At 46.6% G+C, this 115,343-nt stretch carries 74 protein-coding genes and 1 tRNA gene (1 of these 75 running past the window's edge); 39 read left to right on the top strand and 36 right to left on the bottom strand.

Features of this window, described 5'->3' with window-relative positions; all coding sequences use genetic code 11:
* From AB4Z08_RS28305 to AB4Z08_RS28285, 5 genes are all read right to left on the bottom strand, one after another.
* Nucleotides 1-110, bottom strand: partial view of a 5'-methylthioadenosine/adenosylhomocysteine nucleosidase gene (locus AB4Z08_RS28305; RefSeq protein ID WP_441577153.1) — the start only. It extends 652 nt beyond the left edge of the window; only the first 110 of its 762 coding nucleotides appear in the window; the start codon lies at nt 108-110; its stop codon lies off the left edge, out of view.
* A 236-nt stretch (nt 111-346) separates the two neighbouring features.
* Nucleotides 347-1,789, bottom strand: a complete 1,443-nt coding sequence (locus tag AB4Z08_RS28300; protein ID WP_441577152.1) for a nitrilase-related carbon-nitrogen hydrolase — start codon at nt 1,787-1,789, stop codon at nt 347-349.
* Between the two features lie 60 nt (nt 1,790-1,849).
* Complete coding sequence (locus tag AB4Z08_RS28295) at nt 1,850-2,674, bottom strand: DUF6597 domain-containing transcriptional factor (protein WP_441577151.1); 825 nt, start codon at nt 2,672-2,674, stop codon at nt 1,850-1,852.
* Nucleotides 2,675-2,687: 13 nt separating this feature from the next.
* On the bottom strand, nt 2,688-2,933 hold the full coding sequence (locus AB4Z08_RS28290; RefSeq protein ID WP_441577150.1) for a hypothetical protein: 246 nt from the start codon (nt 2,931-2,933) through the stop codon (nt 2,688-2,690).
* 206 nt (nt 2,934-3,139) lie between these two features.
* Nucleotides 3,140-4,417 (bottom strand): epoxide hydrolase family protein, encoded by a 1,278-nt coding sequence (locus AB4Z08_RS28285; RefSeq protein ID WP_441577149.1) that lies wholly within the window; start codon nt 4,415-4,417, stop codon nt 3,140-3,142.
* Between the two features lie 546 nt (nt 4,418-4,963).
* On the opposite strand from AB4Z08_RS28285, the gene AB4Z08_RS28280 reads away from it, so the two are divergent.
* A complete protein-coding gene (locus AB4Z08_RS28280) occupies nt 4,964-6,391 on the top strand; it encodes a hypothetical protein (RefSeq protein WP_441577148.1) in 1,428 nt (475 codons plus the stop codon).
* Nucleotides 6,392-6,465: 74 nt separating this feature from the next.
* On the opposite strand, the gene AB4Z08_RS28275 is transcribed toward AB4Z08_RS28280, so the two are convergent.
* The 5 genes from AB4Z08_RS28275 to AB4Z08_RS28255 form a co-directional block, all read right to left on the bottom strand.
* Nucleotides 6,466-9,600, bottom strand: a complete 3,135-nt coding sequence (locus AB4Z08_RS28275) for a PQQ-dependent sugar dehydrogenase (RefSeq protein ID WP_441577147.1) — start codon at nt 9,598-9,600, stop codon at nt 6,466-6,468.
* 446 nt (nt 9,601-10,046) lie between these two features.
* Nucleotides 10,047-10,478 (bottom strand): SRPBCC family protein, encoded by a 432-nt coding sequence (locus tag AB4Z08_RS28270; protein WP_441577146.1) that lies wholly within the window; start codon nt 10,476-10,478, stop codon nt 10,047-10,049.
* 247 nt (nt 10,479-10,725) lie between these two features.
* Nucleotides 10,726-11,097: a SnoaL-like domain-containing protein gene (locus AB4Z08_RS28265; protein WP_441577145.1), complete on the bottom strand. Its 372-nt coding sequence runs from the start codon at nt 11,095-11,097 to the stop codon at nt 10,726-10,728.
* Nucleotides 11,098-11,111: 14 nt separating this feature from the next.
* The gene (locus AB4Z08_RS28260) at nt 11,112-11,435 is read right to left on the bottom strand and encodes an ArsR/SmtB family transcription factor (protein WP_441577144.1); all 324 of its coding nucleotides are present in this window, start codon (nt 11,433-11,435) and stop codon (nt 11,112-11,114) included.
* A complete protein-coding gene (locus AB4Z08_RS28255) occupies nt 11,416-11,868 on the bottom strand; it encodes an SRPBCC family protein (protein WP_441577143.1) in 453 nt (150 codons plus the stop codon). Before AB4Z08_RS28255 ends, AB4Z08_RS28260 begins: the two co-directional genes overlap by 20 nt.
* A gap of 163 nt (nt 11,869-12,031) precedes the next feature.
* Between AB4Z08_RS28255 and AB4Z08_RS28250 the strand changes: the two genes are divergently transcribed.
* On the top strand, nt 12,032-12,643 hold the full coding sequence (locus tag AB4Z08_RS28250) for an immunity protein Imm33 domain-containing protein (protein WP_441577142.1): 612 nt from the start codon (nt 12,032-12,034) through the stop codon (nt 12,641-12,643).
* Between the two features lie 154 nt (nt 12,644-12,797).
* On the opposite strand, the gene AB4Z08_RS28245 is transcribed toward AB4Z08_RS28250, so the two are convergent.
* Together AB4Z08_RS28245 and AB4Z08_RS28240 are read right to left on the bottom strand one after the other, a co-directional pair.
* Entirely contained in the window at nt 12,798-15,476 is a 2,679-nt protein-coding gene (locus AB4Z08_RS28245) for a glycosyl hydrolase-related protein (protein WP_441577141.1), read from the bottom strand.
* Nucleotides 15,477-15,527: 51 nt separating this feature from the next.
* Nucleotides 15,528-17,687: a hypothetical protein gene (locus tag AB4Z08_RS28240; RefSeq protein ID WP_441577140.1), complete on the bottom strand. Its 2,160-nt coding sequence runs from the start codon at nt 17,685-17,687 to the stop codon at nt 15,528-15,530.
* A gap of 223 nt (nt 17,688-17,910) precedes the next feature.
* Here AB4Z08_RS28240 and AB4Z08_RS28235 point away from each other — a divergent pair, with 223 nt between their 5' ends.
* Entirely contained in the window at nt 17,911-20,295 is a 2,385-nt protein-coding gene (locus AB4Z08_RS28235) for an ABC transporter permease (protein WP_441577139.1), read from the top strand.
* Nucleotides 20,296-20,299: 4 nt separating this feature from the next.
* Here the strand turns inward: AB4Z08_RS28235 and AB4Z08_RS28230 are convergent, their stop codons facing one another.
* Nucleotides 20,300-20,875 (bottom strand): hypothetical protein, encoded by a 576-nt coding sequence (locus AB4Z08_RS28230; RefSeq protein WP_441577138.1) that lies wholly within the window; start codon nt 20,873-20,875, stop codon nt 20,300-20,302.
* A 432-nt stretch (nt 20,876-21,307) separates the two neighbouring features.
* On the opposite strand from AB4Z08_RS28230, the gene AB4Z08_RS28225 reads away from it, so the two are divergent.
* Complete coding sequence (locus AB4Z08_RS28225; protein ID WP_441577137.1) at nt 21,308-24,682, top strand: M43 family zinc metalloprotease; 3,375 nt, start codon at nt 21,308-21,310, stop codon at nt 24,680-24,682.
* Nucleotides 24,683-24,738: 56 nt separating this feature from the next.
* Here AB4Z08_RS28225 and AB4Z08_RS28220 read toward each other — a convergent pair whose 3' ends face one another.
* From AB4Z08_RS28220 to AB4Z08_RS28190, 7 genes are all read right to left on the bottom strand, one after another.
* Nucleotides 24,739-26,376, bottom strand: a complete 1,638-nt coding sequence (locus tag AB4Z08_RS28220) for an acyl-CoA dehydrogenase family protein (protein WP_441577136.1) — start codon at nt 26,374-26,376, stop codon at nt 24,739-24,741.
* 119 nt (nt 26,377-26,495) lie between these two features.
* Nucleotides 26,496-28,703, bottom strand: a complete 2,208-nt coding sequence (locus AB4Z08_RS28215) for a Gldg family protein (RefSeq protein ID WP_441577135.1) — start codon at nt 28,701-28,703, stop codon at nt 26,496-26,498.
* Entirely contained in the window at nt 28,703-29,644 is a 942-nt protein-coding gene (locus tag AB4Z08_RS28210) for an ABC transporter ATP-binding protein (protein ID WP_441577134.1), read from the bottom strand. Before AB4Z08_RS28210 ends, AB4Z08_RS28215 begins: the two co-directional genes overlap by 1 nt.
* A gap of 81 nt (nt 29,645-29,725) precedes the next feature.
* Entirely contained in the window at nt 29,726-31,159 is a 1,434-nt protein-coding gene (locus tag AB4Z08_RS28205) for a RagB/SusD family nutrient uptake outer membrane protein (protein WP_441577133.1), read from the bottom strand.
* 11 nt (nt 31,160-31,170) lie between these two features.
* Entirely contained in the window at nt 31,171-34,662 is a 3,492-nt protein-coding gene (locus tag AB4Z08_RS28200) for a SusC/RagA family TonB-linked outer membrane protein (protein WP_441577132.1), read from the bottom strand.
* A 248-nt stretch (nt 34,663-34,910) separates the two neighbouring features.
* On the bottom strand, nt 34,911-36,101 hold the full coding sequence (locus tag AB4Z08_RS28195) for a FecR family protein (RefSeq protein WP_441577131.1): 1,191 nt from the start codon (nt 36,099-36,101) through the stop codon (nt 34,911-34,913).
* Between the two features lie 107 nt (nt 36,102-36,208).
* The gene (locus AB4Z08_RS28190; RefSeq protein WP_441577130.1) at nt 36,209-36,793 is read right to left on the bottom strand and encodes an RNA polymerase sigma factor; all 585 of its coding nucleotides are present in this window, start codon (nt 36,791-36,793) and stop codon (nt 36,209-36,211) included.
* Nucleotides 36,794-37,250: 457 nt separating this feature from the next.
* Between AB4Z08_RS28190 and AB4Z08_RS28185 the strand changes: the two genes are divergently transcribed.
* Complete coding sequence (locus AB4Z08_RS28185) at nt 37,251-40,652, top strand: M60 family metallopeptidase (RefSeq protein WP_441577129.1); 3,402 nt, start codon at nt 37,251-37,253, stop codon at nt 40,650-40,652.
* 96 nt (nt 40,653-40,748) lie between these two features.
* On the opposite strand, the gene AB4Z08_RS28180 is transcribed toward AB4Z08_RS28185, so the two are convergent.
* Together AB4Z08_RS28180 and AB4Z08_RS28175 are read right to left on the bottom strand one after the other, a co-directional pair.
* The gene (locus tag AB4Z08_RS28180) at nt 40,749-50,180 is read right to left on the bottom strand and encodes a neuraminidase-like domain-containing protein (RefSeq protein ID WP_441577128.1); all 9,432 of its coding nucleotides are present in this window, start codon (nt 50,178-50,180) and stop codon (nt 40,749-40,751) included.
* Nucleotides 50,181-50,212: 32 nt separating this feature from the next.
* Nucleotides 50,213-57,922 carry a SpvB/TcaC N-terminal domain-containing protein gene (locus AB4Z08_RS28175; RefSeq protein ID WP_441577127.1) on the bottom strand — a complete coding sequence of 2,570 codons (7,710 nt, stop codon included), beginning with the start codon at nt 57,920-57,922 and terminating at the stop codon, nt 50,213-50,215.
* 249 nt (nt 57,923-58,171) lie between these two features.
* Between AB4Z08_RS28175 and AB4Z08_RS28170 the strand changes: the two genes are divergently transcribed.
* The 8 genes from AB4Z08_RS28170 to AB4Z08_RS28135 all read left to right on the top strand — a co-directional run bounded on the left by AB4Z08_RS28170 (nt 58,172) and on the right by AB4Z08_RS28135 (nt 73,586).
* Complete coding sequence (locus AB4Z08_RS28170; RefSeq protein ID WP_441577126.1) at nt 58,172-58,813, top strand: RNA polymerase sigma factor; 642 nt, start codon at nt 58,172-58,174, stop codon at nt 58,811-58,813.
* Nucleotides 58,814-58,873: 60 nt separating this feature from the next.
* Entirely contained in the window at nt 58,874-59,857 is a 984-nt protein-coding gene (locus AB4Z08_RS28165; RefSeq protein ID WP_441577125.1) for a FecR family protein, read from the top strand.
* A 51-nt stretch (nt 59,858-59,908) separates the two neighbouring features.
* Entirely contained in the window at nt 59,909-63,307 is a 3,399-nt protein-coding gene (locus AB4Z08_RS28160) for a SusC/RagA family TonB-linked outer membrane protein (RefSeq protein ID WP_441577124.1), read from the top strand.
* Between the two features lie 17 nt (nt 63,308-63,324).
* Nucleotides 63,325-64,851, top strand: coding sequence for a RagB/SusD family nutrient uptake outer membrane protein (locus tag AB4Z08_RS28155; protein WP_441577123.1), 1,527 nt, complete (start codon nt 63,325-63,327; stop codon nt 64,849-64,851).
* An 8-nt stretch (nt 64,852-64,859) separates the two neighbouring features.
* Nucleotides 64,860-67,946 carry a glycoside hydrolase family 2 TIM barrel-domain containing protein gene (locus AB4Z08_RS28150; protein WP_441577122.1) on the top strand — a complete coding sequence of 1,029 codons (3,087 nt, stop codon included), beginning with the start codon at nt 64,860-64,862 and terminating at the stop codon, nt 67,944-67,946.
* A gap of 1 nt (nt 67,947) precedes the next feature.
* A complete protein-coding gene (locus AB4Z08_RS28145) occupies nt 67,948-69,834 on the top strand; it encodes an MGH1-like glycoside hydrolase domain-containing protein (RefSeq protein WP_441577121.1) in 1,887 nt (628 codons plus the stop codon).
* Nucleotides 69,835-69,844: 10 nt separating this feature from the next.
* Nucleotides 69,845-72,127 (top strand): aminotransferase class III-fold pyridoxal phosphate-dependent enzyme, encoded by a 2,283-nt coding sequence (locus AB4Z08_RS28140; RefSeq protein WP_441577120.1) that lies wholly within the window; start codon nt 69,845-69,847, stop codon nt 72,125-72,127.
* A 127-nt stretch (nt 72,128-72,254) separates the two neighbouring features.
* Nucleotides 72,255-73,586: a hypothetical protein gene (locus AB4Z08_RS28135; protein ID WP_441577119.1), complete on the top strand. Its 1,332-nt coding sequence runs from the start codon at nt 72,255-72,257 to the stop codon at nt 73,584-73,586.
* A 210-nt stretch (nt 73,587-73,796) separates the two neighbouring features.
* Here the strand turns inward: AB4Z08_RS28135 and AB4Z08_RS28130 are convergent, their stop codons facing one another.
* On the bottom strand, nt 73,797-74,312 hold the full coding sequence (locus tag AB4Z08_RS28130; protein ID WP_441577118.1) for a DinB family protein: 516 nt from the start codon (nt 74,310-74,312) through the stop codon (nt 73,797-73,799).
* Between the two features lie 90 nt (nt 74,313-74,402).
* On the opposite strand from AB4Z08_RS28130, the gene AB4Z08_RS28125 reads away from it, so the two are divergent.
* From AB4Z08_RS28125 to AB4Z08_RS28095, 7 genes are all read left to right on the top strand, one after another.
* Entirely contained in the window at nt 74,403-75,269 is an 867-nt protein-coding gene (locus AB4Z08_RS28125) for a hypothetical protein (RefSeq protein ID WP_441577117.1), read from the top strand.
* 65 nt (nt 75,270-75,334) lie between these two features.
* Nucleotides 75,335-75,892 carry a hypothetical protein gene (locus AB4Z08_RS28120; protein WP_441577116.1) on the top strand — a complete coding sequence of 186 codons (558 nt, stop codon included), beginning with the start codon at nt 75,335-75,337 and terminating at the stop codon, nt 75,890-75,892.
* Nucleotides 75,893-76,051: 159 nt separating this feature from the next.
* Entirely contained in the window at nt 76,052-76,795 is a 744-nt protein-coding gene (locus tag AB4Z08_RS28115) for a hypothetical protein (protein ID WP_441577115.1), read from the top strand.
* 465 nt (nt 76,796-77,260) lie between these two features.
* Nucleotides 77,261-77,665 (top strand): VOC family protein, encoded by a 405-nt coding sequence (locus AB4Z08_RS28110; RefSeq protein WP_441577114.1) that lies wholly within the window; start codon nt 77,261-77,263, stop codon nt 77,663-77,665.
* Nucleotides 77,666-78,170: 505 nt separating this feature from the next.
* On the top strand, nt 78,171-79,685 hold the full coding sequence (locus tag AB4Z08_RS28105) for a glycoside hydrolase (RefSeq protein ID WP_441577113.1): 1,515 nt from the start codon (nt 78,171-78,173) through the stop codon (nt 79,683-79,685).
* 86 nt (nt 79,686-79,771) lie between these two features.
* Nucleotides 79,772-80,590 carry a helix-turn-helix transcriptional regulator gene (locus AB4Z08_RS28100; protein ID WP_441577269.1) on the top strand — a complete coding sequence of 273 codons (819 nt, stop codon included), beginning with the start codon at nt 79,772-79,774 and terminating at the stop codon, nt 80,588-80,590.
* A gap of 50 nt (nt 80,591-80,640) precedes the next feature.
* Nucleotides 80,641-82,629 (top strand): M1 family aminopeptidase, encoded by a 1,989-nt coding sequence (locus AB4Z08_RS28095; RefSeq protein ID WP_441577112.1) that lies wholly within the window; start codon nt 80,641-80,643, stop codon nt 82,627-82,629.
* Between the two features lie 7 nt (nt 82,630-82,636).
* Here the strand turns inward: AB4Z08_RS28095 and AB4Z08_RS28090 are convergent, their stop codons facing one another.
* The 5 genes from AB4Z08_RS28090 to AB4Z08_RS28070 form a co-directional block, all read right to left on the bottom strand.
* Nucleotides 82,637-83,293, bottom strand: a complete 657-nt coding sequence (locus AB4Z08_RS28090) for an HD domain-containing protein (RefSeq protein ID WP_441577111.1) — start codon at nt 83,291-83,293, stop codon at nt 82,637-82,639.
* Nucleotides 83,294-83,397: 104 nt separating this feature from the next.
* Nucleotides 83,398-84,429, bottom strand: a complete 1,032-nt coding sequence (locus AB4Z08_RS28085; protein ID WP_441577110.1) for a GlxA family transcriptional regulator — start codon at nt 84,427-84,429, stop codon at nt 83,398-83,400.
* A gap of 85 nt (nt 84,430-84,514) precedes the next feature.
* Nucleotides 84,515-85,000, bottom strand: coding sequence for a hypothetical protein (locus tag AB4Z08_RS28080; RefSeq protein ID WP_441577109.1), 486 nt, complete (start codon nt 84,998-85,000; stop codon nt 84,515-84,517).
* 143 nt (nt 85,001-85,143) lie between these two features.
* Nucleotides 85,144-85,854 carry a LytR/AlgR family response regulator transcription factor gene (locus tag AB4Z08_RS28075; protein ID WP_441577108.1) on the bottom strand — a complete coding sequence of 237 codons (711 nt, stop codon included), beginning with the start codon at nt 85,852-85,854 and terminating at the stop codon, nt 85,144-85,146.
* The gene (locus AB4Z08_RS28070; RefSeq protein ID WP_441577107.1) at nt 85,851-86,846 is read right to left on the bottom strand and encodes a sensor histidine kinase; all 996 of its coding nucleotides are present in this window, start codon (nt 86,844-86,846) and stop codon (nt 85,851-85,853) included. Before AB4Z08_RS28070 ends, AB4Z08_RS28075 begins: the two co-directional genes overlap by 4 nt.
* 304 nt (nt 86,847-87,150) lie before the next feature.
* Between AB4Z08_RS28070 and AB4Z08_RS28065 the strand changes: the two genes are divergently transcribed.
* Nucleotides 87,151-87,960, top strand: a complete 810-nt coding sequence (locus tag AB4Z08_RS28065) for a DUF3108 domain-containing protein (protein WP_441577106.1) — start codon at nt 87,151-87,153, stop codon at nt 87,958-87,960.
* A 290-nt stretch (nt 87,961-88,250) separates the two neighbouring features.
* Entirely contained in the window at nt 88,251-89,591 is a 1,341-nt protein-coding gene (locus tag AB4Z08_RS28060) for an MBL fold metallo-hydrolase (RefSeq protein WP_441577105.1), read from the top strand.
* On the opposite strand, the gene AB4Z08_RS28055 is transcribed toward AB4Z08_RS28060, so the two are convergent.
* The gene (locus tag AB4Z08_RS28055) at nt 89,588-89,953 is read right to left on the bottom strand and encodes a winged helix-turn-helix transcriptional regulator (RefSeq protein ID WP_441577104.1); all 366 of its coding nucleotides are present in this window, start codon (nt 89,951-89,953) and stop codon (nt 89,588-89,590) included. The two genes, AB4Z08_RS28060 and AB4Z08_RS28055, sit on opposite strands and share 4 nt — an antisense overlap.
* A 105-nt stretch (nt 89,954-90,058) precedes the next feature.
* On the opposite strand from AB4Z08_RS28055, the gene AB4Z08_RS28050 reads away from it, so the two are divergent.
* From AB4Z08_RS28050 to AB4Z08_RS28010, 9 genes are all read left to right on the top strand, one after another.
* A complete protein-coding gene (locus AB4Z08_RS28050; protein WP_441577103.1) occupies nt 90,059-90,526 on the top strand; it encodes a hypothetical protein in 468 nt (155 codons plus the stop codon).
* Nucleotides 90,527-90,663: 137 nt separating this feature from the next.
* A complete protein-coding gene (locus AB4Z08_RS28045) occupies nt 90,664-91,041 on the top strand; it encodes a VOC family protein (RefSeq protein ID WP_441577102.1) in 378 nt (125 codons plus the stop codon).
* Nucleotides 91,042-91,221: 180 nt separating this feature from the next.
* Complete coding sequence (locus AB4Z08_RS28040; protein WP_441577101.1) at nt 91,222-91,878, top strand: DUF1266 domain-containing protein; 657 nt, start codon at nt 91,222-91,224, stop codon at nt 91,876-91,878.
* 89 nt (nt 91,879-91,967) lie between these two features.
* Nucleotides 91,968-92,744, top strand: coding sequence for a hypothetical protein (locus tag AB4Z08_RS28035; RefSeq protein ID WP_441577100.1), 777 nt, complete (start codon nt 91,968-91,970; stop codon nt 92,742-92,744).
* A gap of 52 nt (nt 92,745-92,796) precedes the next feature.
* The gene (locus AB4Z08_RS28030) at nt 92,797-93,015 is read left to right on the top strand and encodes a CDGSH iron-sulfur domain-containing protein (RefSeq protein WP_331967438.1); all 219 of its coding nucleotides are present in this window, start codon (nt 92,797-92,799) and stop codon (nt 93,013-93,015) included.
* 168 nt (nt 93,016-93,183) lie between these two features.
* Nucleotides 93,184-93,969, top strand: a complete 786-nt coding sequence (locus AB4Z08_RS28025) for a PhzF family phenazine biosynthesis protein (protein WP_441577099.1) — start codon at nt 93,184-93,186, stop codon at nt 93,967-93,969.
* A 26-nt stretch (nt 93,970-93,995) separates the two neighbouring features.
* Nucleotides 93,996-94,766, top strand: a complete 771-nt coding sequence (locus AB4Z08_RS28020) for an isocitrate lyase/PEP mutase family protein (protein ID WP_441577098.1) — start codon at nt 93,996-93,998, stop codon at nt 94,764-94,766.
* 293 nt (nt 94,767-95,059) lie between these two features.
* The gene (locus AB4Z08_RS28015; RefSeq protein WP_441577097.1) at nt 95,060-96,298 is read left to right on the top strand and encodes an outer membrane protein assembly factor BamB family protein; all 1,239 of its coding nucleotides are present in this window, start codon (nt 95,060-95,062) and stop codon (nt 96,296-96,298) included.
* Nucleotides 96,299-96,463: 165 nt separating this feature from the next.
* Nucleotides 96,464-98,368: a TonB-dependent receptor plug domain-containing protein gene (locus tag AB4Z08_RS28010; protein WP_441577096.1), complete on the top strand. Its 1,905-nt coding sequence runs from the start codon at nt 96,464-96,466 to the stop codon at nt 98,366-98,368.
* 113 nt (nt 98,369-98,481) lie between these two features.
* Here the strand turns inward: AB4Z08_RS28010 and AB4Z08_RS28005 are convergent, their stop codons facing one another.
* The 5 genes from AB4Z08_RS28005 to AB4Z08_RS27985 all read right to left on the bottom strand — a co-directional run bounded on the left by AB4Z08_RS28005 (nt 98,482) and on the right by AB4Z08_RS27985 (nt 105,006).
* Entirely contained in the window at nt 98,482-99,267 is a 786-nt protein-coding gene (locus AB4Z08_RS28005; RefSeq protein WP_441577095.1) for a DUF4397 domain-containing protein, read from the bottom strand.
* A gap of 18 nt (nt 99,268-99,285) precedes the next feature.
* Complete coding sequence (locus tag AB4Z08_RS28000; protein ID WP_441577094.1) at nt 99,286-101,841, bottom strand: TonB-dependent receptor plug domain-containing protein; 2,556 nt, start codon at nt 101,839-101,841, stop codon at nt 99,286-99,288.
* 20 nt (nt 101,842-101,861) lie between these two features.
* Nucleotides 101,862-102,827 (bottom strand): cytochrome-c peroxidase, encoded by a 966-nt coding sequence (locus AB4Z08_RS27995; protein WP_441577093.1) that lies wholly within the window; start codon nt 102,825-102,827, stop codon nt 101,862-101,864.
* A 196-nt stretch (nt 102,828-103,023) separates the two neighbouring features.
* Nucleotides 103,024-103,668, bottom strand: coding sequence for a YceI family protein (locus AB4Z08_RS27990; protein WP_441577092.1), 645 nt, complete (start codon nt 103,666-103,668; stop codon nt 103,024-103,026).
* Nucleotides 103,669-103,749: 81 nt separating this feature from the next.
* Complete coding sequence (locus AB4Z08_RS27985) at nt 103,750-105,006, bottom strand: peroxiredoxin family protein (protein ID WP_441577091.1); 1,257 nt, start codon at nt 105,004-105,006, stop codon at nt 103,750-103,752.
* A gap of 395 nt (nt 105,007-105,401) precedes the next feature.
* On the opposite strand from AB4Z08_RS27985, the gene AB4Z08_RS27980 reads away from it, so the two are divergent.
* The 7 genes from AB4Z08_RS27980 to AB4Z08_RS27950 all read left to right on the top strand — a co-directional run bounded on the left by AB4Z08_RS27980 (nt 105,402) and on the right by AB4Z08_RS27950 (nt 112,154).
* A complete protein-coding gene (locus AB4Z08_RS27980; RefSeq protein WP_441577090.1) occupies nt 105,402-107,603 on the top strand; it encodes a B12-binding domain-containing radical SAM protein in 2,202 nt (733 codons plus the stop codon).
* Between the two features lie 205 nt (nt 107,604-107,808).
* Nucleotides 107,809-108,360: a hypothetical protein gene (locus AB4Z08_RS27975; RefSeq protein WP_441577089.1), complete on the top strand. Its 552-nt coding sequence runs from the start codon at nt 107,809-107,811 to the stop codon at nt 108,358-108,360.
* A gap of 19 nt (nt 108,361-108,379) precedes the next feature.
* Nucleotides 108,380-109,018 carry a hypothetical protein gene (locus tag AB4Z08_RS27970; protein WP_441577088.1) on the top strand — a complete coding sequence of 213 codons (639 nt, stop codon included), beginning with the start codon at nt 108,380-108,382 and terminating at the stop codon, nt 109,016-109,018.
* A complete protein-coding gene (locus AB4Z08_RS27965) occupies nt 108,988-109,767 on the top strand; it encodes a sensor histidine kinase (protein ID WP_441577087.1) in 780 nt (259 codons plus the stop codon). The genes AB4Z08_RS27970 and AB4Z08_RS27965 overlap by 31 nt, the downstream gene beginning before the upstream one ends.
* A gap of 5 nt (nt 109,768-109,772) precedes the next feature.
* Complete coding sequence (locus AB4Z08_RS27960) at nt 109,773-110,408, top strand: response regulator (protein WP_441577086.1); 636 nt, start codon at nt 109,773-109,775, stop codon at nt 110,406-110,408.
* Between the two features lie 192 nt (nt 110,409-110,600).
* The gene (locus tag AB4Z08_RS27955; protein WP_441577085.1) at nt 110,601-111,389 is read left to right on the top strand and encodes an ABC transporter ATP-binding protein; all 789 of its coding nucleotides are present in this window, start codon (nt 110,601-110,603) and stop codon (nt 111,387-111,389) included.
* 15 nt (nt 111,390-111,404) lie between these two features.
* The gene (locus AB4Z08_RS27950; protein WP_441577084.1) at nt 111,405-112,154 is read left to right on the top strand and encodes an ABC transporter permease; all 750 of its coding nucleotides are present in this window, start codon (nt 111,405-111,407) and stop codon (nt 112,152-112,154) included.
* Between the two features lie 61 nt (nt 112,155-112,215).
* Here AB4Z08_RS27950 and AB4Z08_RS27945 read toward each other — a convergent pair whose 3' ends face one another.
* Entirely contained in the window at nt 112,216-113,721 is a 1,506-nt protein-coding gene (locus tag AB4Z08_RS27945) for an arylsulfatase (protein WP_441577083.1), read from the bottom strand.
* Between the two features lie 62 nt (nt 113,722-113,783).
* A complete protein-coding gene (locus AB4Z08_RS27940; RefSeq protein ID WP_441577082.1) occupies nt 113,784-115,061 on the bottom strand; it encodes a hemolysin family protein in 1,278 nt (425 codons plus the stop codon).
* A 160-nt stretch (nt 115,062-115,221) separates the two neighbouring features.
* Between AB4Z08_RS27940 and AB4Z08_RS27935 the strand changes: the two genes are divergently transcribed.
* Nucleotides 115,222-115,305, top strand: a tRNA-Leu gene (locus AB4Z08_RS27935).
* Nucleotides 115,306-115,343 lie beyond the last annotated feature (38 nt).

Below are 115,343 nucleotides of genomic sequence, written 5' to 3'. Positions count from 1 at the left end.
TAATATGTTCTTCTGCCAAAGGAAAACTCTTCTATACCAGACATCAGTTCCAATACGCTGTTGATTTCTTCATGCATGGCCCCCATAATGCCAATTACCTTTTCATTCATAAGAGTAAGCTTGTTTTGTATAACCAGTTGGTAGGGATGTTTAAGATATAAGTAGGCGACAAAAATAGACCAAAAGGGCGAAGTTCAAAATTTATTTAATTACCCGCTGCCACCGTCAGCAATGCTCCCTTGCATCGCGTATTTTGTACATCGGATATTTTACGTATGGTCGTAAATAACTTCATCCCTGTTCCGGTGGGAAGCAGGGATGAAGTTATTTACAGTAAGGATCAGGCCTATTTCTTTCTTACTAAAAGCAGCATACACAATACGGCGGCAACTGCATTGATGATACTAAACCAATCCCCCCATCTGCTGTAAAGAGTTGTATGGTATTGCGCATCAATGGTTCCCGTTAACAGGGTAGGAGTACCATTGTCGCCATTGGCTTCAAACAGCACTTTACCGCGATAATCGTTAATGGTCAGTCTCCCTTGCCGGGCATTTCTGATCATACCAAACCCGCCTTCCACGCTTCTCATGATGGCCATACGGCTATGCATCCAGCCATCAACGACAAAGTCCCAGGCCGGAACATATAAAAGATTGCTTTGTGACTTTCCATAACCCAGTATATACTGTTGGAAATCCATATCCTTGCAGATAGCAACGCCTTCTGTAGCACCGTTCCGATGGAATAATGCCCTTTCTTTTCCGGGCCTGACGGTGTCCAGTACTTCCCCTTCAAATAAATGGACTTTCTGGTAATCGGCGATGAGCTTTCCTTCATCAGAGATGACCCAGGCCCTGTTTTCATAATAATCCGCTTTCTTATTTGCTACAGAGGCAATGATAAATACCTGGTGAGCGATGGCCGAGTCTTTGAACATCTGCAGGATCACGGGGCGACCGGTATCCTGTACGGTAAACATCTTTTCAGGGAATACCACTACTTTGGCCCCTTGTTTTGCCAATACAGCTACTTCCTGCAGGTAGAGATTGGCCAGGTGTAAATTCCTGTCCTCCCCGGCCACATACTTCCTGTGATAGGCCTGCTCATCGATGGTGGCCATCCCCACGCGGACTGATTTTTTGGCGGAAGGAGTGTCACTAAGCCGAATTATACCGAAAGCCATTGTTGCAACAAGTATACCCACCGTCACGAATGATAGCGTCCTGACGGGAAGTTTATTTTTATACCTGAACAGGATGAGCGCAATGGCGGCCGGAAAAAACGTGGCCAGGAAGGTGATGCCTTGTATTCCTGCGAGGGAAGCAACCTGCACAACAGGCAGGAAATCGTTTTGTGTATAAGCGATGCTGCCCACTGTGCCATCCCGGGAGTAAAGGAACAGCAGGTATTCAAAAGTGGTAAATAATACCGGGAACGCAAACACGGTGGACCAATGCGTATAGGTGAGCATAATTTTACGGGCAGCTATCACCAGCAATGCAAATATCAATGGCAATATCAGCGTAAAGATCAACACCAGCGGCATAGGCAACACGCTCAATAAATAGGGGACCCAGCTGAGTCTGCCTAATAAATACCCGGCAAAAGCGATGGCAAACGCCCACTTTCCGGAAAGCCGCAAGGAAAAATAAAGTATGGGAATTGGCGCCACCCATAAGGTATACCAGGTATGTGCGGTAAGGCTAAAGGATAAGTACCAGCAAATGCCTGCAAAAAGTACTCCTGTGGCCAGTAAGATTTTGGATACGGGCTGTGAATCCGACATGTTATAAGTTTGGTATAAATGTCAAAGCTATAAAGGTTTTTCGGGGTGGAATTGTATATTTTAGACAGGCTGGTGTTTTATCAGAATGGCTGCTATCTTATTATCCTCTTTTTTAAACTGGCCGGGGGTGGTACCGGTAAACTGCCGGAAATCCCTTATGAAATGCGCCTGGTCAAAATAATTACACTCATAGCAAATATCGGTCAAAACATCCGTGGTCCGCATAATTCTGACGGCCTTATTGAAACGTAGTATTTTGTGGTAATACTTTGGCGTGTAGCCGGTGTTTTTCAGAAAAACCCTTTCCAGCTTCTTATAGTACCAACCTGTTTGCTGACAGATGGTTGCAATAGATATATCTTCCTGACTGTTACGCAGCGCATCGATGGTGAAGTTGACCAGCAATCTGTCGTCAGGTGTACTTTTTAATGCCTTTTTCAGTAATACATCCAGCGCCTGTACCATCTTCTCATCAGTAGACTGCTCCTGCAAAAGCATCTCCCAGTTTTTTAGCTGTGCACCTAAAATCAGGTCGGCAGGAATGATCGCGTTTAATAACCCGGATGCCGGTATTGGGGTAAATGCCAACAGGCCGCCGGGTTTAAATCTCACGCCCAGCATGCGGGTTTTACCGTTGCTTTGGGCATAAAATATCCTGTTACGTTGTCCCATCAGCATGGGACCATTCAAACGGGTCCCTTTGGGATTGTCTGCTGAAATTAACCAATCCAGCGGCGCACCAAAATTAAATATCAATTCCACGCGGCCACCAGGTATTAAACGATCCGGAGTATCCATAAACCCTCCAGGCGCATTTAATAGCCAATAGCATTCAATAAAGTCTGCTAAGGGAGCGGATGGATAATATTGCTGATAGCTGAACATGGCATGCATCACTTTAGTCTAATGACGGAAATTCGCCGGCGAGACTTTTACGGTCGTCCGGTGTGGGCTGTTGTATTGGATGGGCTTCTACCTGAACTTCTTCTGTAATCCACTCTGCCGCCGGGTCCTGGCTGATGACTGTTGCTGCGGCTACCAGCTTTTCAAAATCAATACGGGCTGACCCATCTTCCTCGTCTCTCAACACTTCCCGCGTTACAGGAACAGTTACATAGGTGTCTTCGTATATGATTCGTCTCATCCTCAAAGCAATCGAATAGGTTTTATTTTCTGCAGTCATATAAAGTTGGAACTAATTACCATACAAATTAATGAATTGTTCGCTTTGGTGGCGCTTTTTTAATGCATAATTTGTAAAGCACAAAAAGAAGCAGCCAACTGTTTTCAGCTGGCTGCCCGTCAAAGTTTACTTATGATGAAATGATTTAAATCGGAACCTGCTTTTTATCAGCGCAATGATTTGAAGGCGGCGCGGAGTTCTTCGGAGAAGAGTTGTGGTTGTTCCCACTGCGCGAAATGGCCGCCGTTGTTAGCCTCGTTGAAGTAAATAAGGTGATGGTAGCTACGTTCTGTCCAGCTGCGGGGCGCCTGGTAGATCTCACCGGGAAATACGGTTACCGCTACAGGGATGGAAATTTCAGCAGTCCTTTGCTCCACAGCATTGAAGTTGTTGTTATTGTTTTCCCAGTAAAGCTGTGCAGAAGATGCTGCAGTATTGGTAAACCAATAGAGCGAAATATCATCGAGCATTTCATCTTTGGTAAGTACTTTTTCCGCATTCCCGCCGCTATAAGTCCAGTCGTTAAACTTGTCTAAGAAAAAAGAAGCAAGACCAGAAGGTGAGTCCGTGAGTCCATAACCCAGTGTTTGCGGACGGGTTACCATGAGTGCAGCATAGCCACCGCCTTTGGTATATAAATTATTCAGTGAATTGAATGCTGCCTGTTCCTTAGCAGATAATCCGGCCGGTGCAGGATCTCCGTTTTTAAGTGCTTTTGCTACGTCAGCAGGTACTGTTGCCGGCATGTTCACGTGGATACCTATGAGGCCTGCATAATGCTGACGCGCCATGGCATCTGCCACTACAGAACCCCAGTCGCCGCCCTGTGCCACATAATGGGTGTAACCGAGGCGGGTCATCAGTTGATCCCATGCGTTGCCGATGCGTTCAGGCCCCCAGCCGGTACCCTTGGGCTTTTCAGAAAAGCCATAGCCAGGCATGGAAGGGATGACTACATCAAAGGCATCTTCCGCACGGCCGCCATAAGCCTCGGGGTTAGTCAGGGGGCCAATGATTTTTATAAGTTCGAATACGGAACCAGGCCAGCCATGGGTGATAATGATCGGCAGGGCTTTGGGATTTTTGGATTTGACATGAATAAAATGAATGTCAAGTCCGTCGATTTTAGTAACGAATTGTGGCAGTGCATTCAGTTTTGCTTCTGCTTTTCGCCAGTCGTAATTTTTATCCCAGTACTTTACGAGGCCCTGTATCTGCGCTAGTTTCACGCCCTGAGAGCGATCGGTAACCGTTTCCATGTCTGGCCATCTTGTTGCTGATAACCGGTGATGAAGATCAGTGATCGCCGCTTCCGGGATACTGATATGGAAAGGCCGGATTTGTTCAGCATTATTGGTATTAACCTGGGCGAAACCTGGCACGGTGGCCAGCATAAGTGCGCTTGCAATAACCCGGCTGATAAGGGTGTGTTTGTTCGTTTTCATCATGTTAGGTTTAAATTTTTTTTCTTTTTGTGGAGATGTTGATCATGCGGCAATCCTGTGGTTTTTTTTCAAAGGATGCACTTGCAATGAATAGCATGGACAGCAGTGATACCAAACCGATAATTAGTTTGTGCGGCCCGTGTGTATTGTGTTTGTCCATGGTGTTTATTTTTTTCTTATTTGCTTCTCAAAAGTATTTCAACCGCAACAGGTCGGCCAGCGCAAGTCAGCCAGCCGGACATAATCGTAGGGGAGTTAGACATATTGATTGGTGAACCGGACAGGCTAACTAGGCTTTTAACGTCATGAATAAAAGGGTGAGGGCACAAAATGATCAACCCCGCTATTATAGCGGGGTTGATCATTTTAAAAATTCATTATTAGCTCTGAAAGGGGACGTTACCCGATCCGGCAGGGCGACATGCTTTTCATGGTTTTAGGTGGCCGGAGACCATTGACTGTGGCCGGTTTAAACTTTTAAAACGAATCATTTTGAACAATTACTTTTCCTGTGTGTTCATTTTGAGAATTTATCAACCATATCGTATGCTGAGAATACTTCCTTTGATCATCCTTTTCACAGGGATCAGCCAATTTGCCTGGGCGCAGGATGCCAATTACTGGTCTGACAACTACGGACCTGCCGGATTTTTTACCCCAGGTGCAGTGCTGGCCAACAATCGCGACAGCGGGGTGCTTTTTTACAACCCAGCCTTGCAGGCCTGGACGCAGAAGAAGGCAGTATCTATTTCCGGAACTGTTTACCAGGTGGAGTCTATCAAAATCAAGAATGGGACGGGCACGGGGAAAGATTTAAAATCACGTATTACATCCAGTGTTCCGCAGATGCTGTCCGGGATGGTAGCATTAGGCAAAAAAAAGCCCGTGTATATTGGCTATGCGCTTATGCATACAGCCGTATTTAATTACAATGTATCCCAGCAACAGGACACCAAACTGAATATACGGGATAGTGCGAACGCTCCCGGCCTGGAGTATTATATCGGGCAGTATAATTTTCAAAATATAACAAGGGAAACATCGGCGCTGATCAGCACCGGTTTTGCACTTACAAAACGATGGGCGATAGGGTTTATGGCCGAAGGGCAATCGCGTTCCCAGCATTACAGTGAAACCTTCAGTTCACGGGCATTGCTCGGCAACAGTACCACCAGCACAATGCCGTTGGCCAGTAATGAAGGCGTCTACCAGGTAGACTATCATCATATCGGACTGCGATTAAAAGTGGGACTCAGCTATGAAATGGAAAAGCATCATGTTGGATTACTGTTTTCTTCACCACTCATTCACCTTGGAGGAAGGGGTACTTTACTGAGTAATAATGCTATTGCCAATATTCATTTCATCCCACAGGAGGTAGTGAATCTACTGGCGAGTACGCGGCAGACAAAACTAAAATCCGATTATAAAGTGCCGGCAAGTATTGCGCTGGGTTATGCATATGACTACGATAAAGGACAGGTGTATGTGGCCGCAGAATACTTCCTGAAAGTAAAAGAATACAATATCCTGACTCCACGTGCAGAAGGTTTTGTAAGACCGGATACCGGAGGCTCCCATTCTTCTACAGCGGCATTACTGGAAATGAGGGAAGCGAGGAAAGCAATTTTTAATATAGGCGTTGGCGTTAGTTATCAGCTGAAGCCGCAGTTGGTAGCATATTGTTCGCTACGCACTGACTTTAACTATGCGACCCGGGAAACCACTGATGGCTTTTCACCCAATACTGCGATATGGGACAATTATTATTGTCAGTTAGGGTTGAATATAAAGAGAAGCAAATATAATCTCCGCACCGGCATTTTATTGGGATACGGTCATACAGGCAGCTATCAGCAGCCGATTAATTTTGATGATCCCAAAGAATCCAATTTACTGACCGGCACCATCGGTACAGTACCGGCGACCCGCGTAACGGCAGGGTTAATGATCGCTTTTATTCATAATCTGTAAATGCTGATTAAATAAGTCAGCGCTATATGGAGAAGAATATGCTTCTCCATATAGCGCTGACTTGTTACATAGATTTATTCCTTCATTACTTTCAGGGTTCTCACCTGACCATTATGCACCAGTTTTATCACATAGATACCAGCTGGCAGTGAAGCCGCGGATATCATTTCCGTATAGGCGCCGGCGTTAAGTTGTCCGTTTACAGGTATCAATCTTTGTTTGCCTGTTATATCATACACCGCCAGTATCGTGTAGCCATTTGAAGGCAGACTGAATTTTACCGTAAAGTATGCCCCTGCAGGGTTAGGATATACGGAGAAGGCAGGTGCTTTTGATAATTTGGAGGCAGCCAGGCTGGTAGTTGTGTTAATTTTCACTTCCGCATAGCTGTTCCACAGGTTTAAGTTATTACCATGTCCGAGAATACGTACATACTTCGCCGTTTTACCGGTAAATGTAAAGCTCTCAAAATTGACGGAGGTACCACTGCTCTGCAAGCCCGTAGCGGCATTGGTCCAGGTGTTACCATCTGTGCTAACCTGTACATCAAATAGAGAACGGCGGGTATCACCTTTAAAAAATGCGATATCCACGCCAGTAACAGTAGCGGTGCTACCCAGACAGAATTGTATCCACTCTCCGTTGCCGCTTGCTGACCAGCGGGTATTCATATCATTGTCGAGGGCATTGGCGGCTACGTTTCCATCATCGCTGCTGGCAGTAGCCGGTGTGCAAGCCGGGCCTCCTGTTGAATCTGCAATCACTGCGAGTTGTGGACGATTCGCTGCTGCCTCTTTTGAATTGAGGAGTATACGTGGATCGTGTGCCTGCTGACTTTTCAGTACAAGCGTTATCTTTTTTCGTCCTGCCAGCAGTTCACTTTGCACATAGCTGGTTACATCCCAGGTATAATACCTGGCGGTATCATTGGTCAGTACGGCAGATGCTAAAGCGGTACTGCCGGTTGCCGGTTTATTATTCCAGGTAATGGTTTTTTCGGACCAGGTAATATTACTGGCCGGATATGCTGCGACTGGTACGCTGGTGGCAACCGTACCATCTACACGGCCAAATACTTTCAGTACCACGGATGATACAGCGCTCGCCGCATTGGTGAGGTCAAAAGTAAAGTAGGATTCACGGGCATTATTCAATTGTCCGGCTGGCGACACTTTAGTAATCAACAGGGTGGAATCTGTTGTACCAAATGTGATGGCTGCATTGGTTCCATCTCTCACGTATGCATCCTGTACGGGTGGCAATGTGGTGGCGGCGGGTGCTGCTTTGAATATAGCCGTATACGTAGTATCATTATCAGTAATCCGGATGTTCTGCACTCTCGCGCCTCCATGTACCCAGTGATCAAAAATATAGGTAACCCCGTTAAGCGTTTGCGGAGAAGGGGCATCCATGGGTCTTACCATCCCGGACAAGGTAGCCGAAGAATACGGTGTGGTAAAAGGAATATCATTGAGGCGGATCTGCAGCCCGGCGGGTTGTGTATTCAATGTTATATTGGAGGTAACCGGGAACATTTCTACATAAGTGGTATCCAATTCACCTCTGCTATCTTTCACAGAAAGAAGAATGCGATACCAGATATCTGTTTCCGTATGTCCTTCTGCAGAAATAACAAAAGTGCCTGTTTTAACACTGTCAGGTACCTGCGGACCGGGATGGATATGATTGGCATGATGGAAATCAATCCACCAATGAAATGCACTGGCAGGAAGTGTTCCATCTTCGGCATCCGTACCGGTACCTGTAAATCTAACGGTATCGCCTGCACGGAATGTGGCGCCGTTTACAGGAACTGTGATAGTGGCAACAGGTAGTGTATTGGGTTTGGCAATGGTCAGTTTTGCGTTGCTGCTGGTAACGCTGCCGGCGGTGTTGGTCACTACTACGCTATAAAGACCGGAATCTGCCGGTTGTACGTTGGAGATGGAATAACTGGCTGTTGTGGCACCACTGATATTTACGGCATTCTTTCTCCACTGGTAGGTGGGAGCGGGGTTGGCAGTAGCCACTACACTAAAGGTGGCCGTTTGTCCTTGCGGTATGCTAAGCGATTGTGGCTGCGTAACGATGGCAGGGGCCTGTGTGCCGGTGTAAATAAGTTTGTACAGCGCACTATTATCCCGGCTCAGGAAATAAAGATTTCCGTCATTACCTTGTTTAAGATAAACAAGTCCGCCGCCTAAACCTGTTGCAAAGGCTGTCCGTGTGGGCGATGCAGGGTTGATGTAGTTGATCCATCCTCCGCAGTAGTCCAGGAAAAAGTATTTGCCATTGTAAGTAGACGGATAGTTGCTGATGGCGCCATTGAAAAAAGCGCCTCCGTTGATGGCACAGCCTTGTCCGTCCGGAGGAGCCGTATTCCTGTTGGTGCTATATTTATAAATAGGATCGGTTAAGCCGGTACAGCCGGAAGAGCAGGTACCTTCTTTGTCGGGCCATCCGAAGTTACGGCCACTGACAGCAGCGTCGTTGATTTCTTCCCAGGTAGATTCACCCACGTCATTGATAAGGATCTTGCCGGTAACGGGATCAATGGAATTGGTGAACGGGTTTCGTAAGCCATATGCCCAAACGCGGCTGCGGGCAGCTCCGCCACTGAAGGGGTTTCCGGAAGGTACAGAACCATCGGAGTTGATGCGTAGCAGTTTCCCCATATAGCTGTCGAGATTTTTGGCATTGTCGCCTACTTTATTATCTCCTACAGAAACATATAGTTTACCATCATTACCAAAAGATAATCCGCCTCCGTTATGGTAGATCGCACTTAGGGTCGGAAGGTCCAGCAATGTGGTTTCTGATCCTGCAATATCTCCTGTCATTGTAAATCGGCTCACGCGGTTATGTGGACCGGAAGTATGGGTATAATACAGGTAGATATAGTGATTGGTAGCAAAGCCGGGATCTGCCGCAATACCTATCAGGCCGCGTTCCCCGCTGCTATTAACGGAAAGGGTAATAGCCGGAGTGGATAGCAGGCTACCGTTTTTGATGACGCGTAGCTGCCCTGTTTCCTGGCATACAAGTATGCGGCCATCAGGAAGAAAGGCCATCGCGCTGGGACTGCTGATACCATTGGCCACTTGTACCCGTTGGAAGTTGGCGGGTAGTGATTGTGCTCCGGCCGACAGCCATAAAAGTGGTAAGAATAAATAGAGAAGTAAACTTGTAATTGCGTATTTTTTTTTCATAACAGGTTTTCTTAAAAGAGAAATGTTTGAGGGTTCAATACCAGACATAGGTTGCCCGTTTATGCATAATCTTACTGTTATACATAGCAATGCTATTACACACTGATGCGGACCGCCTTTTTAACGGGTGTAATAAAAAATAGGGGGACTCATAAAGCAGTTTTTAAGGATGAACAATAGGGTTATTATATGTACAAAATATAGAAACGAAGTAGGTTACAACACTGGCTCGATGGTCTTTCAGAATAATACTACAGGTTACAATTATTTCTGCCGGAAACTACGTGGGATTTTAGCTGTGTACTGAAGTTATGCAATCGTTTGCAATAATTAGCATATTATTTTCACATTTCCCGATAGTATATTTCGGGTAATGCAGGTATGTGAAGAGAAAAGGGAAGAGATGGATCTAATGTAAATGTGCGAAGAAGGCCTATTGGCCTTCATTACTGTTCAATTGCTCTTTTCAGCATAACCAGTGTGGTATTCCAATAGAAATTAAGGTGATGGTAGATGACATCTGTCGGAAAGTTGGTTAAAGATAATTCCAGCGAAGTATGCTGCTCCATGGGAATTAAGGTAAACCGGATAATGGTATAATTTTCGTTTTTATCAGGGAGTCGGGATAAGGAGCTGAGGAAATTATAACTAAGGACCTGGTTAGGTAAATATTCCAGTACAATGCCCTTGTTTTCAAACCTGGCGTGATGGAACCCTTTTATAATAATAGGAGCTCCAATCTGCCAACTGGTAGTAATGTCCAGATCCAATGCTGCATCTCCCATCCATTTGGCCATTAAGGTAGTATCAGTAAGTGATTTCCATACTTCGGCGGCCGGTGCTTTGATGTCTGTTTTTTTGTCGATGATCTTTTCCATGGGAGAAGGTAGTGATAAAGTATGGCGTCAAATTAAGCAATGCGAATGGCAACGCAACAGACTTCTTGATGAGCTGAGTAAAATATGGGATTAGTGGTGACTTAATGCAGGAGTATCTCTGATTAGCGGAACAGCTATTATCAGTCCGGCGCCGGTAAAAATATTCAGGTATCACCGTGCCGCCAGGGTGATCGTCATCACCCTGGCGGCACAATTGCTTTCTGAGACAGGCTAAAAGCCTTCTTTTCTAATAAAAAAATTGCTCTAATACAATCTGACCATCTTTTACTTCATATAACATGATCTGTTCAATTTGTATTCTGCCGTGGCCGTCTACCGTAATATCCACGGTACGTCCTACTGAAAAATGGTTACCGCCTACTACAGGTAGGGTAGTACTTGCTGCATGAACATCTGTTATTTTGGCTACGAAGTCCTTTCCCTTTTTCCGAACGGCTTCTTTACCTTCGGCATATCCCATATAGGGGGAATTTTCAGGGTCTATACTTCTTACGTTGTCTGCAAAGAACTCGTCCTGGATTTCAAACCACTTTTCCTGCTGGGCAAGTTCGTTAAATCTTGTGGCCACTTCCTGAGTGGTCAATGCTGTTGCGATCATAAAAATTTATTTTTTTAGTCAGACAATTTTTTATTTAATAAGAATTCTAACTTTTTCAGTTTCGATGTCCAGAACTTATCAAAGAAGGAAATCCATTGCTGTAATTCATTGAACCCCTCCTGTTTCAGCGTACAATACCTTTCTCTGCCGATGTCTTTGATAGAAATAAATCCTGCAGAGTATAGTATTTTGATGTGCTTTGAAACGGCCGGACGACTCATGTCGAAATTTTCAGCGAGGCTGTTGATGGTTAAGCTTTCTTCTGAGAGTAGCGTTAGCATCTTCCTCCTGCTCGGGTCAGCAATTACCTGGAATACATCAAGTGTTGGTTGTGCCATTTATTCTGGTATTTATGCGGTCAGCGATCTTCTGTAAGTTTTTGAGCCATCCGTCTGTCAGTGCATTGTACATGTTGACATTTTCTGTTTCAGAAAAACCGCTATGCAAAAGGAAAAGTTGAGTCCCCTGATCTTTCTGTTCCAGTTTCCATTCCACTACAGATTCTATAGTGATCTTGCCGTCTCCGGAGCCGCTATTCCAGGAATAGGATAACTTTTTGAAAGGAACAATCTCCAATACCCTGCAATAAACTATTCCATCGAAGTTGAGGCTGGGTATGGGGTTGGTCCTGAATTGGAAATCATGCCCGATAACAGGCTGGAAATCATTTTTCATGAGCCATTGTTCCATCAATTCAGCATTCGTGAGATATTCCCACACTATCTCGGGAGGATGGGGGAAGAAGAACTGGTGATTAATGCTTGCTGCCATAATACGTAACTTTTAAGTTACCCAAAGGTATATGTAACTTTTGAGTTACCCAAATATTTTTTGAGAAAAAGGGAAAGGAAGACGAGCCGACAGATAAATCGAATCTATTTCATCCTTTTTTTATTAATATGCTGATGAATTGCTTACCACAAAATAATAGCAGATGGAAAAGTCATATTATATACAAGACGTCACTATTGACGCAGCAAAAAATCCACGACATTTTACTATACCTACTGAAAATGAGCTGGCTAACCTGAAGGTGGGAGAAAAGGTCAGACTTTTCTTCGTTTTTAATTTTCCCACAGACGATGGTTGCCGCGCAGAAAGGATGTGGGTTGAACTGTCGGAAACAAATGGGGACAAGTTAAAAGGATATTTAACAAATCAACCGCATTATATTAAAGACCTGAGCATAGGTGAGGTCATTGAGTTTGAGAAGAAACATATTGCAACAACCATCATTAAAAGAAACTTTGATGAAAAGAAGAAAGCAATCATCACCAGGAAAGCATTAACGGAAAAAGAGGTTAATTGGCTTATGCTAGGGGAGCCTAATAATCCCGAAGATAGTGGCTGGCAACTTTTTTATGGTGATGAGGACGAAAGCTATTTGAATGATTACAAAAACGCGGCTATTATTACGTTGGAAGAAGTTTTGAGTTTTGAACCACGACTGGAAAAAGCATTTATGTCAAATCACCGGGCTTTTGAGTGGGATGCAGATGAGAATGACTTTACAGAAGTGCATGATTTTAATGGCACAATGGATTGAACGCTTCGATTATTGGCGGGCATGTCAACTTAAGAGTTGTATACTTAATCAATAAGTATTCACTCTTAAGTTGATTGGATTGTTAAGCGATTGAATCCAGACAGGGTACACGCTGATTGGCAGATGTTGAGAACAAATCCAGCTCCAGGAATCCTTAGAAAGCTAACAGAAATGAGGCTGGTGCATATTTTTTCAGATCAACAATGAACCTGTTGTTTTTTACGCTAATCCGCTTCCCAATTGGGTTACCGCGTAAATCAACCGGTTGAACCGCTTTGGCATTACATTTTTCAGGAAAGCTAACCGTACAATTGCCTGAAATACCTGATTGTTCCCATAACCGTAAAATAGTTCCTTCGCCATCGGGATTTTCTCCAAAAGCGGTGACGAGTACACCGGTTCTTGAAATGGAGATACCTGTATTCATTGGCTTTAACTTTCCGGCTTCGCCTTCAGCTATTCCTGTTAATAAAGGTACACGTGCCTCCCAGGAGTTTTGAATCAGATCAGGAACAGCTGGAGTGTGTGCATCTATGGACCAGATCCGGACTCTTTCACTCCATGAACCATCCTGCCACAACGGGAAATTGGTATTCCACATGTTATTGTAAATATTTACAAATACGGAGGGTATTTCCGGGGAATGATCCAAAGCAAATTTCCACAGGCCAGGTTCGCCTAAACAAATCAACGGCGCATCAATAGGAGTGAGCCCCATTCCTGATTGGTTGGCCTGCGTAATAGCCACGCCGGAATTAACTGCCATCAGGTACTTGTTACTGCCGGAAATAATGTCTGTCTGAGGATTTATAGGGCCACCCAAACGTCCCACTGTAAAGTGAGGTTTCGCGATAGCAAAAGGAAAACAAAGCCATCCGCCTTCCGGTTGTTTGTCTGCCGTTTTAGAAGCTACTACCCATTCCACATCTACATAAGGCGTATTTCGGGGGAAGGTAAATATCAAAGTATATTTTTTTGCAAAGCCGTTTGTCTGCTCCGTAGTCAGCGTAGCGATATCCGCTACGGCTGAATGAGCCACCGTGATGTCCCAGTGATGTGGTGTAAAGGCGATGTAAGGCGCTTTATCAGCACTGATCATTCCGGGTTTCCCCAAATCATTCAAACCCCAGCCATCTTTTATCCGGCTATAGGCATTAAACCATTTGTCCACCTCTTTTGTGCTGAACCGTTCATGCAAAAACTGGCCAACAACATATTCTGAGGAAGTATCCACCAGTTCGCGACCAGTTTTCTTCTCAATTAAAGAGGATATTCCTCCCCGGGTTAAATCAAAAACTATGTTGAAATAGGGGGTGCTAAATATGGATTGGTTATCGCTTGTAATGGCAGATGTTTTTAAATCGCCGGGGGCATAAGTAACATAACCACCTGCAGGAATTTCTTTTACATAAAAAGAAGTTCCTTTTTCCCACGGATTTTCAACCAAACCGGATCTCTTCCAGGGTAAGGGATTATAAACGATTAACCGCTTTCCTGCTACGTTTACAGATTTTGCCAGCAGATCAAGATGAGTATTTAATTCCGTACTAACAATGTTGTTGGTATTGAGGATATACTGACGCTTTTCATCGTAGGATTTTAACCATTTCCTTTTGCTTCCCTGACCGGTGTTTCCTGCGTCACTATTTTTAAGTTTTGAATAATCGCCGTTTTCAGGAATGGGTTCTGCTTCGGCTTCAGCCAGCCATTTTTTCCAATCATCACCATAACTGTAACGTGGGCCATATTCAGCATTCATGCCCCAGGTATGTTCGGCGTACAAAAGGCTCTGTTCATAAGCTTTTGCCAGTTTCGCTGAAACAGATGCTGTGGGAATGCCCCATATGTTCATTTGTGTGTGCAGCGCATCAAGTGCTGGTGTTAACGGGCGGATATTTCGTGCAATTTTTGTTTCCCGGGGATTTGATTCAATACCATGAATCCAGGAATCGGGCGAGTCTCCTTTAATAGTAGGTAAATCAGGATGTTCCGCAAATATTGCCTTTGCAAAATCATCGAGCGTTCCAAAATGTATTTTTACTCCGGGCAGATCTCTTTGCGTTTGTGCAATGATGTCCTCCACTTCTTTTTGGTTAGGCGGGCCGTGGTTGTCACCCGTCATGATCATAGCAAGATAGTTCTTACATGGCCAGTTGGCAGGAGGTTGTATTTCAGAACCATACAGCGGGGTATATTGACATAAAACTTTAGCACCGTCAGCACCTTCCCACCAGAAGATTGGCGGAAAGCGTGGATACTGACTCGCAGGATTACAGCCCAATTGCAGGAACTTTATACCTGCATGGCTTAACAAGGTAGGCATCACCCAGGAATGACTGGGAACATCGGTCATTTTAGCACTGATAGGCAACGGCAGTCCATAGGTACGGGCAATTTTTGACGAGTAATTTAACCCGCGAACTAAATCTTCATAATCAAGCGACTCGGTGTGCGTGGTGAAAGGGAGGGCATGTACCACGATGGCTCCTTCCCTGATTGCTTTTTCTATTCTTATCTTTCGTTCCGGACTTTGCTGAGGTCCTAATATCTGTGCATAGAGCGGCCATCCGGGCACGGTCCAGGCAAAGCGTTTATCTTTCGGTAGTGTTGCATTTTTCTCTATCACCTTTAATGCCTTATCCATCATTTCTCCCCGGTATCGTGCAAAAACATTTTCCGGTAAATCCGTAAAGCCTAAGTCGAAGTGAGTTTTGAATACCAGCCATACATCTGTTACTTTTGAGATGCCTGCATTATTTGCGGGTTGCTGTTGTGCAAATGCTCCCGCTGTAACCAGGAAAAGGATAAAAAATATCAGGCAGATTTTTTTCATAATAATTCAATCTTTTTGAGTGTTTGATGCCAGGTTGATTACTTATTCCTGTTAGTCTTTTTTTACCAGTGTCCCTTTAGCTCCTGCTTTAATGGTCCACTCTTTACCTGCAAAATGTATATTGCGCAGCTCCCCGGTAAAAGGGCGTGGCGTGGATGAATCCTGAAGACCTGTTCCATCACCGGTTTCCGGAGAGAAGCCAAAGAACGTAGTGATGACCACATCACTGAACGCAACGCCACTGATACATTCTTTCATACAGCCCTGCCTCATGGCAATACGCACAGGCGCGTCATAGGCGGTACGGTTCGGACCAAAAAATTCACGGGCCTGCGCAAATGGACCTTCCCGCGTGACCACCGCCGTGCGACAGTAGAACGCATAGGCCCCAACCGGATCACCGAGCTGCCACAAGATATTAACAGTGAGTGGAATCCAGCCATCATAAGCGCCCATGGGCCCATGATCCGGGCGGTCGGAATTCACAGCCGCAGCATCTTTCTGACTCATTGCACGCATCCAGTCACGGGTAAGGAGTTCGTTTTTGACAAAGGAAATCATTTCTGATTTTTGTGCAGGAGAGAGGTCCCGCTTTAATGCGTTGCCGGTATATATGAAGTCTACGCAGTGCCGCAGTTCCACACGTTTACCATTTAAGTGCCATGCATTCCAAACGCCATCTCCTGGCTTATAGAGCGACAACACCACAGGAAGTAGCGTAGTCGCTTTTTTCTGCAGTTCATTTGCACGTACCGTATTGCCATGGAGGATATACCACTTTGCGGTTTCCCGCATCATCCATATATTTTGCGCATTGCAGGAAGGAACACAGTGGATATAAGCGGGTGCGCATTCAAGCAGGTTGTTGTTCTCACCATAGTTAGCCAATCCATCATGACCTTTGGGAAGTGATTCCCAGTTGGTAGCAAGTGAATCCATGGTTTCCATGATGGTGCGGCCATTTTCCAGTTTTTCATCGAGGAAGTGGCGATCATTTGTTACACGCAGATATTCATCAATGGTTTTAAAAATAGTACATGCGTTGAAGGCATAACCACCGATGTTGTCATAATGAATTGTATCAAAACCTGTCGTATCCCGCAAATCGAGCGCATAGCCACTGGCTTTTCCGCTACGTGGGTTCTGCACCAGCCAGCGTCGAAGCGTTGCCTTCATACCGGCGGGTTCCAGCAGCGCCCATGCAGTCGCCTGCATAGAGGCATCCCAGTAATATTGGGTGCCATCTTCCCGTTCACCACTGGTAATAAAAGAACGGGGGTGGACCGGAAACTGTGTACGTTCGAGGGCTAACATCGTCCATGCGCCCACGTAGTAGTTGCGCAACAATGCGACATCGGAACTTTTTAAGACAGGCAGATGTCCTGAAAAATGTGTATTACCAGGAGTGAATGCGTCTGCCCAACGATTCTCCCAGACCTTTTTACAGTCATCGAAGTAAGTGTTAAAGCTGGCTGCCCATTTGGTCACTAAAGCATCGGTTTGCGCCGTTTGTGAAGATGCCTCATCGCCGGCCGCAAATTCAACACGCATACTACCTCCTTTCGGTAGTTCCATGATCCAATGCCAGATAACGGTATCCTTTTCTGTTGATACCTGATCGGGCTTACGTGATGGACGCAGGATGGATGTGACTCCCTTACGTTGCGTGCTATTGGAAACCCCAATGCCATCCGCCAGGAGTTTTCCTGGTACACGCAAAGTCAGCGTAGTACGGCGCGGTACAATCGTTGTATTGGTGGCAATGATGCGACACATCACATTTCTTGATTCATTGATCATTCGGGTGTCAGTTTCCACTGATATGCCATTGCAATATGGATTGCGCCGAAGTGCCTTATAGGGAAAACAGCGGGTTTCCGTGGCCGGATATTCCTGCCCGTCTATGGTCAGTGTAGTGACAGGATGCCCTTTCCGCCAGGGATATATTCCCCCCGGATAATAGTAATAGGAGGTCAGGTCCCGGTTAACGACCAACATGTGGTGGAAATTATGGACCGCAGGCATATTATCGACCTGGTCCATCGGGATCCAGTCTCCGGCAATGTCATCAAGCGTAGGAATCCCCAATGCTGCCGCGCGTTTGGAAGAAGAATCAGTGGTTATTACAGGGAGGCGATCTGCCGTTGCAAAGACAGAACGCGTATTGAAAATAGCTGCTGTAAGAATAACAAAAGCTATACTTGTTTTCATAACGTAGAATTTAATATGTACAAACATATATACATATCGGTACATTTCAAAGAACTGGTTCATAAAATTATCCTGTTGATTGGGGTAAAATTTCCTGTCCATTTTCAGACATGGACTGTTCGGATATGGACGTCCATCGCAAAATAAAATGCGTAATATCGTTGTACAGCGCAGGTTTTGTGTATGGCAGCATTATTGTCACTTAACGGAAAATTACAAAATCATGTTAAGAAGTCATGCCAGGGTGGCCTGGAGAAATCTTTTAAAGAACAAGACTTTTTCTGTCATAAATATCATAGGGTTATCCACCGGCATGGCGGTTGCCCTGCTGATTGGTTTGTGGATTCATGATGAATTGACGTTCAGTAAAAATCATGCGCATTACGATCGTATTGTGCAGGTCATGCAGCACCAAACCTTTAACGGGGTGGTAGGCACGCAGCCTTCCAACCCTTATTTGTTGGGACAGGAAATCCGGGATAAATACGGCAGTGACTTCAAGTATGTGGTGATGTCGTCCTGGACGGGTAAACATATATTAACCCATAACAATGATGCGGTTTCCGAAACTGGCAATTTCTTTGAGCCGGACTTCCCGGAAATGATTACGCTTAAAATGCTGAAAGGCACCCGTGGCGGGTTAAAAGATCCGGCATCCATCCTATTGTCGGCCTCGGCAGCAAAAGCATTGTTTGGAGATACAGATCCCACAGATAAGTTGATAAAGATAGATAACCGGCTGGATGTGAAAGTGACTGGTGTGTATGAAGATCTGCCTTATAACTCCGCCTTCAGGACCCTGGCGTTTATCGCCCCCTGGGAGTTATATGTCAACAGTCAACCATGGATCAGGGCGATGGACAATCCATGGCGGTCCAACTTCACCCAAACCTATGCACAACTGGCCGACAACGCAGACCTGGAAAAGGTGTCGGCTAAAATAAAGGATGTGAAGCTGCATAAAGTGCGGGCAGAAGATGCGGCATTTAAGCCGGAAGTATTTCTGCATCCCATGAGTAAATGGCATTTGTATGCGGAGTGGGACAATGGAAAAAATGTAGGTGGAGGTATTCAGTTTGTATGGCTTTTCGCGATCATTGGTTTTTTTGTGCTGCTGCTGGCCTGCATTAACTTCATGAACCTAAGTACTGCCCGTTCTGAAAAGAGGGCCAAGGAAGTAGGTATCCGGAAGGCCATAGGGTCTGTCCGTGGTCAGCTGATCACGCAGTTCTTCAGTGAATCCCTGCTGGTAACGGTAATTAGTTTTGTATTGGCATTGTTGCTGGTGCAGCTGGCCTTACCAATGTTTAACAGTGTAGCCGACAAGAAGGTCAGTATTCCACTATCGAATCCCTTATTCTGGCTGATTGGCCTTGCGGTGACGCTTTTTACCGGTTTAATTGCCGGCAGTTACCCTGCATTATATCTTTCTTCTTTTGAGCCTATCAAAGTGCTGAAAGGCACTTTCCGCGCAGGACGTTATGCGGCCATTCCCCGGAAGGCATTAGTGGTGACACAGTTTACCGTGTCGGTCATTCTCATTATAGGAACTGTGGTGGTATTCCGGCAGATCCAGTATGCGCAAAGCCGTCCGACTGCCTATAGCAGGGAGGGACTGCTTGCCATTCCAATGAAGACGGCGGAGATGAAAGATCATTTTGAATTAATCCGCAACGAGTTGTTAGCAACCGGTGCGGTGAAAGACATGGCCTATTCTTCCAGTGGTACCACGGAGCTGAATGCTATTAATAATGGCTATACCTGGAAAGGCATGCTACCTGGAACTCAGGGAAACTTCGGTTCCATTAATGTGACACATGATTACGGAAAAACCATTAACTGGCAGATCATCGCAGGACGCGACTTTTCGAGAGCATTCGCCACGGATAGCACTGCTATGATCCTCAACGAGGCCGCCGTTAAATTTATGGGGCTGAAAGACCCGCTGGGGGAAATCGTAAAAGTAGATAGTAAACCATTTCATGTGATAGGTGTGGTGAAGGACATGGTAATAGAATCGCCTTATAATCCGGTCTTCCGTACTATTTTTACCATCGATTATGACAATGCGAATCTGATTAATGCTAAAATAAATCCTGACAAAAACACCGCTGCTGCGCTGGCGCAGATCGAGGCGGTCTTTAAAAAATATAACCCCGGCGTTCCTTTTGTGTACAATTTTGTAGATAAAGATTATGCTGAAAAGTTTGATGGGGAACGACGTATAGCAAAACTTTCCAGCTTCTTTGCGGTGCTCGCTATTTTCATCAGTTGCCTGGGATTGTTTGGTATGGCCTCTTTCATGGCAGAGCAGCGCGTGAAGGAAATCGGTGTGCGCAAAGTACTGGGCGCGTCCGTTTTCAATTTATGGCGTTTGATGACAAAGGATTTTGTATTGCTGGTAGCGATTGCATTGCTGCTGGCAATACCGGTAGCTTATTATTTCATGAACAACTGGCTGCAGCATTATAAATACCGCACGGAAATATCCTGGTGGATCATTGCATTGACGAGTATCGGCGCGTTATCCATCACTTTGCTGACAGTGAGTTATCAATCCATTAAAGCAGCCATGATGAACCCGGTGAAGTCGTTAAGGTCGGAGTAGGTATTTATTTAAGGAACTCCAGTTCGATATATTTTGTACAGTCGTTTTTCATTTCGTTGAAATTGTCCAGCAGGATGGCAGCGCCGCCTTGCCGGACAATTTCTTTTATGGTCTTATAGCTCTCCATAGCGCCTTCCACGCCTTGTCCTATCAAGTCAAAAATGATATGGTTTGTATTGGATAATGTAGCATACAGGCTGATGAGTTGCTGATGATGGCTGCTCAGCGTGTACATTTTTGTATGCTTGTTAATATGCGGGTGCTCATATATTTTGCTGGCAAATGCATGATGTGGTTGGGTATTCTTTTTTAAGTATTTCCCAACAGTTAATGGATAGAGGCGTTTTCTTATCCACGACTCCCTGAAATGTGTTACATAGGTGAGCGACTGATATATTTTAACAGCATGATCTGAAACCGCACCAGTTAAAATATTAATCAGTTGCATTTCCAGATCATGGAAATGTGCGCCACTATATAAGTAGATGACTACCAGCTCACCTTCCTGCAACTCAAAAGGAGGTATGAAATATTTACCGGTCCGGATCCCTTTGCTTTGCAGTATCATTGGATTACTCATAATATATCTGTTTATCAGATCGTGATCTAAAATAAGGTTAATATCGGCAAAGAAGCCATCAATTTTGGCGTATACCCTTACCCGGTATTGAATTAAATTCGTATCACAACAACGAAATCGAGGCTATTTACGATAGCGAAGAGTATTAATGTTCCCGTTTGTGAGGGCTGTCACAGGCCAATCTTGTAATTCAACCAAAGCAATCAAATCAACTGTCTTGAATATTCTATGCCCTGCAGGTTAAAATAGTATCTCCAATTCTATCAGCTGATTTATCATTCAGTTAATAAAAGCAATCTTATGAAGTAGACTTTATCCACTATGACCGGCTGCCGCGGAAATATCCGTCTGTTGCGGGTTACACGACTTTACCCCGCGGGTAGCATGCTGCTACCTGTCGTTATACTTTTCTCCAAACATTAAACCATTTATATGTCACATTTATCTCGAAAGATAATAGTGGGGTTGCTATGCCTGGCCATCAGCCAGGGAGCTGCCGCACAGCAAAAAAATGCACCGGCGCCATTGCCCGACCACTGTTCCTCTTCCAGGGCGATGCAGGAACTTTATAAAAAACATCCTGCATCCTTACAGGCTGCACGCAACCAGGAGGTTAATATCCGGAAGACAATCGCCAGGATGCAGCAACAACGGCAGGCATTCGAAACACAATCCGTGCAATATACCATACCTGTGGTATTTCACATTAATGACGCCGTGAATCCCTATAAAGTAACAATGGCGCAGATCCGTTCTGCCATAGACATACTGAACCAGGATTATAACCTGGCTAATCCTGATTACAGTCAGATCGATCCACGATTTATAGGACTGGCAGCCAATCTTCATATTACTTTCCGGTTGGCGGATATTGACCCGCAAGGCAATCCTACTAATGGTGTAACCTATCACTACAATGACCTGGATGGCCGTTCTCCGGATGGTTCCGGCGCTAATGTAAAAAGCGTTTCCTACTGGCCCGGAGAAAAATACCTGAATATCTGGATCGTGAGTGAAGTGGAAGAGAAAGGGGTATTCAATAATTCCGGCTGGACTTATCTTCCGGATGACTGGGTGGCCAGTAATCACCTGGATGGCGTAGTTTATAACTGGCGTTATTTGGGTGCACCAGGTGTAGGGTCTTCTGAAAATGGCTATCCATACATGAAGCGGGTGCTTACCCACGAAGTAGGACATTTTCTTAATTTACAACACACCTTTGAAAACGGTTGTACCGCTCCGGGTGATGAAGTAGATGATACACCGCCTACGCAGTCCAACTATGGAGGATGTAATTTAAATGCCAACTCCTGTGGTACGGTAGCAAACGTGGAAAATTACATGGACTATTCTTCCTGCACCAAAATGTTTACAGCGGGCCAGAGCGACAGAATGCTGGCTGCATTGACCGGTACGGTAGCGCACCGGAACAACCTGTGGTCAGCCGCCAACCTGGCTGCCACCTTGTTGTCGGATTCCACTAAAAGGATGGTGCCGGCTTTTAATTTATTCAACGAAAGTGATGTAAATAACGGAGCTGTAACGCTAACGGATACACTGAAAATGCTGGGCGGCGCAAAGTTTGCTGTCAGCAGTGGCAGCCTGACGCAAGGCACGCACTTTACGGTGCAAAACCTGCCTGCCGGCTTGTCGGCGGTTATCCAGGTGGTTAACAACACCACGGCGATATTATCTTTTACAGGGCAGGCTACGCAGAATAATATTGTCAATAATACCGACAGCTTAAAAATTACTTTCCTCAATGCTGCCATACAGGGTGGGGCGGCATCTCTCTATCGTTCTTATATCAACCTGGGTATTCATTTCCTGGATCCGTATAAGATCATTTACAATGATATCCCTGATATTGTGGTGAACAGCACCAGTAACTGGACTTTCTTTAGTTTTCATACAGGAGATGCAGACTTCGGCGGCTGGTTCAACAGCGGCAAACTGCGCCTGGAAACCTATCAGAAAGCAGCAGTGTGTGAAGGCAGCACCCGGAATATTTCTCCGCTGCCGGTGAATACAATGATAGGAGATACGTCTTCTTTTGTGGCAGGTGGTGCATACCCGGATGAACACGATATCTTCAGCAGCACTTATACCAAATGGGGTGGTAAGACAGCCTACGTAGGTGTTAAGTTTACCGTAGGAGGTAAGCCTCGTTATGGCTGGATTCGTATTACGGTAGCTGCCGATGGCAGTACTTGCACCATTAAGGACTATGCCTGGAATCAGGCGCCTAATGGCAGTATCAGAGCCGGTAATGCAGGAGCGCCTACGCTTTCCTGGTCAAAGACCCAGTTCCGCGAAGCACTCGTTAATGATGGTGGTATTACAGATTCCTCAGAAGTTGGTATCCTCGGTAATACCTTTGCCATCAGCTCCGGGAACTTCACTAACAACGTACACTATACCGTTAGTAATCTTCCTGCCGGTTTGAGTGTACAATTGAAAGCATTGAATAATACCACGGCAATCCTGAAATTTACCGGTAAAGCTACCAGTCATGCAGTTGCAAACAATGCAGCAGTGACCGTCAATATCTTACCTGCAGCTTTCAGTACGCAACAGGTAGCAGATAGCAGCCAGAAACAACTGCTCCTCAACTTCCGCGATCCTTATATGATTAAGTACGTGGATGTAAATGATACGCTTTACACCATCAATATGACCAATAACTGGTATTATTTCCTGGTAGATAATATTCCGGAGGCCGCCTATGGCTTGTGGGCAGACAGTGGCAGGTTAAGATTTGAAGCCTACCAGAAGCCGATCGTTTGCCAGGGTACTACCAAGAATATTTCCCTGCTGGCTCCCAATACAGTCATCAGTGATAGCTCTAACTTTGTGGCTGGTGGCGCTTATCCGGATGAACATAATCTGACTACCACCTCTTACACGGTATGGAAAGGAGCAACGGGCTATGCAGGATTTACTTTCACGACCGGTGGAGAAAAATTCTATGGCTGGTTCCGGTTTAAAGTAGCCGCTAACGGCAGCGGATATACGTTAATGGATTATGCTTACAATACACTGCCTGGTGGTAGCATTAAGGCGGGCCAAACCAGCTCACCTGCAACAGATTCCGGGTTCCACGTGTCTGATTATTGTACCGCAAGTACGGCATTGAACTATAACACCATCACACGGGTACGGTTCGCTAACCTGGACAATAGTTCACAATGGGATGGTTATAAGGACTTCACCGCACAATCAGCTAACGTAACAGCCGGAGGATCTTATCAGCTGCAGATAAATCTGAATATAGAATACTGGCCGGACATTTCTGTGGCCGCATGGGCAGACTGGAATGGCGATAAACAATTGAATGATACCACGGAGAAAATATTTGTTAAACGGGGTACAGGTCCTTTCACTCAAACGATTACAGTGCCTGCCAATGCGAAGAATGGTACCACGCTGCTTCGCGTTAGAATGGGGTATGGCAGTAATATGAAACCTTGCGGCATTGATGGTTACCAGGGTGAGGTAGAGGATTATACCATCAAAATAACCGGAGGTACCGCGTTGCTGAAGAAAATGGCGACTTCCAATTACAGGTTAAGTGCAACCAGTCCTTTTTCAGACCGGATTAATATCAACTACCAGTCCACCGTAACTGGTATGGCAAAAGTGAAGCTGTATAACCTCAACGGCTATATGCTAAAAGAACAGGATGCGCATGTAATAAAAGGTAATAACACCTTACAGATAAGTAATCTGTCTGCATTACCGTCAGGCGTGTACATCATTGATGTATCCTATGGCGGAGAAAGACATACCGTGAAAGTGGTGAAATAGGAGCTATTCCGGAGATAAAGGCAGGTGGTATATCGAAAGATGTACCACCTGTTTTTTTAGCTGCCACTATACACCATGTTAATTATGTCATCCAATCCTTTATCATTCCCCAGTGTTCCCCAGGTTAAATGTTTCTGTGGTGAAAGTCGTGCTTCACAAAACAGTGGCGCCATGGTTTCCGGCGCTATCCGGATCAGTTCTATCGCCTGCATGGCCAGTGCCATTTTTTCAACGATGATGCGTGCTTTATACTCATCCGGATGTGCTATCAGCGGTTGTAAATTTTCCAGGTGATGATCTAAGTGTGTATCGAAGCCTTTGGCTTGTTCTAAGTAATCCATGAATGCTGTGATGCTGTGGGGTTCTTTGTGCATGCTGCGCAGTACATCCAGTGCCTGTATGTTGCCGGAGCCTTCCCATATAGCGTTCACCGGCACATCGCGGTATAGCCTGGGCATAATGGATTCTTCCACATAACCATTGCCACCAATACATTCCAGGGCTTCACCGAGTACCAGCACTGCTCTTTTGGTGTTCCAGAATTTTCCGATAGCGGTAGCGATGCGGGTAAAGTGCATGGCTGCTTCATCGGTGAGTGCATCATCAAAACCTTTTGCCAGGCGCATGGCGAGAGCGGTGGCGGCAGCGGATTCCAGGCATAGATCGGCCAATACATTTTTCATGAGTGGCTGATCGATCAGTTTTTTTCCGAAAGCACTTCTGTGGCGACAGTGATGGATGGCTTCTGCCAAAGCCCGCTGCATGGTGGCAGCAGAGCCGATAGCACAATCCAGGCGGGTATGGCGTACCATCTCCATGATGTTGGCCACGCCGCGACCTGTTTCTCCGATGAGCTGTCCCCAGGCTTCGTGGAATTCCACTTCGCCGGATGCATTTGATTTGTTGCCCAGTTTATCTTTTAACCGCTGAAAGTAGAGCGCATTCTTTTTTCCTTCCGGTGTAAACCGGGGCACCAGGAAACAGCTTAGTCCCTTATCTGTTTGGGCCAGCACCAGGAAAGCATCGCTCATGGGGGCACTGCAGAACCATTTTCTGCCGGTAATTTTATAGACGCCATTGCCTGCGGGTTTCGCAAAAGTAAGATTGGCACGAACGTCACTGCCGCCTTGTGGTTCAGTCATGGCCATACCAAAGGTGACGCCTTTTTTTAGGGTGTATGGAATAGGTCTTGCATCGTATTCATTGGAAAGTACCAGTGGCAGCCATGCTTTGGCAATGTCGGATTCGATTTTGAGTGAAGGGACTACTGCAAAGGTCATTGTTAAAGGACAGCTGCTGCCTTCATCTATTTGTTGTTTAAGATAGGACAAGGTACTGTGTGCGAGGTAGGCGCCTTTGTTGTTGGCCGTCCATGCGATGGAATGCACCTGGTGACGGATGGCTGCTTCCATCATCTGGTGATAGGCCGGATGATATTCAACGATATCCGTGCGGTTGCCAAAGCGATCATGCGTTTTTAGCACAGGAATATTTTTGTTGGCCAGCTCACCGGCATGCTGCATAGCATGACTTCCCATCAACGCACCGAATTCGGTAGCCTGCTCCTGTATCCAGCTGCCATCATATAGCTGAAGCGCCTTTTGAAGCAGGGGATGAGTGGTAAATGAATTGTAATTTTCAAGTACGGGTACCTGGTTGGCGGAGGTGTGAAAATCAAAATCAACGGGAAGCATATAATGTGATGTTTGATATACACTAATTTAAACTATTTGCGACAAAGGCTGTGGGAGCAATACTATAAAAAAAGGCCGCTCCATCCGGAGCGACCTTGTATGACGGGTTGGTTTTAAGCTTATCTTCTTTTCCTGTAAATCAGGAGTGCTGTTGCCAGCAGCAGCAACGATACGGGGATCACCCCAAAGAAAAATATCCRCATGGTGAGGATACCTGCATCATCGCTGTCTATTACATCTCTCGACCTCATTGCGCCGGTATTGATGGGGAACTCTCCATAGGTAAACCAGCGGAATATTTCTGTGGCAAATGGCTGGTTCCATACCGATGGCTTTCTACGGGAAATTTCTGCGGAACTCATGAAGTCGGCATCGCCGGCAACAATAATTCGCTGCGTTTTTCCGGCTTGTTTTCTTTCCATGGCAATGACCAGAGGCTGGTTATTTTTCGATAACAGCAGTGGTACTACCTGGAAACCAGGCGTGGTACCATATTGCAGGTTAACGGCGCCTGATACAGATACAACGCCACTGTCGGCCTGATAAGCTCCCAATGCCGGTGAGATGGCGCCAGCTTTATCAGAGAAATGAGACAGGATGAAATCCGATGCATAGTCCCTGCTTTCTTCCTGCACAGTAGCATCGCCGGCATGTACATCCAGTTGCTGCAGTAAGGGCGCCAGCACCGCCTGTGATCCGGGCTCCGTCATCAGGAACAGGTTCCTGCCACTGGCGAGGTATTGCTGTAGCTGTTCCTTTGCCTGGGGAGAAAACGCCGTTTGTGGCGCAGCAATCACGAGTATGGTAGTATTAGGAGAAATATGCTGGAGATCCAGGTTAACAGTATCCACCGTAAAGCCCTGGTTGATCAGCGCAGCACGGAAGGAGCCTTCTTTTACAAACGTTTTCAGCGCCGCATCTCCGGCTTTGGCAATACTTCTCTCTCCATTACCGGTGAGGAAAGTAACCACAGGAATCCGGGAAGGGGTGACAATATGTTTCAGCGCCGCAGTAAATTCCCGCTCACCCGGATAGATCATCATATCATTGTAGTACCGTAGAAAGGTTTGACCATCGCCATATTGGAGCAGTCGGACCAGCCGGTTTTCTTCCGGCCGCAGATCTACCATTTTCCGGATAGTGGCTGGTGGCAGTACCTTTTTAAAGTCAAGGTCCTGTATGTCCGCTACTTTTTTGGCAATGGCGGCATCTGTTTCTCCCGGGTAATTTTTATAGAGATTTTTGTTATCACCAAAATCATAGTAGTACACATAGTTCATTTGCAGGTTGGGCATAAACCGGCGGTAGGGGATCATCAATCTTTCATCCGCACTTTTCTTTTCTGGAGAGCCCAGGTAATAATTATCATCCAGGATGTTAACGTAGGTGGTAATCTTCAATGGCTTATCCATTTTCTTTACCAGTTCGCGGCTTTGTGGACCCAGGGTATGAATCCTGGTAACGGTCATGTCAATATAACCGGTAGCTGCCGGGAGCGCGCTGATATAGCCAACAAGGAAACAGAAAGCGACCAGACCAATGTACCTGGCAGTACGGAGCCAGGTGGATTTAGCTTCCCGCTGATCCTGCAAACGCATGCAGGTAATCGTCAGGAAAAAGCCGATGACGAGGAAGAAATACAGTACATCTTCGGAACTGATTAACCCGGCAATGAATTGCTCTGTTCTGCCGGAGATAGACATAAAGTACGTGATATGTCTTACCGTATCATTACCCTGAAACAGGCCACCAATAAAGTTCAGCAGGGCCAGTACTGCCAGTGTGCTGATCGCTGCCACTACCTGGTAGGTAGTTAAGGAAGACATGAATAAACCGATGGCCGCGTAGGCACAGATCAGCAGATACAGTCCCAGCGCACCGGATGACAATAGTTGCCAGTCGATATGTTCAATAAAGTAGGAACCGGAGATACTGTATAAACAGATAATCACCAGTAGGAGTGCGCCATATCCCATCATGGCCAGGTATTTTCCCAGCACAATATCTTTGACTTTAATAGGGGAGGACAATAATAATTTGATAGATCCGCTATGTGTTTCCCGGCTGATCAGGCCCATGGTTAATAAGGGAATATAGAAGTAAAGCGTACTTTTTACGCCGGGATAAAAACCTTCCCTGCCGCCAAATACCATGGCGGTCACTTCTGTAAAATGATTGCCCATGCGTTGTGCGCGGCCAATCATCTGGATATAGTGCAGGTAGTCAATACCTATTTGTATCGGGAACACAATTAAAATGAGCCATGCTACCGGTGAATGAAAAAGGAGGCTCAACTCCTGCCGGGCGATTCTGATAATTATTCTCATTACTGTAAAGCAGGTTTAGTTTTTTTATTGGATAGCTGGGCGAAGATGGCGTCCAGCGAACTTTTTTCCAGGGTGATTTCTTTCAGGCGCCATCCGTTCTGTACACTCAGTTCCACAATGCTTTCGGAGATATCTGTTGCTGGTTCAAAGTGCATGCGGAAGGATTTATCTGTCAGCAACTCCACTTCCTTAATGCCTTTTATTTTTTGTAAGATGGTGAGCGAAGGAGGATTTTCCATGGTGGTAATCAGGCTATCCGGTTCGATGTAATTATTGAAAGATTCCATCGTGTCCTTGAACACCATCCTGCCGCCTTCAATCATGATGATATCCTGGCAGGTGGCTTGTATTTCAGAGAGAATGTGGGAAGAAAAGATAACAGCACGATCGGTGGCGATTTCTTTGATCAACTGTCTTACTTCCAGGATCTGGTTGGGATCGAGACCGTTGGTGGGTTCATCCAGTACAACCAGCAGAGGCCTGTGAATCAATGCCTGTGCAATGCCCACGCGTTGGCGGTATCCGCCGGAGAGATTGCCGATCAGGCGATTACTGAAATGGGCTACGCCGCATCTTTCTTTTACCTCCGCTACCGCGGTTTTAATGCGCCGTTTATCTACGAACCGCAGATGCGCGCAATAGGTCAGGTATTCATCTACGGTTTGTTCTAAATACAAGGGTGCATTTTGTGGCAGGAAGCCTATTCTTTTCTTGGCTTCTTCCGGGTGCGTACGCATATCAATGCCTTCAATAAGTACTTTGCCAAGGGTTTGACTGAGTACACCACAAAGAATATTCATGGTAGTGGATTTGCCGGCGCCATTGGAGCCGAGTAATCCTACAATACCTTTTTTATTGATGTCGAAACTGACATCCTGCACTGCCCAGTCTTTACTGTACCGGTGAGAGAGTCCTTCAATTTTAACGATGTTATCTTGCATTTTCTGATTTGATTAAGTCAACAGGAAAGTAAGGGTGCCGGCATCACCGGCACCCATGGAATAGGAATCAGGACAAAAACATTAAGGATTCAGTGGCCAGTCCGGGTTGAAAATGGTGGCTGCCGGCCATAGCTGACGCAAATAATTATTACTGTTGGGCAGCAGTTCATATGTTTTGTCTTCTGCTATATGGGTCACCGTTTTTTGAAACCGGGTTTCTTTGTTCAATCGTTTCAGGTCAATTACACGCATACCGGTGAAGGCCAGTTCCCGTCTTCTTTCTTCCAGTACAAAGCGCAGTACTTTTTCTGCATCATTGCTGAAATCGGCCGGGGTAAAGGCTTTATAGGCAGCGGGTGTAATGCGGTTCCATCTTAATTTATTAATATCATCGAGTGCGGCCGATAAATTGTTGGCGCGCGCATTACATTCTGCCCTTACCAGGTACATCTCCGGTACATTCAGATAGTTGCTGTAATAATCGCCCCGCAGAAATATTTTTACATGATAGCGACTCATGTAGTTGAAAGGTGGTGCTGGTGGCCAGCCATCTGCATAATACAGCATCCAGCGGCGGTCATCGTTGCTGAAGAGTGCCGTCAGTTCGGGAGAGGCGCAAACACTCATCCCCAAACCAAAGGGCCGGAGAAAGTGACGTGCCACAATCGTTTCTTTGTTGTACTGACAATCCGGAATATCTGTCCACCCCACTGGTGCGCCGGGTACATTGGGAAAGGGACCGGGAATGATCACTTTATAATCATTCATGTTAGCCAGTTCTGACTGCAGGGAAAGTGTGAGGTCCGCATTCTTTTTAGCATTGGCGTAGTCGCCCATAAAAAGATAAACCCTGCTTAAAGCTGCATAGCCACCGGCTTTGCAGCCCCTGAACTTCGTCAGTTTATGATCGAGTGGCAGGTCGGGTATGGCTGTATTGATATCGCTGATCACCTGGTCATATACTTCCTGTATCGTGTTTCTTTTGAATTTGGCATTAATGTCTGCAATCAGCGCAATAGGAATACCCAGCTGTGTGGCAGCAGTGGCAGCATCATAATGATGTGCGTATATATTCACCAGCAGTAAATGTTCCATAGCGCGGGACAGGAGGGCTTCTGCGCGGATACCTTTTTTAGTGGCTTCTGTCCCCTCTGTGGCATCCATCACATTATTGATGATGGTGTTACTATAAAAAATTCTTTTGTATCCTTCGCTCCATTCGTAGTCGGTATTACTTTCTGAATAGGGAAGTGTATTGAAAGTATAGATCTTTCTGCCCGATAGCGCTTGTTTGCTGAACAGGTTGCCTGGTTCTCCCTCTGGCAGGAAAGCATCATCGGAGAGCAGGTCCCAGAAGTAATCACCGGAATTGAGATTGTTGGCTGAATTGAGCAGACCTTCGTAATCGGCTACTGTTATCGGGATAAATTTATCTTTAGGCTTAATGTCCAGGAATTTGGTACAACCGGACAATATCACCAGGCATATTATGATAGTAAGATGGATTTTCCTCATGGCTGTTGGTTTTAAAAAGTGACATCTAATCCTGCCATATAACCTGGCATTACCGGTGCTGTTCTGTTGGCATAGTTGGAAGCAGGAGAGTAGGCTTCCGGATCAATACCAATAGCGTTTCTATACCAATGGAAAGGGTTTTGTACCTGCAGTGTTAATTTCGCGGAGGAGATTTTTTTCATCGGCGATAACATCGATGCAAAATTGTAAGACAATGAAATATCCCTTACTTTGATATAGTCTGCCTTGAGTACATTCTGGTCTGCAGCATACCAGGTCTGGCTGTAGTAAGAATCAGAACTACCTTTGAGATCTGGTGCGGGAATGGTACCCGGAATTTTTTCATCTCCGGGTTTGCGCCAGAAGTTGATCACGCGGTTATCCGTATTCCGCGAGGTAAATCCGTAGCCGATAAAGGGCACTACATCCCGTATTACATTCCCTCCGTTGGCGATGATCATGATATTCAGGGTGAGCTGATGATATGTGAAAGTGTTGGTAAAACCGGCAGTATATTTTGGCCGCATGGTGCCACTATATACCAGTCCGTTAATATCCGTCATGTTGGCAACAGGGGCGCCTGCCTGATCGTAGTTTTTTACCACTTTCCCGGCAGCATCATACAGGAGTAAGGTACCATTGGTAGGATCCAGTCCGGCAGATTGGAAGCTAAAGACTGCATCCATGGGATAGCCCATGCGGTTTACACCATATCCGCTGGTCATTCCGAGAACGCTTGGATCTTTGGTGTTAATTGCTGTCATCCTGTTTTTATTCAGGCTAAGTGCGAGGTGACTGCTCCAGGAGAAATGTTTGTGCTGAATGTTTTGTGTATGGAGTGCCAGTTCTATTCCTTTATTATTCAAACTACCAAAGTTTATCAACGAAGAAGGGAACGCATTGGTAGGATCAGTGGCTTTATCTCCCAGTAAGTCCGAGCTCTTACGGATATAGTAATCTATGGAGCCGGAAATCCGTTGTTGAAATAGTGCAAAGTCAACACCTATATTGGTAATGGCTGTCTTTTCCCATCTCAGTGATTTGTTGGGAGGATAAATGATGTTGGAGCCCGTGGTATTTGCTTCCTTCACAAAAAAAGATTGTGCCTGCAGGTAGGGGCCTACGGTCCGTGCCACATTACCGCTTAAACCATAGGTAGCACGGATACTGAGGCTGCTGAGCCAGGAAACAGGCTTCAGAAAATCTTCTTCTGATATCCTCCAGCTACCACCTACAGACCATAGGGGCAGATAACGGTAACGGGGATCTGTACCAAACAGGTTGGAATTGTCGATACGCACGCTACCTGTTACATTGTATTTATCATTATAAGTATAGCCGGCATTACCATAAGCAGAGATATAGCGGTCTTCTGTATAGGTGAAATAATTTCTATCATTGTAGTTATAGAAGATAATACCACCAATGGCTTCCGTTCCTTTTAAATTCCCCAATATACTTTCGTTAACTGGCTGGAATTGCAGGTTATTGTCGTTGTAGCCCATTCTGAAAACAGAAGTGTTTTCCTGTATTACTGCTCTTCTTTCTGTACCTGCCAAGGCGGAAATATGGTGGCGGGTGTTGATATGCTGGTCAAAGTTAAGCTGGGCGCGGGCCGTATAAGATCTGTTGTTGGATCTTATTTCCTGTATTTGTCCGCCATCCGGTACATTCTTAGTGATCACGCCGTTAATGATTTGTGTGGCATCATTGATCAGGTTCTTCGCGTAGTAGGAATCGGAATTGAAGAATTGTGCATAGTTACCGGCGCCGCGTTCTGTCTGATATTTCAAATCCAGGCTAAGTCCTTTAATGATTTTCGCAGTAAATCCACCCTGTAAGCGGAAGTAATTGGAGCGGGATCTGAAATCAGTTTTATCGATTTCATCCAGTGGATTGTAGGTTTCATCCAGCAGTCCCAGTTTTTTTAAGCGGTCTATTTCGTAGGCAGATTTCAGGTTATTCCAGGGAGAGGAGCTACCATCAGGGTTCCGCAGCACTTCATACGGCATGCTTCCGTAAAAGCCGGGTGGATAATCCCGGGCATATTTACCATTAGCGATATTGGTAAATATCCCTGCTTCTGCGTCCAGCCATTTGAATATTTTTACTTTATCTTTTAAGCCGATGTTGACGGCTTCCGTGGTATTCTTAAGTGCATAGCCGCGGTCTCCGGTATAGTTCATATTCAGGTTATACTGATGCACGTCGTTACCGCCGCTGGCAGAGAAGGCATGCCGTTGCTGGAAATAGTTCCGCATCAGCAGATCTCTTATCTGGCTTTGTCCATCCGAACTTCTTAGTCTGTTGAGCGTTGCATCCAGTTTTGCTTTGGTGATCAGGTGCTGTTCATATTGATACAACGCCTCATTCACTTTTGGCTGCGCACTTCTCAGCGTCCTTTCATCATAAGTGGGATGCCAGATATTAAACAGTTCCTGCTGCAGGTCCACCATTTGTGGTGAGTTGAGCAGATGCTGGTAACCAATATCCGGTTTAGGGAGCAGGTAAAAGGAGCTGCTGAAGTTGACTGTCATCTTCCTGCTGCTGCCATAGCGGGTGGTGATGGAGATAACGCCATTGGCGGCCCGGGTGCCATAAATAGAAGCCGCGGCGGCATCTTTCATCACGGTCACATTCACTACATCTGCAGGATTAATAAAGTTAAGATCTCCTTCATAAGGGAAACCATCCACTACATAAAGTGGTGCCTGGTTGCCGTATATGGTGGAGAGTCCGCGGATGGTAACGGTACCATTCTGCATAAACAGTCCGGGTACGGTGCCTTCCAGCCGGTCGAGGATACTGGTTTCCAGTCGGGCGCCCAGCGTTTTTTCTGTGATAATGCTAAATGAACCAGTGGCCCGTTCTTTCGGTATAGATTGATAGCCGGTATTGGCGGTCACATTTACATCTGTGAGGTTGGAGGTGAGAGCCGAGAGCGTAATGGCCCCAGTGTTACCACTTTTCAGCATCGCCGCTGTTATTACCAGTTCTTTTGTTTTGAATCCGATAAAGCTGAAGCGCAGCACCTGGCCGGCGGATGCAGCGATGGTGAAATTACCCTCGATATTGGTAATGGTAGTTTGATTGGTGCCGGTCAGCATCACGGTGGCGCCAGGTAACGGGGCACCGGTGCTATCAGTTACCCGGCCGGTTACGGGAGATTCTTTTCCGGCAAGGTCTTCTGCTACATCGGTTGGCGTGAGTCGTTTACCAGACAACATAATCGTGTTGCCGGCAATTTTGTAGTTAAAGGGCTGGTCTTTCATGACCAGGTCCAGAAAGGCCAGCAGCGGCATGTCGCGAACATTTACAGAAATCGCTGCCGCCTGTTTCAGCAGATCCGATTTACCCCATACCACAAATCCTGTTTGTTTTTTAATGGTGGCAAACAGTTTTTCCATTGGCACTTCCTTCCCTGAAAAGGTGATGGACTGTGAAAATGTGCTGGCTGATACATGTAGGCAAATGGCAAGAAGAAGGACACTTGTTAGTCTCATAATCCGGAGCATTTTGGTTGGGAGCCGGCATGGCAAGTCCCAACGGCTCCAGTAAGCAATTTTTTGCATAGATTTGCAGCGTTTGGTTGTTAATAATGGCGGTCGCGAAACCCTGTTTAAGATCAACTGAACAACCCTTTGAGCGATCAAAGGTGACCGGAAGTGTTAGTCGCACTTCCGGTTTTTTTATGTTGGTTGACCTGTTGTGTTAATTTGTTTCTTTTATTTCAGGCATAGTATTTTTTATATTAAGGCATTACAATCAGCCGCCGGCCTTCTTCCAGCCGGAAATGCACTTCTGCACTTTCCAGTCCCGCCAGCACATCCGAAAGCTTTAATGACCGGCTCATTTCTCCGAAAAAGTGTACATCCGGAACATTTCCTTCATATACCACCTCCAGGTTGTACCAGCGTTCCAGCTGCCGCATCATCTCTCTTAAACCCACTCCTTCGAAATTGAATAAGCCGTTTTTCCAGGCAATGGCTCTTTCAACATTGGCATCGGGTATCATTTTCAACTGTTGATTTTCCCAGCGTACCTGTTGCCCCGGTTTTAAAATCACCGGCTGGGATGCTTCATGGGTAAGGGATACGCGAACAGCCCCTTCTATTAAGGTAGTCGCTATATTTTGTTCATTCGTATAGGCATTTACGTTGAATCCGGTTCCCAGTACGGCCACTTCCAGCTGTTTACGCACCTTCAGTTTAAACGGCTGGGCTGCCTGTTGGGCGACTTCAAAATAGGCTTCCCCCGTGAGTTCCACCAGTCTTTCTTTGCCGCTAAATGCCACCGGGAATTGGAGTACACTGCCCGCATTCAGCCATACCCGGGTGCCATCCGGCAATGCCACCTTAAATTGTTTGCCGTTGGGCGTAGTGATGGTATTGTAAGCTGTGGCTTCGGTACGGTTGCCACCGGGCGTGTATTGGAGCCCGTTATCCTTCAGTACTACACGGGTATTGCCCTGGGTAGTGATCTCACCGTTACCCATACTATCCAGTACCACCTTTGAGCCGTCTGCCAACGTTAATATGGCACCATTACTGCCAGGAGTGGCGTCCGGTGCGGCTCTGGTAGCCATGCCGGAAGGAGGCTTTTGCTGCTGGTAATGATTCAGCAGGTAGGCGGCTGTTCCCAGCATAAGCACTACCGCCGCTGCCCAGCCCCACTTGTGCAGGAAGTGGATGCGGTATACGGGTTTGCTCACCGGCTCTGAAAGCTTATCGGCCTGCAGGATCTTGTCGGCCACTGACATCCAGTGCGGATGATCGTATGGCGGCAGTGCTGATTCTTCTGATGCTTCCAGCAGCGATTCCACCTCGCTAATGGTATCGCTATCCTGTTCTACCAGGGTAGTGAGCTCCAGCAGTTCTTCCGTGGTGGCTGTGCGCTGGACTAACCGGTCCAGTAAATATTGTAATCGGGTGTTCTGTTCCATTTAATGTGTGGTGAATACAGGTAAACGAAGCCTTTTATCTCCCTCTCTCTATTACCAGACAATTGAGCGGGAGAATGGTACCGAAAAAAAAGAAAGTTTTTTTCACGTTAGCTGAGGATATCAATGAATAGGGCCAGCAGCAGGGGATAACCGGCTTTTTGGAGGGACTGGCGAATACTTTTCAACGCCATCACCAGCAGATTTTTGACCGTGCTGACAGCCAGCTGCATGTGTGTGGCAATTTCCGCGATGCTCAATCCCTGTTCTCTGCTGAGGCGATAGATCTGTTGTTGTTTTTCGGGTAACTGTGCCACTGCTTTGTTGACCAGTTGCAGCAACTGCTGGAAGTCGATGGTGTCGGAAGCCGGGATGGCGCTTTTTGGCGCTACCGCATCTATTACTTTATCATGGATCGTTTGACGGCGGACATAGTTCACTGCCAGGAAAAAGCAGATCTTTTTTATCCAGGCGGCAGGATGGATTACTTCCGTGAGCTGGTCGCGGGTGAGCCATATTTTTAAAAAAGTATCCTGCACCAGGTCATCTGCCACCGCAGCGGATCCCGTAATACGGGCTGCCAGGGCCAGCAGCCGTGGTGCATGCATTTCAAAAAGGCTCCTAAACGCCGCTTCATCACCGTTGGCAACGCGTTTATAAAGGTCAGGAGCATCAATAGAATGACCGTCGCTCAATTAAATGATATTTTATAATACTGGCTATGAGATGGTAATAAAAAACAGACAGGCGATTCGCCGTAGTTTGATTGATATTCACATGTTGACATTGGTATCATCGACAAAATAACAAATGTGGAGACAAGATAAAATATTAATGCTGAATATTATCTTTCCATTGTATCAATCTTCCTGTACAAATGAACGTTTTGACCTGTGGCAGGTCCAAAAATGACGGGTACTTTTATATAGTAAATCAATTTATTAAACCAAAATCCACCCGATGAACACTATCTGTACCCGATCGCCACAGGTGACTATTTCTCCACCTCGTTACCACATTTATATATCCAGAAACTTGTAATTCCTAAACCCTGACAACCAAATGAAACCCGGCCGATGCCCTATCGGAATGGAGGCAATATGTCTTCCAACAGTGAACGATTACCCGGTTGTCGAAACATTTATTATCAACATGAAAAAACATCTTATTACCCGGTTGCTGGCCATGCTGGCAGGTATGCCGTTATGTTCCCAGGCCGTCACCCAATCATTACCAGCTGCATCCAGCCAGGTGATTCCCCTGGGGCAAGACAGTAGCTTTAAAATGATCAGCCGTTCCCAATGGGAGCTGACGCAGGTGCCCAGCACCGCCAAAGAAACCGGCCGGCTCAAAACTTCCCTGCAGGTAGCAGACTATGAACCGGTAGGACTGAGGGCTACCGCCAATACCCCCCTGGTATTAAACGTCACCCAGATCAGTGGTACCGGTTTACCTAAACTGATTGTAGGCACTTACGACCGTCAAACCGTGAGCACCTATACGCTCACCGCCGGCGTTAATACCATCACGAATGTAAATGGAGGAGATCTCTATTTGCAGTATGCTGCTGATAATCCATCGGAGGCCAACAAAGTACAGGTGACCTTCCAGAGTGGTTACCAGGAAATGCCGTTCTATATCCTGGGAGCCACCACGCACAACGATTGGCTGAATATGCTGGCCGCAGATACATTGTCACCCAATGCTACACTGGTAGCGAACCGTGTATTTATTGTGGTATCGCGGGTGAAGGCAACGGAGTATAAAAACGAAAATCAGGATACATTGCTGCAATTGATAGACCAGGTGATGCAGGCGGAAGGCGATATCAGCGGTCTGGACAACAGTACGCCCGTGCACGCACCCTTCCTGAAGAATAAGCTGATGCTGCTGGAAAAAGCCAGTGGCAATCCTGATGCCACTTCGTTGGGTCGTGTACGTATTCCCACCGGTAATATTAACTGGATCCTGTCGCCTTCGTATATCCTTAACAGTGGTGGCTGGGGTGTATTCCATGAAATAGGGCATCATCATCAGCATTATAGCTGGACATGGTCTACCTGTATTGAAGTATGCGTAAATATTTATTCCCTGGCGGCCAAGCGGGCCATCCATCCGAATGATCCGGGTATCGGCGCCAGCGACTGGAATAATATTTTTACGTACCTGGCACAACCATCTGCATCGAAGAATTTTAACGCCAGCAGCACCGCACTCTTTGTAAGACTAGGTATGTTTCATCAGCTATGGCTGGCTTATGGAGACTCCTTTTACCATACGCTGCATAAAAGGAGCAGGGATGAAGCGCCTTCTCCAAGTGGCGACGAAGCGGAAATGCGCGGGTTCATGATCTATGCCTGTCAGATCAGTGGCGAAAACCTGGGCAACTTCTTCAAAACCTGGGGGCTGAATGTGAGTCCATCTATTTACGCAGAACTGGACGCACTGGGACTGCCGGCACCCGCAGTCGATCCCTCTCTGCTAAGAGATGATGTGGCCACTGCTATCACCATGCCGGCTTCAAATACCGTGTATGCGGCAGGTGATACGATACTGATCAATGCCACCGCTTTCGGACCCCGGAAAGTAACCAAAGTAGCATTCTTCCAGGGCAGCACAAAACTGTCAGAAGATACAACTGCGCCTTATTCTTTCGCCTGGAATAATGCAGCGCCGGGCAGTTATACACTGACCACGAAAGCTACCATTGCCGGAGGACAAAGTGCCGTTTCTGCACCTGTGAATATTACATTGAATGCTATTAGTCTTACTGCGCCGGCAGACTATTCGGCCTTTGCTGCGGGAGTAGCCATACCTTTTACGGCCAACGTTGCTGTGATTAACAGCCCTGTGCAGCTGGTGGAGTTTTATGCAGACAGTATAAAAATAGGTACTTCTGCCACCGCGCCTTATGGCTTCAACTGGGCGCATCCAACAGCCGGCACGCATAGTCTCCTGGCAAAAGTGATCTACCAGGATGGAACAGTAGCTTTTTCTGCCAGCAGCGGTATTGTTGTAGGTGGTACTTTCCCCATCGCTGATTCGTATGTGCGTGATGGTGGTACTGCCAATACTAATTATGGCAGGGACCTGAGCCTGGTAGTGAAAAAGGATGGTAACAGCGGCTTTAGCAGAACTACCTATCTGAAGCTGGACGTAAAAGACCTCGCCAATATTGACACCGCGAGGCTGCGGATGAACATTGCAGGCGCCGGTGCAACGATTGGCGGCACGCAATGGCAAATCTGGAAATGTGAGGATGATAGCTGGACAGAAACGGGCATCACCTGGAATAATAAGCCTGCTACCACCACTTTACTGGCCAGCCAGCCGGGTAAGAAAACAGGTTATGTAGAATGGGATATCACAGGGCCTGTATTGCAGGAACTGGCGGGCGATAAAACACTTACTTTAGCCGTGGTCTCATCCGTGTCAGGGCAATCAAATGACGCGACCTTTTCTTCCAGGGAAGTAACAGATGTGAAAACCAGGCCCGTGTTGCTGATTGATATTGTAGATACCATAGCGCCATTGCTGACTGTACCTGCTGATACAACAATTGACTACAATACTTCGGCAGCACCGGCTATTACCGGTTATGCCGCCGCTACAGACAATAGTGGCATACCGGCAGAAGTGATTTATGCAGACAGCAGTTTGCAGGACGCTGACACCACAAAAGCAGCGCACTACAATTACCTCATCCTCCGCAGGTGGACAGCCACTGACCGTGCAGGCAATCAAAATATAGCCGTGCAGAACGTGACGGTACAGTATCAGAAAAGTGTATTCAATACCGTTAGTCTCTTTGCGGGAACGACTAATAACGGCGTAAACGGAAGGAGAGCGGACCTGCGTGCGGAACTGATACTGAATGGAACCTCCGTAGCATCCGGCACCCTGCTGAATCAACAGTTGAACGGGAATTCGCTGAGCAGCAGTCAGCTATTCCGCATTCCATTGAGCGGTAGTCCTGTTGTATATACACCTGCTGACCTGCTGCAGTTAAAGGTTTCAGCCCGGAGAGCAGGAGGGAATGGTACGTTTGGGGTGAAGATATGGTACAACACAGACTCGCTGGATGCCACTTCCAAAGGATATAGTCAGTTGCCTAAGTACGCCGCCGCCGGATCTGAAAAAACGATGTTATTCCTGGGAGGCCAGTACCTGTTACAGGCGAATGCCGGTAACGCGCCTGCAAGCGTGGAACTCAAAGTAGATAATAGTTTCCGGGAAGTAGCTACCTGGTCCACCATCCAACAAAGTGATACGTGTATAGCAGCCACCTATCATGATGCCCCGCTACAGGCCCGATTGCTGAGCGCTGTGGCTTATCCCAATCCCAGCAACGGTGATTTCACATTAACGGTGACGAATAGCAGCAATAAAGAGATACAGGTATTCGTACTGGATTTTTTCGGCAGGGAAATCAAACAACTGAAATTTCCGGCAGGACAACCGGCGCGTTTTGGTAATGACCTGAACCGCGGCGTATACTTTGTGATTATTAAACAGGATGTAAGGGAAGCTTTTGTGAAACTGGTCAAGCAATAAAACCAATTGTTTATTATTGAAAACGGATAGCAGGTAGTATGATTCCTGCTATCCGTTTTTTTGAAATATTATAACAACCGGAAGGTCTCCTGATGTTTAACTCAGCGTAAACCGCAACACCACAAACGCTTTGTCAATAGGCGTAGCCATACCTTGTATACTTAGCTTCCAGTCTTTGATAGCATCTGCCGGTTCAGTAAGCGCGAGACTTTTTAATGCGCCGATAGGCTGACTATCCGTTAATGGAGCACTGTTTAAGGAAAAGATGGCTGTCTGATCACTGGATACCAGGAAGAAGTCCTGCACTACCAAATGTTTCGAAGTATAGGTAGCGTAATAAGGCAGGAAGTTGGTCAGTTTGCTGAGATCCATCGTATTGTTGCCGGACGCATCTTTTATGGTCATCGCCTTATGCCATTCTGTAGGCAGATCGTGTTTCAGGTCCACAAAAATAAACAGTCCTTCCTCTCTTGCCAGGTCATCGGTTTTTTTAATGAAGTTGGTAACGCTCTTTGTCGCAGCAAGTTTGAGCCGGTCGCCTCCCTCTACAGCTGTATAACGGATAGAAATAATAATGTCGGTAATGGTATCATAATCGAATTGCTGGAATGTAGGCAGCTCAAAACGCCATTTGCTGATCACGCCGGCGCCTTCAAACGGCAGGTAACGCTCATCTTTAAAATTTAATTCAAACATGCCACTATCATTTTGCCCGGAACTGGCGGCAATAGCTGAAATGGGCACCATGAATTTCATAAACCGGTCATCACTTTCATCCGTCTTTTCCGGATAATTATTAGTCGTGGCAAGTGCAGAATTTCTGAAGGTATGATCCAGCAAACGCAGCGTGGCATTTAAACCGGTATATGGACCTGCAATACAGGGAACAGAAATGGATACCGCCTTGATCCTGCGTTTATAATGTCCGGGATAGTCCATATCAAAAATATATTCCGGTATGGAGAATTCACAGAAACCATTTTCCTTCAGCGACAATAACGCCAGTGGATTTAGCTGCCGGATAGAAATATGTTTGTTGATTTCATAATCATATCCCCGGTTTTCCTGGTAAGCAGCCTCCAGTTGTTTTAAGCCCACATACAGTTGCTCGCCGGCCAGCAAACCATCATGACTGGCATCCCAGTAGCCATTCTGGATAAAGCTGGTAGACGACAAGCCCCGTTCAAAGCGATATGTTTTCTCTGCTTTCTGCGCAATATCGTATGCTACACTATACACCTGCCGGTACAGGGTTTTGAGCTTTCCTTTCATCCAGGTATATAGTTCTGCGTTTGAATATTTATTTTTCAGGAAGTCTTCTATTTCCTGGGAATTATCTATTTGCTTTTGCTGATTGATAATATCCTGGTTTGCCATGGCGATCCTTATTTGCTGCGAGGCGATCTGTTTATCGATCTGTTTGATTTCGTAGCCTGCAGCATTGGCCTGCATCACCCGTTCCTGCAGGGCGCGTTTAAAGCCTCCTTTCTTGGCGGCGCTGGCCGACTGGTACGACATGTAGTTGGCGGTCATCTGAAGGGCCTTAGACATGGTTTGTGCAGCCTGTCCCAAATTGCTGCCACCGTAGCTGGTGCCTACACCCACGCCGAAGGGCTCTGCTGCCCCGGTAATCATCGGGATGGCAAATAATATTCCGGCGATGACTTCCGGCGTGCCTGCGGCCAGTTGAAAGCCGGCTGCCAGCGAGGCCATGTTCATATCTTCCTGTTCGTAAGCAATTAATTTCAACCCGCTGTCATCTATTGGCATTTCAATGGCATTGGCGATTTCTGAATAGTCAGTATCTATGTCAGGTACTTTTCCGGCATCTTCACCAATGAGCTGCAAATAATACTGCATGCGGTAAACCGGCGATTTCCGGTTTTGTTGCAATCCTTCGAGGGCGCTCTGTGCTTCATCTACCTGTTTTTTCTTGATTTCCATCTGCAGATTTTGCATCACACCTTCATGCTTTGCACGAATGAGTGATAAAGATTCATTGTCTCCTTTTTCAATAGCAGACAATATAGCGGCGCCAAGCGATTTAAGTTCATTGCATAATTCCAGTGCCTTTTGCAACAGGTAAAAGAAACGATAATTAGGCATGGAAGTGTTGAGATCATTCAGTACTGCGTCTATACTTAAGCCTTGTGCAGCGGCATTTACCAGCAGCGCCGGATCAATCGGTGGCTGGAACAGCGGTAGTATCCGGAATACGCCTTCTATATTTTCAGAATGCCGGATTTTAAACAGCCTGTCGTCCAGTGTATCCCAATATCCCATAAGGGTGGGGTTATTGGGAATACAGAAGTAGAGGGTAGCTGCAAATCCAAAAATATTGGCGTATTCAATTTCCTTCTGTGCATTCACCACTCCCGGCGCGATCAGCTGATTACTGAAAGGCGCCACCAATTCCAGCTCTACGATGGCATTGCCAAAGGCATCCCATTTGTTCAGCAGGGATTTATATGTTTGCGGCTGAATTTTGCCGCGAACAGGAATAAATGAAGGACGCTGTCCCAGTATATGATATGCCAGGATATACATTTGTGTGGCTTGGTTAATACTTTCTATACTATCCTGGCGGAATAAATAATCTCCCCATGCCACCAGGTTATCAATGTATTTCATGACCACCCACTTCATATATGCTACGGGACGATTACGGGCTACTACATGCGGCATAAACGGATGGTTGCGCCATTCGGTCATGTCTTCTCCGGCCGCAGTATTGGCCTGTAGTTGATTGAATATTTTATCGAGAATACTTTTTGAATCCATTTCCTTGAATGGCGCAAACTGCCAGAACCTGGTATCATCTTTACCTTTGGCCATCGGGTTAAATACATAGTGGTACCATTTCATGGCTTCCTCAAACTGCTGGCCTTCACTGAGGGCATTGGCCAGCATCATGGGAGCATGGAAAAACAGTTCCCAGTTGTAGAGGGAGTAAGGGCGTTTCAGCTCATGATACGTTTGTACCTGCTGATTGGTATAGGCGCCAAAAGTATCGCCTTTGTTGATAGCGGGAGATAAATTAAAGCTAAAGAAACTGGCCACATCCGGGAGGTTGATGTTGCCCAGCAACTTGCTGCTAAAAGGATGATTGAAATTATTGGTCCCTGGTAAGCCATTCGATAGCTCCACCTGGTCCGGCGACTCAAAATAAATGTCTTTATTGACTCTTTTTTTATCGGAGGAAGCTATTTGCCAGGAATACAAATCTCCTTTTGACTGATTGAAAAAATCGATGGGAATTGCTTCCGTTGTCACCGGGCTGGCATTGTTGATGACATTGCCATTAAAACTGAATGCTCCCCTGAAGGTACCATCACTGTCGTATTTATCATCCACATTGATCAGCACATGATCAGGATATATCACCGGTACAAATTTAAAGTACTCTATGTCCTGCATAATGCTGATGGGCGCAGAATTGAAGAAGTCACTTCCAATTTGTTTTTGTGTCCATTTACCATTCTGGTATTCACTCCAGCCCATTTTTATTTCATAATAATCAATAGGCCGGTTATCGTTGGAAGACGTTTTAGCCAGGTCATTAAAAGTTGTACTTCCGTTTTCCGCAGGTTTTGTTTTTTTGATCATCTGTGGGAAGAAGATCAGCAGGCGGTCGTTCCAGACTACTGGTATGAGGAAACAGCCATTGGTATTTCTTGTCCGGGTTAACAGCCCCATAAATATCCCTGTAAAATTATCTTTATCCCAGCTTGTTTGTATGATTCTTCCTACGGCCGTTCCATCAAGGGCTGGAACGTGGATGGAGATTTTTTTAAGGACACCGATGGTATTTACATTTCCTTTCCAGGTATAGCTGCCACCTGAAAAATCAGGTGTATTAGGCAGGTAACCTTTAATACTGCAATGGGTAAGATAGAAATGGGTATAGGGTGATTTGTATTTGTGCGTACCCGAAACGACTATCAAAATCTCCTTATCCGTGATATCATAGCTGGGAATATCTATCTGCATCTTCTCCCAGGGATACCAGTTGCTTTCTACGAGGTCGAGGTAACGATAGTAGAAGAAGAAAGGTGTATTCCGTGTACGGGAAAATACATGGAGCTTTGCCCCGGGCGACCATTGGTTGCCCGTTGGGGTGCCATCAATATAAAATCCCACCACTTCCATATTCGATATCTCGTGTATTTTGTAGAGATATGATTTCAGGGCATCGGTAATATTTTGTTTATTGATATCTTTTTGAAGTAGTTCGCTTTCCAGTTCTTTGAAGAAAGCGCTTTTGTCGTCCCTGAGATCACTTTCAATCCAGTTTTCAGGATATAAAAATACTTTCCGGTTGGCTTCCCATACGCGGTATCGCTGCATCCAGTCCCAGCGGTCGCGGTCAAGGATGTCGTTGGAGATGCCCGATTTATCTGCTTCCAGTCCCAGGAAGCAACGTTGTATAAATAATTGTACGGATGATATGGCCTGTACAATCCGGGAGGTTTCCATCACCGCATCCATCTGCACATCAATCAGGAAATATTCAAAAAGACCATTGGCATCTGTTACGCCCCAGTTTTGTATTTTTTCATCTACCAGCAAATAGCCGATGAGAGCATCTTTTTGATGGTTTCTCAGTAAATCGTTGGCAGGTTTGATCACCTGTTCCCAATCCGTTTGTTTGTATTTGGCATGAATAGCTTTGTTAATGCTTTCTGCAATCGTATGACAAACAGGGAAGGTCGCCCCCGGCTGCGCCCAGTTAAACAGCTGGTCCACATCCATTCCTATTTTGCTGGTAACCCCAATGGCCTGCTGCAGGGTGAGTAAATTGATTTCGTTTTTGAAATACACCGGATCGTTCCAGTTAAAATGTGCAGGCGTAATCAGCTTCCCGATAGCAATAGGGTCCCACAACGTTAATGCGGCTATTTTAGGAACCAGCTGCGTCTTGTCTATGCCGGCTGTGCCAGTCCATTGCAGGAATTCCAGCAAATTGGTACCGGTTGGCGGCAGTGAATTGCGCAACCTGGTATATGCTTCCAGCCGCAGCCACTGGGTGATATCAGGAGCATTAAAGTCAATACCGAAATCTGGAACATTTTCAAAAATATAGTTGACTTCATCTGCACTGATACTAAAACCATTAATGAGTATGGCGGCTTTTATCAGCAGGGTATAGGCGGCACTGGTACTATTGCTGGCAAAATCAGGTAGTAAAACGGCGGTAGGAATAGGCGCGGGCATAGCTGTAGCCGTTTTCCAGCTCAGGTCTTTTAACGAGCTGTCCAGGTCATTTACCTGGAAGGTATAAATTTTTCCTGCCAGCAATTTAGTAGGTACCGACCACCATTCATTGGTGGGATCATCCTGTTGTACAAAAGGAAGTGCAGTATTACCCAGCAATATTACCGGCGCTACTGTTGTGCTGCCGTTTTGCACAATGAACGTCACTACACTGTCGGAAGCTGGGATGAGAAAGCCATTCCAGCCGGTGGCAGCAGGAGCCGTGCTGTTTTTAATACTTTCAAATATGTTGTAAACCGGCACGGGTGTGGGAATAGCAGGTACCTGTAAAATGGTGGACACCAGCAAATCCGTTACGGCCAGGTCCATCCCCGTTTGATCCGACAAGCGGCTGATGATAAAGCTGTGATATAACTGCTGACGGAGATAAGGCAGAAAAACATTCAGAAAAGCGAGTCGCTTTACCGGTGCAGTATTGGGATCCGGCAGTCCATCGATCATCTGGTCGGCGGTCACTATTTTATCGCCCTGCAGTAAAATATTTTTGATCGAATCACATACACCTGCTAGCAGCAGCTTAAATTGTTTGTCCTGCTGTTTGGTGATGCGGTCCATAGAAAGATCCCAGTTCGGATCAATACTCAAATCCTTAAACGCGGTGATTTCTCCGGGGGTAAGAACGCCCGTTACCTGGATACGCCCGTTGGCCCAGTCATAAATCAGTTTAGTCCTTAACGAGAGCAGATCGGCAGATGGCGGGCTGGCAATGAGATCATTTTTACTATCAAGACCATCGCGGGCAGTATCAAGATGCGCGGGCACATTGGTGCTGAATATATTGGTGCCATTCAGGATGCCCATGATGAGCGTTACTTCCGCCTGGTTATATAACAAACTGACTTTAGTTTTTACCAGTTCGTTGGAAGCCTGGTTTTGCAGATCGGCCTGTTGATCATCAAAAGAAGCCGTTAGGTCGGCAGCCACCAGATCGGGATTCGCGGTATCAATTCCATTCAGGCCGTCATACATGTTTTTAGCCAGTTGAAGAATGGTGATGAGGGCGGGCGTAAACGGCTTTTTAGTATTATCAATGTTATGGAGAATATAATTCAGTTGCCGGTAATCAAACCCGGCATCATCCATTTTTGTCCAGTTGTTGATGAAGGTGAGCGTTGCATCCGCACTGGTGAATGGATCCCCGAAAATGGGCCATGCTGCAATGAAATCCGGTATTCGCAAGCCAATTACTTTTGCAAGTAAGGTATACCGGTAAATAAAAGAGAGGTTGGCCAGTGTCAGGTTCACCAGGGTAGGATGCTGGGTGAGGATCGCATTCAAATCATCTGAGGATAGATTGAATGCGGACATCAGCACCGGGATATGATCTTTAATAAGAATGGTGGTGGTCAGATAATTGCCGTCACTATCCGGTTGAAAAACGGTGTCTTCTCCGGTAATATTATGCGTTAGCAACAGGCGGGCGTACAACGAAGGATCGCCTGCGGTGCTGATATTGCTCCAGAAGGAGAGTAGCTTTATCAATTCCAGCCCGGTGAGGTCCAGTAGTTTTTTTACGGCCACCAACTCGTGAATGAGTGCGGTGTTAATGTTATAATGCAGCCATACCTGTAATTGTTTGTTTTCGCAGCTGCAGTCATCTATAGTTTTGCGCTGACAATCGAGTGGATCAAATGTGTTGCCGGCAGGGTAAGAAAGACTCATGATGGCTTTGTCTGTTTCATCGATGCTCCATTCCAGTTTGCGCCACAGGCGGATAAAGCGGTGGAAGCGATCGTATTCCGCTTCTGTGACAGAGGAACCATCTAAATGGATCATTACCGTTTTGGAAATGTCGCAGTCGGCAGTAAAATCGACCCGGCTGAATTTGTTGTTCTGAAAATGACCGATGGTTTTATTATTCAGTACAACTGATCCTGTTAAGCTTTTGAAGCTGTCATTATAAGATTTATATTCCCCTTCAAAAGTGATGATACCGGTTTTACAATCTATCGTTGCCATGCGGATAGATTGTTTTCTTTCTTCTCTGTACAACACACAATCCCGTATTTCAAACTGGATGGCAGATGAGGCTACTGCTGCAGCTATATTGTGGGTGGGGCTATTCACGATCAGGGTGCCATTGATACAATGACAACCTTCATCGAGTACAATTATTTTGCCTACTTGTTTAAACGAACAAATCAGCCAGTGTTCTATTTCTTTGAGATCTATCGGTCGTTCCCGTTGTTTCGGCTGACAAGGGTCAGGTGTTGGTTTTTTAAAGTCCAGCCCTTTTGACGCTGCCCATTTTTCCGGATTGTGGATGGCTTCCAGTTGCTCTTTCAGTGAGAGCGTCATGAGGTAGCGATAGCTGAAGGGCAGGCTTTCCATAATGGTCAAGGCTCTGCCTTCCGGCATCATAAAATTCAGGAACCTCGTTTTTAATAATGCTACCAGTTCCGAATACTGAATGCCTGTGCGTGGCAGCAGTTGCCGCTTCACAAATTGGAGTCCCACCATTGTTGCATCATCGGTGCTGAGCATCTCCGCGGTATTAACGGCGGTGGTTTTGGATGGATCGTCGTAGCCGTAGTAGTCGCAAACAGGCTTTACCTGGATGGCATCATGGTATGCCTTCGCGGTGTTGGCATGATTGCATTGGAGGTCCCATTGATTTTTGCTGACGAAAGCTTCTTTCGTCAGGATGATGTATTCATCCTGGGTAATCTTTAAATATTCGGCATCCGTGGCGCGGGTAAGGTATTCATGATGATATTGGTCCAGTTGTACATTCCTGGCCGCAGCAGGATCCGGGTCGGGGTTGGTGACATCCGCGTCACTGCCTACCGGATCAGGTGTGGGGGTAGCATGGATTTGCCGGGGTGAGCGGAAGGTATCCATTAGTTCGTAACGACTGGTTTGCAGGAATTCCAGGTAGTTCCGGATCACATCAATAGGCTGATGATAGGGTAAGTTAAACGGATATACTGCTTTTGATAAAATCGTGTAGGCCTGGTAGTTAGTATGCTGTGGCTGGGCCAGCAGTTCGCTGCTGGTTTCGTTGGAGACATTAAATGCCTTTAATTTTTTAGGATCATTGTATACTGCATATTGCTCCATTACTTCATTTACCAGGTCTACGTAAGGCAGAATGGTATTGGTGTTGGCGCAGGTGAGCTCCAGGCAGCCGAGGTCCGGGCGGCGATCAAATAGTTTTTGTAAGGGTGTTCCTGAAATATCTGCCGGGTTACTTTTTATTTTGATGGAAGGATCTGCGCCGGATTCTTTTTCACTTAAATTGTTATTTCTTAAGTATTGCAGCAGTTCCACAAAGTACGAAGCTGCGCTGTATACGGACGTACATTCGCCACACTCGCAGAAGTCGGCATCTGCAAAAAGCGCATTCCAATCCAATGGGCTGGTGGGAGTGGGGTTGGTAGTGGCCTGACCGGCTGCATTCATTGATTGATCAATTAAAGCGATGCCGGTGCCACGCATGGTTTCTATGGCAGATGCCATGGCTTGTTCTCCGGTTACCCGTCTTGCCATGGCGACTTCGTGGATGCTGGCAGCCGTGTTTTCATCCAGGCCATTGGCCGTCATCATATTAGTGAACTGCTGCCGGGGCATTTCACTGATGCTTAAGCCGGTGGTGAAATTAGCGGATAATAGCGCCGGTACGGCTTCCGGAGCAGGGCTTACCCGGACTATTCGCTGTAATGATTTTAAATCATTTTTTACTTTTTCCTGATCATCCGGAGAGACGTCTTTTAATACATCTGCCTTATTGAGCAAATCATAAACAGGATGCGACCGGATATTAAAGTCCGGATTTTTTTCCAGTACTGTTGCGGTACTGGCACCGGAGGGCGTGTTTAAGAGGGGCACCTTCGGATCTTTCACCATGTTAACTACCACTGCTGTTGGCTCGTGCTGAAAAAGACGGGTGTGCAATGCTTTTGCGAAATCAGTTTTATCTGTGCCTGCGGGGACCGCGTCATCCGGAATGCTGTCGGCCAGGGAAGTTTGATTGAAATGGAGCGCAATATCCCGCAGGGTATTGGTGGCTTTATCCTTTTGAAATTTATCTACAATGTGCGTGTTATTGCCCGACCAGCTGGCCAATGCAGCAGTAAACTGCAGTTTGTTCAATAGTTCCGGCGTAAATGCTTTATTTCCTTCCAGGGTGGATATAGCGGCTTTCGCATCCCCGTTATGGGTTGTTAACAGCGCGGTAAAAGTGCTGAGTAAGGCTTTGTCGTTGCCGAAATCAGCATGGAAAAGATGGGTGGAATCGCTTTTGGGGGCTATCATGATAGTGAATTTTTAATGTTTTTTTGTATCAACTATATACACATGTAACTATATTGTTCCGGAAGTGCCGGGCAAAATTCTTCCTTGGATTTTGATGACAGAGGGCCTTCTACATCCATGCCTCTTTTTTTGCTTAACACCTCTTTCATAAAAGTGGACTCGCCTTCATTAACGGAACCTACCGGGTTAGGCCATTTGGACTTAAACAAACTGGCAATCAGGCCGGCTAAGCCGAAGATGGCGCCGCCAATTAACTGACCAAATGAAGCACCTTCTCCAATCCATTCCGATCCCGATATACTATTTCCATAGGATTTAGATTTACGACTGCTGAACGCACCTATGAAAGCGCCAACAATGGCCCCGATAATGGTGCCTATCATTGCGCCAATGGTGCCCGCGATCATACCAATGATGGGAATTAAACCACCACCGTTCAACAGGAAAAATGCATCTTCATATTCATCTTCTACTTTTTTCAAGCCTTCGTATACATTCCGCCATTCCTTCTCTGAAAGTTTTCCCAGTTTTGAATGACCTTTTGTTATCACGCCTTTGTCCTGCATTAGTTCGAGTGCCTTCTCGTTATCCCTTACCAATGCCATAAAATCCTCAAAGCTTTTACCACGCACTGCCAGGTCGGCTTCCGGGAACATCAGATGACCTAATCTGTCGCCCAGCAGGTACTCGGATTTATGGTAGTGCGCATCCTGTATCGGATGCAACAGGTTTTCTCCGGCGCCTTCCAGGGTAGGAGAGGTTTCTTTTTTGAATTTGTTATAGAAATGGCTGAATTTTTCTTCAGTGGTGCCATTATACAAGGCATGGCCTTCTACATTCGTTTCCTTTACATAGTGGCCAAAAAAGTTCATGCTGTTGCTGGTGGCGTCCAGCTTATCTCTACGGTCACTGACGTTAGATGCTCTGCCAATGTTCATAGCCTCGTCATCGCCTACATACTGCGATGCAATGAGTATGGTTAGGTATTGGTGGATGGCAATATCTGCCCTGCCATTGACGTCCGATCGGGTAACGGCATTGTTTCGTGCGTACCGGTAGAGATTTAATCCTGCACCAGTGCCAATAGGATCTGCGCTACACCATCGTCCCAGCCAGGTAATATAATATCGTGCAGTATGGTATTCCAATCCGGTTTCTTCATCCCGTTCTCTGCTGGTGTAACGGTAGCGTTTAGCCGCCACGTTTATAGCAGTATTGTTAGCCTGAAAGGCAGTGGTACCAAAGGGATGGTATTCTTCATAGTTGATGATTTGTGCACTTTCATTCAGCTCCAGGGTAACGCTTTCCAGGTGATTGTCCAGTTGATACCTGATTGTTCTTACTACCGGCGCCTGTTGCTGACTACCTCCTATGATAACAGCCGGGGCAATTTCTGTGTCCAGCATCGCAATACGGGTTTTATCATCCATCACATGCAGGGTTTCCCTTACCAGCCCACTGGAATTATTATATACTTCATAGCTGCCGAGGTAGATCCGCTCTTCTTTTTTGGAAGGCGTATTACCATCGGTGGCAGCATATTCTGTTACTTTCCGGGTTCTTTGCCCGGTGCCGTCATACACATAGTAGGTAGTTTCCGGTGTGCCGTTGTTGACCACCTGCTGTGCCGTGGCTTGCAGTTCTTCTTTAAAATTCCAGTTCATCACCGGGAGGTGCGGCATACCAGTCATGAAGCCATGCTGTGCATGATGTGGGTATAACCAGGTTTGACTGCCCATGATGGTACTTTTTATCCGGTTGTTATGGTCTTCATATAAGTAATTTCTTGTCCAGGAACCTCCACCAGCGCTGTGCGCCATCTGTTTAATATTTCCCACCACATCATATTGATAACGCTGACTGTAATTCCGCAATGCGTTGTTATCGCTGGTAGCATGTTGATTTATAAAAGGAAGGTCATTCCAGTTATCGGTGGTGCCAAATGAAACAATGATATCGGCTTCCCTGCCGGTAGCATTGATCAGCCGGTATTGCGCATCATATGTATATTCATTGGCTGCAGCTACGAGGGTGTTTTTAAAGAAGGTATCAGGCAGCGCGGGATCATTTATCCGAAGTACGTTGCCGGTGGGATCGTACACGTATTGCAGATCCTGTAACTTTTTCGCAGTACTGTTGGTCGTAACAAGACTGCTCAGCCGGAAGCTGAGGCGATCGTACTTATATTTAGTTAATACATCATTGCCATATAAGATACTGCTGCGTTGCCCCTTTTCGTTGTAGTCAATGTTTTTTATAAAGGTGCTGTCATGGCCATTTTCATGGAGTGTAACGGAGTTGAGTAATCCCGCGGGATTAAAGTCCGGCGTGGTGATTTTATTGTCGGGGGTTGTTTGCCGGACAAGTCTGTTCAGCGCATCATACGCAGTAAAGGTAGTAAGTGTATATTCCGGTGACGTAGCCAGTAAGCTGTCGGGGTTCACAATATCCCAGTCGGGCATGTTTTTGTAATCCAGCGCAAATATGCGGGTGGTATCCAGCAGGTTGCCTTTAAAGTCGAAGGTGCCGGAGATGATTTTGCCGGCGCTGTCATACAGGTTTTTCAGCTGGCCGATGCGGTTCAGTAATTTTTCTGCAGTGCGTTCTGCGGTGGTCATGGCGGGTTTGTCGCCGTATACTATTTTCTCATACAGGGCCTGCGCATAAACAACGGTGTCACCTCCGTTGATGCGTTTGCCTGTTGGCCGGTGTAAGGCATCATATTCAAACGATAGTTCGTGTCGTCGTTCGTCCCACATCTTTAGGGGGTTGCCCATGATGTTATGCAGCGTCCAGCGTTTGCCGGTATCCATACTTGTTTGCACTGCCCGGTGGCCCAGCATATCATAGCGCCATGCCATTACGGTATTACCACGGGCATCTGTAATGGTCAAAGTATTTCCTTCTATGTCCATGTCTGCCCGGCTGAAATATTTTTCTTCCAGCACGTTGCCGATGCCGTCTTCCCAGCGATTATGATCTATGCTCAGTATCGGTCTGGCTAACGTATCGGTGATCACGCAGGAAGGCGTATTGTAGTGCACCGCTGATTTTATTGCGGCTATTTTCTCCGGATCATTTGGGTCAGGAAGGTTAATGCGGGCGGCGTACCAGGCGCTTTCTTTAACGGTGTCGTTGACATCATAAGAGCATTGCTTCCAGGCGTCAAATACCACCCTGTTAAACGTTCCATTGGGCAGCTCGGTTTTAATGCTTCTGCCGGTGCCATCATAATAGAGGATAGGAGACACGCCTTTTTCTACCCAGGCAGGATCGTTTTCGTAGGCGGGGGTGGTAGAGAAATACGGTTCATATTGCCGGATAGGATTGCCTTTATTATTCAGTACGGTCCGGCCATTGCCTACCCAGCGTAATTGAGTACCGGTATTTAACACAGTGTTATCAGGCAGTTGCACTTCTCCGGCTTCTGCCTGTATTTTTTTCATGGCTACCTGTCCAAATCCATCGGTATATTCAAAACTGATTTGCAACGGGCTATCCGGATTAACCGCGGCGTGTTGCTCCCGCTTAATGACAGCCGCTACACAAGGTTGCTGATGAAAGTCATACACCATTCTTACCGAGGCGTTGTGGAGTAGCAAATGGGCTTGTGTTTGTAATTGGGTGTAGTCGCAGATACCCGGTGCCGGTGTATTGGCCAGCGCAAAGAAGGCGGTTATATTTCCGGATTCAGGTAATTCGGTGTAGGCGGTGATCCCGATTAAGTTGTCAGCTTCTTCTCCCTGCAACGGGTCGCTGCCGGCCTTTCCCTCTATGGCAGTGGCTTTCACCAGTCCCAGTTCATCTGTGATGACGGACGAAATATTATCGTTGATGTCCAGCATGCGCAGCGGCGATAGCGTACGATAGCTGAATGCCAGTACCTTTGTTTCATTCTGATGGGCATCAAGTGTTCGTTGCAGGAATAAGTAATAAGGATCGTAAAATACGGTGGAGATACTTTGCAGGGGATCGGTATAGCTAACAGGGCTAAAGAACCGGTTTTTTATGTTGGTCAGCGTTTCACCACTCTGACAGAATTGTACGGTGCCTGACGGTATCCACCAGTTGGTAGCATCGGATATAAAGCCTCCTTGTTGCAGGTCTGTATCTCCCACTGCAAAAGGTAAAGAAAAAGCATCGGGCACAAAAAGATCCTGTAACAGACCTGGTGTATACGCCAGTTGGTAACTTTCGTAAGTGACGCCGCGTACTTCCATCATGCCTCCGGTAAGCGGTAAGGTGAGGGAAGCGTTGTAAAAGATGGTTTTAACATGCTCTGTCAAACGTTTCTGCGGCGAGATGTTATTGGCGGTTTGCTGATACGCAATTTCGGGAGTGGGATCTATTACCCCTTTGAAGTCGGCGATCGTAAAAGCAGGATGACCAATACCCGGCGTAAAGCCGGTGAGCTCATAGGTTTGGGTTTGCCAGGGTTTTCTCAGGTAATAATTTTCCGGTGAGATAATATCTTTCGTAAAACTGTTTCGTGTAAAAGTGATCCATTGTTGCTGCTGCGCTTCTCTTGCTTTTTGTTTTGCCAGGGCGGTGGCGGGAGAATCGCCCGGAGTCGGTTGCAGCAAGGGTTCCTGCTGCTGCCGGGGATATACTACGGATACAGATTCCAGCACATTGCCCAGTTCATCGGTGGCAATGGTGAGCGTATGTGCAATACGGGGATCTGTTGCCTGCCGTTCATATACGTAGTTAATCGCTTCACTTTCCTTTACGAGGAAAGCGGTGTATTTATTGATCCCGCGTTCCTGTAGTAATTCAATGAGGCAGTTGTGTGTCGCAACGGAAAATGGAATTTGTTCCGTTTCAAAAGCGGCAGCTTTGAAGGTGATAAAAGCGGGATCATTGTCTGCATAGCTGTGAGCTGACTTTTCATCCGCTATTCTTTTCGATGCATCGAGTCCAAATATTTCCTGGCGCAGCACCATGCCTTTACATGCCCTGAGGGCTTCGCGCCATTCGGCGGCGCTGAGCTGGTCTATCGAGAAACCGCTGAGTTTAGGATTGGGTATGATCACTGCATCGGGTAGTGCATACTCTGTTGCAGTGGTGCTAAATCCATTATTTTTAAAAAGCACGTACCAGTATTCCTGGTTGAATTGACCGAGGATCCTTTCTCTGTCGAGGAAGGCGCCGGTATGAAACCAGGTTTTGGTGAGCACCGGTGGCTGATGATGCTCGTTGGCGGGATTGGCGGCAGTAAATACATCAAAGTCTTCTGTATCGGTTTGTTCTACTCTGCCAAACCCACGAAACTCCCGTTCTGCAGGATCATAATAGCCATGGTGATAAGTATACTGTGTGGTATATCTGACGTTGGTGACTGTTTCGGTGATAATGGTTTGTGCAACTACCTGAACAGGGAAAGGAAGTTGTGTGATCCAGGGCGTTCCATTTTTTTTATCCTGTAGGTAGTAATGCGTGGAACTTTTATAGACGATGGTAGTTAGCTTGCCCATGCCATTGTTATGGCTGCACATGATATGTGGCTTACGGCCACCCATTAAATCGATGTAACGCATCGGTGTGCCGCGATACGCAGGTAATGTAGAGGACCATACAATGCAGGCGGTTCCATTGCCTGTGAGATCTGTCACCGTAATTTTATTGGGTTGTTCTGTAGGAAGAAATGGCTGGATGGTGGTGACGTCACTCCAGGCATTGCCACTGAAATTCAGGTAGGCACGGAATTCCTTTTTGCCGAGGTAAATCATATCGGTAGCACCGGTGCCACTGATGTCTGTCAATTGCAGGTACGCAGGATTGAATGCTTCCGGTGTATCAAAGAGGGGCGAATTATCCATGGTGATTTTGGCGCTGAAACGTCCATATCCCATATTGGCCCAGTAGCAAACTTCTCCGTTCCGGATGCGGACAAGATCTGTTAATCCATCACCTGACATATCCGCGAGGAAGATCCGTTGTTCCGGATCTGAAAAAAGAATGGCCGCTCCTTTTTCTTCATCATAGGGTTTGGTGGCCAGTTCCGGCGTACCGTAACCTGTTTTGCCTTCATTTTCCCAATACCAGAATGCACCCAGATCAGAAAACAGGATCTCTGGTTTACCATCACCATTGATGTCGAGCATGCGTACATTCGGGTCATGCAGATCGAGGTTGAGCGTTTTCAGGAATGAGCGGAAGGGTTGCCAGTGGCCGTCCTCACCTAATTCAAAATAGCCCTGGGAAGTGGGCGAGTGGACTACGATCTGCTTCTGTCCATTGGCATCGAGGTCCTGTAGTTGAAGGGTACCATTGCTGATGCCGGTGAACGATGGTTTAGGGATGATGGCGACGGCGTTGTCAAAGTGGAGGTCTCCGTTTTCATCTGTTCCCCGGTTGGATTTATAATACCATCCGTTGGCTTGTTCTGTGAGGATACCGTTTATGCCTTCGTTATATAAATCTACCCATTGATAGTTGTCGGCAAGTCCGGTGGGCGCATGTACGAGGCTTTCCGGGCTGATTTCTTTTACCTCTGTATTCCAGCGCAGCCATTGATAATCGAAGGTTAGTGGTGGGAGTGATTTAACGGAATAAGCACTGTTATGCCATATATAGCCTTGCTGGGTAATGCCCGTCAGATAGGTCAGTGCAGTAGGCCGGTCACAGCCCGGAGGCGGTGTATTGGCAGGAGTGTAGGTAAAATTGAGCGACTTCACCAGGGTGGGCATACCGGCGTTCAATTCCGTGAACGTATGAAACAACAGCACCCGTTGACATAACCGGTAGCTGCGGAGTTCAAATCCTGCACGACAGCTGGAGAATGGGTCCTTACGGGCCTGCCAATCGCCGGGATCGTTGGGTGTTGGCAGCAGCAGGTCATGCTCGCCATAATCAAATACCAGCTCAAAGAAATGATCAGGATCAGGGGGCGGCTCTACAGCATAAACGGAGCTGGGATAATAAGGCGTTTTGTTGCCGTATTTAATACGTTTGAGATGTTTGTTGGCAAAAGGTTGCAGGCCGTTGTACCTGTTTTTTTCGGGCAACGCTTTCGCCACATTTTTAAGATCTTCTGCTTTGTATTCATACCAGATCCAGGAGCCTTTATCATCAAAACTGCATTCCGGCAGCCACTTAAAAATCTGGTGGGGATCATCCGGATGCATGATACGGTATGCAGGACTGTAGCCAAAGAAAGTAACCATATTTTGCGGCGTGGTGACACGCCAGTAGTAGCCATTATCTGGATGAAAGATCCGTTCTATCCTGGAGAAACCACTTTCTATCCGGGGGCGGTACTGTCGGATGGTAAAGCCACCGATGGTTTCCTGTCTTACCTGCCACGCATTGCTTTTCCAGTCCATCAGCGGCACCAGTTCCTCCAGACCGGTAAACATAAAAAGATCTTCACCGGAGGTGTCATCGATATCATTGGTATCAAAATACCGGGGCAGTTTTTTATCCGTGCTGCGTTGAATGGCCGGCAGACCTATGTCCCAGCCAATGCCAAAAAGACTGTTGCCGGTACCTGAATTATAAGACAACGACAACTGAGGCTGGAAGCCATTCCTGTTAGGCGTGCAGGGTAAGGGAATGGAGAAAGACGCGGTTCCATTTGCTGCATTTACCTGGAACTTTTCATCTATGCTTTTTAATGCACCACCACCGGCAGGAAGCGATATCCGGGGTATGTTCAATGCGTTTGACGGGGTATTGCGCTCCTGCCCGAGCACGGAAAATGAACCATGCCTATCCTGGACAGCGCTGTCATTATTATCCATAATGTTCTGATACTTTTAAAATCGGGGTTTGGGGTATCGAGGTTATCTTTTGGGGATCTTATTGCTATTGACCTTTATCCAGTGCTTCTCTCTAAATATAACACTATAAAGATAAAAAACAATTTTCTCCTACCGGAAGTATACCAATTTTAATATGCCCTTCGGTTAAAATTGGTATACTTCCGGGTAATTTTTACATAGGATACATTCGGGAAATAGAATAAATTGGCGTCCAATAACCTGATTCCAGTGGCGCTAACTGATTCCGATAAGCATATAAGGCAACTTCCTGTACACAACAGCCACCTTGCGGCAGCAACCGGGCTTGCCGTTTTCTGGAATGAACTGCAGCAACATAATGAACACGGCCTGTATAAAATCTATCATGAACTGTATGATAGCTTATATCACTACGGCATCTCGGTAGTGCCGGATACGCAGATGGTAAAAGAAGCCATTAATGATGTGTTTGTAGAGTTATGGAAGAAGCGGGAACAGTTGATCATGCCTGACCATATACCGAATTATATTTTTATCTGCTTTAAACGCCGTCTCAGTAAATTATTAGGAAAAGAAAACAAGCGCTCGGGTAAATATGCCGGGCAGTTATTCCAGGAGCCGGAGGAACAGCCCTATGAAACGGTGTTGATCAACCTGGAATCAGATGGACAGTTACGTGATAAAATGGAAAGGGTGCTGGCGCAGTTAACCGCCCGGCAAAAAGAATTTATCCGGCTTCGCTTTTATGAAAATATGAGTATGGAAGAAATTTCTCTTCAGACCTCTGCTTCCATCCGCACCATATATAATACCCTGCATACCGCCATTGTACAGCTCCGCAAGATTATGTCCCTCTTCGTGCTCACACTTATGTTGTATTTTGGAAAATAGTTTCCATTTCTTTGGTAAATAATGAAGATACCGGTCCTCTTTACATTAAACGGGTGATACATGAACCTACAATCCTTCATGGCGGAAGACTTTATGCTGAATGACTCTTTTGTGCGTTACTGTCTGCAAAGTAATGAGGAGGATGTTGCTTTCTGGAATGACTGGATTGCACGGAACCCACATAAGCAGGAGGAGACAGACAAAGCGCGGGAATGGGTACTACGGTTAGGTGTAAAGCTCAATGCGGAGGAAAAGCAGGAGGAGTTCAATAAGCTGCGTGCACTTATTGAAACAGATCATGACTCGGTAAAGCGCCGCAGAAATTATCTCCCTTATGCCGCAGCTGCTGCATTGGCTGGTTGCATGGCTTTTGCCTGGATGTGGAAAAAACAGTCACCCACCAACAGTAAGGCCATTGCTTACACCACGTATCGGGCGGATAGCGCCCGTAAACAGGTATTGCTGGCGGATGGCAGCACGGTGATTTTAAACCGGAACAGTGAATTGCGCGTACCTGATAATTACAACCAGCAGGAGCGTCATTTAATATTGACGGGAGAAGCATTATACGATGTACAAAAAGATGATCAGCGTCCCTTTACCGTTACTGCAGGTAACACCAGGGTACAGGTGCTGGGTACCGTTTTCAAAGTGCGGGCCTATCTTTTCGACAGCAGTGTACAGGTATCTTTGCTATCCGGAAAAGTAAGTGTAGCTGCAGCAAATAAGGCAAAGGAATTATCACCGGGACAAACTGTAAAAACAATCCACGATCAGCTGATTACCGGCACCTTTGATGCCGCGCGGGAAGAGGACTGGCGTAACGGGAAATTGTCGTTCAGAGATGCATCCCTGTCTGAAGTGGCAGATCAGCTGGAATACTGGTATGGTGTTAAAGTACACATTACCCCGGGCAATTATCCGGCTATTCATTTCAATGGCGAATTCGTGAACAAATCTCTGCCAGATGTATTAGCTTCTATTTCTTACATCACTAATCTTAAAACAGACATTCATAAAGGCGAGTTATTTATCAACCATTAATTATAGCAGCAAGGCTGCGATTCCATTCTAAACAATAAACTTTCTAACGTTATGAGAAAGAAACGTATCTCTTGTACCTACAAGGGTATAGCCCGTCGTGCGCTCTGTATCGTGGTGGCAGTATGTTTGCTGTCATGGGTACAGGTTACCGAAGGACTTAAAAATAAAGTCGAAATAGGGTTCTCTCAATCCAGTGTAATCAGCGCTTTGCGTTACCTGGAGAAAAATACCGCCCTGAAATTTTCTTACAACCGCGATGACCTTGAACGTACCGCAAAATTTACCATCGATAAAAAAGTACGTACCGTAGAGGCCTTACTAAAAGAAATCTGTAACGCTACAGGTCTCGAGTATAAAATAACGGAGGACATGATCCTGGTAAAGCCAGCCGCTCCACCCGCCACTTCTAAATCTGATCAGCAAAAGGAAGGAGACCTGCAGGGTATCATAAAAGCCGCTACCGGTGAACTGATGCCGGGTGTGAGCGTAAAGGTAAAAGGAGGAGGCAGAGGTACATTGACCGCCGAGAATGGAAAGTTTAATCTTACCGGCGTTCCCGAAAATGCAGTACTGGAAGTATCCTTTATAGGATATGAATCACTGGAGGTAAAGGCCACCGGTCACCAGGACCTGAACATTACCATGTACCCTTCTGTAAAAGTATTGGACCAGGTAGTAGTGGTAGGATATGGTACACAGCGGAAAGGTAACGTGACCAGCGCCATTTCTTCTGTAAAAGGAGATGTGATTGCGAATATGTCTACCAACAACCCGGTGGATGCATTACAGGGCAGGGTAGCGGGTTTAACGGTAACAAATGGCGGCGGACAACCCGGTGCTCAGGCGGATGTACGTATCCGTGGTCTTAGTACCATGGGTAGTCACAAGCCTTTATATATTATTGATGGATCTCCCGGCGATGCGACTTACCTGAGCAATAATGATATTGCTTCTATGGAAGTATTGAAAGATGGTGCTGCGGCCTCTATTTATGGTTCTTCCAGTGCCAATGGCGTTATCCTCATTACCACCAAGAAAGGTAAGAAAGGGGTGCCTGTCATTGATTTTAATGCTTACTATGGTGTGGTAAACCCTACCGGTAAATATGATATGCTGGATGCTGAAGGGTATAAAGCCGTTCACAAAATGATGTATACAAATGCAGGTCGTACATTACCTGCTTTTGTCACTAAAAATACCGGTGTGAATACCAACTGGCAGGATGAAATTATCCGTCCCGGCAGTGCCGAAAATTATAACCTGAACCTTCGCGGTGGTGGGGACTATATCACCTATGCCCTGAGCGGAGATATTACCAATGAAAAAGGTACTTATATAGGATCTGATTTTAAGAAGAAAACGATCCGCTCCCGCAATGAATACAAGAAAGGAATTTTAACGGTAGAAGCTAACCTTACCTATTCCGAAACGAAAGCTACTGTACCAAGATTCGCCGTGCGGGAAGCTTATTTCCAGTCACCTTTACTCCCGGTCCTGGACCCTAAAGAAAAATATGGGTATGGTTTGCAGGTAGATGGCTTGCCGAAGTATCAGAACCCCATGGGAGCAGATCATTATTTTCAGAATTCCACCAACACACAATATTTTAATGTGAATACCCGCTTCACGCTTGCGTTGTGGAAAGGGCTGAAGTTTGTGACGAATCTGAACCTGGTTAATGAAAATGATTTTGGCTTCACTTACCGGCCGGCAGTGCGTATCAATGCCAACGATGGCGCCGTGCCTTATGCTTATCTCTACAATGTGCGCACCAACGCCAGGCAACGGCTCATGGAAAACCTGCTGTATTATGATGTGACATCAGGTAAGCATTCACTGAACCTGCTGGCAGGTTACACTGCACAGGAACGCACCAGCGAATGGCTGGATGTTACGGCAGATGGTAAAACAACAGTACGCACTGTTCAGAATGGAGAACTGGTAGAAAAAACAGTTCCCGGTGGTTTCCTGGACCCTTCCTTCGTTACCATGGATGGCGCATTGGGCGGTACTTTTGGCGCCGGTGGCAGCAAAACAAAATATGTTCGTTTATCTACATTAGGTCGTATCAACTATGCATACGATAACCGCTATATGGTGCAGTTATCCATCAGAAGAGACGGCTCTTCCAAATTTGACCTGGCCAGGCATTATGGCGTCTTCCCTTCTGTAGCATTGGGATGGAATATGCAAAAAGAAAATTTCATGAACAGCATTACCTGGCTGGACATGCTGAAGTTACGTGCCAGTTATGGTGAGTTGGGTACAGAAGAAGCATTGCTTCCCTATGACCACCTAAACCTGATGGTAGTGGATAATACCTGGGCCGGTGGCTCGGTGCAGGGTAGTGGTAGTACACCATGGCCTGGTATCATTGGTCAGGATCTGTTGGGTCGTGAGCTGCACTGGGAAACCAGCCGTTCCGCCAACGTTGGTTTTGATTTCAGTTTGATTCATAATAGTCTCAGTGGTTCCTTCAACTACTTTAGTAATAACACTGATGGTTTACTGGTCACCAAAGAAGTACCGCCATCTTCCGGTGTAAACAATCCAACACTGAACGTAGGTAAAATCAGGAACCGTGGCTGGGAGCTGGAACTTACTTACAGCGGTGGCCGCAGAGAGGGTTTGCAGTACAGTCTTACCGGTACTTTCAGTAGTGTGAAAAACGAAGTAGCCTCATTGGCCAATGCCGGACAAACTTTATATGGCACCGGTCTTAAATTTGGCGCTGACCATTATGCCAACCAAACCCGTGTAGGACGTGAAGTAGGTGCTTTTTATCTGTATGAAGCAGATGGTATTTTCCAGTCGGATGCAGACGCCGCCAACTATAAAAGCAAAACCGGTGACCGCTTACAGCCTGCCGCTAAAGCAGGTGATATCCGCTTCCGGGATACGAATGGTGATGGTGTGATTGACGAAAATGATAAAACGTATCAGGGTTCCGGCTTCCCGAAATTTGAATATGGATTTAATATTACCCTGAATTATAAAAGAATAGATTTCTCTCTTTTTGTGCAGGGAGTAAATGGCAGCAAGGTGTATAATGGTAACCGGTTTGAACTGGAAGGAATGGATGCCGGCCGTAATTTCCTCACTACCACATTAAATGCCTGGACACCGCAAAATACCAATACAGACATGCCACGCGCCGTGTTGGGTGACCCCAACAGAAATGCCCGTGAATCTACCCGGTTCCTGGAAAGCGGGAACTACCTGCGTCTGAAGACTATCCAGCTCGGCTATACGTTGCCGGAAAGTTTATTGAGCCGCTTCAAGATCCAGAAGATCCGGTTTTATGCCAGCGGACAAAATCTGTTGACCATTACCAAGTACAGCGGACTGGATCCTGAAGTATCCAGGGTATCTGTATTGGATACAGGGTTGGATCGGATGCAATATCCACAGAACAAAAAAGTAATGCTGGGTGCGCAATTGTCTTTCTAAGCATAAAACTATTTAAAATGAAAAAATTACACTTATATATTCCGGTTGTACTTGCATTACTGGCCATCGCGCCGGGTTGCAGAAAAGACGTGTTGGATCAGCGTTCTCCTGACAAGCTGGAAACTGACTTGTACTGGACTTCCAAAGAAAGAGCGCTGTCAGGGTTGTCGGCTGCTTATTCGCAGGTAGAAGGATTTGTATATTGGGATAACTATGTAGAAGCACGCTCTGTGCGGAGCTTTTACCGCGAAGATTATGTAGAAGCAGGTGATGATGCTTATAATTATTCCTGGTGGATAGAGCATTACAATTTCAACTTCACTTCCGGTAACTACGCCATCGATTTGTTATGGCGGGAAAACTACCGTGGTATTTATTATACCAACCAGGTACTGGAAAATGTAACGGCGATGAAGCCGGAAATGATAGATGATGCGTCCCGCAACATGATCCTCGGAGAAGCACATTTTCTGCGTGCTTACTACCACTATAAGCTGCTTGTTGATTTTGAGAAAATCATTATCAGGGATAAGGTTCCTTTGAAGGAAGCAGACCTGCCTAAAGGATTATCTGAGCGAAAAGAAACCTGGGACTTTATCTGTAATGAGCTGAAGGCTGCAGAGAAAGTACTGCCGCTGAGAAGCGAGCGTCCGGATGCTGAATTGGGTCGTGTGACCAAAGGAACTGCACAGGCATTGTTGGGAAAGGTGTATTTGTATCGTGCGGGAGAAGATAAAGGTGCTGCCACCGCTTTGCTGACTGAATCAGGAGAGTGGCTGGGTAAAGTGACTAGTTCTAACCAGTATCACCTGGAGAGCAATTTTATGAGCATGTTCAACGGCGCCGCCAAGAACACCCAGGAATCCATTTTTGAATTACAGCAATCTTCTGATGTTAATAATGGTGCGGCCTATGGTTCTTACCTGGGTGATTGGGTAGCCGCTTCTCAAATGGGTGGTTACGGAGAGATTTATGGCACACCGCGGTTGCTGACAGAAATGCTGAAAGAAGGCAGAACCGCCAGCGATCAGTTGTATGATCACCGTGTATATGCCAGCATCGTTTTCAACGATCCTTACTTTAATGATGGCACTACGCCAAGGGCTTATGGCTATACGTACGATGATATCTTCGGGGCGGGCACCAGTGTGATCGCTTTCCGGAAATGGGTTCCTGCTTCGCTGGATCGCTTGGGTAATGATAATGCCATCAACGTGCCGCTGATCCGCCTGGCAGATGTGATGCTGATGCAGGCAGAAGTATTGAACGAGTTAGGTAAATCCGGCGCGATGGACCTCGTGAATGCCGTGCGGGACAGAGCGAAAATGCCTGCTTTAAACATCACCGGCAAAGCTGCCGTGTTCAACCAGATTGTGCATGAAAGAGTGATGGAGTTTACGATGGAAGGTTGCCGCTACTACGACTTGCGCAGATGGGGTTTGCTGGAGGCAAAGATGAAAGAAGCCGGCCGTTCGTTCTCGGCAGACAAAGCTTTTTATCCACTTCCGCTGAAAGAAACGGTTAATAATCCTATGGCTCAATAAGCGGATGTATGTACTATAAGTTACTGTTGTTACTGGCGCTGCTACCGGGCATCACTCCCGTTTACGCACAAACGAATGACTGGGAGAACCCGCAGAAGGTAGCAGAAAATGTATTGCCACCGCATGCCCATTTCATACCCTATATCAACACAGCAGCAGCTGTACGCCGGGATTCCGGGCGTGCAGCTGTGTTGCTGCTGGATGGCACCTGGCAGTTTCATATTGCCCGCAATCCCGCTGCACGCCCGGGGGATTTTTATAAGAAGAATTTTGATGTCTCCCAATGGAAAAAAATACGGGTACCGGAAAACTGGCAAACAGCAGGATATGACAGTTACATTTTTACAGATGTAGAATATCCTTTTCCACCGGATCCGCCAAGAGTGCCGGTAGACTTTAACCCGGTAGGTTCCTATCGCCGGGATTTTACCGTACCTGCCAACTGGAAAAACAAACAGGTGTGGATACACCTGGGCGGCGTGAATTCATTTTTCTATCTATGGATAAACGGACAATATGCAGGTCTTAGTAAAGACAGTAAAACGCCGTCTGAATTTGATATCTCCCCATACCTGCAAGCCGGTACCAACAGCATTGCCATCCAGGTATTCCGTTTTAACGACGGCTCCTACCTGGAAGGACAGGACATGTGGAAGCTGAGCGGCATAGAACGCAGCGTATACCTCGTGGCGAGGCCAAAGCTGTGCTTGTACGACTTCTTCGCAAAGCCATTACTGGTCAATCAATATAAAGACGGACAGTTTAACCTGGCCCTGACATTGAACAGACTGCCCCTGGCTAAAGAAGCAGGGCAGCGGATGCAGGTGCAGTTATTGGATCAGGGAAAGGCGCTGTTGACCAAAGAATGGACAATAGGAAAAGATAGTACCTGGGAGATGGAAGCCCTGTTGAAAGACGTGAAACCCTGGAACGCAGAGCATCCGGCGCTGTATACCCTGGTGATCACACACCTCGATCAGCAAGGTGCCGTCGTGGAAAGTATGGCGCAGCGGATAGGTTTCCGTACTGTTGAAATAAAAGGTGGTTTGTTTTTACTCAACGGAGTAGCCATTCGTTTCAAAGGTGTGAACCGCCATGAACATGATATGTATCGTGCCCGTGTAGTTTCAACTGAAGGCATGCGCCGGGACCTGGAGGTGATGAAACAATACAATATTAATGCGGTGCGCAACAGCCACTATCCTGATACGGAAGAATGGTATGACCTCTGCAATGAGTACGGTATTTACGTGATAGATGAGGCCAACATAGAGTGTGATGGTATGTCTTTTCATCCATGGCAAACACTCTCTGATAAACCGGAATGGAAGCAGGCCTACCTGCATCGCACCAAACGTATGGTGGAAAGAGATAAGAATTATTGCAGCATCGTTACCTGGTCGCTGGGAAATGAAAGTGGCTTTGGACAGAATTTTATCTCTACCTATAAATACATCAAAGCAAAAGACAATACAAGACCGGTACAGTATGAAGCTGCCGGCAGCAATGAGTGGACGGACATTATATGCCCGATGTACAAATCTGTTTACGCCTTGAAAAAATACCTGCAGGCGAAAGATAATCGCCCGGTTATTCAATGTGAGTATGCGCATATGATGGGTAACAGCGGCGGTAATTTGCAGGACGACTGGGAGATGATGTATCAGCATCCACGGCTACAGGGAGGCTTTATATGGGACTTCGCTGATCAGACCTTTTTAAAGAAAGATGCCAACGGCAGGCAGATATGGGCCTATGGCGGTGATATGGGTACCGTAGGCGCTACCAGCGACACCAGCTTTTGTGCAGACGGCATGCTGGCAGCAGATCGTACCCCGCATCCGCAGGCATTTGAAGTAAAGAAAGTTTATCAGAATGTACAGGTGAAACCCGAAGCAGGCAAATGGCGGGTCAGCAACCGCTTTGACTTTACTAACCTGCAGGCATATACGATTCGCTGGAAAATTAAAGGAGACGGGGCTATTATGGCAACAGGGGACTGTCCGCAGCTATCGCTGGATCCCGGTAAAGATACGCTGATGAGCATCGCCCTGCCTGATATCACACCCACTGCAGGAACGGTATACTACATTCATTTTGAAGTAGCAGATCAGAAGAATGCTATCGTAGCTACCGAGCAGTATAAGCTGCCTGCGTATCTGCCGATTGTGAAAAGCACCCTCGCAGGTCCGCCATTGGAAGTAAAAGCAGATGGCAGTATTGGCAATGCTTTATTCAGCGCCGGATTTAATAAAAGTACCGGCTGGCTGGAAACATATACGTCCAATAACAAGCCACTGATGCAAGGGCCTTTGCTGCCCCATTTCTGGCGTGCGGCTACCGACAATGATATTGGTAACAGCCTACAGGTGCGTTGCGGCATCTGGCAACATGCGCTGGAAGATGCAGTGCTAAAGCAGTTTGAAGTAACGTCCCTGGGTACTACGCGTACGCAGGTAAAAACTGTTCACTATCTCCCGAAAGTAAAAGTTACCTACGCCACCACCTATACCATTGCCGTGAATGGAGACATTACCGTAGCCGTACAGTTTACACCGGCCGATACCTCCCTGCCGGAAATTCCCCGCATGGGCATGCGCATGATATTGCCGGCAGCATACGACCAGGTTAGCTGGCTGGGTCGTGGACCTTTCGATAATTACCAGGACCGGAAATATGCCGCCGATGTAGATGTATACCATCTGCCGGCAGATGCCCTGTTCCATCCTTATCCACGTGCGCAGGAAAGTGGTCACCGCACAGATATCAGCTGGATGGCGCTGCAGGATAAAGACAAATCCGGATGGCTGTTTTTCTCGGACACTTTACTCAGTGCAGGGGTATTACATTTTAATATGGATAACCTGGATTTCGATCGTAAGCAAAATAAACATGGACATTCTATATTGAATGAAAACCTGATCTGGTGGAATATCGATTACCTGCAACAAGGCGTGGGCGGCGATAACAGCTGGGGTGCCAAAGCACATCCGGAATACCAGTTGCCCTGCCGTACTTATCAATACACTTTTACATTAAGACGATTAATGCCCGGCACTGAACCGGTACAACAAGCTAAACAAAGATTCAAATAATATGAGGAAATGGTGGTGGTTATTGTGTTGCAGCACCCTCGGGGTAAAAGCGCAGCAGGCAGACAGGCAGCAGTTTACAGACGTACTGGACATCAAACATTTTGTAACAGATACCTCCCGGGTAGGGGTTAGTTTTTTTTCAGATATGGGTGCATGGCATGCATATGCACTGCCTGCCAGAACAAAGGACTACGGCGCTTTCATTGGCCCGCTGCTCATGGATATGGATGGTCGCTGGCTCAGCAATACCATTGCTAAGCTCCATGTGTTTGAAGCAGGGAAAGAGCTGCTGCCGGAGAAAGGGACACACCATTATTATCCGGGACTAATAGAACAAAGCTATGAACTAACGGATATGGCTATCCGTTTGCAGCTGATTTTCAGCAGTGCCAATACGGCGATGATTCAGGCTACCATTACCAATCAGGCTAACCGGCACAGGGAATTATCATTAGAGTGGGAGGGAACCGCAGCGCTGCGCGGCCAGGTATGGCAACAACAGGATCAACAGTTGCAGATTAACGGCAACGGGCATACGTTTTATATGACGTATTTGTCGGCAGATAAATGGAAAATAAAATCAGGGGGTAGTAGCTATTCTGCCGTCAAATCCATCCGCCTGCCGGCAAAGGGGATCTGGCAGGAAACACAGTTACAGAGCTATCGGGAACAGTCAGGTACAAAAGACTTCGCCGCGGCTTTGCAACAAAACAGGCAACGCTGGAATAATTACCTGCAGGCATGTTTTACAAGTGATACCACACAGCGCCGCCTCATGGTGAAATGCATCATGACGCTGATCACCAACTGGCGCAGCGCTGCCGGCGATCTGAAACATGACGGCATTTTTCCTTCTGCCAGCTACCAGGGATTCTATGGCTTCTGGGCATGGGATAGCTGGAAACAGGCCGCTGCCGTATGCGTGTTTAATCCTGCGCTGGCAAAAGATAATATCCGCGCCATGTTTGATTATCAGCAGGCAGATGGGATGGTAGTTGATTGTATTTATACCAACAGCAAAGAAAATAATGCACGGGATACCAAACCACCGCTCGCTGCATGGGCAGTGTGGGAAGTGTTCCGGCAAACAAAGGATACTGCTTTTATCAAAGAGATGTATGCACCATTGGTACGATATCATCATTGGTGGTATGCCAATAGAGATCATGATGGGGACAGTCTTTGTGAATACGGCGCCACTGACGGTACCCGCATTGCCGCCGCCTGGGAAAGCGGCATGGACAATGCCGTGCGTTTTGATCATGCCCGGATGCAGCAGAATAACGCACATGCGTGGTCGCTAGATCAGTCGTCCGTAGACCTGAACGCGTACCTCTATGCAGAAAAATTGTATCTTGGCAAAATGGCTGTGTTGCTGCATTTGCAGGATCAGTGGACATTAGAGGCGACATCGTTAAAAGAAAAAATCAATCAGCAGTATTATGATGCTGAGACGGGGTTTTACTATGACCGTCATACTTCCCTGGTAAAAGTTGCCGGTGCGGAAGGCTGGATACCGCTGTGGGCAGGCATCGCCAATCCGCAGCAGGCAGCCTCGGTAGCGGCGGTGCTGAAACAGGAAAAGAAATTTAATACCACCGTTCCTTTGCCTGTGTTAAGTGCCGACCATCCCAACTTTGATCCTTTGAAAGGATACTGGCGCGGTCCCGTATGGCTGGACCAGTTTTATTTTGCGGTGGCAGGACTGAAGGCGTATGGATACGACCAGCTGGCAGATGAATTTTTAGGTAAGCTATGGCAGCATGCCACCGGTATGAATGATCAGTTGCCACTGTATGAAAACTATCATCCGTTGACCGGCAAAGGCTTGAATGCACCGAATTTCAGCTGGTCGGCAGCACATACTTTATTGTTATTGCGCGAGTAAATTAAATATCATGGATATAGCAGAAATGAAAGTCCTGGTGCAGGAGCACTACGGAATGGAGGTAAGTGTACAACCGTTGGACGGCTATGAAGAAAGCAACTACCTCCTGACAGATAGTACCGGTCGCCGCTACATTTGCAAGGTAGCAGGCATGGACAGTAACTGGTATCTGCTGGATGCCCAGGTGAAGATATTGCAACACCTGGCAGGTACGCCGGTTGTTGAAAGTTTTCAACAGGTGCAGTTAAACCGTAGTGGTGAAGCGATAACGGTTACACCTGCAGGCTACATGCGGATACTTACTTTCCTGGAAGGGAAGATATGGGCAGAAGAAATAACGCATACCCCATCGCTTTTAAATAGCCTGGGGCAATTTATGGGCCGAATGGATCGTGCATTGGAAGGATTTGCGCATCCGGCAGCCTATCGTATCTGCAGCTGGGACCTTCGTAATACAATGGCAGCAAAAGCGCATTTAAGTGCCATTAAAGACCATGAACGCCGCCGGATGGCAGCTTACTTCCTCCTGCAGTTTGAAACGGAAATAGTGCCGCAGCTGCCGCATTTGCGGATGGCCGTGATACATAATGATGCCAATGATTATAACGTATTGGTAAAGAACGAAGCTGTCACCGGCCTGATAGATTTTGGGGACATGGTATATACACAACTGGTGAATAACCTGGCTATTGCCTGTACCTATGCTATGCTGCATCAGCAGGACCCGCTGGCCGCCGCCGCAATGGTAGTGAAAGGCTACCACCAGGAATGGCCATTAACAGCGGAGGAAATTGCCTGCCTGTATTACCTGATCGCTGCGCGTTTATGCATCAGCGTTACCAATTCAGCCAAACATACGGCAGAAGGAAGCAGTAACCCTTTTCATTTTATCACGGAAAAGGCTGCCTGGGAATTATTATATCAGCTGATAAAGATAAACCCGATGGCGGCCACAGATGCTTTCCGTATAGCCGCCGGTCTTTCTCCTGAAATTATTCCCGAAGACAGGTATACCTCCCTGCTGGCGGAAAGAAAACAGCACATTGGGCGTAATCTCAGCATCAGCTATCAGCGACCGCTTAAGATATGGAAAGGTGCGCTGCAGTACCTGTATGATGATAAAGGCCGTACATATATCGACTGTGTAAATAATGTAAGCCATGTAGGCCACTGCCATCCCAGTGTAGTGCACGCCATTCAGCAACAGGCTGCCCGGCTTAATACCAATACCCGCTACCTGCACGATGACCTCGTAGCCTATGGCCGGGAGCTCACCGCTACCTTGCCGGAAACATTACAGGTTTGCTATTTTACCAACTCCGGTAGTGAAGCCAATGACCTGGCCATTCGTATGAGCCGTCATTTTACCAAACAAAAGGACGTGATCGTTCTGGACCACGCCTATCATGGCACCTCTACTGTAGCCATGGAGCTGAGTCCCTATAAGTTCGATGGCAAAGGAGGTTTCGGTAAGCCTGCCCATACCCATAAAGCCGTTAACCCGGATCTGTATAGGGGCCCTTACCGGTATGGACATGAAAATGCCGGCGCCGCCTATGCACAGGATATAGCCGACATCATTGAAAGATTATCCGGTGAAGGAAAAGGTGTTGCCGCCTTTATCTGCGAAACGCTGTTGGGCGTGGGCGGACAAATTCCGCTGCCTCCGGGATACCTGGAAAAAGTATATCAACATGTGCGGGCCGCCGGCGGTCTTTGTATCGCAGATGAAGTACAGGTGGGCTTTGGCCGTGTTGGTAATCAATTCTGGGGCTTCCAGCTGCAGGACGTGGTGCCGGACATCGTTGTATTGGGTAAACCTATCGGCAATGGTCATCCACTGGCAGCAGTTGTTACTACACAAGCCATTGCAGACGCCTTCAATAATGGCATGGAGTACTTCAACACCTTCGGTGGCAATCCAGTATCTATGGCCTGTGGCAGAGCAGTATTACAGGTGATACAGGAAGAAGGGATGCAGCAACATGCACTGGAAACAGGCGAACATTTTTTACAGGGATTACGGCTGTTGATGGATAAGCATACTATCATTGGTGATGTACGCGGGCATGGCTTATTTATTGGGGCGGAACTGGTACGCAACAGGGATACCCAGGAACCTGCTGTACCGGAAATAGATGTAATAGTAGAAAAGATGAAGGACCGCGGATTCCTGATCAGCACAGACGGACCATTACATAATGTATTAAAAATAAAACCACCCATGGTGTTTAATAAGGAGAATGCCGATGCTTTTTTATGGCACCTGGATAAGGTATTGGAAGAATTGTAACCAACCATCAGCATCATACACCTCTACGACAACGGGTATAGCGTCTGCTATGCCCGTTTTTCATGATGGGGGTAACAATTTATGCGGTTTGTTGATATACCTGTACATAACAACAAATCGCCCGATCATGAAAACAATTACTATTACCATCGCACTTATAATTTACAGTAGCATACACCTGCTGGCACAGGAAAACAAGCCAGGACAACCCATAAAAGGTGTTATCGTAAAGGGAGGAAAAAATCCCGGCGGGAATATTTCCTTATCAGCCAACGGAGGTACTTCTTCTTCCACCGGCGTATCCAATGGCTGGAGCCTTCATCCTAATATAGGTCTGGAATTGTTTTGGGGTGGATTTGGTATCGGTGCGGATGCAGGTATTTTTACCAGTAAAATGGACAACGACTTCCATCAATACCGTGAAGCGTTAAAAGGAATGGATGCTTTCAGCATTCATGACGGCAGCAATAAATGGACCAGCAGCTACGTGCTCGCCGGCCCGCAGTATACTTTTCGCAAGCGCGCACTGGCACTTACGTTCTCTCTGAAAGGAGGGATCACCCACCGTACTGCTCCGGAATTCGCGATCGTAGATAATATTTCTGGTACCAACGTATTGGCTTATCAGCCTCCAGCTGATGACGCCAATAATGTTTTTACGCTGAAGCCGGGAATAAGTCTTGCCTGCAATATCTCCGGTCGTTGGGCAGTGGTGGCTAATGTGCAGTACCTGCTGCAACCCGGACAGCAGGAAACCACCATCTCTTACAGAGATCTTAGTCACGTTGATTTTACCGGAAATGGCAAGGAGCTGAGTGCACAGCTTTCCAATCAGCCCTATATTACCAGCACTACCAGGGGGCCCGATAAATACATGAGTGCCGGAGTTGGTATTCGCTATACTTTCAGAACGGGCTACGTGAGCGGTGGCAGTGCCGCACAAAGGCATCGCTTAAGAGGTAAAGTCACCAAACCGGGTACACTTAACCTGGAGACTTCACCTGAGGGGAATAGTGCTACCAATACAGCTACGGCTACTGCAGAAGAAAAACGTACCTACACCGGCGGTCGTAAAAACGAAGAGCAGCCAGCGGCAAAAGGTATTTCAGAAAAAGGTGTTTCCCGTCCCTACAAAGAAGATGTTGAGTTTTTAAATTCCCTGTTCGTAAATAACGGCAACGAAAAAGTATTGGACCCCAAATTGTTTAAACTGGTCACAGCAGACAATGAATTAAAAGGAATGAAAGTTTCTTTCAAAAAGGATCATAAGGTATATAGGTATCTGGGAGATCAGCAGCGCATTGTAGAGATATTGCAATCTGCTAACCGGCCCGCAGGCTGTACTGATTGTACTACCAGGGAATGCAACGGAAAGGTATACGATTGTGCCTGTGTAAATGGCTTTTGTTATTGTATTATTTGTGTTGAAATTACTAAACTGAGCGAACTGGCAGAATAGAGGGGTGTTGTTAATGTCAAAGCCCGGCAGCTGATAATATCGGCTGACCGGGCTTTTGTATTTAAACGTGATTTACGTCAGTTACATTTTGAATGTCATGGAGTATCTGTCACGAAATATTTTCTAAAGCAGTACAGCATTTTGTTGTTGAATTTTGTCTTTCATAGGGCCAGGGGTTTAAGCAAGGGGTAATAAGAACAACCGCACATATCAGTTTATCTCCGCCAGTAGTTCTCTGATGCTGGCCAGGTGATGATCATCATGTTCTGCTACAAAATGTGCCAGATCAATTACCCGCATCGGCGTTTTCAGACGGGGATGCAACGCAGTCTTTACTAACTGTGCATCATCCAGGTTCGAAAGTTTGGCAACGAATTGTCTTCTGTGTTCCCTGAACCGCTTCAGTAATACCCTGATCTCAGTAGCATTATGATTGGCTTTATGAGTGGTTTGATTCGATAAATCGGCTACCCTTAACTCAGGCAGTCCTTTAATAAAATCATCCACCCGGCCAGACCAGAGGGGCTCCAGGTCAGAAAGATGGCCTATTTCTTCTTTAATGGACCATCGATCGGTTAACTTACGGGTGAGTAAAGCAGGGGCCAGTTTGCCGGCCAGTTCTTCGGCCCGGGCAGGGGTACCACTTAAACGTTCAATAATGGAAGGCATCAGCCCATTGTCTTTAATGGAGGGGAATACTCTTTCAAACCAGGCAGTTCTTTTCATTACACATAGAATTTTTAGGATGATGTAAGTTATCTGTTTTTTGATATATGTTTGCAGGAAGATTTAATAAACTGGCAAACATCCCGCTCTATGAAAGCAACGATCCTGTTATTATCTGCCTTCAGCGTCCTTTTATTTTCCTGTTCCAAAGATGACAAACCCGCTGCCAGCCCCAGGCTCATCTTTAAATATAAGTTTGATGCATCCCAGGAACGGTTGAATAATAAGGGTAAACCTGCTACTATTGCTGCCGGCAATGCAGCCCAGTCGCCCGTGATGAGAGGACTCAGTGCACATTACATTGAACTGACGCCCCTGCCGGTGACCATGCTGGGGAGGGGAACCGTGTTGTATAAAAATCAGGAAACAACTGCTGGTGGCTCCGCAGCCATTGATTTTAGTAAGGCCGTGATAGGAACAGATAACAGTGTATTTTTTGAAATGCCGCTGAAAGATGTGAAACCGGGAAAATACCAATACCTCCGGGTATCATTGAGCTATCAGTCTTACGATATTCAAATCAATATCGCCGCCCTTAAACGGGAAGTTACCGGTACGCTGGCTTCTTTCATTGGATATAAGAACTATATAGATCATTATAAGATCAAAGACAGCACCATTACCGTTAAAGGCAACAGACCACAGGGCTACTGGGGGCTCGAGGTGGCCGGAAAAGTGATCACCGGTCAGGCACCTGCCGGTGCTACCACCGTCCCAAACCCGCTGGCCGCCACTTCTCCGGTTCCAGCTGGTTCCTGTGTGGTGACAGGTACATTGGGCAATTCATTTGAAATTACCGGTAATGAAACAAATGATGTTGTGATAACGGTTTCCTTGTCGGTGAACCATAGTTTTGAATGGAAGGATAAAAATAAAAATGGTAAGTTCGATCCGATAGAAGGAGAAAAGGTAGTGGACATGGGTATCAGGGGGTTGAAAACGATCATTCAGAAATAAATCCTACTTGTTTTTTTATCAAAAAAACGCAACTTAGCCGGAAGTATCTGAACAATCCGACTAACATGAAAGCATTTGAAGCAACGGTATTATCTCCTGCTGATATAGATAGTTTATTGCAGCTGCAACAAAATAACCTGGTGCAGCACATCTCTTCCCAAACCGCTAAAACACAGGGTTTCCTGACATTTGAATATACAAGGGATATACTGGAAAGAATGATGACAGATATGTCGCAGCCAGTCATCATATCTGAAGAAACCCTGGTAGGTTATGCGTTGGCAACATCTATCCGGGTGGGAGAAGAAATTGAATTAATGCGCCCCCTGGTAAAAATGGCCAGTGAACTGACCCTGAATGGTAGCCCCGTATCGCAGCTGCGGCATTATTTTATGGGGCAGATATGCATCCGGGAAGGCTGGCGTGGAAATGGTTTGTTCGATGCATTATATGCCGCTCATAAAACATTGTTCTCTCCCTACTTTGATTGTATGATCACAGAAATTGCGGTAGATAATCTTCGCTCCCAGGCAGCCCATGCGAGGGTAGGCTTTCAGAAGATACATACTCACAGAGATGCTACCACCGAATGGGTTGTAGTAGCATGGGACTGGCGACCATAATATCCCGCTTCATTTCTGGTTTATTCTTTGTCCGGGCCCATCGCACTATCTTTGAATATTATACAATACGCCATACACTCCCTTTAGCTAATCTTCCATCTACCCCGAAAACACCCTCCCCGAATTATCTTATATTTATAGTAATCAAAATAATCTGCCATGGCAAAACAAATGTCTATCCTTCCCTTTACGGGAAAACTCGGTCCTCTCATTGGGTATAAGCGCAATGGCCAATACTTCCTGCGCTCGATGCCTGAAAGCGTACGGCAAACGACTGCCACCCGCCGCGCATCCCGGCGCTTTGGCATCGCCAGCAGGAAAGGCGCTTTTATCCGTAAAGCGTTCTACCCCCAACTGGATATCCATTGTGACGGTGGCCACATCAATCGGCTCAACAGGATACTCATTGCTGCCGGCGATCATCATGCAGCCATCACAGGCTTCCGCTTCAATCAGCATGCAGGAGTAGATCGCTTCTTTACGGTGGCGCCACGGCTGTGCAATAACGGGATATTACATATTCCCGCACAAACCATCGCCGGGTATAAAGGTATTGCTGCCCTGGAAGTGAAAGTGATCGCAACGCGTATTGATTTTATATCACGTCAGGTGACAGGTAGCGAAACGGTTACACTCATGATAGCCCCCGATACCACTTTCCAGGAAACAAATGTTTCGCTCGATGTACCGGGGCAGGGTTCACTGGTAGTGGTTTTCCAGGTAAGAGCGATGTACAAAGATGGCCCATCACGCGGCAGACAATATATGGCCGCCGATATTATTGCAGTGGCAGCACCACAAGTGCTCAGATATGCTAAAAAACGTAGGTACCCCAAGCGGACAAGATTGCTTCCTAACCTTACCTATACATACGTATATCCAGCTATCATTCAACTGGAATAAAGCCATCTTGCCCCCGGAGATATTTTGATGAATAACCCCCTTATACCTGCTTTCTTTAAATAGTCTATCTCTTTCCACAGCTCCCCCCTGGTAGGGAAGCAGCATTGCTATGGCCATTTCCGACCTCCATCCGTCTTCTGATGCAATTTCATCCCGGTTATACATCCGGAACTCATCCCCGCATCAAGTCCACCTCTCCTGCGCTGCAACTATAGGTACATAGCGGATGCTAAGCATAGCCTGGACGGAGCCTACATAATGAAAAGGTAATGCTGGCTATATGGGTGTTCTTAATGCACTATAAACTTTATGCTTAAAATTCACACTATCCCCCAGGTTTTCAACTTGATCCAAAGAAACATTTAATGGGCGTTTCATATTTTTTACTATATTTATTATCAATACAATACGCAGCTTTTTCTTTCATTTTTATATCACTTCTTTAATCGTACAACACGTTTAAACATGAAAAAAGTAACGGGCCTTGGCGGTGTATTTTTTAAATGCGATAATCCGAAAAGTATGAACGAATGGTACGCCAAAAACCTTGGGTTGGCTACCAGTGAGTACGGAGCAACGTTTGAGTGGCGGCATGCCGATGATTCGTCGAAAAAAGGAACCACTGCCTGGTGTACGTTTCCGAAGGATACCAAATATTTTGATCCGTCTACCAAGCCATTTATGATTAATTACCGGGTGGAAAATATCGTTGCACTGGTAGAAGAACTGAAAAAGGAAAACGTGACCATTGTTGATGAAATTGCGGAATATGACTATGGTAAATTCGTTCATGTGCTCGATCCGGAAGGGAACGTGATTGAGCTTTGGGAACCCAAAGAAGATTTGGATCCGGATAGCGCGGCAGGATAGAATTTTCTTTGGCATAATTCGTTAGAAGAACATCATTATTTATGGCTGCATATAACGGGGCCGGGTATACGATACCCGGCCCCGTTATATGTACAGCATTTTACACCACTGCGATATTTTTTCACTGCCAGTGATTAAATTTAAGTTATCTCGTGTTTTGTGAATCGGAGTATATATATTCTAAACATAAAATTTCTTATTTTTGAATAGATAGCCTGTAGAATGAGTGACAGTGATTAAATGAAGGTTTGATGAAGGATGCCAGTTTCCATCAAGTTAGTGAACATGAAAAATGAAAGTGTAGCCCTGCTAAACCCTTGCGTATCCGTTTTTTTTATTATCCGCCGTATGATTTAACCTGTTTCCAAACCAGGATTTTGTGAAGTATGCCTGGATAGATTACCGGCTTTTTAATGCATGTTTTTGCTGAATAAAAATGATTCAGTCATGATCCTTTTTGCCCATTCGAACGAATGATTTATAAACCCAAATCTATCCAAAGACAATGAAAAAAAATCTGAAAGGAATTGCCTTGCCCGCATTAGCTGTTTTATTCGCCGGCAGCTGCACAAAAAATCTGACAAGTAACCCGCTCCAGTCAGACGTGAACAAATTAGCCAGCGGAGTTGCCGCCGCTGCACTCACTATTGACACCGCTACCATCACGCTGAACTGGGGTACGGTGTATCAGAAAATAGATGGCTTCGGATCGTTTGCCGGCCGTGCCGTCCCTTTCTTTGAAGCCGCCAGGCGTGATAGCTTTATGCAGTTGCTCTGGGGAGAACCAGGCTTGCAGCTGAATATGATCCGCGGCGAAGTATTGCATACTTATCCGTTTGACAAGCCATCTGGTGTGGTAACGATCAAGCCTGCCGGCGTAAGCATCGATGATGCTGCCAATAGCGCCGCCTACCTGGCCCTGACGGCCGATCAGAAAGAACAGCTGGCACAACTCTGGATCCTTAAAAAAGTGAAAGAACGCTACCAGGTACCCATCATGTTTGCCAGCACCTGGACACCGCCGTTGTATATGAAAACAAATACCAGCAGCGAGAGCGCAAAAAATTTCAACGGACTTAATTACAGCTGCTGTTCCACAGATTTTGCCAACTACCTGGCAGGATTTGTAAAATCATACCAGAACGAAGGACTCAGCTTTTATGGTATTTCACCCACCAACGAACCTGAGAACGTTTTCTCCGACTGGGCTTCTTCTTACTGGACAGCATCGCACCTGGGACAATTTATTACCAATAATCTTCGTCCGGCATTAAATGCACAGTCACTGAATACCACGAAGATCATCTCTTCTGAAAATGCTGCCTGGGGAACTGCTAACAGTTTCCTTTCCGGCATGGATAAAAGTAATGTAGACATTCTCGCCGGTCATGGTTATGTAGAAATAGGCGACCTGATTTTAGGCAAGAGAGGCCTGAATCAGAACCCGGTTACCTGGAATTATGCCACCGGCAACAGACCGGTATGGATGACAGAAGCTTCTGATGATAGTGGTACTTACGATGCCACCATGACAGGCGGTTTGAAGCTGGCCATCAACATGCATAAGTTTCTTGCGGAGTGTAACGTGAACGCCTATGTGTACTGGCTCGGCATGTTGAGTTTTAATAACAATGAATCCCTGTTGGGTACCAATGGCGATGGCACTATTTCTTACCCTAAAACATATGACGTAATGGGGCAGTATTCCCGATTCGTTCATGCTGGTTACTATCGCTTCAATAGTACGCTGGCTAATAATTCAACCCTGAAAATATCGGCCTTTAAAGATCCGGCCACCGGTAAGTTCAGCCTGGTAATTATTAACCCGGGAGGCAATGAAACACATTGCCGGCTGAATCTGTCTGGTTTCGCCGCCGGCAGCATTACTTCGTATGTCACGTCAGCAGCTTCCAGCACGCACTGGCAGCAGAGTGCTGCTATTGCGCCGCAAACGAACGGCAGCTTTGTATTAACCGTTCCCGCTACCAGCGTCATTACTTTTACAGGTACTGCTAACTGATAAATTACGAAGACTACAGCAAAGATGCCGGCAATGATCTGCCGGCATTTTGCTTTATGTTAGATCTCTTTAAAAAAGTATATTTGATGACTATTGCTAGCTATTGTATGGGCATTATTTTATCACCGGGTCATTACTTTGGAAAAGAGCAGCAGTTTAATGAGAATGCTTCCTTTAAACTGAATATTACGGCCTATCAGCCGCAAGTGGAGATCCATGAACATTATCATGAAAATGCTTACCTGAGCTTACTGATCAATGGCAGTTATGAAGAAGTAAACAAAAAGACCAGCAGTGGGATTACTCCCGGTGAAGTGTTGTTCAGACCTGCCGGATACAATCATGCCAATCATTTCCACGACACAGGTGGCCGCTGCCTGAATATTGAATTCAAACAAAACGGTTTGCAGGAGCTCGAATGGAGAGGTCCTTTGCCGGATAAAATGACGGTATATAAGGCCGGCACATTTGATTATTTATACCGGCTTTTGTATTTCTTTTCCCAGGATCCCGGTATCTCCCTGTCGGAAGAATACATTTTAAGCTGGCTATCAGAATATACTACCGATAACATTCCTGTTCGTTTGCCCTGGTTGCCCAGGGTGAAAGCGATCCTGGAAAATGAATTCGATACCCATCATACGATTAAATCTATCGCTGCCAGGGTTTTTGTACATCCCATTTACCTGGCCCGTGCCTTCAAAGAAAGAGAGGGCATCACCATTGGTGAATACCAGCTCAAAATGCGGGTAAGAAAGGCCATGGCGCTTATTTTTACGACCACGCTGCCGGTGACAGATATTGCCTTCGCCGCCGGTTTTTCTGACGCCTCTCACCTGGTCAGATCTTTTCGTTTCTTTTACCTGGCTACTCCCCGCCGGTTCAGGTCACTCCTGAAAAGTTAATCCGGTACCATTTTAATTGTGTCTGGTGCTGTTACTTTGTAAAAAAAAGTATGCGTCCCGTTATTGTCGTTATTTGTCTGTTATTGCCGTTGTGTTTATCTGCCCAGCGCAAGCTGGATTACCAGTTGCAGGTACAGGTAGATCTGTTGCAGAAAACATTTGCGGTGCAGGGAAGTCTTTCTTTTGAAACAACGAAGACCAGTGCAGACTCTGTTGATATTACCATCAGCAGAGGCGTGGGAGAAGTGAAGCTGCAATTGGAGGGAGCGAAGGGCCGCATGGATACCAGCATTAATGCAAGTGGCGATAAGGTGTATCGCTGGTATTTTAGTCAGGCGTTGCCCGCAGGTACCGGCCTGCGATTTACCTACGCTTATGAACGGGGCAGCGCACCCACTTTTCAATACTACCTGGATAGTATCTTCTGTATGGCCGGTGGTTATGGATCGGCATGGTATCCACAGGTGATTTCCCGCGAGGAAGATAGTACTGGTAGTTATACCCGGGGAACCGGCACCATTGCTGTTACCACACCGGCCAATATCATGGCTGTGATGGCGGCTGGTACGCTGAACACGACTGCAGTGGCAGATAAGCGCACATATACTTTCCATTATACCCAGCCGGATATCTTCTCCCTATATATCGGAAATTATTCCCGACAGGAGTATAAAGGCAATCGTTCTTTTTATACTTATAGTTTAAGTACAGCCATTGATGGCAACGATTTGTCACGCAAATCCGCTGCCGTATTGGATTTCCTGTCCGCTCAATTTGGTCCGCTAACTATTCCAAACTTTTCCATTATTGAATTCCCGGAGTATGTGTCGGAGCTGACCGGCATTGGCGGGGCCAGTATCCTGGGTGGGGTAGTGATGCCCACTGGCGCGCTCCGGCAATTCAATTATGCGCTCTTTGGTCATGAAATAGGACATCAGTGGTGGGGGAATAAAGTGAGGTCAAGAGGTGAGCGGGGGGCGTCTATCATTTCTGAAGCCCTGGCTCAATACAGCTCGTTGCAGGTGGTATATCATTTCGATAGCACCCACGCGGCAGATTACCGCAGAACGGGCTATCCTGGCTATATCAAAGATCAATGCGGACTGGGCTATCTGAAGAATGTGGCTGCCGGAAATGACGAGCCGCTGGTGGCATTGACTGGCGCCAATGATCATATCCTTGCGGACAGTAAAGGTTTCCTGGCGCTGGAATTTTTATCAGCCACAGTGGGTAAACCGGTATTTAATAAGGCCATGCAGGTGATTGGTGAAAAGTATAGCAGCAGGGGCGTTAGCTGGGAGGATTTTCAAGGAGAGATAGAAAAGGCATACGGGCATCGGTTACAGTGGCTTTTTGACCAATGGTTCGAAAGAACAGGTGTACCTGAATGGCAAAGCAGCTGGCAGCAGCAGCAGAATAAATTGCGGCTGACGGTGACACAAAAAGACAGCATTTACCAGCTGCCGCTGGAGGTAATGATCAGGTACAGCAATGGCACTACATCTTTGCAACATATTACGATCCGTGATCGCAGTCAAACATTACAACTGCCTGTAAATGGCTCCGTGACAGCTGTTCAGTTAGATCCTTACTTTAAGGTATTACATTGGGAGGAAGCATTGGTACCGATCGCCATGTCGCAGGCCAAAGTGATAAAGGTGCAGAATTTACGCCTTCAGGACAAAAGTGCGGAAGCCATCAGCCTGGCGCAATCCTACCTGAAGGAAGGTATTCCGGATGATAGCGCCGGAGTGGAGTTCACACTGTTATATCAGCTGGGACGTATGACCGCAGTGCAAAATAAGCCGGAAGAAGCCCTGGCTTATTACCAGCGCTCCCTGCAATGTGTGTCGCGCGCACCGGAACTATTGGCCTATACCTATTACCGGATAGCACAACTGGCAGCCGCGAAAAAAGATACCACATTACTGCAATGGGCCTGCGCCAACGCCGTAAAAGCAGATAAACTCAATCACCGGGCCGATGGTATGGAAGCCAGGGCTGCACTGTTATTGGCAACTGCTCCCCGGCATCCGTGAGGATCATTTAATTGCCCCATCTGCCATGGATGGTATTTTCTTCCATCCTCGTAATACCGCTGCCGGTAGAGCGCTCCCGTAATAATTCACCCGCAATGGTATACGGGTGACCCTTTGCCGGATTGGCCCTGCATTGTCCCACAATGCAATCGGTAATTGCGGTAGCTAAAGATAAGCGGGGATAGGCCGTGAAAATGGCGCTGGCTTGTTCTTCCGTAACAAACGCGGTCGTAGGACCGCCAAAGTCCATTACAATTCCGGCTCTGGTTAACCGTGGAACAGGGCCTCGTCTTTCTGCAATGCCCGAAGAGGTGTGCAACGCGATAGCCTGCCATACGATGTCTGCGTCTTGTTCACTAAAAGAATTCCCGGAGAGAAAGAGCAATGCCTGGTCTGCACCCTCTACTTCAAACCGTTGTGGTCCGTTGCCGGGTGCTGTTAATCCCATGTCATGAAATATGCAGGAGATAAATAGCAACTGCTCATTGTAGTCAGGGTCGGTAAGCAGGCCGGTATGAGCGGCATACAAACGCGCGAAAATGAAACTGCGGATACTATGATGATAAACCGGCATGGTTTCATGTGTCTGTACAAATTGCAAAGCCTGGCGGGAAATGTGGTCATCAGGTAAGCGCAGGAGGTCTGTAAGGGTTTGTGGTTGCATGATGTTTTATTTTTAGTGAATAGGCATAACAATGCCATTATGAAAAGGTCTTATTTTCATATCAATAGGTTGGTCAGGGGAGATGGATACCTACGCCCTGTTTATCAGCGATGATCTTTGGCCAGCGCTGTCCGGAAATTCTTTCTGTAATCGCTGGGGGAAAGCAGGAGTTGTCTTAAAAAGATCCGCCGCATCGACACCAGGCCTCCAAAGCCGCATTTTTCTGCAATGACTTCTATGTTGAGGGTGCTGTCTTCGAGGTATTTCCGGGCGAGTTCCACCCGGATTTTTTCTATGAACTTTGCGGGCGATAGTCCGGTTTCACGGGTAAACATCCGGCTGAAATTGCGGGTGCTCATATTCATTTGTTGCGCCAGCTCCACTACGCCAATTTTGGTATGCGCATGTTTTACCACCCAGGACCGAAGAGGCCCCGATAGGGTGTTATGAATAGCATATCCTGGCAGTAATGCACCGAAGGAAGCCTGTGAGCCGGGTTTCTTTAAGTAAAGGACCAGTTTGCGTGCCACCTGCGCGGCGAGGTCTTTGCCATGGTCTTCTTCTATGAGCGCCAATGCGAGGTCCATGCCGGAGGATACGCCACCGGAAGTATAGATGTTATCGTCCTTAATAAAAAATGGATTGGGATTTACCTGTACCCTGGGGTAGCTGTTTTGCAGTTGTTCGCAGTACTCCCAGTGTGTAGTGACCTGCCTGCCATTCAGTAACCCGGCTTTTGCTAACGCAAACGCGCCTACGCAAACAGAACCTATTCTTCGTATATGCTTTGCCGTGGTAGCCAGCCAGGCATAAAATTCATCATAGTATTGACTGTTTTCTGCTTCATTGTCGTAGCCTGCCACAAGGAGGGTGTCGATGGGCTGCTGAATGCCCAGTACAGAGGTGGTGCAACTCAGCTGTATCCCCGCGCTGCAGGTGATTCGGGTAGAACGCCCCGGAGAGGCCAGTAATACGTCATAATCTTCGCCGGCGGCTCTGGCGGCCAGCATTTTGCCGGCCGTCACAAATACGTCCACCGGCCCCGCAATATCCAGTAAAATATTACCCGACATAATAACGATGACGGTGAGCTTTCGGTCCCGGATGATGGGGGCAGGTGGTGTTGCGCGTTTCATAATGTAAAAGTAAGAAGCTGGCAGCTTGTCTCAAACGACATAAATTATACAATTTAGGCCAGAACGTCCTTTTATATTTTCCCCGCTATTGGGCAGCATGGTAGCGTAACTGCACATGATACACGCCATTCCGGTATTTACGGGTGTAGGTGCCGGTAATATGCCGGTAGGCCGCTGAGCCACCGGTAATCGGGAAATCATGATCCGGGGCAATGGTATCACCGGGAGTTAAATTAAATACACCGGTAGCAGAAATGCTGCCGTCAGGAAACTGGAAGACGGTGGTCGTCACACAATCGTATTGGCCGCTATGACCGTTTAGATACATGCTGGAGAATACATCCTGGGTGATGGAGCGGCTGCTGTCGCTCCCATGACAGATGGCCAGCGCCTGTTCAATAAATCCATTGTATACACCGGCTGTCGTTTGCTGATGGTTATACAGGGTGTCAAACTGTTTCTGGATATCCGGTTGCTGGTAAGTGAGCGAAACAACTGTTTCACTGGAATGCCCGGGCTGTTTGCAGGCGAAGCAGAACACCACCATGCAGGTAAAAAGAATGGTTTTCATAGTACTGGGTATTGATGAGTATTCCCCCTTAAATTAAGATATTTTTCATCACGGAATACAAATTCAATATCGCTTTTATTGGCCGGTGAAACATACTGGGAGAAAGCCTGATAGACCGCAGCAGCCCTTTAATTAAACAGCGGTCACAGAAAACGTTGTTGGATTAACTCCATGAAAGCCGGCCTGAACTTGTCACTCAGTGGGATGCTTTTCCCTGCAATAAAAATGTGATTGTCCTGGATCTTATCAATCCGGCCAGTGTTCACGATGTAGGAATTATGTACCCTGATAAAAGGAGGACCCAGCTGTTCTGCAATATCTTTCAGTCGTTTATATACCAGCGTTTCTCCTTTAATAGTCACTACCCGTACATATTCCTTTTCTCCTTCAAAGTATAATAACTCCGGTAATCGGATCTGCTGCAATGTTTTACCGGATTTTACAAAGAAGTAATCGGCATCTGTTTGTTGCGTGGGAATATCCGGCAAACGGGGATGGCTCAACGCTGTTTCTACTTTTTGCCTGGCTGCCAGGAAACGCTTCAATGTAATGGGTTTCAGCAGGTAGTCGATGGTCTGGAAATTATAACTGGCAGCGGCATACGCGGTATATGCAGTAGTAAATACAATTTTTAAATCCGGTGGTAATAAGCCCGCGAGTTCCATGCCATCCAGTTTGGGCATGTTGATATCCAGGAAGATCAGGTCTGCTTTATTGGTTTTCAGAAAAGCCAGGGCCTCCAATGCGTTATAGCATTTTGCCAGCAGCTGCCAGTCGGTCGTTTGCTGTATATGCAGCTCCAGCAGGTTGACTGCGTTGGGTTCATCATCTACTATGATACATTTCAAACTCATATGGGAACAGATAAAAAGGCGGTGAAATGAGTCGCTGACTTATCCGTCTGCAACGTATAGTTGTTACCGTATAACAGTGTTAACCGCTTCCGCAGATTATCAATCCCGGAACCATGACTATAGGCTGCCGTATCTTCCGGCAGACTGTTCTGCGTAGAGAAAAGCAACCGGTCATCCTGTTGTGTCAGCGAAATATGGATGACATTATGCATACTGGTTTTATCAATGCCGTGCTTGAAAATATTTTCTACAAAGGTCATCAGCAACATAGGAGGAATACTGCAGCCTTCTGATACTTCACGGGTGAAGTTAAGCGTTATTTCATGCCGGATGCGGATCTTCTCTAAGGCAATATAGTTCTCCAGGAAATTTATTTCGGCAGATAAAAATACCAGGTCTTTCGGACTTTCGTCTACAAAATATCGCATGATTTCAGACAAACGTTCTATCAACACCGCCGTACGTGGGGCTTCCCGGTACGCTTCGTAATAGATGTTGTTTAACGTATTAAACAGGAAATGCGGCTGCACCTGTGATTTCAGGAGGTTTAGTTCCGTTTTTGCATTTTGCAGTACCAGCGCAGCTGCCTGTTGCTTCAGCGAAAAATATACGATGGCCATCCTGAAAATAAAGCTGAGCAAAAACAACAATGGTATTCCTGCCAGGTACCGCAGCAGGATGGGGAATGTTATCGGCTGGGGCGTAGTGGTAAACCAGGTGTTATAGATCCAGCCCGACAGGTAAGCGCGAATTAATCCTGTTACCAGTAGAAATAACAATACCGCAAAAATATACCCCACTATGCGACCCTTCAAATATAACTTCGGATACAGCCAGCTAATGTTGCCGTAGATGATGACTACATAAAAGAGCCCATTCATGGAGGAGAAAACGGCGGCTTGTTTAAAGCCGTCTTCCGGTAACATCGAAAAGAACATCATTAAAAGTACAATCAGCCATAGTAGCCATTGCAGACGGGTGCTCGTTGTCATCTCCCTGAAAAATTGCATGCCTCAATTTACGAAGGTTTTGAACTTATCCCGCAGGGTAGCTCTTTTAAATAATCGCCTGGTCCCTATTATTCAACGAACAACGATGGAGGTTCAACCGTCTTCGGGATATTTTCAACCATCACCGGGTGACGCCCGGAAAATGCAACCATTTAAAATATAGCGGGGAGCATTGAATGTATTTTCAAATCTCCCGAAAACAGGAAAACTTTGATACCAGTTGATCACCTATGTTTCCATTTAGGGATCATTCTTCTTCATTATTCAACTTAAAATCCCAACAAGTATGTATCTGAAGTCCTGTAAACGAATATTTTTACCGGCAGTTATTGCGTGTTTGCTGATTACCTCGTCCGTTACAGCCCAAACGGATACGATCGATCAGCAACATCACCGGCTGAACACCAGCTTCCTGAAGCCAGGCGTAAAACAGTACCTGGTGTATTTCCAAAGCCCTGCACATGCCAATAAGCTGAACCTGAGTTTGTGGGTGCGTGAAATTGAAAAGACCAGCAGAAACAATGAACCAGTATTCCGGATTACGCAGCACTGGTACGGTGAAGATACCGCCCGGTATGCGGTATTCAGCTCCGTTAACACCGTAGCGGACTTTTCCCCCTTATACCATGCAGAAACCAGGGGGACGGCGCAGAAGGCCTATAACTGGTCCAAAACCGGTATTACAGGCGATAATACCCCCGATAATAAGGCGGCAGATTTTAAACTCGGTTTTGAACGCCCTAATTATAACTGGCACCTGGACATAGAAACATTTGAAATGTTGCCCCTGGCTGCCGGCAAAACTTTCCTGATCAACTTTTACGATGCAGGCCTGGAGCCGCCAAAATACGTGACGTACAAGGTAACAGGCAGTGAGGTATTGCAGACACTGAATGGTCAGCAAACAGACTGTTGGAAATTATTTACGGAAGGAGATGCTCCGATGGGGGGGCATTATACCCAGACTTTCTGGATCAGTAAGTCCGGTCATGAGTTACTGAAGGAAGAAGATAGTTTTGGTGGCATGTACCGGTACAAAGTGAAGCTCCCCGGATTAGCACCCTACCTGGAAGAACGATTTGTGCAAGCGAAATAAAACAAGGATGATAAGCCGTACAAACAGTTTTATGCCTGTTTGTACGGTTCATCCCGATAATGCCGGCTAACCATTTCAACCGTTCCCGGTATTCCACAACTCTTACAAACCTGCTCCCCACAGGCGCGCCCGCTTCTTCTGCCAATAGCATATAGGATACTGTTTTATAAATATCCTGTGCTGTCATCAAACTTTTCCTCTCTGAAATCGTTATAAGGCAGTACCCCGGAGAAAAGCATACTCCGGCACACAGGCATCACACATTTCAGCATCATTAAAAGGCAGAAAAAATGGACATCCAACAGTTTGAAGATAAAGGACTGGCGCATTACTCTTATGCTATTTACAGCGAAAAAGTCAATGAAATCATTTTGATAGACCCCTCCCGGGATGTAACGCCTTACCTGGATTATGCAATCTCCCTGAATGCAAAAATCAGCGGGGTGATTGAAACACACCCGCATGCCGATTTTGTCAGCAGCCACCTGGAATTGCACCAAACTACCGGTGCGAAGATCTATTGCTCTCAGCTGGTGGGTGCTGCCTATCCGCATACCAGCTTTGATGAAGGAGATAAAATTATATTGGGAGATATCACGCTCAAAGCATTGAATACACCCGGCCATTCGCCGGATAGTATCAGTATTGTGCTGGCCTATGCCGGAGAAGACAGGGTGGTATTCACGGGAGATACTTTGTTTATTGGTGATTGCGGCCGGCCGGATCTGCGGGAGAGTGCGGGTAATGTCACCGTCGGGAGAGAAGCATTGGCGCGTATGATGTATCATTCTCTCCGGGAAAAATTAATGGTGCTGGACGATGATGTGCTGGTATACCCTGCACATGGCGCCGGTACACTTTGTGGCAAGTCGCTCAGTGAAGAAGACAGTAGCACCATTGCAGCAGAGAAAGTAAGCAACTGGAGTCTGGATGAGTTGACAGAAGCGGAATTTGTAAAGGAACTATTATCCATGCAGCCATTTATTCCAAAATATTTCCCCTATGATGTAGACATCAACAGAACGGGGGCGGCGGTGCTGGCAGCCTCTCTGTCAAAGGTGCCGGTTATTTCCGGAGCGCCTGTGTTTGATGCAGGAACGATGATCATTGATACCCGGCCGGAAGCCATTTTTAAACAGGGGCATTTGCCCGGTGCGGTGAATCTGCAGGAGGGGGGTAAGTTCGAAACGTGGCTGGGGAGTATAGTGGCTCCCGGGGAACCTTTTTACCTGCTGGCAGGCGAGGAGGTTGTTTTGCAAAGCGTGATCAGGAAGACCGCCAAAATTGGCTATGAATCATTTATAAAAGGGGCTGCGGTGTATGCGGGGGGATCGGAACAAATAGATGCTATACCACTGGCCGATTTCAGGGCTCATCCGGAAAATTATACTATTGTAGACGTACGCATGGCCACAGAAGCGGCGGAATACAAAATTTTCGATTCCGCTATATCGATTCCACTGGATGAATTACGGGAACGTACCAACGAAATTCCTGTAAACCGGCCTGTAGTAGTACATTGTGCCGGTGGCTACCGTAGTGCAGCGGGCAGTAGTATCATTGCAGCTGCGCTGGGAGACCAGGTGAAAACATATGACCTCGGCAATGCGGTTAAACAATTTGAGCCTTAGATAACTGCGCTGTGCCGCGGTTGCTTATGGGCCAGGTGCTGCACGCCCCAGTCATACAGGGGCATCACCACGGCTATCAGGGAATGGCCCTGAGCTGTAAGCGTATATTCCACTCTGGGCGGAATCTCCGCAAATATTTCACGGGTGAGTAGTTCATCCTGCTCCAGCTCACGCAGCTGATTGGCCAGCATCTTGCGGCTGATACCCGGTAGTTGTTTTTCCAGCAGGCTAAACCGGTTAACACCCTGTGTAATCAGATGCAGGATCATAGGCTTCCATTTACCACCTATAATGTTCAGTGTAAGTGCCATCGGGCATAACGCCGGCGGATATATTAAAACCGGGGACATCTCTTTTTTCATATTCCTTTCATTTTAGTGCAGGTAACTATAAAAGTGGCTAAGTGAGTTTTTGGTTACCTATGGGGACTTCCGTCGATTAGCCACAACTTTGTAGAAACTTATACGATGAAACCACTACAAAGAACCACTTTTTTTACGGCCCTGCTGTTATTATTAACCGCTGTTCATCACGTTTACGGCGCGATTATCTATCATACCCACTGGCGGTTGCATGTCCTGTTTGTAGCCATACCGGTCATGTTACTGGTATACCTGCTGGACCGGCTGTTACGGAAGTATCCGGATAGTTATCCGCTTTTGGTATGCTATCTGCTTTCGGTACTCTTGTTTCCTTTGCTGATCATTGGTTTATACGAGGGCGTATATAATCACCTGGTTAAAAATATTGTTTTTTTAGTAACCGGTAACAATTCTTTTTTCCTGCTGCTGTTTCCGCCACCGGTTTATGAATTACCAGGTGATTTCTGGTTTGAGGCCACGGGTATATTACAGGCATTTCTTTTTTATCCGCTGTTAATGAGTTTTAGTAAGATGATAAAATCAGCGATCCATTACCGGAAACAAATCATATAACAATTGTTGTCGCATAATACCCCATACTTTGCCTTGTTTGCACCCCTTACTATTGATAAAATGATGGTAGATTTACAGGAGTGTCTTTATTGAGCAGGCCGCTGTGGCTTGTATTCTTCATCAGAAAAATATTTTTTATGTTCAGGAACACAAAAGCATTCAGTGGATTTTCTGTGAATAATCTGCAACAGGCAAAAGATTTTTATCAGCAAAAATTAGGATTGGAAGTGGAAGGAAACGGGGAGTATATGCTGACCTTAAAAATTGCCGGTGGTAACAATATACTGATCTATCTGAAACCGGATCATACCCCTGCTACATTTACCATTCTTAATTTTCCTGTGAGTAACGTGGAAGAGACAGTAGATAAGCTGACGGCGGCAGGTGTTAAATTTTTACAGTATGAGGGAGCCATCAAAACAGATGCAAAAGGCATTCACCGCGGGGATAGTGATCCTACTGTCGCCTGGTTTGCAGACCCCGCTGGTAACATACTTTCCGTTGTTAGCCAGTAAGCAGGAGAAAAGGTAGTACGCGTTATAATGCCGGTGTGTATCAGACACACCGGCATTATTATTTTATTATTTTTCAAATATAATTTTTACATTAGGCCGTTATCATGTGAATGTATCATGTTTGTGACATGCCCATAACCTGTATTCTTTACAACCTCATACTTTAAACATCAAAAAACAATGAACAAGACAATTTTATTTTCTGCTGCCATGGCAGTGACAATTGGATTTGCAGCCTGTGGTGGTGGCAGTAAGCCGGCTAATGACAGCACTGCGACATCAACTTCCAAAGTAGCATTGAAAGATGATAAGCTCAGTGGTTTTATGCTGGGTGGTATTTATTTTATAAACGGCTACGGTGGTCAGGAAGAAGTAAGCAAAAGGATCACTGGTGCTGATAAACAAGCTATCATTGATGGCTACAAGGAAATACTCGAATTTCCTTTTAAACCGGATGATGCAGCCGGTGCGCAAGGCATGCTCAAAGATGCCTGGGGTGTCACAGATAAAACTACACTGTTGAAAAGCCTGGATGAATTGACAGCAGGAGATGCTAAAAATCCGCATCGCGCCTGGGACTATGCACGTATCGTAAACAATGCCTGCATGGGATATGCTGCAGGTTATATAGGAAAGGAAGAGGCGGAAAAATATATCAGCGCTACTTTGCCGCTGGCCCGCAAAGATTTTAAAACATGGGATAATTACTTTGCAGACTGGCTGGCAGGTCGTAAAGTATGGGGCGGCGATGAAAGCCATACCAAGGAGTTTGAAGACCTGACTAAAACCATCACCAAAGGAGATAATAATATTTACCAGATATTACCGCTGAACTAAGCGTTATTTTTTTATGAAGAAGGTTGTACTGCGTCTGGTGGTACAACCTTTTTTAGTAATTTCAAGGCTCGTCTCTTACCTAAAGCATCATGCATACTTATATCACTGGCAGTCTGTTGTTATTATCTGGCTGTATGGCCTGTCATCCGTCTGTGAATAACATGTCCGCCGTTACAACGGAGCAAGCAATCCGGAATAAGGACAGTGCTATCTCAGCGGAAATCATGAGTGCTCCTCCACCTTCACCGAAAATAATTATATACGACCTGGATCAGGATCATAAGCCGGACACTATCCGTCTGGCCACCACCGGAAAGAATGGAAACTTTTACTGTGCAGATGAAGTTACTTTTTCCCTGACACGGGGAGGAAAAAAGACTTTTTCGGATGGCTGCTGGGGCCAGGTAGATAGTAGTTTTCAGAAGATGAACCATAATGCTGTTGCATCTGCCGAGGTTTTTATCTACAAAAAACAGAAGCAAACCTGGGTGCTGATTTTTGGAGAAAGGGATGTTTCCTCTACTGAACCAATGGCAGTTATACGCATTGAGGATAGTCAACCTGAAATGATCCTGCATACAGAAATAGATTTCCCCGTAGCCGTAGGAGACGACAATGCGCGGCACCAGGTACTTTTGATAGGTAAAGGAGTGTCGGAGAGAGAGGGTGGTGACGACAGTCTGCATACGACTATATTTAGCTATGATCCTTACTATGTATATAACCTGGAAGAGGATGGAAAGATTGATAGCATAGCTATGGAACAATACAACCGTACACATTATGTGTGGGCGGGCTGGGGGCCTGCATCGGACGCACGGGTGATGGTCTGTGAAGATGGCCGGCGACAGTTGATAAGGAAATAAAAGCGGGTTCGCTTAGTTTTTCCTACTTTTGTCCGCTAAATAAGGAAAATTTATGGCTACTAAGATTACAGTTAACAACAATGGTTCACTTAAAATAGAAGGTGAGTTTGAAATCGTGGACAAAAACGGCAACAACTACGACCTGGGTGGTCGGGAAGCAGTAGGTATCTGCCGTTGCGGTTTGTCTGCCAATAAACCTTTTTGCGATGGTTCTCACAAAGGTCATTTCGAGCATGATGCGGTAGCATTTGCACTGCCTCCTAAAAAATAGTGAATAGCAACGATACTTACAGGCTCAGGGAAGCGGTTACAACCGGCTGCTCTGAGCCTGTTCTCATTTTAATGCACTCCATCTGATATGGTCGAAATAAACACTTTTGCACCTGTTTTTGCAAGGTAAATAATTGCACTTTTGTGAGATATTTATAGCCAGAGACATATGGATATCCGTTTTTTCCAGGTAGACGCATTTACGAATCAGCCTTTCAAAGGCAACCAGGCGGGCGTATGCCTGCTGGAAAGCATGCCGGACGATGCTACGCTCGCCGCCATCGCCGCAGAAAATAACCTCGCCGAAACCGCATTCCTGCTACCGGAGCAGGACGGATATCGTTTGCGCTGGTTTTCTCCATTGGTGGAAATTCCGCTCTGCGGACACGCTACCCTTGCCAGCGCGCATGTATTATGGGAAGCCGGGCTGGTACCCCCGGAGACAACCATTCAATTTTATACGCTGAGTGGTGTGCTGACAGCCAGTCGTAGTGGCGACTGGATAGAACTGGATTTTCCTGCCAGGGACAGTGAACCGGCTGTTTTACCGGAGCTTTGGCAGCCCATGTTTGCACAAACGATCGTGCATGTGGCGTATAGTGTAGACCGTTATATTGTGGAATTGGCATCCGACAAAGCAGTGGCTGATTTTAAACCGGACCGGCAATTATTGCTGGCTCATAAATGTATTATTACTGCCAGGGCCGCAGCAGACTCCCGGTACGATTTTATTTCCCGTTTTTTTGCAGGTCCCATAGGCATCGACGAAGATCCGGTGACCGGCTCTGCACATTGCAGTCTCGCTCCTTACTGGGCCGAACGCCTTCATAAAAATGATTTCTTCGCCTACCAGGCATCTGCACGTGGTGGTGAGCTGAAAGTGCTGCTACAGGGTGATAGAGTATTGTTGAAAGGAGAAGCAATCACTGTGATTGAAGGGATTTTCCGTATATAGTTTTTGACCATCATAAAACCCAACACATGAGTCAGTACGAATTATTTAAAGACCTGCATTACCAAACCACGCCATTGTTGTTAGGCAATGCCTGGAATGTAGCCAGTGCCCGGATACTGGAGGATAACGGCATCACTGCTATCGGTACTTCCAGTTCAGCTATCGCCGATACCCTGGGTTATAAAGATGGAGAACAGATTCCGTTTGCTGAATTGCTTTTTATCATCGAAAAAATAGCCCGCCATATTAAGGTGCCATTATCAGCAGATATAGAAAGAGGATACAGTAGTGATCCGGCAGTGGTGGTACAACATATTGAGCAGTTACATGATATCGGCGTAGCAGGCATTAACCTGGAAGATTCTGTGATGGCAGACAACCTCGTTTTAGCACCGATAGATGCTTTCAGCCGCAAACTCAGCTTCATCAGAAATGAACTTTCCCGCAAAAATATTCCCCTGTTTATCAATGCCAGGATAGATACTTTTTTGCTGAATGTACCGGACCGGCTCAACGAAACTTTCGCACGCATCAAGGCATTTGAAGCAGCAGGCGCCGATAGTATTTTTGTGCCTTTCATCCGCGAATTATCTGATATCCGCGAGGTAACTGCTGCTACTGCTTTACCGGTGAATGTGTTATCTATGCCGGAACTACCTTCGTTTGCCGCATTGGCTGAAGCAGGTGTAAAAAGAATCAGTATGGGTGGTAGTGTATACCGGTCCGTGAATGATCACCTTAAAAAGGTAGTACATGATATTACAGTGGCAGGATCATTTGCAGGCGTGTTTCAATAAGGGCAGGAGGTATGCTTTCATCAGCATCAGGAGTAGTTTAACAATGGTCAACGCATCCCGTACGTTTTTGGGCACGCTCTCCGGGGCGTGCTTTACTTTTTAAATATCCAATAGCCCAGCACCAGCCATAAGAGCCCTTTTATGAGGAAGAAAAGGAATCCCCAGAAGCCAATTCTTTTGAGCCACTTAATAATTTTTTCTTTCCTGTTATTATTTGCCGTCATAACAAAACGAAAATACAAATTTTTCGGTTAGATAAATGTATCTTAACCGGCTAATATATATTCCTGCTTATGAAATTATTGTTATGGTCAGCGACCATTCTGGTTACGCTGAGCCACTCCCTGACAGCACAACAGCTGGGCCGTTCCCCCAGCAGAGCCAATAATACCAACAGTACAGATATCAGCGATAAACCAGCTATCAAATGGCAGTTTAAAACAGGAGGAAAAGTAGTGTCTTCCCCGGTGATCAACGGGCATTATCTTTTTATCGGCGCAGCAGATTCCTGTATGTATGCGCTCGACCGTGATAACGGGAAACAATACTGGAAATTTAAAACCAACGGTGCCGTAAATGCTACTGTGGCCTGCGATAGTACTGCAGTATTTTTTATGAGTGAAGATGGCAACTTTTATGCGCTCGACATGCATACCGGTAAACTCCAGTGGACCTTCAAAACAAAAGGGGAGCATGCTACCGATCCCTGGGACTATTTTCTATCCTCCGCTACGGTACATCAGGGTATCGTATACGTAGGCAGTACAGATGGTCATATCTATGCATTAAACGCCCGCACCGGCAAACTGCAATGGAAATACCTCACCGGTGGCGCCGTACATGCGGCACCTACTATAGCAGAAAATATTATCCTGGCCGGCAGCTTTGATGGCTTCTTTTATGCAATCAATACGGATGGTTCGCTGCGCTGGAAATTTGATACTATGGGAGAAAGATATTTTCCGGTGGGAGAAGTGCAGTTTCACGCGGTAGTAGCAGACAGCTGTGTTTATTTCTGTGCACGTGATTATAACGTATATGCGCTGCATCTTCGTACCGGTAAAGGATTATGGGTATATCATGAATCCGGTAGCTGGACCAGCGTGCCCAGTCTGGCCGGCAAGCGCCTGCTGGTATCTACCTCCGATACTCACCGCGCCCTTGCCTTTGGTGCGGCCTACGGTAAACTGCAATGGCAGGCGCCTGTACGTTTGAATGTTTTCAGCAGCATCACATCGACTAACGACTACGGCTATATGGGAAGTCTGGATGGTAAAATTCAGAAGATGAGTCTGCGCACTGGTGAAAGCGTATCTATTTTCCAAACCGCTGCCAGCAAACAGCAGGAGGCCCGCTTCTTTAATCCGGCTACCAGCGAATTATTTCCTGACCTGATGGCCAGATATAAAGATGATTATATAAAGATGTACACCGATTTCCTGGACATGGGCAGCATCTTATCTACTCCCTGGCTGGAAGAAGGCGTGCTCTTCTTCGGGAGTACCGACGGGAATGTATACGCGTTGCAATAAAGAATTACGAATTAGGAATTACGAATTACGGATTTGTGGGGAGATGGTCGTGCATAATCTTCGCGTTTACGATCTCCCCACAAATTCGTAATTCGTAATTCGTAATTCGTAATTCGTAATCCGTAATTCCGTACTTTTGCGCTCTTTTAGCAATTATTTTTAAAGATGCGTGTAGCAGTTTCGAGCAATAAATTACTTTTTTCCCTGTTCCTGGGCCTTTGTGGCAGCGCTTCCGCGCAAAAGTGGACAGATAGCACCCTTATCACCCGTCATCTTGATGAGGTAATTGTACAGGAAAACAGGCTGGCAGCGCCTGTGAAGGCCATCAACCGCAATATTACCATCATTACCCGTAAGGAGATAGAGGCTTTGCCGGTATCTTCTATTACAGAGGTATTGTCATATGTACCGGGTCTGGATGTACGCCAGCGTGGACCGGAGGGCATCCAGGCGGATATAGGGATCGATGGCGGCACCTTCGACCAGACCCTGATCCTGCTAAACGGCATAAAGATCACAGATCCGCAAACAGGCCATAATATGATGAATTTGCCGGTATCCCTGGTAGATATTGATCATATTGAGGTGTTGCGTGGCGCTGCGGCCCGTATTTACGGCATCAACGCCCTTAATGGGGCCATCAACATCGTGACCCGTAAAGCCACCGAAAGCGGCCTTATTATCAACGGGAGCGGTGGTAGCAGTTTTAAAAAGAATGAAAACAATAAGCTGTATGACGCTTACAGTCTTGGTGCCAGCGGCGCCCTGGTAAAAGGCGGCAACAGCCAATCTTTATCCATTAGCCGCAACCAGGGAAACGGATATCGTTATAACACCGCATACGACAACTACCGTGCTTTTTACCAGGCGGGCTTTAATAATGATCCCCTGCACCAGTACAATGTAATGGCAGGGTTCATTAACAATAACTACGGCGCCAACGGGTTTTATGCTCCTCCGGGAGATCTGAACTCGGAAGAGACAGTAAAAACCTTCCTGGCAGCCGTCAGCAATACTTCCCGTATTACCCGCAACTGGGTGATGACGCCCCGGATCAGCTACCGCTATACTAAAGATGATTACATCTACATAAAACCCAATAAGTACCGCAATCTGCATAACACCAATGTGCTGGGTGCAGAACTGAATAATACCTTCACCACCGCCATCGGTACCTTTGGCGCCGGCGTGGAAGGACGGTATGAGCATATTAAAAGTACCAGCCTGGGTAACCACGACAGAACCAACCTGGGCCTGTCCGGTGAATACAAATCAATAGCAGACCGCCGTTTTACTTTCTCCCTCGGCGGATATCTTAATTACAATTCTTTCTATGGCTGGCAATTCTTCCCGGGTGCAGACGTGGGCTTTAATATTACCCCTGATCTGAAACTTTATGCCAATGCCGGTACTGCACAACGACTGCCTACCTATACAGACCTTTATTACAAAGGACAGGGCATTATCGGTAATGAAAACCTGGGCCCTGAAAAGGCCAGTTATGGTGAAGTGGGTATCCGTAAATTCAGTGGTAAATTCTCCTACAGCGGTTCCGTTTTCTACAGACAGATCAGCAACTTTATTGATTATGTAAAAGATACCGCAGGTGTGGCTAATCCGGCTACCATCAACTGGCAGCCACAGAATTTTCAGCGTGCAGATATGACCGGATTCAGACTCAATGCCGGATATAATACCGCACTGCAGCCGCATTATGTGTTTAATAGTATCGGTGTAAATGCCGGCTATAACTATCTTTCTCCTTCTTTCAAAGGTGATGCCCTGTCTACCAGGATCTCGCGTTACGTCATTGAAAGTTTAAGGCATCAGTTTACCGCAAATGTGCGCACAGAGCTGTTGCAGCATTTCAGCGTTTCTGCTGCGGCACGTTATTGCATGCGTATTAACTATAAAGACTATACGCTGATAGATGCGCGTATTGCGTATAAGCAATCACGTTACCAGGTATACGCAGATGCCAGCAACCTGCTGGACGTGACTTATGTGGAAGCAGGAGCCGTGATGATGCCCGGCAGATGGGTGACAGTAGGAGCGAGCTTTAAGTTGTAAGAATTACGAATTAGGAATTACGAATTACGGATTTGTGGGTAGACAACAGCAGATGATCAACATTTGGCTATCTACCCACAAATCCGTAATTCGTAATTCCTAATTCGTAATTCTCAATTCGTTATAATCCCTGCATTGATCAACCCCTTGCTGTCTCCCCGTATAAACACCGTATAAATTTTCCCGGTTTCGAGCGTGATATTACTTAGCCCTGATTCCTGCACCGGCAAAGGTTCAGCACCTTCGGCTGCACTCACCACCAGGGAAATCGTACCGGCGTTTACGTTAGTGAACGGCGCACTGTCATATGCGGATCCCTTAAGGTTGCTGCCTCCGGCGCTGCCGTATGGGATGTTGCTGTAAAGCGTGGTTTCCGTTCCATTCTGCCGGAGTTTTACACTCACGCCAGCGATGCCGGGAGCCAGATGCACAAAGCGTAATTTGGCTTTACCGGCAGCAGGGGCGGAGAGATCATCATAAAAAAGCAGCAGCGTATCTTTGGTGACATCATTTTTAGCAGGTGCTGCAAACACAGTATGGTAGTATCCGGCAATAGGACCGTTAGGACCTCCTGTAGCACTGTATGCGGCGCTGTTGCCAAACTGCCGCGATACTTTATAGGCAGTGCCGCTGCCTTCCGTAAAGTTGATCTGTACATTACCAAAAGTAGTGGCTGCATAGGGTGATGCCGTGCCTGGCAGCACTGCGGTGGCAGTCACCTTTTGTGTAAATGTCCAGAATTGTATGCCGGTGTTTTGGGTGCGTGCATTAACGAAACGTATATTGGCAGACAGTGGCGGCCGGTCTCCTGCATTCACATCCAGGTAGTCCGTTTTGCTGCAGGCGCTGAAAGCCAGTATGGTAAAGCTGCTCAGGAAGAAAGAAAGATTGTTTTTCATGAGAGAATGTTTTAAAGATTAAAAGCGTGCATATAACCTGGCAAATGGCTGTATACCTGCACTGCCATTCTGTATGCCTACAATAGAAGGATTACGCAGACCGGAAATGGCTGCATCTGAATAATCACCCAATACATTAAATGCATTGTTTACGCCCACTGTTACCTGTACTTCTTTGCTGATATGATATCCTACGGAGAAGTCAGTCACCCAGACAGGTTTCAGCTCCTGGAAATAATAATCAGGTTTGGGAAAATTGGCGTTGAGTGCTGACGCAGTAGTTACAGAGCCAAAGTAAATGGTGCGTGCCAGGAAGTTGAACCGGCGTGTATTTAAGATAGCCTGCAGCGTTATTTTTTGCTGAGGGATGTTCGTCGTAACCCTGGCTTTTTCCGACTCACTGAAAATAACATTCCTGTATTGTTCCAATCCTTTTGGAGTGTTGACAGCCGTTACTTCATTTTTCACAAAGTTGCCGCCTGCCAGCAACTGGAGACTGCTTTTGTTCAGCGGTATTTTATAACTACCGGTAAATTCAATGCCTTTGGTACGTGTGCTGAAGGCATTGTAGAAAAATTTCGCCTGCGTGGTACCGGTGGCAAGTAACAGCGCACGAACATCTGGCGGCAGATTAACATCGGTGGCGGAGAAGTTGCCGGTATTGCCCACTCTGTTTTTGATATCGATAAGATAGGCATCTACACTCAGTTCTACATTTCCTGCCGGTTGAGAGGTAATGCCGGCCGTGTATCCGTTCGATTTTTCCGGGGTAAGGGAAGGTATCCCCAGTGCTCTAGTGGCGGCATTTTTGTTGGAGGCGGTTACCTGGTCAATAGCGCGACCCTGCTGAAAACTGGTAGATGTTTCTGTATAATAGAACTGGGCCAGATCGGGTGCGCGGAAGCCACTGTTGGCGGATCCGCGAATGCTGAGCCAGGGCGCAAAGCTATACCGGGTAGCTATTTTGCCGGTGGTAACATTGCCAAAGTCTGAGAAGTTTTCTGCACGCAGTGCGCCGGATAACAACCACTTTTCTGTGATATTGAGTTCCAGGTCTACATAACCCGCTACAATGGCCCTGCTTACATTCACTTCATTGGAAGGCCGGAACCCTGCATGGATCTGTGATCCGGGCGAGAGGCCATTCAATGCAATGAGTCCTCCGTCGGTCAGATAAGGGACGCCACCCACGGTGGTATCTACGGAATAAACAGGACGAAGGTCTGCTTTACTATAGGAGGCTTCTTCACCTGCGATGATCTGATAGGTTTCTGTGCGGTATTGTGCGCCGAAGGCCAGGTTAAGGCCCTGCAGCACCTGGGGGAAGTAACGGCTGATATCCAGACTCGCCGTATTCTGAGAAGCATTGTATTTGCCGGCATCAAAAGTAGTGGGGCTTTTTGCACCCAGACTCGCATTCAATGAATTGCTGATCACGTTGCCGAAATCATTTTTGCCGTAGACATTCGATACGTCTAATTTCCATTCTCCTGCCCGCGCTTTCAGTCCAATAGCAATGGATTTATCGGTGATGGCATTATCCATGGCGGGTAAAAAGCCGTCAGGGTACAGGGAGGTGTTGTTGCGCTCTGTCCAGCCAGGGAGGCGGTATACCGCGGTAAACTGGGAGTTGCGGTGACTGATACCTCCGAATGCATATACTTCTGCCTGGTCACTAACGGGAATGGCTGTATTAAAAAAGAGCAGTGCATCTTTAGCTTTGTTGGAACCTCCGCCACGTTGATCAAAGAAGTGCCGGTCTATGCCCCGGCTTTTCAGAATGGCGTCATCAATTTCTTTGGTATAGATATTATCATAGCCGCGGGTGTTGGCGCCGCCGCCATAAATAGGACCATTGTATAATCCGGCGTCATCGCGGCCTGGCTGCAGGGATACACCCTGGGTGGCAAATTCGGCGGTGGCATTGAGGTAGCCGCCGCGGGAGCCGATCTTTACACCATAGTTTATATTGGAACGGGTGCTGGCGCCATCGCCTCTGCGGCGGATGCTGCCGGTAGTGCTGACAATCACATTGGAAGATTGCTTCTTCAATACGATGTTGATGACACCGGCAATGGCATCAGAGCCGTATTGCGCGGCGGCGCCATCCCGCAGTATTTCAATACGCTCTATGGCGCCGGCGGGGATGGAGTTAAGATCATAGCCGGTGGCGCCGTTGCCCAGGCCGCCCCAGTTTACATTGGAGCTTTTATGCCGGCGCTTGCCGTTTACCAGTACCAGCAACTGGTCTACACCCAATCCTTTAAGCTGTGCCAGACTGAGGGCAGAACCTGCATCGCCTGCATTGCTGCCATTTACGGAATGGAAGGAGGGGGATACATACTGCAACAGCTGTGTGATGCTGGTTTGCGGGGCTGCTTCCTGCAGTGATTTAATATCGATGACATCTACGGGTACCGGTGAGTTCAGCTTGGTACGGTTCGCACTGCGGGAACCTACAATCTGTACTTCGCCCAGTTGTTTGGTTGTATCTGTCAGGTGTTTGTCCTGTGCTGATAGTGTTGCTGAGAGCAGCAGCAGAGGGGAGATGACCGGCAGTATAATTTTTTTCATGCCCTGGTTGATTTTTATGGTTAATGATGTGTGACTTTAAAACGATCATCTGTCAGCGCTACCAGGAAGTTTTCCAGGTCTGTCATTTCCTGCTGGCTCAGGTTCAGTGGTTTGTTGAGCGACAGATCCCTGTTGATGCCATCATGTACAATGTTGTTGGGTTCATTGTAATAGGCAATGACTTCCTTTAGTGTTTTGAACATACCGTTATGCATATACGGAGCGGTAACGGCTACATTCCGCAAGCTGGGGACTTTAAAGAAACCCATATGGGCGCTGTCTTTCGTGGCTTCATACCGGCCTGCATCTTTTAGGCTGGTACCGTTATAAAGACCGATGTTTTTGAAACGATCCGCTGTAAAATCTTCTCCCGAATGACAATTATTGCAATTGGCTTTACCAATAAACAAAAGGCGGCCCCGTATAGCCGATAGCGTTAGTGCGCTGTCGTTGCCGGCAATGTAGCGGTCATAGGGGCTGTTGGCAGTTTCCAGGGTACGTTCAAAAGCAGCGATGGCCTGGAGTACATTTTTAGTGGTGGCCGGACTGTTGAATACCTGTTGGAAATAAAGCCGGTAGCTTTCCTGGTCATTCAGCCGCTGTACGGCTTCTTCAATAGGCAGGCCCATTTCATCGGGATTGATGATGGGTTGTAATGCCTGATCTTCCAGGGTGGCTGCTCTGCCATCCCAGAAAAAGTTAGGGCGACCGGAAAGGTTGGTAATGCCAGGTGTGTTTCTTTTGGTAGGTGTATGATGGATGCCTTTGCTGAAGGCAATAGTGTCTGCAAATCCAAATTGAGGAATGTGACAGGAAGCGCAGCTTACACTGCGATCTTTTGACAATAAGGGATCAAAGAACAGCTTTTCTCCCAGTTGGGCCTTGCCAGGTGGATCGCCAGACCGTGGGCCGGTATTGAATCCCGCGATGATAACGCCTGCACATAGCATGCCCGGTAAAATGAATATCATTTTTCTCAGCTTCATGGTGGTAAAAGTTATGGAGGGCATAAAATGCCCGGTAGCAACATGGGGGTTGCGAAAAAATATTGGTCGATTAAAGTGTTGTGTTGCTGTAAGGAGGCTGTAAAAAAGAAATGGTTATTGGCATTCCCGGGAGCATGGGCGGGAGTGCCCGTGCTCCCCAGGAATTATTATAATGGGGTAGTAAAAAATGAACGAATTATTTGGCTGTTGCTACCAGTACTACATCCAGATCAAAGTCATCATAGATGGCTTTGTCGCCGATGCCTTCAAAGAAGCTCTTGGAACCGTATTTAATATTGTATTTGGTACGATCCACTTTAATAGCTGCTTTCGCAGTGAGCTTGTTGCCGGCAACAGTTACGGTTGCAGGAAAGGTAACAGGGTTGGTGATGCCTTTGATAGTCAGGTTGCCGGTTACTTCGTAGTTGCCGCCGCCTTTGGAAGTTACGCTGGTAGTAGCAAAAGTTGCTGCTGGAAATTTCTCTACAGAGAAGAAGTCTTCACTCTTCAGATGTCCGAGTAATTTCGCGTTGCCGCCTTCATCTTTAATATCAGTAACAGCAATGGTGCGGGTGTCCAGTGAAAAAGTACCACCTTTCAGTACATTGCTTTCTACTTCCAGTTTACCATCGGCTACATTGATGGTGCCCTGGTGTTGGCCGGTTACTTTTTTGCCGGTCCAGCTCAGTTTACTCTCTTTAGCGTCTACCTGGAAAACAGTTGCTTTCCGGGCTGAGGCAGATTTGGTTGGTTTTTCTCCTTTGTTGACAGTAGCAGGTGTAGTGAAAGACATCAGAAAGATGGATCCTCCAATAAAGAACAGAGATGCTAATCGTTGCATATGTTGTGTGTTTAAATTTGGTGCGAATTTAAGGTGGACTGGCGGATTAGCGGTTACGAGATCCGGAAATTAATGTTAAAGTTATTTTTCCGCTATGAGTTCATCCAGATCATGGTTCCATTTGGCCACATAATCTTTGTAATACTGGCCCGTCACTTCGCCGGTATACCCGGTATGTATTTGTCTTACTTCCCCTTTACGGTCTATGATAATGGTGGTAGGGAAGGCCATCATGCGGTTGAGCGCTGGTAGCTTTTCTGACGCCACTTTCTTATCAGCAATGCCACCAAAAAGAATATCATATTGAATGTTGTATTTCTCTTTTAACTTACCTAATGTGTACTTCGCATATTCCAGGTCATCTTTCTGTTCAAAGCCAATGGCAATGGCTTCTACACCACGGTCTTTGTTTTTGTTATACCAGGGCGACAGGAAAGAGGTTTGATCGGTGCAGTTAGGGCACCAGGTACCGATAATTTCTACAATGACCACTTTGCCTTTATACTTGTCATCGCTCAGGGAAACGTTGTTGCCGCTGAGGTCAGGCAGGGTGAAGTCCAGTTTTTTATAACCTTCTTTCAGGAAAGTAAGCTTGTAAGGATCCGGCAGTTCGGCGGCGGCATTTTTTTCTCCGTCAAACCGGATGTTGTTATAAATGCCTAAGCTGATTTCGCCGGTGAGTGATTTATCGTCATTCACTTTTCCTTTAATGTAGATGGGGCTGGGGCCGGTGAAGCCGGACAGTTCAAAATCATCTCCATGAACGGTCCCTTCCAGTTCGCGGCTGTCGCCTACTACCGACATGATAACACCGGTTAACTTGTTGCCTTCCTGTTTCAGTAAGCCAATACGATTGGGAGTAGGCTCTTTGCTGGCTATTTTCAGTTCCCACTTGCCGCTGATATCAAAGGCAGGAGCGGCTTCTGTGCCAGGTTCCGCAAAGCGGTAGTTTTGCCCGTGTGCAGCAGTAAAGGGTAATGCATTGCCCCGGAAGTTAGGTACGAGGCTTCTGTATTCTCCTGAAATTTTACCGTCAGACTCAATGTGCGCCACCAGGGCGGCATCATAGGTATTCATCTTTATAAATAAAGAATCGTTGCCGAGGCGTTCCACATGGAAGTTATCCCGCCTTGTGCCGTTGATCAGTGTAAAAACAGCATGTTCGGGGTCTTTGCCTTTTAACTCAAAATTAAAGGGTACCTGGGATTCGCTGAGGGTGAATACACCGCGCCAGATGCCTTGTTTTACGAATGGTTTTTTAGGGGCAGCGAACGAGTGGTTGCTGAACAATCCTGCCACCATCAGGCCGGTTAAAAATAAGTGCTTATGCGTTTTCATGATTGTATATTATTGGTTGAACAATGCAAGTCGATGCCGGTCCTGGTGGGGCGACTAAGCGGTGCTACAAATAAAACTGGTGGTAAATACTGATGGAGTGGTGGCTTTATCAGCGGTGGTAAAACAAAGATAAAGTGGACTTTTATTATTTCCAAATAAAAGTCTATTAATTTTGTAGACTATTCGTTTGAGCGGAAGCAGAAGGCAGAAAGCAAAAAGCTATTTTCGGGGATGATAGGAGTGGAGAATTAATTTGACAGCACTTTTTCGTTTGTAAAAGGAGCAAAAAAAACAGGTATATCATCGCTTTTATCATCCGCGAAAATAGCTTTTTGCTTTCTGCCTTCTGCTTTCTGCTCAAAAAAGGGTTATTTTTGCGGTTTAAACCTCCTGACTTGAGTAATTCTGTTTTTTTAATAACACCGCCATTTACACAGTTGAACACGCCGTACCCGGCCACTGCTTACCTGAAAGGATTTCTGAACACCAAAGCTATTACCTCCTTCCAGGCGGATCTGGGTATCGAAGTCACCTTGCGTTTATTTTCAAAACAGGGACTGGAACAGTTGTTTGCACATATTGCGGCGGCCCCGCCGGTAGCGGCTTCTGAGAATATAGCCCGGATGCTGGTATTACAGGAGGATTATATACAAACCATTGACGCCGTTATTTTATTTTTACAGGGAAAGAATCCTACGCTGGCACATCTGATCTGTAAGCGTGATTATTTACCGGAAGCCTCGCGTTTTGCGCAGCTCGATGATCTGAACTGGGCCTTTGGTTCCATGGGGTCACAGGACAAAGCCAAACACCTGGCAACGATGTACCTGGAAGATTTATCGGATCTGATCATGGCCTGCGTGGATCCACATTTTGGTTTCAGCCGGTATGCAGAGCGACTAAGCCGTTCCGCCAATAGTTTTGATGAACTGTATGACGCCTTGCAGGCGGAGTATACTTATATAGACAGTATTTTAACAGACCTGCTGGCTACGCATATGGAACAGGTACAACCTGCTATGGTGGCTATTTCTGTGCCTTTTCCGGGCAATCTCTATTCGGCATTGCGTTGCGGACAATGGGTGAAAAAGCATTATCCTGCCGTAAAAGTGGCCATGGGCGGTGGTTTTCCTAATACAGAGCTGCGCTCGCTGGCTGATGCCCGTGTGTTTGAATTCGTGGATTTCATTACCCTGGACGACGGAGAAGCCCCGATAGAAAACCTGTTACTGTTCCTGGAAGGGAAAAAGACAGCGGAGGAACTGAAACGTACTTTCCTGTTAACAGAAGAGAAAGTAACGTATATCAACAGTAAAGCCACCCATGATTATAAACAGGCGCAACTGGGTACACCGGATTACAGCGACCTGCTGCTGGATAAATATATTTCCGCGATAGAAGTAGTCAACCCTATGCACAGCCTGTGGAGTGATGGCCGCTGGAATAAGCTCACCATGGCGCATGGCTGCTATTGGGGCAAATGTACTTTCTGCGATATTTCTCTTGATTATATAAAGATCTACGAGCCCATCACGGCCTCGCTGTTATGCGACCGGATGGAAGCGATCATTGCACAAACGGGGCAGAACGGATTCCACTTTGTGGATGAAGCGGCGCCACCGGCGCTGATGCGTGCGCTGGCACTGGAAATTATCCGCCGTAAGCTCACCGTGAGCTGGTGGACTAACGTGCGTTTTGAAAAAAGCTTTACACGTGACCTTTGCCTGTTGCTCAAAGCATCGGGCTGTATTGCCATTTCCGGCGGACTGGAAGTTGCTTCCGACCGTTTGCTGGGACTGATACAAAAAGGCATCACGGTAGCCCAGGTGGCGCGTGTAAACCGCCATTTTACGGAAGCAGGCATCATGGTGCACGCATACCTGATGTACGGGTTTCCGACGCAAACCGCGCAGGAAACGATCGACGCCCTGGAGATGGTGCGACAGATGTTCCAGGCAGGAATCCTGCAATCTGCTTTCTGGCACCAGTTTACCATGACGGCGCACAGCCCTGTTGGACTGGACCCTGCGAAGTTCAACGTGCAAAAAGAAACTGAAGAAACCGGCACCTTTGCCAACAATGATATCATGCATATTGATCCTACCGGTGCGGATCACGAATCTTTCAGCTATGGACTGAAAAAGTCGTTGTTGAATTATATGCATGGCGCCTGCTTTGATTACCCGCTTTCCAAATGGTTTGAATTTAAAGTACCCAAAACATCGGTGCATCCTGATTTTATCACCACGGCACTGATGGAAGAAGAAGCAGGCACTATAAAGCCAACTTCCAAAGTTGTATACCTGGGCAAACAGCCGTCCATGGAAATTATTACCAAATCAAAGAAGGGCGCCTCCTGGGAAATGTCTTCCTTAACATTCCAGAGTAAAAAAGAAAAAGTAAATATCAGCGTACAGCCACCACAGGGCGTATGGTTAACAACAATGCTACAGGAGCTGGCGGTAGCCAATCCTAAAACGTATACCCTGCAGGAAGTGAAAGACAGCTATGAAGCAGCAGGGCTGGACGATTTTGAACTCTTCTGGGATAATAAACCAGTTAATACCTTGCATAAGCTGGGGCTGCTGAAGATATAGCGAAACAGCTGTTAGCCTTTAGCTTTTAGCTTTTAGGTAATGCGAAGAACGACATATGATAATCTCCGCTGCATTGTCTAACAGCTAACAGCTAAAGGCTAACAGCTAAAAAGGCTAACAGCTAAAAAAATCTTTACCGGGGTTTTTCCCGGTATCAGTCATGAGGAAAAAGTTAAATATTTGTTTCCACTAAACTGACCTAACAATGAGTGATCAAATGTCCCTTGCCGGCTACGGTTGTGATAGCCAGGGCCACCTGAACCCTACCACCGAACAGCTGGACTACAACATGCCGTTTACCCAGGATCCGCAAACCTTTGGTATGCCGATTACTGTTGCGGCTTATTTTGGTATGCTAAACAGCTTTTACGAATTGCTGTTAAGCAATCCGGCTTTGCTGGCAGCTTTTCAGGGAACTTTCTTTGTTGATTTCAGCAAGGCATCGCTGTTACGTATTCTCAGCCAGGAAGGATGTGAATACATTCGTTTTCACTTTGCTGTGCCTGAAGCAAATAAGAAAATCAGTCTTTCGGCAGAAGGGCTCACTGCGAACATGGAGCAGGTAGGTTATGCGGCGTTACTTGCCAAAGCTACTACCAACAACATGGCACACTTCACCGGTGATCCTAAAATTGAAGAAAGAGGTAATGGAAAAAATCCGCCACCTCCTGAATTGAAGCATTTGTTTGATTTGTTAAAAGCGCAGGGCTCTCCATTGGCTACTGCGGATCTGGATACTTTATTTCAACCTATATAGCATTTAAACTTTTGTGCCGATGAACGGATGGGTGTATGCTTATTATGTATTGCTCGTAGCCTGCTTTATTATCAGCCTATTTCACCTGGAACACAGGGAAGTAAAGATATTAAGCGTGCTGCTGGGGGTATCTATTATTACAGAAGTAATAGTTGAGTTGATCGGCACAGAAGGTTTAGGTTTCTTTATAGTATATCATTTCTTTGTGGTGCTGGAATATAGTCTGATAACAATTATTCTCCGATCAGGAATCAAGGATTACCGATGGCGGTTATTAATGGGCGTTTCTATTTTTATATTCGGAATAGTGTCCCTTTTTTACAGCTTTGTATTGGGTGGGTGGCATGCCTTTCCTGGCATCAATATCACGATAGAGAGCTTCCTGGTCATCTGCTGGTGCCTTTTATCCTTTTTTTCTATAACCCCGGATAGTGAAGCGTCTATATTCCGGCACCCTGTTTTTTGGCTAACCCTTGCTTTCTTTATTTATTTCGCGGCATCTGTCAGCGTAAATGCTTTTTACAACCTGTTGCTGGAGAATGATACCGCCAGGGCAAGGCATTTTTTCGCAGTATTGAACTCATTATCCAATTACCTGTTGTATATTATGCTGATAAAAGGCGTCGTATGCTTCCGGTCAAACAGGATCTCTTTGTAGCTGTGATTTTTATTTCACTGTTGGTTACCATCATGGGACTGGTGGTTGTATCTGCAGTGATTAGTTATAAAAAGAAGCAAGATGCTTACTTACATCAGCTTAAGTTAATGAAGGAAGATTACGACAAACAGTTAATGTGGTCCCAGATTGAAATGCAGGAAGAAGCCTTTGCCCACCTTGGACAGGAACTGCATGACGATATTGGCCAACTACTGAGCAGCACCAAGCTCCTGATAAATGTTACCCAACGGAGCATGAAGGAAATTCCGGACACCCTGCAAATAGCGGAAGATACCCTGAGTACAGCTATTCAGCATCTGCGGGCGCTCTCCAAATCTTTCAGCCGGCAATGGCTCGACCAGTTCAGTCTGATCGAAAACCTGAAAGCGGAAGTGGAACGGATCAATTCCAGCAGGGCTATACAAGTGAAGTTTACCCATGAACTGATGGTACTGCCACTACAGGCGGAACCTCAGATCATTTTGTTTCGTATCATACAGGAAGCCATGCAAAACTGTATCAAACATGCCCGCCCACAGGTGATTGATATCAGTATCAGAACAGCAGATCAACAACTCATCCTCCTTATCGCTGATGACGGCTCCGGCTTTGATAAAGCCAGCATGTCATCCATCGGTATGGGTATCCGTAATATGCAGCACCGTACCAGTTTACTTGGCGGCAATATCCGCTGGGAAGTTACTACCGCCGGTGGCACCGCAGTATTGATCACATTACCCCTTGAATAATTTTTATGAACATCAACATTGGCATTGCAGACGATCATCAGCTATTTCTTAAATCACTCAGTTTGCTGATCAGTGGCTTCAGTGGATTCCAGATAGTAGCAGAAGCTATGAATGGAAAGGAAATGCTGGACAAATTAGCCCACCTGCCGGCAGCACCGGATATCCTGTTACTGGATGTAAACATGCCGGTGATGGATGGCGCCAAAACCACCGAAGCCGTACTTAAGTTATATCCCACCGTTAAAGTAGTGGCCCTGTCTATGAAAGACAATGATGCTACTATCATCGAAATGCTGAAAGCAGGTTGCTGCGCCTATCTCCTGAAAGATATTCATCCAACGGAACTGGAAAAAGCATTACGTGAAATTTTTACTACCGGCATCTATTACAACGATGCTTCCAATGTCAACTACCGCCGCCTGTTGTTACAATCAGAGCAAAAACAAACGCTTACCGACCGGGAACGGGAGTTTCTCAGCCTGGCCTGCAGCGACCTTACCTATAAGGCGATTGCCGCTAAAATGAATGTAACAGAAAGAACAGTAGACGGCTACCGGGAAATATTATTTAATAAGCTGAACGTGCAAAGCCGCACCGGCATGGTGCTGGAAGCTTTACGCCGTCAGTTGGTAACGCTGTAGCAATGTGTTACTATCAAAAAGGAACGGGGATCATATCATATGATCCCCGTTCCTTTTATATGCTACGGCTTCCGGTTTTACCGCTATAACTCCTCCGTTTACCGCTTTTTCCAAGGCGTTCGCCTTTTTGTCAGCGGTCGTCAGCGGTGTTGTTGTATTTTCGATCGTCAATTAAAACCAAATCTGCTTTAGATGAACAATCAACAACAGTCGTCTGACCCCATTCTGGAAGTGAGTCAGCTGAATGTCCGCTATGGCACTTTCCAGGCGGTAAAAGAAGTTTCCTTCGCGGTACATGGTGGTGAAATATTCGGTTTGCTGGGGCCTAACGGTGCTGGCAAAACGAGCACGCTCAGTGCCATTGAAGGATTGTTACGCCCTGTTTCCGGTAGTGTTTCCGTAGCCGGTTTCAATACGCAGGAAAAACCCTTGCATGCCCGCGCCAATATGGGCGTGCAGTTACAGGCTACCAGCTTTCAGCCGGAGCTGACCATCGCCGAAATTATCCGGCTCTTTGCCAGCATTTATGGGGTAGATCTGAATGATGAGAAGGTAAAGCAAAAGCTGTCGGAGATCAGCCTGGAAGATGCGGCCGGTAAAAAAATATCGGAACTCTCCGGAGGTCAGCAACAACGGGTATCGCTGGTGATATCCACCATTCACGATCCGCAGCTGGTACTCCTGGATGAACCCACCACCGGACTGGACCCACAGTCAAGGCGGCAGTTGTGGGAAAGGATAGAACACTTCCGTAACAACGGCCATGCCGTATTGCTCACCACGCATTCCATGGAAGAGGCGGAAGCCATCTGCGACCGCATTGCTATCATCGACCACGGGCATATCATTGCGATTGATACACCGGAGGCATTAATAGAAAAGCATCGTCATGATCCGGAAGTACTGAAAGTAGTACGGAAGGGGAAAGTGACCCTGGAAGATGTATTTATTGGTTTAACCGGCACCGCAGTTCGCCCATAATTAAACGCGCTTAACATGGAAACAAGAATACCTAAAAATTCTGCCGTGATGTCCGCCCTGCTGCGGGCAGATTTCACCACACTCTGGCGCAACCGCCGCTCTTTTCGCCTGGTGCTGATCGTACCATTGATTATACTGGTTTCCTGGAAAGGACTGATCGATAAACTGGGCGGCGTATTTGTACTCTCTGCCTGTATTACCATCGGGCTTACCAGTATAGGTCTGATGGGTTACTCCAACAGTATTGCGCGTGATCGCGACAGGGGCGTATTTCAGCGGCTACGGGTAGGCCCCGTTTCGGCCTGGACAATTATGATCAGCCGTATATCCGTACAGATAGCGATGATTGTGCTGATGACAATATTGGTTTTTATAGTCGGATATTTTGTAGATCATATAAAGATATCGCCTGCCGGTTATGTGGCCGGTTTATTAATGGCTGTGCTGGGAGGTGCTGTGTACCTGGGTTTGGGGCAGGCAATTGTAGGACGCATTAAAAATCCTGACACCGTAAACTCCACTACGCGGCTGGTTTATTTTGTTTTTATTATGATCGGGATGTTTGGAGAATTTGGAGTGCTGGGAGATGTCATAGAAAAAATAGTGATCTGGTCGCCATATGGAGTGGTAAGAAAAATACTGGCGGCGAGCCTGGATCCGGCTACCTGGAAGCTGGAAACAACCTATGCGCTGCTGGCTTCCATTGCCTATACTATCATTTTTGTGATACTGGGAGTGAAGTGGTTTAAGTGGGAGAGTAAGTAGCGGGTATTGTATTTACAGGGAGATGGATACCTGCTCCATCTCCCTGTAATAGCTGTAATATTTACTTCGTTGCCGTCATTTTTGAGTTGAGGAATTCCCATTCATTGATGTGGGCATTCCGGTGTTCCTTTTTTACAATAGCATCAAAGCCGGCTAACAGGTCCCGGTGAGCGGCAGCCACATTATGTTCTTCTGATTTGTCGTTGTTGAGATCATATAATTCCCAGGCTGCGTCCGGGTTTTTCTTCAATCCGTTTTTTATGGCTTTCCATTGGCCCATACGGATAGCTACTGCGCCACCGTTCTCCGGATATTCAAAGTAGATATATTTTCTGCTGGCTTGTTGCCCGTGTTTGCCGGTCATTTCCGGGAGCAGGGATATGCCGTCATTGGCGGGAGCGGAGATACCGGCAATGTCTGCAAACGTAGCCATCATATCATATTGTACGCCTGGCAGCTCAGATGTTTTGCCGGCAGGGATTTTCCCCGGCCACCTGGCAATGAATGGTTCCCGGATACCTCCCTCATAAAGGTCCATTTTAAGCCCTTTAAGGCCGCCGACACTATTGAAGAAGGCTGGGTCCACACCACCGTTAAATGTGGTGCCGTTATCGCTGGAAAACAGGATAATGGTATTGTCGTCCAATCCCATGCTGGCCACCAGGTTCATGATGATGCCTATTTGTGTATCCAGGTAGGTGATCATGGCTGCGTAGGCAGACAATGGATATTTATGCGGGGTATATCCCCGTTGTCCGTAATAGGGCTTTTCATTGAATTGTCCGATGTATTGCTTCAATGCACTATCAGGCACCTGCAGGGAAACATGAGGTATCGTATAGGGCAGATAGAGGAAGAAAGGCGCCGAATGATTTGATTTAATAAACTGAGTAGCTTTTTTCGTCATCTCATCTACCGCATAATCTTTTCCTTTATAGTAATCAAAATCGCTGTCGGTGGCCGTTGCGGGCTGCAATGATTTATGTACGTTGATGAAGGTGTTGTGCAGACTGTCGGCTTTACCATTTTCCCACAGGTGGGTAGGGTAGTAGTTATGTGCCTGCTTTTGATCCAGGTAGCCGTAGAAATAGTTGAAGCCCTGTTTGTTGGGATCACCACTGCTATACTGCATGCCCAGTCCCCATTTGCCAATGGCAGCAGTGGTATATCCGGCCTGTTGCAACATGCGGCCGATGGTCACGGTACCTTCCGGCAGCGGCATTTGTCCACCTTCCAGTGAATCAGCAAAACCGCCCATTTCGTAATTACCCCTGATATAAGAATGTCCGCCATGGCGGCCGGTAAGCAACATGCAACGGGCCGGTGCACAAACCGGTGTGCTGGTATAAAACTGGTTGAAGTGAATGCCTTCTGCAGACAGCCGGTCAAGGTTAGGCGTCTTTATTTTCTGCTGACCATAAGGGCCTGTTTCGGCATAGCCCAGGTCGTCGGCATAAATAAATATGATATTGGGTTTTTGCCTGGCCGTTGTAGCTTTTTTGCTTTGTGCCACGACCATCATGCCCGGCAGGACAGCCAAAGTTAGCAGGAGGATTCTTCTTACCATAACAATCAAAATATTTGCGTTAAGATAAACACGTTATGGTAGAATAACTATGGGAGCAGCATTTATTGCGCAAGCGTTTGCGTACGGATAATCACTTCATCGATCCGGTGGTGATCCATTTTCCTGATTTCAAAAGTGACCTGGTTCAGCATTATTTTTTCACCCGCCTGTGGGATATGTCTTAGTTTACCGATCAGCAAACCAGCGATGGTGATATCTTCTTTTTCGTATTCCCGCAGCCACTCATAATTGAGTGTTTCCCGGATATAGCTCAGCTTCGTATAGCCATAGGTCAGCCAGCTTTTATCCGGTTGTTGTACCAGGAAGCGTTCCGTAGCGTTGAATCCGGGGAGACTGCCACCCAGCAGACCGGCCACAATATCATGGTAAGAGAGAAGGCCCTGGCATTCCCCGAATTCATTGAGCACAATGCCCATATTGGTGCCTTCCCGCCTCAGTTGCTGGAAGATATCATATACTGCCTGGTTGGGCGCCAGAAAAGAAATAGGGGCGAGGATATCCGCCAGGGCTTTATCCGGATACAGGAGAAAATCCTTTGCACCCAATGCGCCTAAGACTTCCTTTTTATCGTTCAATACCGGAAACGTGCGGTGGATACTACGTTTAATCGTTTCCGTTACTTCCTCCCGGCTCATGCTTTCTTTCACATAGGTGATCATGGAAGCAGGTGTCATAATGTTTTCCGCCATGAGGTCATAGGCAGAAAAGAGATTTTTATGTAACGTGAGTTCGCCTTTGTCGATTAATCCCTGTTTATAAGCTGCTGTAAGCATACTGCGTATATCGTTCTCCGTGAGTTTCTCTTCCCGGATGGTATTAATCGAAAACAGGCCCAGTATAAGCTTGGTACTCGCCGTGAGCAGTTTAATAAACGGATAAGTTACTTTGGAGAAGATGATCATAGACGGCGTGATCAGGTAGGAGGTTTTGAGCGGGTCCAGTAGTGCAAGGGTTTTAGGAATCAGTTCCCCGATCACAATGGTCAGGTAAGTAATACCGCCCACACCCACTACCAAAGCTGTTAAATGCGCCCCGTAGGGATGCATACCCCATTTGAAGAAAACCGGTTCCAGCCATGCTGCCATCAGATCGCCACCGTAAAGCCCTTCCAGAATGCCTACCAGCGTAATACCTACCTGCACCGCACTCAGGAATTCATCGGGTTCTTTAATGAGGTTAAGCACGTTCAAGGCTTTCCTGTTGCCGTTATCCGCCTGTTGCTGCAGGATATTTTTATCTACGGATATCAGTCCGATCTCGGCAATGGAGAAGTAGAAGTTGAGCGCAATAAGTACAAGTATAATGATGATGGAAGCCATAAGGAGGGCGGTTTTGTTCTTACTAACAACAGTGGGTCGTTATTGTTTATGCTATTGGTTTTCAATAGCAATGAACATGCCGGGTGAAAAAATAGTGGAGTAAAATTTTGGAAAAATAAAATGGGGATGTATATTTGCAACCCCTGACACGATATCAGTTGCCCAGATGGCGAAATTGGTAGACGCACTGTGTTCAGGTCGCAGCGCTCGCAAGGGTGTGCTGGTTCGAATCCAGTTCTGGGCACGAAAGTGGACAAATCGAGATTACTCTTGGTTTGTCCA

It is taken from the genome of Chitinophaga sp. RAB17 (assembly GCF_052114225.1).
Classification (GTDB): Bacteria; Bacteroidota; Bacteroidia; order Chitinophagales; family Chitinophagaceae; genus Chitinophaga.
Note: the sequence above shows the minus strand (reverse complement) of the source record. Positions and strands in the feature narration are given on the sequence as shown.

Excerpts from the sequence above, each read along its gene's own strand:
- AB4Z08_RS28300 (WP_441577152.1), bottom strand. The coding sequence starts at position 1,789 with ATGTCGGATTCACAGCCCGTATCCAAAATCTTACTGGCCACAGGAGTA.
- AB4Z08_RS28295 (WP_441577151.1), bottom strand. The coding sequence starts at position 2,674 with ATGTTCAGCTATCAGCAATATTATCCATCCGCTCCCTTAGCAGACTTT.
- AB4Z08_RS28290 (WP_441577150.1), bottom strand. The coding sequence starts at position 2,933 with ATGAGACGAATCATATACGAAGACACCTATGTAACTGTTCCTGTAACG.
- AB4Z08_RS28285 (WP_441577149.1), bottom strand. The coding sequence starts at position 4,417 with ATGAAAACGAACAAACACACCCTTATCAGCCGGGTTATTGCAAGCGCA.
- AB4Z08_RS28280 (WP_441577148.1), top strand. The coding sequence starts at position 4,964 with ATGCTGAGAATACTTCCTTTGATCATCCTTTTCACAGGGATCAGCCAA.
- AB4Z08_RS28275 (WP_441577147.1), bottom strand. The coding sequence starts at position 9,600 with ATGAAAAAAAAATACGCAATTACAAGTTTACTTCTCTATTTATTCTTA.
- AB4Z08_RS28270 (WP_441577146.1), bottom strand. The coding sequence starts at position 10,478 with ATGGAAAAGATCATCGACAAAAAAACAGACATCAAAGCACCGGCCGCC.
- AB4Z08_RS28265 (WP_441577145.1), bottom strand. The coding sequence starts at position 11,097 with ATGATCGCAACAGCATTGACCACTCAGGAAGTGGCCACAAGATTTAAC.
- AB4Z08_RS28260 (WP_441577144.1), bottom strand. The coding sequence starts at position 11,435 with ATGGCACAACCAACACTTGATGTATTCCAGGTAATTGCTGACCCGAGC.
- AB4Z08_RS28255 (WP_441577143.1), bottom strand. The coding sequence starts at position 11,868 with ATGGCAGCAAGCATTAATCACCAGTTCTTCTTCCCCCATCCTCCCGAG.
- AB4Z08_RS28250 (WP_441577142.1), top strand. The coding sequence starts at position 12,032 with ATGGAAAAGTCATATTATATACAAGACGTCACTATTGACGCAGCAAAA.
- AB4Z08_RS28245 (WP_441577141.1), bottom strand. The coding sequence starts at position 15,476 with ATGAAAAAAATCTGCCTGATATTTTTTATCCTTTTCCTGGTTACAGCG.
- AB4Z08_RS28240 (WP_441577140.1), bottom strand. The coding sequence starts at position 17,687 with ATGAAAACAAGTATAGCTTTTGTTATTCTTACAGCAGCTATTTTCAAT.
- AB4Z08_RS28235 (WP_441577139.1), top strand. The coding sequence starts at position 17,911 with ATGTTAAGAAGTCATGCCAGGGTGGCCTGGAGAAATCTTTTAAAGAAC.
- AB4Z08_RS28230 (WP_441577138.1), bottom strand. The coding sequence starts at position 20,875 with ATGAGTAATCCAATGATACTGCAAAGCAAAGGGATCCGGACCGGTAAA.
- AB4Z08_RS28225 (WP_441577137.1), top strand. The coding sequence starts at position 21,308 with ATGTCACATTTATCTCGAAAGATAATAGTGGGGTTGCTATGCCTGGCC.
- AB4Z08_RS28220 (WP_441577136.1), bottom strand. The coding sequence starts at position 26,376 with ATGCTTCCCGTTGATTTTGATTTTCACACCTCCGCCAACCAGGTACCC.
- AB4Z08_RS28210 (WP_441577134.1), bottom strand. The coding sequence starts at position 29,644 with ATGCAAGATAACATCGTTAAAATTGAAGGACTCTCTCACCGGTACAGT.
- AB4Z08_RS28205 (WP_441577133.1), bottom strand. The coding sequence starts at position 31,159 with ATGAGGAAAATCCATCTTACTATCATAATATGCCTGGTGATATTGTCC.
- AB4Z08_RS28200 (WP_441577132.1), bottom strand. The coding sequence starts at position 34,662 with ATGAGACTAACAAGTGTCCTTCTTCTTGCCATTTGCCTACATGTATCA.
- AB4Z08_RS28195 (WP_441577131.1), bottom strand. The coding sequence starts at position 36,101 with ATGGAACAGAACACCCGATTACAATATTTACTGGACCGGTTAGTCCAG.
- AB4Z08_RS28185 (WP_441577129.1), top strand. The coding sequence starts at position 37,251 with ATGAAAAAACATCTTATTACCCGGTTGCTGGCCATGCTGGCAGGTATG.
- AB4Z08_RS28180 (WP_441577128.1), bottom strand. The coding sequence starts at position 50,180 with ATGATAGCCCCCAAAAGCGATTCCACCCATCTTTTCCATGCTGATTTC.
- AB4Z08_RS28175 (WP_441577127.1), bottom strand. The coding sequence starts at position 57,922 with ATGGATAATAATGACAGCGCTGTCCAGGATAGGCATGGTTCATTTTCC.
- AB4Z08_RS28165 (WP_441577125.1), top strand. The coding sequence starts at position 58,874 with ATGAACCTACAATCCTTCATGGCGGAAGACTTTATGCTGAATGACTCT.
- AB4Z08_RS28160 (WP_441577124.1), top strand. The coding sequence starts at position 59,909 with ATGAGAAAGAAACGTATCTCTTGTACCTACAAGGGTATAGCCCGTCGT.
- AB4Z08_RS28155 (WP_441577123.1), top strand. The coding sequence starts at position 63,325 with ATGAAAAAATTACACTTATATATTCCGGTTGTACTTGCATTACTGGCC.
- AB4Z08_RS28150 (WP_441577122.1), top strand. The coding sequence starts at position 64,860 with ATGTACTATAAGTTACTGTTGTTACTGGCGCTGCTACCGGGCATCACT.
- AB4Z08_RS28145 (WP_441577121.1), top strand. The coding sequence starts at position 67,948 with ATGAGGAAATGGTGGTGGTTATTGTGTTGCAGCACCCTCGGGGTAAAA.
- AB4Z08_RS28140 (WP_441577120.1), top strand. The coding sequence starts at position 69,845 with ATGGATATAGCAGAAATGAAAGTCCTGGTGCAGGAGCACTACGGAATG.
- AB4Z08_RS28135 (WP_441577119.1), top strand. The coding sequence starts at position 72,255 with ATGAAAACAATTACTATTACCATCGCACTTATAATTTACAGTAGCATA.
- AB4Z08_RS28130 (WP_441577118.1), bottom strand. The coding sequence starts at position 74,312 with ATGAAAAGAACTGCCTGGTTTGAAAGAGTATTCCCCTCCATTAAAGAC.
- AB4Z08_RS28125 (WP_441577117.1), top strand. The coding sequence starts at position 74,403 with ATGAAAGCAACGATCCTGTTATTATCTGCCTTCAGCGTCCTTTTATTT.
- AB4Z08_RS28120 (WP_441577116.1), top strand. The coding sequence starts at position 75,335 with ATGAAAGCATTTGAAGCAACGGTATTATCTCCTGCTGATATAGATAGT.
- AB4Z08_RS28115 (WP_441577115.1), top strand. The coding sequence starts at position 76,052 with ATGGCAAAACAAATGTCTATCCTTCCCTTTACGGGAAAACTCGGTCCT.
- AB4Z08_RS28110 (WP_441577114.1), top strand. The coding sequence starts at position 77,261 with ATGAAAAAAGTAACGGGCCTTGGCGGTGTATTTTTTAAATGCGATAAT.
- AB4Z08_RS28105 (WP_441577113.1), top strand. The coding sequence starts at position 78,171 with ATGAAAAAAAATCTGAAAGGAATTGCCTTGCCCGCATTAGCTGTTTTA.
- AB4Z08_RS28100 (WP_441577269.1), top strand. The coding sequence starts at position 79,772 with ATGACTATTGCTAGCTATTGTATGGGCATTATTTTATCACCGGGTCAT.
- AB4Z08_RS28095 (WP_441577112.1), top strand. The coding sequence starts at position 80,641 with ATGCGTCCCGTTATTGTCGTTATTTGTCTGTTATTGCCGTTGTGTTTA.
- AB4Z08_RS28090 (WP_441577111.1), bottom strand. The coding sequence starts at position 83,293 with ATGCAACCACAAACCCTTACAGACCTCCTGCGCTTACCTGATGACCAC.
- AB4Z08_RS28085 (WP_441577110.1), bottom strand. The coding sequence starts at position 84,429 with ATGAAACGCGCAACACCACCTGCCCCCATCATCCGGGACCGAAAGCTC.
- AB4Z08_RS28080 (WP_441577109.1), bottom strand. The coding sequence starts at position 85,000 with ATGAAAACCATTCTTTTTACCTGCATGGTGGTGTTCTGCTTCGCCTGC.
- AB4Z08_RS28075 (WP_441577108.1), bottom strand. The coding sequence starts at position 85,854 with ATGAGTTTGAAATGTATCATAGTAGATGATGAACCCAACGCAGTCAAC.
- AB4Z08_RS28070 (WP_441577107.1), bottom strand. The coding sequence starts at position 86,846 with ATGACAACGAGCACCCGTCTGCAATGGCTACTATGGCTGATTGTACTT.
- AB4Z08_RS28065 (WP_441577106.1), top strand. The coding sequence starts at position 87,151 with ATGTATCTGAAGTCCTGTAAACGAATATTTTTACCGGCAGTTATTGCG.
- AB4Z08_RS28060 (WP_441577105.1), top strand. The coding sequence starts at position 88,251 with ATGGACATCCAACAGTTTGAAGATAAAGGACTGGCGCATTACTCTTAT.
- AB4Z08_RS28055 (WP_441577104.1), bottom strand. The coding sequence starts at position 89,953 with ATGAAAAAAGAGATGTCCCCGGTTTTAATATATCCGCCGGCGTTATGC.
- AB4Z08_RS28050 (WP_441577103.1), top strand. The coding sequence starts at position 90,059 with ATGAAACCACTACAAAGAACCACTTTTTTTACGGCCCTGCTGTTATTA.
- AB4Z08_RS28045 (WP_441577102.1), top strand. The coding sequence starts at position 90,664 with ATGTTCAGGAACACAAAAGCATTCAGTGGATTTTCTGTGAATAATCTG.
- AB4Z08_RS28040 (WP_441577101.1), top strand. The coding sequence starts at position 91,222 with ATGAACAAGACAATTTTATTTTCTGCTGCCATGGCAGTGACAATTGGA.
- AB4Z08_RS28035 (WP_441577100.1), top strand. The coding sequence starts at position 91,968 with ATGCATACTTATATCACTGGCAGTCTGTTGTTATTATCTGGCTGTATG.
- AB4Z08_RS28030 (WP_331967438.1), top strand. The coding sequence starts at position 92,797 with ATGGCTACTAAGATTACAGTTAACAACAATGGTTCACTTAAAATAGAA.
- AB4Z08_RS28025 (WP_441577099.1), top strand. The coding sequence starts at position 93,184 with ATGGATATCCGTTTTTTCCAGGTAGACGCATTTACGAATCAGCCTTTC.
- AB4Z08_RS28020 (WP_441577098.1), top strand. The coding sequence starts at position 93,996 with ATGAGTCAGTACGAATTATTTAAAGACCTGCATTACCAAACCACGCCA.
- AB4Z08_RS28015 (WP_441577097.1), top strand. The coding sequence starts at position 95,060 with ATGAAATTATTGTTATGGTCAGCGACCATTCTGGTTACGCTGAGCCAC.
- AB4Z08_RS28010 (WP_441577096.1), top strand. The coding sequence starts at position 96,464 with ATGCGTGTAGCAGTTTCGAGCAATAAATTACTTTTTTCCCTGTTCCTG.
- AB4Z08_RS28005 (WP_441577095.1), bottom strand. The coding sequence starts at position 99,267 with ATGAAAAACAATCTTTCTTTCTTCCTGAGCAGCTTTACCATACTGGCT.
- AB4Z08_RS28000 (WP_441577094.1), bottom strand. The coding sequence starts at position 101,841 with ATGAAAAAAATTATACTGCCGGTCATCTCCCCTCTGCTGCTGCTCTCA.
- AB4Z08_RS27995 (WP_441577093.1), bottom strand. The coding sequence starts at position 102,827 with ATGAAGCTGAGAAAAATGATATTCATTTTACCGGGCATGCTATGTGCA.
- AB4Z08_RS27990 (WP_441577092.1), bottom strand. The coding sequence starts at position 103,668 with ATGCAACGATTAGCATCTCTGTTCTTTATTGGAGGATCCATCTTTCTG.
- AB4Z08_RS27985 (WP_441577091.1), bottom strand. The coding sequence starts at position 105,006 with ATGAAAACGCATAAGCACTTATTTTTAACCGGCCTGATGGTGGCAGGA.
- AB4Z08_RS27975 (WP_441577089.1), top strand. The coding sequence starts at position 107,809 with ATGAGTGATCAAATGTCCCTTGCCGGCTACGGTTGTGATAGCCAGGGC.
- AB4Z08_RS27970 (WP_441577088.1), top strand. The coding sequence starts at position 108,380 with ATGAACGGATGGGTGTATGCTTATTATGTATTGCTCGTAGCCTGCTTT.
- AB4Z08_RS27965 (WP_441577087.1), top strand. The coding sequence starts at position 108,988 with ATGCTTCCGGTCAAACAGGATCTCTTTGTAGCTGTGATTTTTATTTCA.
- AB4Z08_RS27960 (WP_441577086.1), top strand. The coding sequence starts at position 109,773 with ATGAACATCAACATTGGCATTGCAGACGATCATCAGCTATTTCTTAAA.
- AB4Z08_RS27955 (WP_441577085.1), top strand. The coding sequence starts at position 110,601 with ATGAACAATCAACAACAGTCGTCTGACCCCATTCTGGAAGTGAGTCAG.
- AB4Z08_RS27950 (WP_441577084.1), top strand. The coding sequence starts at position 111,405 with ATGGAAACAAGAATACCTAAAAATTCTGCCGTGATGTCCGCCCTGCTG.
- AB4Z08_RS27945 (WP_441577083.1), bottom strand. The coding sequence starts at position 113,721 with ATGGTAAGAAGAATCCTCCTGCTAACTTTGGCTGTCCTGCCGGGCATG.
- AB4Z08_RS27940 (WP_441577082.1), bottom strand. The coding sequence starts at position 115,061 with ATGGCTTCCATCATCATTATACTTGTACTTATTGCGCTCAACTTCTAC.